This window comes from Sinosporangium siamense (assembly GCF_016863435.1).
In the GTDB taxonomy this organism is placed as follows: domain Bacteria; phylum Actinomycetota; class Actinomycetes; order Streptosporangiales; family Streptosporangiaceae; genus Sinosporangium; species Sinosporangium siamense.
The window spans coordinates 1-115343 of record NZ_BOOW01000013.1; the positions used below are offsets into that span (position 1 = coordinate 1).

General features: G+C 68.8%; 95 protein-coding genes and 1 pseudogene. 48 read left to right on the forward strand and 48 right to left on the reverse strand.

Annotated elements, in window-relative coordinates:
• Positions 1–159 precede the first annotated feature (159 nt).
• The 6 genes and pseudogenes from Ssi02_RS10690 to Ssi02_RS10715 form a co-directional block, all read right to left on the reverse strand.
• Positions 160–843 carry a hypothetical protein gene (locus Ssi02_RS10690; protein WP_204024403.1) on the reverse strand — a complete coding sequence of 228 codons (684 nt, stop codon included), beginning with the start codon at positions 841–843 and terminating at the stop codon, positions 160–162.
• A gap of 121 nt (positions 844–964) precedes the next feature.
• Positions 965–1672, reverse strand: coding sequence for a hypothetical protein (locus Ssi02_RS10695; protein WP_204024405.1), 708 nt, complete (start codon positions 1670–1672; stop codon positions 965–967).
• Positions 1673–1674: 2 nt separating this feature from the next.
• The gene (locus tag Ssi02_RS10700; protein ID WP_204024407.1) at positions 1675–1926 is read right to left on the reverse strand and encodes a hypothetical protein; all 252 of its coding nucleotides are present in this window, start codon (positions 1924–1926) and stop codon (positions 1675–1677) included.
• Entirely contained in the window at positions 1923–2261 is a 339-nt protein-coding gene (locus tag Ssi02_RS10705; protein ID WP_204024409.1) for a hypothetical protein, read from the reverse strand. The genes Ssi02_RS10700 and Ssi02_RS10705 overlap by 4 nt, the downstream gene beginning before the upstream one ends.
• A gap of 507 nt (positions 2262–2768) precedes the next feature.
• Positions 2769–3989: a helix-turn-helix domain-containing protein gene (locus Ssi02_RS10710; RefSeq protein ID WP_204024673.1), complete on the reverse strand. Its 1221-nt coding sequence runs from the start codon at positions 3987–3989 to the stop codon at positions 2769–2771.
• Between the two features lie 129 nt (positions 3990–4118).
• A pseudogene (locus Ssi02_RS10715) lies at positions 4119–4262 on the reverse strand (daunorubicin/doxorubicin resistance ABC transporter ATP-binding protein DrrA); the annotation flags it as partial.
• 239 nt (positions 4263–4501) lie between these two features.
• Between Ssi02_RS10715 and Ssi02_RS10720 the strand changes: the two are divergent.
• The gene (locus Ssi02_RS10720) at positions 4502–5005 is read left to right on the forward strand and encodes a PH domain-containing protein (RefSeq protein ID WP_239128784.1); all 504 of its coding nucleotides are present in this window, start codon (positions 4502–4504) and stop codon (positions 5003–5005) included.
• Positions 5002–6816 (forward strand): PH domain-containing protein, encoded by a 1815-nt coding sequence (locus Ssi02_RS10725; protein ID WP_239128785.1) that lies wholly within the window; start codon positions 5002–5004, stop codon positions 6814–6816. Before Ssi02_RS10720 ends, Ssi02_RS10725 begins: the two co-directional genes overlap by 4 nt.
• Before the next feature lie 26 nt (positions 6817–6842).
• On the opposite strand, the gene Ssi02_RS10730 is transcribed toward Ssi02_RS10725, so the two are convergent.
• From Ssi02_RS10730 to Ssi02_RS10775, 10 genes are all read right to left on the reverse strand, one after another.
• The gene (locus Ssi02_RS10730; RefSeq protein ID WP_204024411.1) at positions 6843–7388 is read right to left on the reverse strand and encodes a hypothetical protein; all 546 of its coding nucleotides are present in this window, start codon (positions 7386–7388) and stop codon (positions 6843–6845) included.
• Between the two features lie 17 nt (positions 7389–7405).
• Complete coding sequence (locus tag Ssi02_RS10735; RefSeq protein ID WP_204024413.1) at positions 7406–7894, reverse strand: hypothetical protein; 489 nt, start codon at positions 7892–7894, stop codon at positions 7406–7408.
• A 154-nt stretch (positions 7895–8048) separates the two neighbouring features.
• Entirely contained in the window at positions 8049–8459 is a 411-nt protein-coding gene (locus Ssi02_RS10740; protein WP_204024414.1) for a hypothetical protein, read from the reverse strand.
• A complete protein-coding gene (locus tag Ssi02_RS10745) occupies positions 8437–9018 on the reverse strand; it encodes a TlpA family protein disulfide reductase (protein WP_204024415.1) in 582 nt (193 codons plus the stop codon). The genes Ssi02_RS10740 and Ssi02_RS10745 overlap by 23 nt, the downstream gene beginning before the upstream one ends.
• A 30-nt stretch (positions 9019–9048) precedes the next feature.
• Positions 9049–9594, reverse strand: coding sequence for a MauE/DoxX family redox-associated membrane protein (locus Ssi02_RS10750; protein WP_204024416.1), 546 nt, complete (start codon positions 9592–9594; stop codon positions 9049–9051).
• A gap of 15 nt (positions 9595–9609) precedes the next feature.
• On the reverse strand, positions 9610–10137 hold the full coding sequence (locus Ssi02_RS10755) for a hypothetical protein (protein WP_204024417.1): 528 nt from the start codon (positions 10135–10137) through the stop codon (positions 9610–9612).
• A gap of 608 nt (positions 10138–10745) precedes the next feature.
• The gene (gene sepH, locus Ssi02_RS39595; RefSeq protein ID WP_307825633.1) at positions 10746–13382 is read right to left on the reverse strand and encodes a septation protein SepH; all 2637 of its coding nucleotides are present in this window, start codon (positions 13380–13382) and stop codon (positions 10746–10748) included.
• 275 nt (positions 13383–13657) lie between these two features.
• Positions 13658–14995: a D-arabinono-1,4-lactone oxidase gene (locus Ssi02_RS10765; protein WP_204024418.1), complete on the reverse strand. Its 1338-nt coding sequence runs from the start codon at positions 14993–14995 to the stop codon at positions 13658–13660.
• A gap of 114 nt (positions 14996–15109) precedes the next feature.
• Entirely contained in the window at positions 15110–15847 is a 738-nt protein-coding gene (locus tag Ssi02_RS10770; protein ID WP_204024420.1) for a polysaccharide deacetylase family protein, read from the reverse strand.
• Positions 15848–16065: 218 nt separating this feature from the next.
• The gene (locus tag Ssi02_RS10775; RefSeq protein ID WP_204024422.1) at positions 16066–17274 is read right to left on the reverse strand and encodes an MFS transporter; all 1209 of its coding nucleotides are present in this window, start codon (positions 17272–17274) and stop codon (positions 16066–16068) included.
• A gap of 659 nt (positions 17275–17933) precedes the next feature.
• Here Ssi02_RS10775 and Ssi02_RS10780 point away from each other — a divergent pair.
• Complete coding sequence (locus Ssi02_RS10780; RefSeq protein ID WP_239128786.1) at positions 17934–18902, forward strand: lytic transglycosylase domain-containing protein; 969 nt, start codon at positions 17934–17936, stop codon at positions 18900–18902.
• Between the two features lie 701 nt (positions 18903–19603).
• Here Ssi02_RS10780 and Ssi02_RS10785 read toward each other — a convergent pair.
• Positions 19604–20575 (reverse strand): ferrochelatase, encoded by a 972-nt coding sequence (locus Ssi02_RS10785; protein ID WP_204024424.1) that lies wholly within the window; start codon positions 20573–20575, stop codon positions 19604–19606.
• Positions 20576–21815: 1240 nt separating this feature from the next.
• On the opposite strand from Ssi02_RS10785, the gene Ssi02_RS38635 reads away from it, so the two are divergent.
• The 3 genes from Ssi02_RS38635 (at position 21816) to Ssi02_RS10800 (ending at position 25075) form a co-directional block, all read left to right on the forward strand.
• On the forward strand, positions 21816–22118 hold the full coding sequence (locus Ssi02_RS38635) for a hypothetical protein (RefSeq protein ID WP_239128814.1): 303 nt from the start codon (positions 21816–21818) through the stop codon (positions 22116–22118).
• Between the two features lie 186 nt (positions 22119–22304).
• Positions 22305–24290 carry a S9 family peptidase gene (locus tag Ssi02_RS10795; RefSeq protein ID WP_239128787.1) on the forward strand — a complete coding sequence of 662 codons (1986 nt, stop codon included), beginning with the start codon at positions 22305–22307 and terminating at the stop codon, positions 24288–24290.
• A complete protein-coding gene (locus Ssi02_RS10800) occupies positions 24287–25075 on the forward strand; it encodes an inositol monophosphatase family protein (RefSeq protein ID WP_204024428.1) in 789 nt (262 codons plus the stop codon). Before Ssi02_RS10795 ends, Ssi02_RS10800 begins: the two co-directional genes overlap by 4 nt.
• A gap of 385 nt (positions 25076–25460) precedes the next feature.
• On the opposite strand, the gene Ssi02_RS10805 is transcribed toward Ssi02_RS10800, so the two are convergent.
• Positions 25461–25631, reverse strand: a complete 171-nt coding sequence (locus Ssi02_RS10805) for a hypothetical protein (protein WP_204024430.1) — start codon at positions 25629–25631, stop codon at positions 25461–25463.
• A gap of 341 nt (positions 25632–25972) precedes the next feature.
• On the opposite strand from Ssi02_RS10805, the gene Ssi02_RS10810 reads away from it, so the two are divergent.
• The 5 genes from Ssi02_RS10810 (at position 25973) to Ssi02_RS10830 (ending at position 31169) form a co-directional block, all read left to right on the forward strand.
• Positions 25973–26626 carry a response regulator transcription factor gene (locus tag Ssi02_RS10810; RefSeq protein ID WP_204024691.1) on the forward strand — a complete coding sequence of 218 codons (654 nt, stop codon included), beginning with the start codon at positions 25973–25975 and terminating at the stop codon, positions 26624–26626.
• Positions 26627–26655: 29 nt separating this feature from the next.
• Entirely contained in the window at positions 26656–27975 is a 1320-nt protein-coding gene (locus Ssi02_RS10815; RefSeq protein ID WP_204024693.1) for a sensor histidine kinase, read from the forward strand.
• A gap of 272 nt (positions 27976–28247) precedes the next feature.
• Positions 28248–28547 carry a DUF4193 domain-containing protein gene (locus Ssi02_RS10820; protein WP_204024432.1) on the forward strand — a complete coding sequence of 100 codons (300 nt, stop codon included), beginning with the start codon at positions 28248–28250 and terminating at the stop codon, positions 28545–28547.
• A gap of 192 nt (positions 28548–28739) precedes the next feature.
• Entirely contained in the window at positions 28740–29498 is a 759-nt protein-coding gene (locus Ssi02_RS10825) for a hypothetical protein (protein WP_239128789.1), read from the forward strand.
• 282 nt (positions 29499–29780) lie between these two features.
• Positions 29781–31169, forward strand: coding sequence for an alpha,alpha-trehalose-phosphate synthase (UDP-forming) (locus Ssi02_RS10830; protein ID WP_239128790.1), 1389 nt, complete (start codon positions 29781–29783; stop codon positions 31167–31169).
• A gap of 157 nt (positions 31170–31326) precedes the next feature.
• Here the strand turns inward: Ssi02_RS10830 and Ssi02_RS10835 are convergent, their stop codons facing one another.
• Complete coding sequence (locus Ssi02_RS10835) at positions 31327–31662, reverse strand: DUF4235 domain-containing protein (RefSeq protein WP_204024434.1); 336 nt, start codon at positions 31660–31662, stop codon at positions 31327–31329.
• Between the two features lie 83 nt (positions 31663–31745).
• Here Ssi02_RS10835 and valS point away from each other — a divergent pair, with 83 nt between their 5' ends.
• The 6 genes from valS (at position 31746) to Ssi02_RS10865 (ending at position 38755) form a co-directional block, all read left to right on the forward strand.
• Entirely contained in the window at positions 31746–34298 is a 2553-nt protein-coding gene (gene valS, locus Ssi02_RS10840) for a valine--tRNA ligase (RefSeq protein ID WP_204024437.1), read from the forward strand.
• Between the two features lie 318 nt (positions 34299–34616).
• Positions 34617–35819: an AI-2E family transporter gene (locus Ssi02_RS10845; RefSeq protein ID WP_239128791.1), complete on the forward strand. Its 1203-nt coding sequence runs from the start codon at positions 34617–34619 to the stop codon at positions 35817–35819.
• A 313-nt stretch (positions 35820–36132) separates the two neighbouring features.
• Entirely contained in the window at positions 36133–36588 is a 456-nt protein-coding gene (gene dut, locus Ssi02_RS10850) for a dUTP diphosphatase (RefSeq protein ID WP_239128792.1), read from the forward strand.
• Between the two features lie 75 nt (positions 36589–36663).
• The gene (locus tag Ssi02_RS10855) at positions 36664–37356 is read left to right on the forward strand and encodes a DUF3710 domain-containing protein (RefSeq protein WP_204024443.1); all 693 of its coding nucleotides are present in this window, start codon (positions 36664–36666) and stop codon (positions 37354–37356) included.
• Between the two features lie 505 nt (positions 37357–37861).
• Entirely contained in the window at positions 37862–38011 is a 150-nt protein-coding gene (locus Ssi02_RS40095; RefSeq protein ID WP_445009404.1) for a single stranded DNA-binding domain-containing protein, read from the forward strand.
• Between the two features lie 24 nt (positions 38012–38035).
• Entirely contained in the window at positions 38036–38755 is a 720-nt protein-coding gene (locus Ssi02_RS10865; RefSeq protein ID WP_204024447.1) for a DUF3159 domain-containing protein, read from the forward strand.
• A 302-nt stretch (positions 38756–39057) separates the two neighbouring features.
• Here Ssi02_RS10865 and Ssi02_RS10870 read toward each other — a convergent pair whose 3' ends face one another.
• Both Ssi02_RS10870 and Ssi02_RS10875 read right to left on the reverse strand, forming a co-directional pair.
• A complete protein-coding gene (locus tag Ssi02_RS10870; RefSeq protein ID WP_204024449.1) occupies positions 39058–39717 on the reverse strand; it encodes a potassium channel family protein in 660 nt (219 codons plus the stop codon).
• Entirely contained in the window at positions 39717–40382 is a 666-nt protein-coding gene (locus Ssi02_RS10875) for a potassium channel family protein (RefSeq protein ID WP_204024451.1), read from the reverse strand. Before Ssi02_RS10875 ends, Ssi02_RS10870 begins: the two co-directional genes overlap by 1 nt.
• A 135-nt stretch (positions 40383–40517) precedes the next feature.
• Here Ssi02_RS10875 and Ssi02_RS10880 point away from each other — a divergent pair, with 135 nt between their 5' ends.
• The 6 genes from Ssi02_RS10880 to Ssi02_RS10905 all read left to right on the forward strand — a co-directional run bounded on the left by Ssi02_RS10880 (position 40518) and on the right by Ssi02_RS10905 (position 48069).
• Complete coding sequence (locus tag Ssi02_RS10880) at positions 40518–42533, forward strand: APC family permease (protein WP_204024452.1); 2016 nt, start codon at positions 40518–40520, stop codon at positions 42531–42533.
• Positions 42534–42964: 431 nt separating this feature from the next.
• Positions 42965–44206 (forward strand): class I SAM-dependent RNA methyltransferase, encoded by a 1242-nt coding sequence (locus Ssi02_RS10885; protein WP_239128793.1) that lies wholly within the window; start codon positions 42965–42967, stop codon positions 44204–44206.
• Positions 44207–44379: 173 nt separating this feature from the next.
• Positions 44380–44922 carry a helix-turn-helix domain-containing protein gene (locus Ssi02_RS10890; protein WP_204024454.1) on the forward strand — a complete coding sequence of 181 codons (543 nt, stop codon included), beginning with the start codon at positions 44380–44382 and terminating at the stop codon, positions 44920–44922.
• A gap of 377 nt (positions 44923–45299) precedes the next feature.
• The gene (locus tag Ssi02_RS10895; protein WP_204024455.1) at positions 45300–46145 is read left to right on the forward strand and encodes a peptidoglycan-binding protein; all 846 of its coding nucleotides are present in this window, start codon (positions 45300–45302) and stop codon (positions 46143–46145) included.
• Between the two features lie 41 nt (positions 46146–46186).
• Positions 46187–47083 carry a peptidoglycan DD-metalloendopeptidase family protein gene (locus tag Ssi02_RS10900; protein ID WP_204024456.1) on the forward strand — a complete coding sequence of 299 codons (897 nt, stop codon included), beginning with the start codon at positions 46187–46189 and terminating at the stop codon, positions 47081–47083.
• Positions 47084–47118: 35 nt separating this feature from the next.
• Positions 47119–48069, forward strand: coding sequence for a SpoIID/LytB domain-containing protein (locus tag Ssi02_RS10905; RefSeq protein WP_204024457.1), 951 nt, complete (start codon positions 47119–47121; stop codon positions 48067–48069).
• 66 nt (positions 48070–48135) lie between these two features.
• Here the strand turns inward: Ssi02_RS10905 and Ssi02_RS10910 are convergent, their stop codons facing one another.
• The gene (locus Ssi02_RS10910; protein ID WP_204024459.1) at positions 48136–49038 is read right to left on the reverse strand and encodes an NBR1-Ig-like domain-containing protein; all 903 of its coding nucleotides are present in this window, start codon (positions 49036–49038) and stop codon (positions 48136–48138) included.
• A 309-nt stretch (positions 49039–49347) separates the two neighbouring features.
• On the opposite strand from Ssi02_RS10910, the gene Ssi02_RS10915 reads away from it, so the two are divergent.
• A complete protein-coding gene (locus Ssi02_RS10915) occupies positions 49348–49611 on the forward strand; it encodes a hypothetical protein (RefSeq protein WP_204024462.1) in 264 nt (87 codons plus the stop codon).
• A gap of 256 nt (positions 49612–49867) precedes the next feature.
• On the opposite strand, the gene Ssi02_RS10920 is transcribed toward Ssi02_RS10915, so the two are convergent.
• Positions 49868–50713, reverse strand: a complete 846-nt coding sequence (locus Ssi02_RS10920; protein ID WP_204024464.1) for a glycoside hydrolase family 18 protein — start codon at positions 50711–50713, stop codon at positions 49868–49870.
• 940 nt (positions 50714–51653) lie between these two features.
• Positions 51654–52730, reverse strand: a complete 1077-nt coding sequence (locus Ssi02_RS10925; RefSeq protein ID WP_204024467.1) for an NADH:flavin oxidoreductase/NADH oxidase — start codon at positions 52728–52730, stop codon at positions 51654–51656.
• A gap of 90 nt (positions 52731–52820) precedes the next feature.
• Between Ssi02_RS10925 and Ssi02_RS10930 the strand changes: the two genes are divergently transcribed.
• From Ssi02_RS10930 to Ssi02_RS10945, 4 genes are all read left to right on the forward strand, one after another.
• Positions 52821–53135 carry an ArsR/SmtB family transcription factor gene (locus tag Ssi02_RS10930; protein ID WP_204024468.1) on the forward strand — a complete coding sequence of 105 codons (315 nt, stop codon included), beginning with the start codon at positions 52821–52823 and terminating at the stop codon, positions 53133–53135.
• Positions 53136–53272: 137 nt separating this feature from the next.
• Positions 53273–54721 (forward strand): 3' terminal RNA ribose 2'-O-methyltransferase Hen1, encoded by a 1449-nt coding sequence (locus Ssi02_RS10935; RefSeq protein ID WP_204024469.1) that lies wholly within the window; start codon positions 53273–53275, stop codon positions 54719–54721.
• Positions 54708–57332, forward strand: a complete 2625-nt coding sequence (locus Ssi02_RS10940; RefSeq protein WP_204024470.1) for a polynucleotide kinase-phosphatase — start codon at positions 54708–54710, stop codon at positions 57330–57332. The genes Ssi02_RS10935 and Ssi02_RS10940 overlap by 14 nt, the downstream gene beginning before the upstream one ends.
• A 168-nt stretch (positions 57333–57500) precedes the next feature.
• A complete protein-coding gene (locus Ssi02_RS10945) occupies positions 57501–58910 on the forward strand; it encodes a sugar porter family MFS transporter (protein ID WP_204024471.1) in 1410 nt (469 codons plus the stop codon).
• 58 nt (positions 58911–58968) lie between these two features.
• Here Ssi02_RS10945 and Ssi02_RS10950 read toward each other — a convergent pair whose 3' ends face one another.
• Both Ssi02_RS10950 and Ssi02_RS10955 read right to left on the reverse strand, forming a co-directional pair.
• Positions 58969–60369, reverse strand: coding sequence for an HEXXH motif domain-containing protein (locus Ssi02_RS10950; RefSeq protein ID WP_204024473.1), 1401 nt, complete (start codon positions 60367–60369; stop codon positions 58969–58971).
• Positions 60366–61454: an FxsB family cyclophane-forming radical SAM/SPASM peptide maturase gene (locus Ssi02_RS10955; protein ID WP_239128794.1), complete on the reverse strand. Its 1089-nt coding sequence runs from the start codon at positions 61452–61454 to the stop codon at positions 60366–60368. Before Ssi02_RS10955 ends, Ssi02_RS10950 begins: the two co-directional genes overlap by 4 nt.
• Positions 61455–61838: 384 nt before the next feature.
• Between Ssi02_RS10955 and fxsA the strand changes: the two genes are divergently transcribed.
• From fxsA to Ssi02_RS10970, 3 genes are all read left to right on the forward strand, one after another.
• Positions 61839–62030 (forward strand): FxSxx-COOH cyclophane-containing RiPP peptide, encoded by a 192-nt coding sequence (gene fxsA / locus Ssi02_RS10960; protein ID WP_204024477.1) that lies wholly within the window; start codon positions 61839–61841, stop codon positions 62028–62030.
• A 233-nt stretch (positions 62031–62263) separates the two neighbouring features.
• Positions 62264–66061: an FxSxx-COOH system tetratricopeptide repeat protein gene (fxsT, locus tag Ssi02_RS10965; protein WP_204024478.1), complete on the forward strand. Its 3798-nt coding sequence runs from the start codon at positions 62264–62266 to the stop codon at positions 66059–66061.
• 16 nt (positions 66062–66077) lie between these two features.
• Positions 66078–67106, forward strand: coding sequence for a hypothetical protein (locus Ssi02_RS10970; RefSeq protein WP_204024479.1), 1029 nt, complete (start codon positions 66078–66080; stop codon positions 67104–67106).
• A 61-nt stretch (positions 67107–67167) separates the two neighbouring features.
• Here the strand turns inward: Ssi02_RS10970 and Ssi02_RS10975 are convergent, their stop codons facing one another.
• From Ssi02_RS10975 to Ssi02_RS10985, 3 genes are read right to left on the reverse strand one after another with little or no spacing between them, the layout of a single operon-like run.
• Entirely contained in the window at positions 67168–69489 is a 2322-nt protein-coding gene (locus tag Ssi02_RS10975; RefSeq protein ID WP_204024480.1) for a hypothetical protein, read from the reverse strand.
• Positions 69486–70430 (reverse strand): hypothetical protein, encoded by a 945-nt coding sequence (locus tag Ssi02_RS10980; RefSeq protein WP_204024481.1) that lies wholly within the window; start codon positions 70428–70430, stop codon positions 69486–69488. Before Ssi02_RS10980 ends, Ssi02_RS10975 begins: the two co-directional genes overlap by 4 nt.
• Positions 70427–71401 (reverse strand): hypothetical protein, encoded by a 975-nt coding sequence (locus tag Ssi02_RS10985; protein WP_204024483.1) that lies wholly within the window; start codon positions 71399–71401, stop codon positions 70427–70429. Before Ssi02_RS10985 ends, Ssi02_RS10980 begins: the two co-directional genes overlap by 4 nt.
• Before the next feature lie 528 nt (positions 71402–71929).
• On the opposite strand from Ssi02_RS10985, the gene Ssi02_RS10990 reads away from it, so the two are divergent.
• Complete coding sequence (locus Ssi02_RS10990) at positions 71930–73078, forward strand: cation:proton antiporter (protein ID WP_204024484.1); 1149 nt, start codon at positions 71930–71932, stop codon at positions 73076–73078.
• 89 nt (positions 73079–73167) lie between these two features.
• Here the strand turns inward: Ssi02_RS10990 and Ssi02_RS10995 are convergent, their stop codons facing one another.
• The 4 genes from Ssi02_RS10995 to Ssi02_RS11010 form a co-directional block, all read right to left on the reverse strand.
• Positions 73168–73701, reverse strand: coding sequence for a DUF1707 SHOCT-like domain-containing protein (locus Ssi02_RS10995; protein WP_239128795.1), 534 nt, complete (start codon positions 73699–73701; stop codon positions 73168–73170).
• Positions 73643–74371: a PadR family transcriptional regulator gene (locus tag Ssi02_RS11000; RefSeq protein WP_204024486.1), complete on the reverse strand. Its 729-nt coding sequence runs from the start codon at positions 74369–74371 to the stop codon at positions 73643–73645. The genes Ssi02_RS10995 and Ssi02_RS11000 overlap by 59 nt, the downstream gene beginning before the upstream one ends.
• Positions 74372–74635: 264 nt before the next feature.
• Positions 74636–75559, reverse strand: coding sequence for an aminoglycoside phosphotransferase family protein (locus Ssi02_RS11005; RefSeq protein WP_204024487.1), 924 nt, complete (start codon positions 75557–75559; stop codon positions 74636–74638).
• A gap of 99 nt (positions 75560–75658) precedes the next feature.
• Positions 75659–76192, reverse strand: a complete 534-nt coding sequence (locus Ssi02_RS11010) for a CGNR zinc finger domain-containing protein (protein WP_204024488.1) — start codon at positions 76190–76192, stop codon at positions 75659–75661.
• A 66-nt stretch (positions 76193–76258) separates the two neighbouring features.
• Here Ssi02_RS11010 and Ssi02_RS11015 point away from each other — a divergent pair, with 66 nt between their 5' ends.
• The 3 genes from Ssi02_RS11015 to acnA all read left to right on the forward strand — a co-directional run bounded on the left by Ssi02_RS11015 (position 76259) and on the right by acnA (position 81438).
• Positions 76259–77542: an MFS transporter gene (locus Ssi02_RS11015; protein WP_204024490.1), complete on the forward strand. Its 1284-nt coding sequence runs from the start codon at positions 76259–76261 to the stop codon at positions 77540–77542.
• Positions 77543–77808: 266 nt separating this feature from the next.
• Positions 77809–78537: a metal-dependent hydrolase gene (locus Ssi02_RS11020; protein WP_204024492.1), complete on the forward strand. Its 729-nt coding sequence runs from the start codon at positions 77809–77811 to the stop codon at positions 78535–78537.
• 174 nt (positions 78538–78711) lie between these two features.
• Positions 78712–81438: an aconitate hydratase AcnA gene (gene acnA, locus Ssi02_RS11025; RefSeq protein WP_275410651.1), complete on the forward strand. Its 2727-nt coding sequence runs from the start codon at positions 78712–78714 to the stop codon at positions 81436–81438.
• Between the two features lie 134 nt (positions 81439–81572).
• Here the strand turns inward: acnA and Ssi02_RS11030 are convergent, their stop codons facing one another.
• Positions 81573–82358: a neutral zinc metallopeptidase gene (locus Ssi02_RS11030; RefSeq protein ID WP_204024494.1), complete on the reverse strand. Its 786-nt coding sequence runs from the start codon at positions 82356–82358 to the stop codon at positions 81573–81575.
• A gap of 109 nt (positions 82359–82467) precedes the next feature.
• Complete coding sequence (locus Ssi02_RS11035; protein WP_204024496.1) at positions 82468–83343, reverse strand: neutral zinc metallopeptidase; 876 nt, start codon at positions 83341–83343, stop codon at positions 82468–82470.
• A 215-nt stretch (positions 83344–83558) separates the two neighbouring features.
• On the opposite strand from Ssi02_RS11035, the gene dxs reads away from it, so the two are divergent.
• A complete protein-coding gene (gene dxs / locus Ssi02_RS11040; RefSeq protein ID WP_445009405.1) occupies positions 83559–85454 on the forward strand; it encodes a 1-deoxy-D-xylulose-5-phosphate synthase in 1896 nt (631 codons plus the stop codon).
• A 123-nt stretch (positions 85455–85577) separates the two neighbouring features.
• Positions 85578–87062, forward strand: a complete 1485-nt coding sequence (locus tag Ssi02_RS11045) for an amino acid permease (RefSeq protein WP_204024500.1) — start codon at positions 85578–85580, stop codon at positions 87060–87062.
• Positions 87063–87134: 72 nt separating this feature from the next.
• Here Ssi02_RS11045 and Ssi02_RS11050 read toward each other — a convergent pair whose 3' ends face one another.
• The 5 genes from Ssi02_RS11050 to Ssi02_RS11070 all read right to left on the reverse strand — a co-directional run bounded on the left by Ssi02_RS11050 (position 87135) and on the right by Ssi02_RS11070 (position 93894).
• On the reverse strand, positions 87135–89204 hold the full coding sequence (locus Ssi02_RS11050; RefSeq protein WP_204024502.1) for a 3-hydroxyacyl-CoA dehydrogenase NAD-binding domain-containing protein: 2070 nt from the start codon (positions 89202–89204) through the stop codon (positions 87135–87137).
• Positions 89201–90400 carry a thiolase family protein gene (locus tag Ssi02_RS11055; protein ID WP_204024504.1) on the reverse strand — a complete coding sequence of 400 codons (1200 nt, stop codon included), beginning with the start codon at positions 90398–90400 and terminating at the stop codon, positions 89201–89203. The genes Ssi02_RS11050 and Ssi02_RS11055 overlap by 4 nt, the downstream gene beginning before the upstream one ends.
• A 137-nt stretch (positions 90401–90537) precedes the next feature.
• A complete protein-coding gene (locus tag Ssi02_RS11060) occupies positions 90538–91308 on the reverse strand; it encodes a hypothetical protein (RefSeq protein WP_204024506.1) in 771 nt (256 codons plus the stop codon).
• A 751-nt stretch (positions 91309–92059) separates the two neighbouring features.
• A complete protein-coding gene (locus tag Ssi02_RS11065; protein WP_204024508.1) occupies positions 92060–93301 on the reverse strand; it encodes an HRDC domain-containing protein in 1242 nt (413 codons plus the stop codon).
• On the reverse strand, positions 93298–93894 hold the full coding sequence (locus Ssi02_RS11070) for a DUF3000 domain-containing protein (protein ID WP_204024510.1): 597 nt from the start codon (positions 93892–93894) through the stop codon (positions 93298–93300). Before Ssi02_RS11070 ends, Ssi02_RS11065 begins: the two co-directional genes overlap by 4 nt.
• 691 nt (positions 93895–94585) lie before the next feature.
• On the opposite strand from Ssi02_RS11070, the gene hemE reads away from it, so the two are divergent.
• A complete protein-coding gene (gene hemE / locus Ssi02_RS11075; RefSeq protein ID WP_204024701.1) occupies positions 94586–95584 on the forward strand; it encodes a uroporphyrinogen decarboxylase in 999 nt (332 codons plus the stop codon).
• Positions 95585–96180: 596 nt separating this feature from the next.
• Here hemE and Ssi02_RS11080 read toward each other — a convergent pair.
• Positions 96181–97233, reverse strand: coding sequence for a DUF4349 domain-containing protein (locus Ssi02_RS11080; protein WP_204024513.1), 1053 nt, complete (start codon positions 97231–97233; stop codon positions 96181–96183).
• Positions 97234–97357: 124 nt separating this feature from the next.
• Here Ssi02_RS11080 and hemG point away from each other — a divergent pair, with 124 nt between their 5' ends.
• Positions 97358–98818, forward strand: a complete 1461-nt coding sequence (hemG, locus tag Ssi02_RS11085) for a protoporphyrinogen oxidase (protein WP_204024515.1) — start codon at positions 97358–97360, stop codon at positions 98816–98818.
• Between the two features lie 77 nt (positions 98819–98895).
• A complete protein-coding gene (gene hemQ / locus Ssi02_RS11090; RefSeq protein WP_204024517.1) occupies positions 98896–99594 on the forward strand; it encodes a hydrogen peroxide-dependent heme synthase in 699 nt (232 codons plus the stop codon).
• 301 nt (positions 99595–99895) lie between these two features.
• Here hemQ and msrB read toward each other — a convergent pair whose 3' ends face one another.
• Positions 99896–100297, reverse strand: coding sequence for a peptide-methionine (R)-S-oxide reductase MsrB (gene msrB / locus Ssi02_RS11095; RefSeq protein ID WP_204024519.1), 402 nt, complete (start codon positions 100295–100297; stop codon positions 99896–99898).
• Positions 100298–100396: 99 nt separating this feature from the next.
• Here msrB and ligD point away from each other — a divergent pair, with 99 nt between their 5' ends.
• The 3 genes from ligD to Ssi02_RS11110 all read left to right on the forward strand — a co-directional run bounded on the left by ligD (position 100397) and on the right by Ssi02_RS11110 (position 103236).
• A complete protein-coding gene (gene ligD / locus Ssi02_RS11100) occupies positions 100397–101404 on the forward strand; it encodes a non-homologous end-joining DNA ligase (RefSeq protein WP_204024521.1) in 1008 nt (335 codons plus the stop codon).
• A gap of 567 nt (positions 101405–101971) precedes the next feature.
• A complete protein-coding gene (locus Ssi02_RS11105; protein WP_204024523.1) occupies positions 101972–102436 on the forward strand; it encodes a hypothetical protein in 465 nt (154 codons plus the stop codon).
• 182 nt (positions 102437–102618) lie between these two features.
• Positions 102619–103236, forward strand: coding sequence for a beta/gamma crystallin family protein (locus Ssi02_RS11110; RefSeq protein WP_204024525.1), 618 nt, complete (start codon positions 102619–102621; stop codon positions 103234–103236).
• A 290-nt stretch (positions 103237–103526) separates the two neighbouring features.
• On the opposite strand, the gene Ssi02_RS11115 is transcribed toward Ssi02_RS11110, so the two are convergent.
• Both Ssi02_RS11115 and Ssi02_RS11120 read right to left on the reverse strand, forming a co-directional pair.
• Positions 103527–104606: an ATP-dependent DNA ligase gene (locus Ssi02_RS11115; protein ID WP_204024527.1), complete on the reverse strand. Its 1080-nt coding sequence runs from the start codon at positions 104604–104606 to the stop codon at positions 103527–103529.
• A 3-nt stretch (positions 104607–104609) separates the two neighbouring features.
• A complete protein-coding gene (locus tag Ssi02_RS11120; RefSeq protein ID WP_204024529.1) occupies positions 104610–105329 on the reverse strand; it encodes a pyrimidine reductase family protein in 720 nt (239 codons plus the stop codon).
• A 173-nt stretch (positions 105330–105502) separates the two neighbouring features.
• Between Ssi02_RS11120 and Ssi02_RS11125 the strand changes: the two genes are divergently transcribed.
• From Ssi02_RS11125 to Ssi02_RS11135, 3 genes are all read left to right on the forward strand, one after another.
• Positions 105503–105892 carry a hypothetical protein gene (locus tag Ssi02_RS11125; protein WP_239128796.1) on the forward strand — a complete coding sequence of 130 codons (390 nt, stop codon included), beginning with the start codon at positions 105503–105505 and terminating at the stop codon, positions 105890–105892.
• Positions 105893–106120: 228 nt separating this feature from the next.
• Positions 106121–106927, forward strand: a complete 807-nt coding sequence (locus tag Ssi02_RS11130) for a hypothetical protein (protein WP_204024530.1) — start codon at positions 106121–106123, stop codon at positions 106925–106927.
• Positions 106928–107197: 270 nt separating this feature from the next.
• Positions 107198–107407: a hypothetical protein gene (locus Ssi02_RS11135; RefSeq protein WP_204024531.1), complete on the forward strand. Its 210-nt coding sequence runs from the start codon at positions 107198–107200 to the stop codon at positions 107405–107407.
• An 8-nt stretch (positions 107408–107415) separates the two neighbouring features.
• Here Ssi02_RS11135 and glgX read toward each other — a convergent pair whose 3' ends face one another.
• The 3 genes from glgX to Ssi02_RS11150 form a co-directional block, all read right to left on the reverse strand.
• Entirely contained in the window at positions 107416–109539 is a 2124-nt protein-coding gene (gene glgX / locus Ssi02_RS11140) for a glycogen debranching protein GlgX (protein WP_204024705.1), read from the reverse strand.
• Positions 109540–109742: 203 nt separating this feature from the next.
• On the reverse strand, positions 109743–110171 hold the full coding sequence (locus Ssi02_RS11145; protein WP_204024532.1) for an OsmC family protein: 429 nt from the start codon (positions 110169–110171) through the stop codon (positions 109743–109745).
• Positions 110172–110230: 59 nt separating this feature from the next.
• Complete coding sequence (locus tag Ssi02_RS11150) at positions 110231–111856, reverse strand: isovaleryl-CoA dehydrogenase (RefSeq protein ID WP_204024533.1); 1626 nt, start codon at positions 111854–111856, stop codon at positions 110231–110233.
• 106 nt (positions 111857–111962) lie between these two features.
• Between Ssi02_RS11150 and Ssi02_RS11155 the strand changes: the two genes are divergently transcribed.
• Together Ssi02_RS11155 and Ssi02_RS11160 are read left to right on the forward strand one after the other, a co-directional pair.
• Entirely contained in the window at positions 111963–112658 is a 696-nt protein-coding gene (locus Ssi02_RS11155; RefSeq protein WP_204024535.1) for a DUF1707 SHOCT-like domain-containing protein, read from the forward strand.
• Between the two features lie 246 nt (positions 112659–112904).
• Positions 112905–113903 carry a coiled-coil domain-containing protein gene (locus tag Ssi02_RS11160; RefSeq protein ID WP_239128798.1) on the forward strand — a complete coding sequence of 333 codons (999 nt, stop codon included), beginning with the start codon at positions 112905–112907 and terminating at the stop codon, positions 113901–113903.
• A gap of 175 nt (positions 113904–114078) precedes the next feature.
• Here the strand turns inward: Ssi02_RS11160 and glyA are convergent, their stop codons facing one another.
• Complete coding sequence (gene glyA / locus Ssi02_RS11165) at positions 114079–115326, reverse strand: serine hydroxymethyltransferase (RefSeq protein ID WP_239128799.1); 1248 nt, start codon at positions 115324–115326, stop codon at positions 114079–114081.
• Between the last annotated feature and the right edge of the window lie 17 nt (positions 115327–115343).

Here is a 115343-nt window from a genome sequence, read left to right on the forward strand (position 1 = left end):
CCAGGCACCGGCAACCGCCGCAGAAGAACAGCAGCCTCGGCCGCGCACCAGACGACGGCACCGGAACAGAGGTTCCGGCCAGGCTAAGATGCGCGCCGTGCGCGGGATCAGAGGACTTTCAAGGTCCCGCAGTCCCGGCAGCGGGCGGAGACGACCTCATCAGAGTTCATCCGGGCTACACGGGCAGTCCTCCCGATGCCGTACATACAGCGACGATGTCCGGTCACCGGCCGCAAGCTGCTTGACCTCCCAGGCGTGATCGGCCCAAAGCCCCCGACCGTTCCGGACACGCGACCTGTAGTTCTTGAAGCGGGCAGGCATGCCCTCCACCAGCAGGTGCCACACCCCGGGGGCGGCCTTGGCCCGGTCGACCAGCCCTTGCATCTGCGTCTCCAGTTCGGTGTACCGGCTGACACGTTCGGGAGGCGTCTCCCAGACGAGGCAGACCAGCATCCCCGGACACCCAGCGACCTCGACCCCGCCGACGACCTCAGGCGCTATCGTCGCGCCCGAGCGCAGCCACGCCGACCCGGGGGACAGGCATCCCCGGCAGTCCGGCCTGTGACGTATCCACATGCGGTCCCGGCCCTGCTCGCCTACACCGCGACGGACAGCCACAGACCACCAATGGCCCTGCCACACGCCTTGGCCCTGACTCGCCCGCGAGCGCAAAGCGTTGATCCGCGCGGGGATGCCCTCAGCGACCCGAGCCCACTGGTCCGACCGGGCGACGAGGCTCGCCACCGCTCCCATCCGCACATACGGCACATCCATCGCCGCCCGTGCAGGTCCCAGGGCTGCTCCGTTCACCGGCGGAGACTCCGCACGTCCGATCAATCTCACGCGTTCACCTCCAAAGACGATCCGCACAGAAAGTCGTGCTTTCACTACAAGGAGTAATGCCGGCAAGCCTGACGGCCGGGTAGACCCTGCCCGGCCGTCAGGAGACACAGCGGAGCAGCGGCTACAGCGGGACCGGCACGCTGCCCGACATCCGCCACAGAAACACCGTTACGACTTCCGCCGCCCGCTCCTGGGCAGCCTCAGCGGAGCCGAGTTCCTGATCAGGCCACCGGCCTTCCGGACCCGGCAGGTGCACGGACAACGTCACCTCACCCGCCAAGCGCCGCCGGAACTCGTTGACCGTCATCGCCCAGACAGACCCGAGCATGCCGTTGCGGTGCCCCGGCAACCGGCCCTGCTCCCAGCGGAGGGTGAACCGCTCCCTCAGCATCGCGACCTCCCGGCTCTCCTCAGCCGCCCGCACACAGGCGGTGGCAGCAGAGCCCAAGCGCCGCAGCAGCTCGTCAAGTTCCCCGTCATCGGCGAGCGAGACGAAGCCACTTTCCTTGGTGGCCATCCAGAAGACATTGAGGAGGCCCACGCTTTGCGGGTCTTCCACGAAAGTCTTCAGGGTGGCGAGGCGGAGCCCTCCCCGGTCCCACACGGTGAGCTGTGGTATCCGGCAGACGTGCGAGGCCCGACCGAACATGGCAGGTAGTGGTTCACCCTGGTCAAGCTCGCACACCGCGCCCCGCTCAGCCAGGAGGCGTCCAAGACCGGCGAGCGCCGCCACCTCCGGCTCGTAATGTCCGGGCAGCGGCCTAGCATCGCAGTTGCACCGCTGCCCCGCCTGTCGGTGGCACGAGTAGGCGTCCGGCGTCTCAGCCACGGTCACCCGCCCCAGTTCGAGGGGCGCAGCGCATCGGCGATCTGCTCCACTGTGAGAGGGAGCAAGATCCCCCGCGCGGGGATCTCGGCGGTGTACCGGTCGAACTCATCAGCCGGACCCTCAACGATGATGCGTTCCCAGCCGTGCTCGTCGACACCGACCAGTCGCGGCGGCCCCTCCCTCAGTACCGGGTAAAGCCCCGCATTGGCCAGGACGGGCCGGACCTCGGTGAACAAGTCCGTGACAGCGTTCACAGCGACCCCCGACCGTAGGGGAGGACACCGGGCACGCTGATCGGATCGAACGCCGTGAGCACCGGCAGTAGCCACACAGGCACCATCCGGTCGAACCGGTCACCGAACGGGCTGAAGAGAAAGGCCGGACCCTTGGGGGTGGCCACCAGGGTCACCACGCCTTCCGGGGATCCCGAGAGCAGCGAATACACCCACAGGCAGTCCCCCGAACCGTCCAGACGGACGGGAACCTGCCACCGGCGCAGCGCCTCGGCATAGACCGCTAAAGCGGCCCACGTATCACTCAGGGGCGATTGCGGCACAGGGGTCTCTGAACCAGCCCTAAGCTTGGGCATGGGTCGCACCTCCATTAAGTCCTACGTGCGATCAAGGGTCCGTCGTTTCGAGTGCCATCGTTCGGCGGGCCCGCTAACGTCTTAGGCTTGCTGCTTGGTGTCTGTTTCCGGCAGCACCATTTCTGCGTAGGGTTTTTGTGTGTCCTCTAGGGTTTGACGCACAGCACGTCTATTGGCTTGGGAGATGTGATCTCTTAACGAGTCCGCATCGGAAGCGCTGAGGGTCTCTCCTAGGCCGTCGAGTCGGCGAGCGAACCAATCACCATGTCGCCCCGCCGGATCCACTTCGCGCCAGATCTCCCAGGTATCGCCAAACTCCGCCCCTAGCTCTTCGATTGGGGTTGGCCATGGACCGTGCAGGCTCTCCGCTCGCAATCGCTCTGGCCTCATCATCACCTCGTCAGACACGACTACGGCGACGATAGATGGGGCCAGCCGAGCACAACAGAAACGCAGCACGGCCCTTTGACCGTGCTGCGCATGATGAGGGGCTACGTTTCGTAGCCCTTAGTCTGTGATCTTCATGTGGTCGGCGAGTATCCGCTGTTGTTCGGTGAGCCGTCGATTTCGAGTGGCGAGGATTTCTCGCAAGGTGTCACGTGCAGGTTGTTGATATCGCAACCATTGGGGGCTACGTCGCCGAAGTTCCACGAGTAGCTCTGTCGCCGCCTCAGAGTCCCCGGTCTGCACACTAGCCCGCGCCCTATCCAAGAGATGACGGTCCCACTCCTCATTGGTGAGATCGTCAGTGCGACTCAACGTGGACGAGAGAGCAAGCGCCTTGTCAGGAGCGCCCGAAACCAGTGCATTCTCGATGGTCTTCAGCGCGACCGTCGTCGGTCCGAACGTCTTCTGATCCACGGTGGCATGCTCGTGTCGCAGCGGTGCGGCAGCGGCGGCGGCAATGCCCTGATACTCCATCGCTTCCTTTGGACGGTTGTTCCTTGCCGCCGCAGCACTTGCCCTTAGGAGCATCCATCCCCAGGCCGACAACTGACCAGGCGTGGCCTTGGACAACTGCGGTTCGAGTTGCGCCGCAGTCTCGGAACACAACCGTTCGACCTCATGGAATCGCCCTTGCCGTAGCATCGCATGGGCTTGCCCGCTCACTGCTGCTGCCGCTCGTGTGGCGTCCTCGATGTCCAGTGCATCGCGTAGTGACGCGTGAAGGGCAACCAGTGCTAGGTCGTGGGCTCTGATCTGAATCAGGTAGCGGCCTGCCAGTCCCACTACGTCCGCGCGTAACCTCAGGGCGTCCCGGTGAGACTGATTGCTTGCATAGCCGTCCACGTGATGATGTGCAGAGCGGATAAGCGCTGGAAGAAAGCTCGCTAGGTCGTCATAGCGGTTGGTTCGGTATGCGCCCTCGGCCAGCTTCACCGCCCTCAGCAAGCGCTCCAGGTCGAGATCGTCGCCGTCACTCGACCCGTAGATCGGCCGCCCGGTAAGTCCCACGGGAGGAGTTATCGCGGACCGTAGATCGGCTAGAACAGCGACGTCGTTGTCTTCCTTTGGCTCAGGTGAGGTCGACCCAACGAAGGTGAGGGTCACCACGTCAAGAGTGCGGGCAAGTTGGTGAAGCGTTTCCAGTCTTGCGCTTCCGCCGCGCTCGATCTTCTTCACCACTTGAAGGCTCAGGTTCGACGCATGCGCAAGTTCTTCCTGAGTCAGCCCACGCCGTTTGCGCAACTCACGTAGACGATCACCGATTCCGTGGTTGTCTGCGATGGTGCATCACCCTCTCGCGGTTGGCGATGATCCCAGGCTAACCGAGCAGTAGACAGACATCGGCTCACGATGGATCAACGCTCGGCCCATGCCGCAGCCACATTGGTGTCAAGAGTGTCACAATCCGATTGTCGGCTTGCCCGCGCCGTTGGGACCGAGCACCCCGAGCAGCCGGCCCTGCGGCACCGCGAGGTCGACTCCGTCGAGCGCCTTGGTCTCCCCATAGTGTTTCGCCAGGCCCTCCGCCTGGATCGCATATCGCGTGGTGGTCATGTCCGCCCTCCGTTCGCCTCCAGCGTCGCGGGGGGCGCTGACAGGGCGCTGAGGGAGCGCTGAGAGGCGGTGGAGGGCACTGACAGAACGCTGGCAGATCTGTTATAAACGATCAGCACATATGCTTTGACCTGCACATATATCCCGAAGGTAGGTGCCGTCATTGTGTATACAAGTTGTCTGAGGGAGCACACCTCCGCGCTAGATATATACGGTCGAAACCGGGCTAGGCTGGGCAGGTGACCGCACCGCTCCGCGATCCCATCAACCGGGTCTCCAAGAACGCCATCAAGCTGTGGCTGCTCGAATCGCTCATTGGATTCGTGCTCATGGTCGGAGGCTCGTTTCTCCTGGCCCAATGGCTGGGGAGCACGGATTGGCCCTGGGTGCCCGGGTGGATCGGCTGGCTGCCGGTCGTCACCGCCGTCGTCTTCGGGCCGCTCGGCGTGCTGGAGCCCGTCAGACGCTATGCCGTGCACCGGTGGGAGCTCGCCGACGACGTGGTCTACGCGCGGTCGGGATGGATCGACAGGAAGTGGGTCTTCGTGCCGGTCAGCCGTATCCAGACGGTCGACAAGGAGCAGGGCGTCATGGAGCGCATGTTCGGGCTCGCCACCGTGGAGATACGCACGGCGTCACACGCCGGGTCGTCCTCGATCAAGGGGCTCGACTACGACGTGGCCGCCGCTCTGGCGGGCACCCTCGCCCAGCGCGCCGAGGCCCTCAGGGACGATGCCACGTGACCGAGGAGCAGCCGGGATCGGGCACCCGCCCGCATCCCCACCATCCCGCGTCCCCTGAGTCCCCCGCGGCGTCCGGCCAGGGAGCGCGCCCGGCGGCACCCGAGGGGTTCGGCCATGGCGCCGGACCCGCGCCTTCGGGACCGGTGTCCGGGCCTGAGGTGCCCGGTCCCGAGGTGCCGCCACACCAGTGGGACGAACTTCCCGGACCCGACGGCACACCCCAGGGTTGGCCGGAGTATGCCGAGCCGCCGCCGGAGCCCTCGCGCGTCAGCCCGCTGATGATGCTGATCGACCCCGTGCGCAACCTGCGCGCGCTCATCCTGCCGCTGGCCGGTGTGCTGTTCGTGGGCGGTTTCTCCCCGACGTCCATCGTGTGGGCGGCGGTCGGCGTGGGCGGCGCGGTGGTGTTCGCGGTGGTGCAGTGGTTCACCTTCCGCTACCAGATCATCGGCGACCGGCTTGAGCTGACGAAATCGCTCATCGGGAGATCCGTACGGACCATCCCGCTTGACCGGATCCGCGGCGTGGACATCTCCACCCCGCCCCTGCACCGCCTCCTCGGGCTCGTCGTCCTGCGCATCGACACCGGAGCCACCGGCGGCGACGAGGAGGAGGGCGAACTCAGCGGCATCACCAAGGAGGAGGCCGCCCGCCTCAAGACCCTCCTCATGCGGCGTTCCCGCTCGGCCCCCGCTCCGGAGGCCGATGCGACGGCGGTCACCGTACCCCCGCGGGAACAGCCGGCGGACGGCGGCGAGACGAAAACCCCCGACAGGCCGCAGGAGCGGGTGTTCAGCCGGGTGCCGCGGCGGTGGCTCCGCTACGGTCCGTTGTCCGGCGCCTATGTGCTCACGCCGTTCGCCGTGATCGGCGCCGCTGTCGGCCTGTTCTTCAACTGGGGCCGTGAGATCGGCCTCGGCAAGGAGGAGGGCGACGCCGGGCTTGTGCGGATCGCCCGCGACGCCGGACTGTGGCTGCTCGACCGGCCCGTCCTGCTCGCTGCGGTCATCCTGCTTCTCGTGCTCGCGATGCCGGTGGTGGGCGGCGTGATGTACGCCCTGTTCAACTGGCAGTTCACCCTGCTCGCCCGGGGAGACCACCTCGTCGCCGAACGCGGCCTCACCACTCGCCGCAGTGTCTCGCTGGAGCGCCGCCGCGTGCGCGGCTACGAGATCGTCGACTCCCCGACCGAGCGGATCGGCAAGGTCGCCCGCGTGTGGGCCATCGTGACGGGGCTCGGCAACTCGCAGACACGCGGCCAGCTCTTGCCCGTCGTGCCGAAATCCCACGCCTGGGAGATCACCGCCGAGGCGGTCACCCCCTTCTCCTCGCCCCTGCGCCCCCATCCGCCCGCCGCCCGGCGGCGTGCCCTGGTGCGCGCGATCGTGCCGTGGCTGGTCGCCGCGCTTGTGCCCGGCTGGATCGCCCTCACCGTCGGCGGCTGGCCGTGGTGGACCGCGGCGGGCGTCGCCCTGGGCTTCGCCGTACTCGGCGTTCCTTTGGGGCTTGACCACTATCGTTCTCTGGGCCACACCTACGACGGTGTGCGCATCTCGGTGCGCTCCGGTTCGCTGCGGCGCTCCCAGGCCGTCATCGAGAAGCGTGCCATCGTCGGCTGGACCCTCAGCCAGTCGTGGACCCAGCGCCGCTCGGGCCTGCTCACCGTCACCGCGGGCGTCGGCGCGGGCACCGGCGGCTACGCCGCCCGCGACGTGGCCACCGACGACGGCGTCGCCTTCGCGGCGGACGTCACACCCGACTGGATCAGGCCGTTCCTCCTCACCCAGCCGGGGGAGGAGAAGGGGGCCTAGCCCCTGTTCGGTTCGGGCGCCGGGGCTCAGGCGATTACCGGGCCCTCGGCTTTGAAGACGATATAGGTGGTGCTTGAGGCCGTGTCGATCTGGAAGGCGTAGCAGCCCGGCGTTTTCAGCAGGACGAATCCGGGGTGGTCGCGCCAGTCCTTGGCCGTCGGGTCGGGGGCGATGACGAGCTTGTCGAGCGGCGCCTTCGCCCCCCCGCTCCTGAAAGCGACCCCGCCTTCACCGTCAAGGCGTATGCCTCTGATGGTGATGGGAGTGGTGATGTCCGGCTGGGTGAACCACGGCACCTTCGCACCGCCCCAGCCGTCGCCGCCGAATTCGCTGCCGAGCTCGTCGTAACGCAGCGTCGGCGGCATGAAGGGGCGTGCGGGGCCGTCGCCCAGCAGGTCTCCTGTCAGTGTGGTCGGCCGGGTCACGGTGCGGGTCACCGGGCATTGGCCGCCGGTGACGACAGGGGGGCCGCTCGGCGGGTGTTTCACCGGCGCCGCCTTGGCGGCCTCACCCTGCGGGGGCGGGGAGGACTGGCACGAGGTGATGGCCGTTGCCGCGAGCGCAACGGCCATTGTCCTTGTCATGCGTTTCACTGAAGCATCCAGACGAGTGTGGCTGCGAGTGACAGGAAGGACGTAAAGCGTGCAGCACGGAACAGTATACTTCGGCCTTTGACCGCATAGTCTGCGATCTCTGATGCATTGCTGCCGATCGGCTTGATCAGGTACGGCAGAGCACGCGCGGAGGCGAATGCACCGACCGCCGCAAGACTTCCTCCGACACTGCCGGCTATCACCGGAATCGCCAGAGCCACGTGAAACACCCCGTAGGGGGCGTCGGTCAGAAAACCAAATCCCAGTGAGCGTCCCCACCGTGTCGCCGCCACCGAATCGTTGCTGTTCACGAGTTCGGTCGGGACGAGCCAGCGCAACGACATTTTACGGTGCCATATGCCTCCCAGGAGTTCGCTGATCGCGAAGGCCGCCACCACCGCCGTGATAACCACCTGGCGCACCCCGGATTCCACCGGGAGCAACCACGAGGAAACACTGAGCGCGAGGACGACGACAGCCAGCATGCCCGCGCCGGCGGCCAGTCCGCGAACGAAATTTGAAATCCAGCCCCTGGGCGACGCATACAGCGTGCCGGCCGCGTTGAGGCCTCAAGAGGTGCCGAATGAGAGCACTCCTGCGACACCGGCGAGGATGACCGAGATATATATCATTTGGTTTTCAGTAGTGAATGGTGGATTTGCAGCCGCAGTGGTAGGCCCCCGTGCACGGGATAGGGCCGAAGATACTGGAAATGCAGTCGCGGCAGCGGTGCCGGTTGGGAGCGGTGCCCGTATACCACCACCCGCTGCTGTAGGGGCACTGCCCGCAGCCGCGGTCGTAGGTTGGCGTGCAGGTCGCGAAACCGCTGGGGCAACTGGAGTCGGCGGCGCATCCCGAGCAATAGGTGCTTTGAGGCGGGTAGCAGGTGCCGTGGGCCAGCGCCGGGCGGACGTCCACTCCGACGACGACGCCCGCCACCGCGGCGGCGAACGCTCCCGTCTTCCCGAGGAACCCGCGGCGCCCGAATCGCCGCGCGGCCTTCGCCGTCCCCAACTGGAACTTCTCGTCACGCGATAACGTGGATTTCATCCTTGTGCTCCTCTGCGAATTCGACGCTCCGGACAGGGGCGAGCATCTTGATCAGTTGGGTGCGGGTGTTCATCAGTCCCTTGGCGGCCACGAGGCCGCGGTGGTCGACGACGAAGGCGAAGGGGCTGACCTCGACGTCATACGCCTGGCCGATCTCCTCATTGGCGAACACGACGGGCCCCTTGACGCCGAAGCGCTGGGCGTAGGCGGTGACGTCGGCGATGTCCTTGCCGAACAGCAGATTGACCACCTGAATGTCGTAGTGGTCCTCGACATATTTGATGTCCGGGTAGATGAGCGAGCATTCGCTGCACGCGGTGGAACCGAAGAACAGCAGCTTGGGCTCGCGGGTGTGCACGTCGACGCTCGCGTTCGAGCGCGCGTCGACCAGGTCGAGCCGGGGAAGGCGCCGGCCCACCGAGATGCCGCTGTCGTTGGCGCCCCGTGAGGTTCCCAGCACGAACACGCCGAGCTGCCGGAACAGCACCGCCGTCAAGATCAAGTTGAGAAGCGTGACGGCCAGGCACACGGCGACAATCACCACTATGGCAACCGACATCCTCAAGCCTTTCTTTTGCGGGTCGGCGGCTTAGGAGGGGGCACGGAGATCCGGGAAGTCCTCCAGCCAGGGCCGGTAGCGGGCGGCCAGCTCCCGATAGCGCTTCAAAAGCGGCAGGTAGGCGGGGAGGATCACCATGGCGAAGAGTGCGAGGATCAGCGCCGTGGCGAAGCCGAACAACCGCACGGTGAGCGGTGGAAGGGCGGGCTCTGCGAACATCGCGGCGACGGCGGCGGCGAGGACGGCGAGGCCGAGATCCGCCGCGGCGAGCCCGTAGCCGAGCCGCCCCGACCGGGATCTGCCCCAGCACCCGCAGTCCGCCCGGCCCCGCTGCACGCGCAGCCACAGCACCCCGGCCCCCATGACCGCATACACCGCCGCGACCGCATAAAGAACGACGGGGGCGGGAGAGAGCACGAACGCCGTACAGAGGATCGCATGTATCACGGTGAGACCGTGGTCGAGAGAGGCCGGGATGACGGAGCGGCGTTTCTCCGCCCAGACCAGATCCCAGCCCTTGCCCACGGCCGAGGCGATCAGCGGTGCGCAGACCAGCATGCCAAGCAGGAAATACATCCCGGGCCGGTCCCCCTAGACGACGACGGTCGTCGTGAAGAGCCGCGTGAGCAGTTCATTGCTCACCGGCTGCTGCGCGACCGCGTCGGCGAGCCTGCGCAGTGCGGCCAGGTCCTCCACACGGCCGATGACGGGGTTGGCGGGCTGAATGCCGTCGACGTCGGCGAGGAACGCGGCGATCTGGGGCTTGGCCGGGACACTGCCGTCGGGGTGGGAGCACACGACGATGTCGCCGGCCTTGTAGGAGCCGCCCGGAGCGGCGGGCATCATGGCCCGGTCGGGCGGTCGCTGCGCGTCCGGCGGAAGACCGGCGCCCGCGGCGGCGGCGGGAGCGGCCTTGGCTTTCGCGGCGCCGTATCTGGCGACGAGGTCGGCGAGGGACGGCGAATCGATCTGAATTTGCAGGACAAATCCGGGAGCGTATCTTGTGACGGTGGACACGGAGGCCGCTGCGCTCTTCTCGCCTCCGGATCGGCCGGAGAACTCCGCGAAATCGCCCGCACGGCGTATTCGCAGCTCTCCGACCGGCTGAATCGTACTCATGACTCACCCCTTGGCTGGTACGTCGCGAATGTGCAGGGCGAGGTCTGTGAACTCGCCGGCCGCAGGCCAAGGCGTTTGATGAGGAAACGGCTGCCCGGCCCTGGCCGCATATGTGCCCCATCGATATCGGCGGTCGTACGGGTTTGTTTGTTCTCCGCGCGATCGGTGGAAGCACGTTGAGAAAGCTCGCCCCGTGTTACATTCCGACTATTTGGACGGATGCTCCTCATAGATAGCAACACAGCAAGAGGGCGAACACAATCGTTGACATTATTCGAGAGTTAAAGTAGGTAACCGCTCGGTCACCTAGGGTGAACGAACTTTTGTTCTTGTCCGTCCTGTGGCCGGGCGGCGTCAAGCCATAATGACCTGCCTGGCCGCTGTTCCGTCCTCTGTGCCGCCCAGTGATAAACAGCGGCCGAACTCGCGTTGAGACCGGAATTAGTTGTTAGACAAAAATGGTTTGCCCTGTCCGGCCGTAATTCTTTTCGGCCGGTCCCCGGACGATAAAAAGGCCGGTGCCTGCGAGGCGCGGCGCACACCGAGGGGCCGACCAGAGTGGGTCTGGCCGGCCGGAGAGCGGTGTGGGAGCCCGCGAGCGCGGGCCGTCAGTCCTGGCGGCGGGCGCCGAACATGATCTCGTCCCAGCTCGGCACGGACGCGCGGCGGCCACGCGACCTCCGGGCGGGGCGGGTCGGCTGAGCGGGCGCCGGGGGAGCCTGCGGGGGCTCCGAGGTCTTGTCGGCCGCCGCCTTGCCCTTGCCGCCCTTCTCGGCCGCCTGCTTGCCCGGCGCCGGCTTGGCGGGAGCGGCAGGTGCCGGGTCCGGCTTGGGTTCGGCCTTGGCCGCCGCCGCGGCCGGCTCCTGCGGGCTCTCCACAGCGTCACCCGCCTTCTGCGCGGGCTCGGCGGCAGGCGTTTCCTCGGCTGCGGGTACGGCGGAAGCCTTGTCGCCGGCCTGGTCACCGGCCGGAGTGGCGGGTGTGGTGGCAGCGGGCGCGGGGGTGGCGGGCATGGTGGCGGCGGGAGGCGCGGCGGCCTGGGCGGCTTCCGCCTGGGCGGCGTCTGCCGGGACGGCGGCCGCGTCAGAGGCGTCCTTGGCGGACTGCGAGTCCACCTCGCCGGCGCCTGAAGCGGTGGCGACCTCGCCGGAAGAGGCCGGAACCTCCTTGGTTGCAGCCGGGATGACGTCTGTGGGGGAGGCGGCGACATCCTGGGCCGCAGCGGGCGTGGCGTCGGCGGACGGCGCCATGCCGGGCGAGGCCGCCAGAGGCGGAACGTCTGCGGCGGACTCCGCGGCTGGCGAGGCCGTACTGGCAGAACTCGCGGCGGGCTCCGCGGTGGGCGAGACCCCGCTGGGCGGACCCGCGGCGGGCGAGGCCGTGTCGGCAGAACTCGCGGCGGGCGAGGCCGTACCGGGAGAACTCGCGGTGGGCTCCGCGGTGGGCGAGACCTCGCTGGGCGGACCCGCGGCGGGCGAGGCCATGACGGGAGAATCCGCAGGGGGCGCGACGGCTGCGGAAGGCCCTGCGGAAGGCGAGGTCGCGGCGGGTGGAACGATGGCGGGCGAGTCCGCGGTGGACGCGGCAGGCGCGGGCGAGGCGGTTCCTGGTGAGGCTGTGGTCGGCGCCGAGGCACTCTGCTGCACATGCGGCTCGGCGGAGGCTGCCACATCGTCCTTCGGCGAACTCACCGAAGGTGTGACGGGAGCCGAAGCCTCGCCGAGTGGCGCGCGGCCGGCCTCGGGCTGGCTCTGCCGTACATCCTCGGGGCCGCCGGCAGGGGGGTCGGTGTCGTGGGCGGGCGTCTCGGGGGCAGGACCGCCCGCTGGGACGTTGTCCGGCCGGGCAGGGTGGGCGGCGGGGCCGGTCGGGCTGTCGTACAGCGGTGTGGGCCGGTTCGCGTCCGCGGCGGGGCCGTGTGCCGGGGTGCCGTACAGGGGCGTGGGGGCGGAGCCGTGTCCACCCGCCGCCTCGTCGGATCGTGCGCCGAACCTGTCGGAGGCCGAGGGCGCAGCCGGGCGGGCGGCCGGACTGTCGTATGGCGACCTGCCCGCGGTGAAACCGTGCGCCGGATTGTCGTGCAGCGGCGCGGCGGGCCGGGCGCCACCGATGGCCGGGCTCGCCGTGTCGCTCACCGGTGCGGCGGAGCGCGTGTGGAAGTCGCTCGCCGGTGGGGGCGACGGGCGGGTGACGGGCGGTGTCGGGGCTGTGCCGTACGGAGGCTGGGCCGTCGGGGTGCCGATCGCAGGCGTGTCGCCGTGTGGGAATGCGGTGCGGGCTGTGCTGTCGCCCATGTCGTGGTCCCCCTCCGCCGTGGCGGGTGTGGTGTGCGCTGTCGCGGGGGGGAGGTTCTGCATGATGCCACGGGACGGACCGGCGGGCCCCTCGTCGCTGAGGCGTGCCGCGGGCACGGTGCCCGGCTCGTCGTCCGGCGGTATGATCTTGGGCGCGGCGGGATCGGCCCAAGTGGGCCCGGGGGTCTCGCGGCGTAGCGGGGGCTGCTCAAGCTGGCGCGGATGGCCGATGTGCTCGGCCTCCAGGCGCATGGCGGGCGGGTCGTGCCGGATCACCGAGGGGAAGGGGACCGGCGGCGCGAGCGGCGGCACGGGCTGGAGCTTGGCGACACGCGGCACGAAAGGCGTGACCGTGGTGTCGGGGGCGGGCTCGACGTATTCGGACGCCGACAGGCGCATCGCTTCGTCGTCGTTGGGGCTGATGTGGCGGCGGCGCGGGTCGAAAAGCCATTCGGCGTTTCGAGTGTGGCCGTTCCACACGAAGCCGAGCTTGACGCGCCACAGGCCGTCGTCGCGCTTGGCGGAGTCCCAGTCGATCTCGTCGGCGGGCACGCCGCGGCGGCTGAGCCGTTCGGCCACGAGGTCGCCGAGGATCGGGCCGGGAGAGGTGTCGCCCGGGAGCCTGACGGCGCAGCGCTGTGCCTGCTGGGCCATGTATTCCCGCTCCTGCAGCACCGGCCCCTCGAACCAGCGGACGCGCTCGACCGGGATTCCCGCCGTCATGGCGATCTCCTCCGCGGTCTCCCCCGCGCGGATCCGCGCCTGGATCTCCTTGGGACGCAACGGACTCTCCACTTCGATCTCGTACTGGCCGAGACGGGAGAAGTTGCCGCGGACAGCAGCTCGGAGCCGGTCGTCCACGGGGAGCGTGAACCGCGTGCCCCGGCCGGCTGTGGCCAGCACGAGGTATGTGCCGTCTTCGCTCACCGCGACGAGTCGGAGCTCCTGCATGCGAGTCCCTTCGTCGTCCTGCTTGTTCTTCCCCCGGACCCTTGAGTCTCTCGCGTGTGCCGGTTGCCTTCCAGCACCGTACCCGGCATGTCCGAACATCGCCTTCCCGGAGGGGGCCGAGGACGATGTGACGCCGGTCACAGTATGCGGCATTGAGGTTGACTATAGATCAGTGGCGGGACGCCGGGGGTGAGGCTCCTCGACGGATTCTCCCCCAGCGGCACCCGCACCGCCCAGCACTTCGCGTATGTCAGGGTCCGGTCCGGTCGGCGTGCTCAGCCGAGTACGCCTTCCAGATAGTCGTTCATAAACAGTCTGTCAGGGTCAAGTCTTTCGCGGAGCGCAATAAAATCCGCCAAACGTGGATATACCTGGCCGAGGTAGGTCGAGTGCTGGTTGTGAAGCTTGCCCCAGTGAGGCCGCCCGCCCAGCCCGGTCATGATCTCCTCCACCCCCGCGAAATAGCCCGGATCGGGTGAGCGCCAGTAGACGTGGCAGGCGATGTAGGCGGTGGCTCTGCCGTACGCCGTCGACAACCACGCGTCGCTCGGCGGCGCCACACGCACCTCGACAGGGAAGCTCACCCGAAGGCCGGCGCGGTCGATGAAGTCGCGCAGCTCGCGCAGGGCGCGGCCGAGGTGCTCGCGCGGCACGGCGTACTCGGTTTCGAGGAACCGCACCTCCCTGAGCGTCGCGAACACCTTGTGCGAGGCGTCCACGTGCGACGACTCCGAGAGCAGCCGCGCCGCGATCGCGTTGATCGACGGGATGGCCGGGGGATGGCGGGCGCCCACGGCGCAGGCGAAGCCGAACAGCGTGTTCTCCAGGAACCGCTCGTCCAGCCAGCGCCGGAAGGCGCTCGGCGGCGACGCGGGCCTCGCCGTACGGTTGCCCAGTTTGACCAGGCACACATCGGTGTGAGGCATCCAGTGGAAATCGAGGTGGTCGTTCTCGTCCGTCAGGTTGTCGAGCGAGTCCAGGATCTCGGTGAGCGCCATCGGCCGCCGGACGCAGTGGAGCAGGAAGGCGGGTTCCACCCGGAACGTCACGGCGGTGAGCACCCCGAGCGCGCCCAGGCCGACGCGGGCGGCGTCGAACAGGTCGCGCTTCTCGCCGGTGTCGTCCGCGCCCACGGTGACGATCTCGCCGGAAGCGAGCACCATCTCCAGGGAAAGCACCTGGTCGGCGAGGCCGCCGCTACTTCGCCCGGAGCCGTGGGTGCCGGTCTGGATGGCGCCCGAGACGGTCTGGGCGGTGATGTCGCCCATGTTGGCCAGGGCCAGCCCGCGCCGGTCGAGTTCGAGGTTGAGGTCGTGCACCGTCGTGCCCGCCCCGGCCGTCACCCATGTGTCGCCCGCGGCGCGCACACCGGTAAGGCCGTCGGGCCGCAGCAGCAGGCCGTCGGTGAGGGCCGCCCCCGTGAAGGAGTGGCCGCTGCCGGCCATGCGCACGCGCCTGCCGGCGGCGGCGCCGTCGAGTACGGCGCGAGCCACGTCGGCGGCCGATCGGGGCGTCCGGACCTCGGCGGCGGTTGTGCGCTGATTGCCGGCCCAGTTGCGGAAGGTCCTGCCGGGAATGCCGCTGTGAACCTTGCCGGAAGAAACCTTGCCCATGCAGGACCTCGCCCACGTCGCGTTCCGCGCGTCGCTCCGCCCGCGGGTTTCCCCGCGAGTGACGGAGCAGTGAACATGAACACTACTCATGCAAGGCCCGGAGCGGTATGGCTCCTAGCCCACGACCTTGTCGGCGGGGAAGGTCCCGCCCGCGGCGGGCATCGCGTCGCCGAGCACGTCCGAGACTGTCACCATGTGGTAACCCCGCTTGGAGAGCTCGGTGAGGATCGCGGGCATCGCCTTCACCGACTCCTGCACCCAGTCGTGCATGAGCACCACCGAGTTGCGCTCGGCCACCTTGAGCACCTGCTTGGTGATCTCCTTGGTGTCGCGCAGCGCCCAGTCGCGTGAGCCGGCATTCCACAACACGATCGGCAGGTTCACCTCGGCCGCGACCTGCTCGACCGAGGGCGTGCTCAAGCCGTAAGGCGGGCGCAGCAACACCGGCCACTCACCGGTGACCTCGTGCACGATCTCCTGCGTCGAGACCACCTCGGTGCGGATGTCCTCGATCGAGATGCCGGTGAAGTTGGAGTGGCGGTAGCTGTGGTTGCCGAGCTCGTGGCCCTCCTTCGCCATGCGGCGGGCGAAGGCGGGGCGCGACTTCACATATTGCCCCTGCAGGAAGAACGTGGCCTTGGCCTTGTGCTTCTTCAGAGTGTCGAGCAGCTCACCGGCGTATTTGCCCGGACCGTCGTCGAACGTGAGGGCGACGCATTTGACTACGGCGCAGTCGACACGGGCGGCTGTGGACGCTGGGCCGGTGGCGGACGCGGCGCCGGTGGCGGGTCCCGCGGCGAGCGCGGTGACGCCACAGGCGAGTGCGAGCAGTGACCGGAGGAGGCGAGACATGACCGAACCTTCTGAGGGGGAGGAGCCGGGGCGCCCCGCATCGTACCGCTCAGGGTGATCGATACGGGACACCCAGTGATCTCTCGCAATAAGGTTGAGATCTTAACTACTCCTGCGCGCAATGCTCTGCGCGGGGGCTGCCGTTTACTGGGGACTGCCGGGCCTCCGCCTACGCCTGTGCGGGCCGCCGGGCGTAGGCCCCCCTTCGTTCGCCGGGCCTACGCCTGTGCGGGCGAGGTCTCCTTCGGCGTGCGCAGCAGCGCCGAGCCGGCGAGGCCCACCGTCGCCGCGAGCAACGCGCAGATCAGCGCGAACCCGTAGGCGTTGGTCGCCCCGAACATGTCGGTCAGCCGCCCGCCCGCCCACGCGCCGATGGCGACGCCGAAGCCGACCGCGGTGGAGATCCACGCCATGCCCTCGGTGAGCAGCCCGTTCGGCACCAGCCGCTCCACCAGGGCGTAGCCGGTGATGATGGTCGGCGAGATGGCGAGGCCGGCGAGGAAGAGCGCGACCGCCATGAGCGCGACGTGGCCGACGAACACGATCGGGACGACCCCGACGGCGAAGAACCCCAGTGCGCGCACGAACCTGCTGCGCAGCGAGATCCGCCATTGGCGCGCGCCGAACCAGATGCCCGAGACCAGGCTGCCCCCGGCGAACGCGCCGAGCATGAGCCCGGCGGCGGCCTTCGAACCCTCCTCCTCGGCGAAGGCCACGGTGATCAGGTCGACGGAACCGAACACCGACCCCATCGCCAGGAACACGCACGACACGACCGCGACACCCGGGATCAGAATGGGGGACGTGCCGCCGCCGGACCTGCGCGGACGCACGGGCGGCTCGGTGCCGCGCTGCAGGGCGAACGTGGTGACGCCGATCGTCGTCGACAGGAGCACGACGACCAGCCCGGCGTACTCGCTCACCGTGGTGGCGAGCGCGGTCGCCAGCGCCGGTCCGCCGACGAAGATCATCTCGTCCATCACCGACTCGAACGAGAACGCCGTGTGCAGCTTCTTGCTGTCGCCCGCCGTCAGATACGACCAGCGCGCTCGCACCATCGAGCCGAGCGAGACCGCCGTCGCGCCGACCAGCACACCGGTGGCGAACAACGTCCAGATGGGTGCGCCGGAGCTCGCGAGCAGCATCAGCCCGATCAGTGCGGCACCGTGCGCGATGGTGATCGGGATGAGTACCCTGGCCTGGCCGAACCGGTCGACCAGCCGCCCGGAGAGGGGCGCCGAGACGGCGAAGGCCACCGAGACGGTCGCGGCGATCGCCCCGGCTGTGCCGTACGAGTTGGTGAGGGCGGAGATGAGCAGGACAATGCTGATACCGAGCATGGACATCGGCAGGCGTCCGACAAATCCGCTGATGACGAAGCCTTTGGCCCCCGGCGTGTTGAAGAGCCCTCGATACGGCCCGACCACGACAACTCCACTTCCGCACGCCTCTGGCGTGATCGTTCCCTTCCCGACCGTCGGCTGGTCCGGTGACGGTACGGCATTGCACAGGTGGCGCTGGGCCCCTTCCGACCTTGGAGCACCCATACACGGGCGAGCAAGCGGTTTTCTGGGTCAAGCAACCACCAACAGGGTCTAACGTGTGTCAAATGTCGCGTCTTCCCGGTTGGAAGGTCGTTTTTGCGATTCTCGGGGTGGTGACCGCACTCTCGGTCGCGGGTGTGAGCCTGTACGTCATCCTCCGCGCGGAGGTACGGCGAAGCGGGGAGTCACCGGTCGTGAACACCTTGGAGCTGAGCGAAGGCGGCCTAGCGGGCGGGGGACAGTCGGGACCGGTGGGTGATGGCGCTCCGTTCCCGAGCGGTGCGGGACAGTCCGGACCGGCCGGTGGTGGCGCGCCGGTCGGTGTGGGACAGGCCGGACCGGCGGGTGATGGCGCGCCGGTCGGTGTGGGACAGGCCGGACCGGTGGGTGATGGCGCGCCGGTCGGTATGGGAGGTGCCGGGGCCCCGGCCCCGACATCCGCCGCGCTTGACGCCCTCCGCCCGAACACGACAAAGCCTTCCCCCACCCCTTCGGCGGGGACGGCCTCCCCTGGGGCGCCCCCGCGCGGCGGAGGTCCCGGCGTGACACCCACACCACCCAAACTGCTGGCCATCGCGAAGAGCGCGGTCTCCCGGGAGACCGTCAACCGGATCTCCCGCCTCAAGCACGTGCAGAAGGTCACCCTCGCCGACGCGGGCGCCGTGCGCGTTTCCGGCCAGGGGATCAGCCTGCTGGCCGTCGACCCCGTCGAGTTCCGATCCTGGACCCCGAAGGCCATCGCCGACGAGCCCGCCGTGTGGAGCGCCCTCGCCGGGGGCGAGTTCATCGCCGAGATGGCAGCCGCCAAACGCCTCGGCCTGCGCCTGGGCGCCCGCTACCAGCTCGGCACCGGCCCCTCCACCCGCCTGGCCGCCTCCGCCACCTTCGGCCTCCCCGGCGTGGACGGCATCGTCAGCCTGGACGTGGGGCGCCGGCTCGGCCTGTTCCCCGAAGTGGCCGTCCTCGTCCACACCGCCGACACCCCGCCCGCCACCGTCGGCCGCGGCGTCGGCCGCCTCCTCGGCAAGGGCGCCCAGATCGTCACCCTCGGCGAACGCCGCGCCCCCACCTCCAAGTCCCCCGCCGCCGCGGCGGCGGCCCCCGCCCGCGGCGCGCAGAAGGTCATCGTGGGGCGCCCGGCCAGCTACCTGGACCTTTATCGGGCGTCTGCGGCGGTCTGCCCTGGCATGTCGTGGACTGTGCTTGCGGCCATCGGTCAGGTGGAGAGCTCACATGGCCGCAACAACGGTCCGTCCAGTGCCGGGGCACTTGGCCCCATGCAGTTCATGCCCGCCACCTGGAAGGCATACGGGGTGGACGGCGATGGTGACGGCAAGGCCGACATCTGGAGCCCGTACGACGCGGTTCCTTCGGCGGCCAACTACCTGTGTGCGAACGGCGCCAACCAGGGTGCCCAGAAGCTGCGCAAGGCGCTGTGGTTCTACAACCACTCATGGGCTTACGTAGACAAGGTCCTCGGCGTCGCCCGGGGCTACGAGGCGGCCTACTGAGCGGGGAGGCACACTTCGGCCTGGTTAAAGAGGGGTTCGGGGCAGGTGGTCGCGTTTGCTGTGCTCGTGGCACCGGTGGGGCCTTGGCGGACACAGCAGGCGTGGTGAGATCCCTTACATGAAGTGATGAGTGCCTGCTGGACTACTCCGGCCTCAGCGTGGAGCTGCTGCGGCCCCTCATAGGGGAATGAGGGCGGGTATGGGTGCCTCGGTGGCGTTGGAGCTCGAAACGTCGAGACCCCTCGTAAGGGGGAGGACACGGTGAAACGCTGACGTACGAGCAGTGCGACGAGTTTCGACCCCTCGTAGGGCAACTCGTAGGGCGCATGAGGACGCCTTCTTGCGCCGAGGTCCTCCAAGCTGCATATCCGTTTCGACCCCTCGTAGGGCGCATGAGGACTTGCCGGTATATACGCACTCACAACTCCAGGCGCGTCGTTTCGACCCCTCGTAGGGCGCATGAGGACCCCAAGGTAAAGGCGCTGGTCCGGAGGTGGTTGCCAAGGCTGCGGTGGCCAGGTTCCGCAGCAAAACCTCCGGTAGTGAACCAAGCCCTGGGGGGCTGCTGCAAAGCATGGCGGAAGCGTGCGGGCGGCACAACCGGTGCCGCGTTCCTGGATGCCGCGCGGGTGGTTGTGTTCGATGTCGGGGGCGGAGCTCTCGGAGGGGGGAGAGTCTGCCCTGCGCCCGGGAAGTGTGGGTCAGGTCGGGCGGCGGCGGGGGGTGGGGCAGCAGGTCAAGGGGCAGGGGGTGGGTTCGGGTTCGGTGAGGAGGTTGGCGATCATCTGGGTGAAGGCCGGGTGGGTGCCGGCGGTGGCGGCGCGTTCCATGGGGAGGCCGAGGCGGTCGGCCACGTCGCGGGCCTCGACGTCGAGGTCGTAGACGACCTCCATGTGGTCGGAGATGAAGCCGATGGGCACCACCACGGCGGCGGCGGTGCCTCTCTTGTGGAGGTCTTCCAGGTGGTCGCAGATGTCGGGTTCGAGCCAGGGGATCTCAGGCGGGCCGCTGCGGCTCTGCCAGACGAGGTCGTACGGCCTTGAGATGCCCAGGGACTTGCTGACCAGGTGCGCGACGTGGTGGAGCTGGGCCTGGTAGGCGCCGCCGGTGGGCCCCGCCGTACTGGCCATGGAAAGAGGGATGCTGTGGGCGACGAAGACGAGCCGGGCGTCGCCGCGGACGGCCTCGGGGAGGCGGGCGATGGCCTGGGCGGTGTGGTCGGCCATGGCGGCGATGAAGCCGGGGTGGTCGAAGTAGTTGCGGAACTTGACGATCTCCGGCGCGCCTTCGACGGCGGCGCGGGCCTGGTCGATGTCGTCGCGGTATTGCCGGCAGGCGGAGTATGACGCGTAGGCGGCTGTCACGAAGGCTGCGGCCTTCTGGACGCCGTCGGCCGCCATCTGGCGCACCGTGTCGGTGAGGAAGGGGTGCCAGTTGCGGTTGCCCCAGTAGATCGGGAGGTCCACCAGGGGGCGGACGGCTTCGATCAGGTCCCGGCACTGCTGATTGATCGGGCTGACACCGCCGAACTGCTGGTAGTGAGCCTCGACTTCCTTGAGGCGAGCCGCGGGCACGCCTCTTCCCCGGACGACGTTTTCCAGGAAGGGCAGCACGTCGGAGGGCTTCTCCGGCCCACCGAACGACACGATGAGCAGTGCGTCATAGGTCCCCATGGTCCTCATCCAACCGTATCGGGGTGTCGCTCTACGAACCGCTGCCGCCTTCGCGAGCGACGGGACTGTTGAGGGGAACGGGGTTTGTCGGGCATTGCGGTGATTCGTGGATTTGGTGGCTGCGGGTTTGGGTTCGTGGTCATGGGGCTGGGGACAAGGGTGCTTTGTCGTGTCTGGATGGGGTTTGTTGCGGGGGGCTCGGGGGCTGGGAGCTGCATATTTGCTTGTTGTACATCGTTGCTGAGTAGTGCCATGAGGGGGATGCGGGGATCTGCTCTCCATCGCACTGGGAAAGCGCTTCGCTTTCCGTGCTGGATGAGTAAGAGGGCGTAAATTGACTCTATTTCGGAAATCTGGGCTGGTGAGCCTGGGTGTCGATAGGGCGGGCGGCGGTGTTGCCGGCCTCGCCGCTGCCGCATTGGTGTTGTTCGTGGGGTTCACCGGCTTCGCAGGGTTCGCCGGGGGAGTGGCGGTGGCTCACTCCGCGGAAGTGCCCGGCGGGGCGCAGGGGAGCCCCTGTGCGGAGGCGCCCCTGCGGGTGGACCCCGCACGGGGCGGCCCCGTCCCCGACTGGGATCCCGAGCTTCTGAGCGAAGTGTGCTGTAGCAAAAAGTGGAATAGGCGCACGTGCGCCCGAGGCCCCGCCGGCCCCAGAGGCCCCGAGGGGCCGGCCGGCCCTGCCGGGCCGAGAGGCGAGCAGGGAGAGAGCGGTGCCGCCGGTCCTGCCGGTCCTGCCGGTCCCGCCGGGCCTGACGGTCCTCCTGGCCCCGCGGGTTCCGCGGGGCAGACCGGTCCCGCCGGTCCCGCCGGTCCCGCCGGTCCTGCGGGTGCGGTGGGCCCTGCCGGTCCTGCGGGTGCGGTGGGCCCTGCCGGTCCTGTGGGTGCGGCCGGGCCCGCCGGAAGCACCGGTCCTGTGGGTCCTGCGGGCGCGGTGGGTCCGGCCGGTCCCGCTGGTGAGACCGGCTCTGTGGGGCCTGCCGGGCCTACCGGTGACACCGGTCCCGTCGGCCCGACGGGTCCCGCCGGCCCTGCGGGGGCGGTGGGCCCTGTGGGTCCTGCCGGTCCTACCGGTGAGACTGGCCCTGCCGGTTCCGTGGGTCCCGCCGGTCCTACGGGTGAGACTGGTCCGGTAGGCCCCGTGGGTCCCGCCGGCCCTGCAGGCCCTGCCGGTGAGACCGGTCCTGCGGGTGCTACCGGCCCCGCAGGTCCTACCGGCGCCGCCGGTCCCGCGGGGCCGATTGTGACCGGGACGCTTTTCGGGGTCCACAACTTCGAAGCGATCGCGAGAAACGGTCTGGTGCAGATACGGGATGAAAGAACCACTCCCGCATGGCACTCCTTCGGCACCCTCTTGGGCATCCCGCCAAACGTCGTCAGCGTCGCCCTCGCGGGCACCCAGGGCAGCGGTCTCCGGATCACTGTGGCCGAGGTAGGCGGCGGGGTCTACTTCAGCGATTGCACGGTCGAGCCCACACCGGGTACGGGGGCCAACCCCGCCTGGCCGAACAACTGCACCACCTTCACCAACATCTCACCCCCCTGACCGCAGAGGGAGGGGAGACAGAGCACGCTGATGCCACATCGGCCCTCGCGAACCGCGAGCATGCATGGGCATGCCACCTCCGCGAGGGCCGACCGGCACACACCAAGCAGGAGTACGGCGAAAGCCCCCGGCACCCCACCCAGGAGAGCGGTTGATCAAGAGCGCGCGCGGGGTAGGTTCGGATAGGTGACCCCATTTAATGATATTCGGGCCTATGTGGGCACACAGCGTGTGCTCTCGCTACGACTGTCCCCGGACGGTCAGCGGCTCGTCGCCGCCGTGCAGGCCCTGAACTCCGACGGCAAATCCTACGGAACGTCGCTGTGGTCGGTCCCAACCAGTGCCACCGGTGGTCATCCGCGACGTCTGACCAGGTCAGCCAAGGGCGAGAGCGGCGCCGCGTTCACCCCCGACGGCGATCTGCTGTTCACCTCACGCAGGCCCGACCCGGGCGGTGAGGGCGATGAGGACGTGCCCGCGTTGTGGCTGCTGCCCGCCGACGGGGGAGAGGCACGTAAGATCGCCGACCGGCCGGGAGGCATCGCCGAGGTCCGTGCGGGGGGATCCGCCACGGTGTTCCTCGCCGACGTGCTGCCGGGTGATGCGAGCCTGGAAGCCGAACGCCGCAAGGCCAGGAAGGACGCCGGCATCAGCGCCGTGCTCCACGAGGGCTACCCCGTCCGCTATTGGGACGCCGACCTCGGACCGGGCCAGAGGCGCATGTTCGCCGCCACGGGCGGCGCCGGCGAGAGCCTCGACGGCGTCGAGGACGTCACCCCCGATCCCGGGCGCGCCCTCGACAACGCGTCGTTCGACGTCACGCCGGACGGCGCCGCCGCCGTCACCACCTGGTGGAACCCCCAGCCGAACGCCGAGATGCGCACCGACCTGGTCCGCGTCGATCTCGCCGGCCGGACTCGCCGCACGCTTGCCGCGCAGGACGGCTACGACTTCACCGGCCCGGTCCGGATCTCCCCCGACGGCCGCTACGTCACCTGCCTGCGCGAGAGCCACTCCTCCCCGGACCGCGTGCCGGAGATCACGCTCTGCGTGATCGACCTCGGCACCGGCGACCTCACCGTCCTCGGCGGCGACCTGTGGCCGGGCGACGTGGCGTGGGCGCCGGACTCGGCCTCGCTGTACGCCGTCGCCGACCACAGGGGCCGCCGCCCGGTGTTCCGCTACACCCTCGACGGCGCGGAGCCGGTACGGCTCACGCCGGACGACGCCGCCTACTACTCGTTGTGCCCGGCCCCCGACGGCACCGGCCTGTACGCCCTGCGCAGCGGCGTCGGGATCACCCCCGGCCCGGTGCGGATCGCCCTCGACGGCACGGTCGAGGAGTTGCCGTCGCCCGCGCTCAGGCTCGACCTCCCCGGCACGCTTACCGAGATCTCCGCTCCCGCTCCCGACGGGACCGAGATCCGGTCCTGGCTCGTCCTCCCCGAGGGGGCGAGCTCCGACGAGCCCGCCCCGCTGCTGCTGTGGGTGCACGGCGGCCCTGTCGCCAGCTGGAACGACTGGTCGTGGCGCTGGAATCCGTGGATCATGGCCGCGGCCGGCTACGCCGTACTCCTGCCGGACCCCTGCCTGTCCTCCGGGTACGGCTCGCGCATGCTTGAGCGTGGCTGGGCCGACTGGGGGCCCGCCACCGAGGCCGACCTCATGGCGGTCACCGCCGCCTGCCAGGCGCGGCCCGACATCGACGAGAGCCGCACGGGGCTGATGGGCGGCTCCTTCGGCGGCTATATGGCCAACTGGCTCGCAGGACACACGACCGGCTGGAAGGCGGTCGTCACGCACGCCTCGTTGTGGCACCTCGACCAGTTCGCCGGCACGACCGACGTCGCGAGCTACTGGGAGCGGGAGTTCGGCCCCGTCGGCTCCGACCTCTACCGGACGCTTTCACCGCACACCGCCCTGGAGAATATCTCGGCACCCATGCTGGTGATCCACGGCGACAAGGACTACCGCGTGCCGATCGGGGAGGCGCTGCGCCTTTGGCGCGATCTCCAGCGCACCGGGGTAGAAGGGAAGTTCCTCTACTTTCCCGATGAGAACCACTGGATTCTCAAGCCGGGGAACATCGTCGCCTGGTACGAAACATGCCTGGCCTTCCTGGCCCAGCACGTCCTCGGCCAAGAGTGGAAACGTCCGGAGAGCCTCGCATGACCGAACTTCTGGCCCTAGCGGAGAACATCGCCCGTGAAGCCGGTGCGATGTTGCTGGCCAAACGCCCGGACCGGCCCGAGGTGCTCACCACCAAGTCCACCGACACCGACATCGTCACCGCCCTCGACCGCGCCGCCGAGGAGCTGATCCGCGCGCGCATCGCCGAGGCCAGGCCCGACGACGGAGTCCTGGGCGAGGAGGAGGGCGACACCCCCGGCGCCAGCGGCGTGCGGTGGATCGTGGACCCCATCGACGGCACGGTCAACTTCCTGTACGGCGTGCCCGCCTGGGCCGTCAGCATCGCCGTCGAGGTCGACGGGCAGGTGGTCGCCGGAGTCGTCAACGTGGTGCCCCTGGGCGAGGTCTACACCGCGAGCCTCGGCGGCGGCGCCCACCTCAACGGCGATCGCATCACCTGCAACACCGGCGTGCCGCTGCCCGCGGCCCTGGTGGCCACCGGCTTCGGCTACGCCCCCGGCCGCCGCGTCGTCCAGGCCGAGGTGCTCACCCAGGTCCTGCCCCACGTGCGCGACATCCGCAGGATGGGCTCGGCCGCGGCCGACCTGTGCGCGGTCGCCGCCGGGCGGGTCGACGCCTACTACGAGCGCGGCGCCAACGCGTGGGACTTCGCCGCCGGCGGCCTGATCGCCACCGAGGCCGGCGCCGCCTTCGGCGGCCTGCGCGGCACACCCCCCAACCCCGAGATGATCCTCTGCGCCGCCCCGGACCTCTTCACCGCCCTGCACGACCTCCTCCTCCCCCTCAACCCCGAACGCGACGCCTGACCCACGACGGGCTCCGAATACGGCAGAAGCTCGCCAGGCCCCACCGCCCCCGCGAGCATCGCGAGGCGATCACACCGGGCCGGGCGGGCTTCGCCGTACGACCACGCGCGTGATCTGTGACGTATATCGCAGGTCGGCGGACCGCAACGCTGTTCGCCGACCGCTGTGGCGGCGGATCGCCACGGCTCACCACCCTTGTGGCACATGTGTGAGCCGAGGCGCGCCGGCGCCAGTTCGGTGAGAGGTGCTCGCAACCGGCCACTCCTTGAGAGCTCGCCCAAATCGTGGCTCTGCCGTACATGAAGCCGCCCCGCTCGCCACAACCCGGGAAGGCATGGTGAGCAGGGCGTTTGTGCTGTTTTCCGGCGATCGCAGTCGAGGGGAACTATTCCCGATGACCGAGGTCGATGCCGTGTTCTCCCGCAACGCGTTGAAGATCTTCGATCTCCACGGCGAGCGTGTCGGCGAGGTAGTCGTCGCCGGCCGACTGAGCCTCTTTGAGGCCCTTGTAGGCCTGGTCGAGCCGGGTTTCGATCGTGGTCGTGAACTCGCCCATCTCACCTGCTTTCTGAGGGGTTACGTGAGCGGGAAACGTGCTGAATCCGCGGAGCGGCCTGAGGCGGGCACTAGCACCTGCCTCGGTGCCCGTAGGAGTGTCTCTCGCTTTACCCAAACCGACTCCTGGTTGAAACCTGGCTCTTCAGAAATCGACGATGTGTCCTCCATCACGTTCCTTGGTGGGAGCGCTACCAACCTTGGCTTACCGTGTGCTTACGGCACTGGCGGGGACAATGGGTCACACGGCGAGGCGTCCTCGCTGTCGGTGGGACTCGCGAACAGCATGCCGCACTGGATCCGAGGGTGCCGCCACGCATCGACCTGGAGGTAGAAGAAGCCGTGCGCGTGCTTGTTGTCGAGGATGAGCGTGTGCTCGCCGACGCCATCGCCACCGGTCTGCGCCGGGAGGCCATGGCGGTCGACGTGGCCTACGACGGCGCGGGTGCGCTGGAGCGCACCGGTTACATCGACTACGACGTGATTGTCCTCGACCGCGACCTGCCCAAGGTCCACGGTGACGAGGTGTGCCGCAGGCTGGTCGCGCAGCGGACGAGCTCGCGCATTCTCATGCTCACGGCGGCCGGCGACGTCGACGACAAGGTCGAGGGCCTGGGGCTGGGGGCCGACGACTATCTGGCCAAGCCGTTCGTGTTCATCGAGCTCGTGGCGCGCGTGCGGGCGCTCGGCAGGCGGTCGGCTCCGGCGCTGCCGCCCGTGCTGGAGCGCGGCGGGGTGCGGCTCGACCCGGGTAAGCGCCTGGTGACCAGGGACGGCAAGGAGATCTCCCTCACGAAGAAGGAGTTCGCGGTGCTTGAGGAGCTGATGCGCGCCGAGGGGGCGGTCGTCAGCCAGGAGGACCTGCTGGACAAGGCGTGGGACGAGAACATCGATCCGTTCACCAATGTCGTCAGGGTGACGATGATGACGTTGCGCAAGAAGCTCGGTGACCCGCAGGTGATCGAGACCGTGCCCGGGGTGGGTTACAAACTGTGAGTGATCCACGGCTGGAGCCCACGCGCCCGATGATCAAGCCGCACCTCGGTGCCGAGGCCGGCGGCGTCGAGACCTCCGGGGGCGGGCGGCAGCCGTACGGCGCGCAGCCTCCACCGCCGGTCGGCCCGCCGGTGTGGGACGGCCCGCCGCCGCCGTCGCCGATGCCGCTCGGGGAACGCCGCAATGTGCTGGACAGACTTCAACGGCTCGCGGAGCGGATGAGCATCCGGTGGCGGCTCACCCTCACCTACGGCGTGATGGTGTTCGCGGCGGGCGCGCTGCTGGTCTTCGTGCTCTACTCGATGCTCGGTGTGATCATCTCGGGTGTGCTGCTGCATACGATGCCCGACCCGGACGAGCTCGGTCTGTCGCTCGCCGATCAGGCCCTGTGGCGGGAGCAGTTCGCGATCCTCAAGCGCAACATGGTGGGTCTCGCCCAGGACCGCTTCCTGGAGCGCGGCGTGCTCGCGCTCGCGGGGGTGGGGCTGTTGTCGCTGGTCATCGGCTATTTCATCGCGGACAGGGCGCTGCGCCCGATCCAGCAGATGACCGCCACCGCGCGGAGGTTGTCCGACAGCACCCTGGCCCACGAGCGCATCGCGCTCAAGGGGCCGAGCGACGAGCTGAAGGAGCTGGCCGACACCTTCGACGCCATGCTGACCAGGCTCAACACCGCCTTCGACACCCAGCGGAGGTTTGTGGCCAACGCCTCTCACGAGTTGCGCACGCCGCTCACGATCAACCGGACGGTGCTGGAGATCTCCCTGTCCGACCCCGAGGCGTCGGAGGACCTGAAGACGCTCGGGCGCACCCTCCTTGAGGTCAACGCGCGCAACGAGCGGCTGATCGAGGGGCTGCTGCTGCTCGCCCGCAGTGAGCGGGAGCTGGGCGTCCGCAAGCCGGTGGATCTCAAGGATGTGGCGGAGACCGCGGTCGGCCAGCTTTCGCCCTGGGCTGAAGAGGCGAACGTGACGATCACCACAGATCTGCACAGCGCCGAGACGGTTGGGGACCCTGTGCTCCTTGAGCGTTGTGTGGCGAACCTCGTGGAGAACGCGATCAAATACAACATTCCCGAATCTGGAAGAGTTTGGGTGCGTACGGGAATGGTTGAAGGGGCACTGGTCGTTCAGGTGGCCAACACCGGGCCGCATGTGCCCGCCTACGAGGTGAACAGCCTCTTCGAGCCGTTCAGGCGGCTCGCGGCCGACCGGGTCGATTCGGCCAAGGGGTCGGGGCTGGGGCTGTCCATCGTCCGGGCGGTAGTACAGGTGCACGGTGGGAATGTCGCGGCGCTTCCTCGCGAGGGCGGGGGGCTCGTGGTGACGGTCAGACTTGCCGGGGGCTGATCCGGCGGGGGGCGTCTCGCGGACCCCGTACATGTGGTTGGATGTGCCGTCGACACAGGTGGTGCATGCCGCCAATGCTGTGGTTTTCGCCATAATTGACTAACCACGCCCATTGGCGGTAGGTCCCTCACGTGTGGATGAGGTTCGTCGCATGCCTCGCCTGGGTACCGTTGCAAAATCTCCCTGGCAGATCGGGCACAAGATGGACCTCCCGGACGTTACACACGCGCGACGACGCGCAACAGATAGATGAGGGGGATGGAGTAAGCACGATGGCTACCGACTACGACAGCCCGCGCAAGACCGATGACGACATGGCTGAAGACAGCCTGCAGGAGCTTCAGGCGCGGCGCACCGACAAGTCCTCGGGCAGCATCGACATCGACGAGACCGATCTCGCCGAGTCGCTCGAGCTGCCCGGCGCGGACCTGTCGAACGAGGAGCTTTCGCTGCGGGTGATACCTCGTCAGGCCGACGAGTTCACCTGTTCGCGGTGTTTCTTGGTGCACCACCGGAGCCAGCTGGCCTCGGACAAGGGCGGTCAGCAAGTGTGCCGGGAATGCGCTGCCTGACCGCCAGGTCGTAATGCCCGTCTCCGCCCGGCGGGCGCGATGACGGCAGCGAGGAGGTTCCGCAACGTGTCGTCCACAGCGGATCAACCAGAGCACGATCAACCAGAGCACGAGGAGTCCGGCGTCCACGGAGCGACGGGCACGCCGAAGGAGCAGGACGGTCCGGCCGATCCCGGCTCCCAAGGAGCGCCCGTGGCCGTGTCTGGCAGGGACACGGCCGGTGACGAGGTCGCCGAACTCGTCGGGAGGCTTGTCGAGCAGCCCGGCAAACTCGGCGGTGACGAGCGGCGAAGGCTGCTCGCCCGCCTCACAGGCGCGCTCGCGAACGGCGCGCGCCGCGCCGGCGAGAGCGGCGTGGGCCGGGGGCGCTGGCTCACCGAGATGTTCATGCGCGTCGCTCCGCGCATCCCCATCCGCGATCTCGCCACTCTGTCCGAGCACCACCACGGCCTCACCGGCGAGGCCCTCGCCGACGAGCTGACCAGGACAGCGGCCAAGGGCACGATGACGGTCGGCGCCGTCGGGGGAGCCGTCGCCGCCGTCGAATTCGCCGCGCCGCCGCTTCTGCTCACGGCCCCGGCCCAGCTCATCGCCGAGACACTCGTCGTGGCGGCGATCGAGGTCAAGCTCATCGCCGAGCTCCACGCGGTCTACGGTGTCTCCGTCGAGGGGGGCGGCACCCAGCGTGCGATCGCGTTCAGCATGGCCTGGAGCAGGCAGCGCGGCATCGACCCGCTGTCCCCGGGCAGCGTGACGCTCGCGCTCGGCACGGCGGCCAAGACCGCGCTGCGCAACCGCCTGATGCGCACTCTTGGGCGGCATCTCACCACGCTTGGGCCGTATTTCACCGGGGCGGTCGCCGGAGGCATGCTCAACCGTGCCGCGACACGCCGTCTGGCTCTCGCCGTACGCGCTGATCTGCGGCGACAGCGGGGACTTCCGCCCGCCTGAGGTTCGTTTAAGAGTCCTTGGGGACGTGATGACGGCACATGGGGAGCGTTTTCCCCTGGTCTAGGGGTTCATATGCGCGTTTTGTGCCGGGGAGCCCGGTAAATGCTCACTGCGGCGCGTTTCCGTATGGTGGACATTGAGTGTTCCATTCCTTGTCGTGTGTCGCCGGTCGGCCGCTTCGGCGGGCACCCGATCTCGTCCGAGAAGCCGCATCCGGCATCTCCGGCCCGCGACAAGGGAAAAAGGAGATGCTCAGAGGTCAACCCAAATGGGAGGCAATGCGTGAAGGCTCGGAGCTCGTTTCTGATCGTCGCCAACCGTCTACCCGTCGACAGAGTGGTCGGAGCGGACGGCGCCGCCGCATGGCGGCGCAGCCCCGGCGGGCTGGTCACCGCCATCGCTCCGGTCATGCAGCGCCGCGAAGGCGCCTGGCTCGGGTGGCACGGCGCGCCGGGTGAGGAGGTCAAGCCGTTCGACCACGACGGCATGCACCTCGTCCCCGTGCCGCTCTCCGCCGCGGAGGTCGAGCTCTACTACGAAGGATTCTCCAACGCCACGATCTGGCCCCTTTACCACGACGTCGTGGCCACGCCGATCTACTCACGCGTGCTCTGGGACGCCTACCGCGCCGTCAACGACCGCTTCGCCCGCGCCGCCGCCGAGGTGGCCGACGAGAACGCCGTCGTGTGGATCCAGGACTACCAGCTGCAACTCGTCCCCGCCATGCTCCGCAAGCTCAGGCCCGATCTGCGGATCGGGTTCTTCCTGCACATCCCCTTCCCGCCCGTTGAACTCTTCTGGCAACTCCCGTGGCGCAGGGAGATCGTCGAGGGCCTTCTTGGGGCCGACCTCGTCGGATTTCAGCGGCCCGGCGGCGCGGCCAACTTCGTCCGGCTCTGCCGCAGGTTGCTCGGACTTCAGCACCATCGCAACGAGGTCGAACTCGACGGCAGGCGGATCAGGGCCGAAGCCTTCCCGATCTCGGTGGATTTCAGTGAACTCGACACCCTCGTCCGGGAGCCGTCCATCGTGGCCAGGGCCAAGGAGATCAGGTCCGAGCTCGGCGAACCCGAGCACATGCTGCTGGGAGTCGACCGGCTCGACTACACCAAGGGCATCGGCCAGCGACTCAAGGCGTTCTCCGAGCTCCTGGCCGACGGGGCAGTCAAACCCGGCGAGGCGGTCTTCGTGCAGATCGCCACACCCAGCCGGGAGCGGGTCGAAGAATATCGCCGCCTCCGCAACTCGATCGAGCTTCAGGTGGGCCGCATCAACGGTGAGCACTCCCAGCTGGGGCACCAGCCCGTGCAATATCTCCACCAGTCGTACAACCGCCGGGAGCTCGCCGCCCTCTACTTCGCCGCCGACGTCATGGTCGTCACTCCGCTGCGCGACGGCATGAACCTCGTCGCCAAGGAATACATCGCCTGCCGCCACGACCTGCGCGGCAGCCTCGTCCTCAGCGAGTTCGCCGGCGCCGCCGACGAGCTCAAACAGGCGTTCTCCGTCAACCCCTACGACGTCGAGGGCATGAAACGCGCCATGCTCACCGCCATGCGGGCCACACCGCACGAGTTGTCCCGCCGCATGCGCTCCATGCGCAGGCGGGTCGCGACCTACAACGTGGACCGCTGGGCCGGGGAGTTCCTCGCCGCACTCGAAGGCGGGTGAGGGTCTGTACGGCATGAGCCGCCCGGGGAACCTTGGGGGATGGGTGGGTTAAGGGGGCCCCGGGGGCGGAAGTGAGCAAAGCGGGCCGAGTCAATCGTCAAGGCTCGGCCCGTGTTCTTCTTCGTGAAAATGCGGTCGCCGCCGGAAACGTGATCCGTCAGTCGACGGCGTCCTTGACGGCCTGCTTGACCGCGGCCGGGGTGATCCAGGACTGGTAGCGCTTGGCCGCGATGCGGGCGGCGACGATGCGGGTGACCTCCATGCCGACGCCCATGACGACGGCGAAGCCCACGGCCTCGGCCAGGCTGACCTCGAGGGACTCGGGGTTGGCCGGCGGCTTTTTGCCGGTCGCCTTGCGCCAGCCGAATTCGATGAGTTTGCGGGTCGCGAAGCCCACTCCCAGAGCGACCGCGCCGCCGACCAACCGCCAACCCAGGTCGGGCTTGGCCGCCGATTTGGCGAGTTCCTCTGGCAAGTTCTTTTTGTCGGACATGGGATCCCCCTTCTCCGCCGCCTCTACAGCGGACTTTAGTCTCTGGCGGCGGTTGTGAACGTCAAGCCATACCATAGGGAGGCATGACCGAGCCGCGACAGCGCCATGCAGCAGTCCCCGATAAGCCCTCTCTCGATGGACTTGAGAGTGTATGGGCGGCTCGTTGGGAGACCGAAGGCGTCTACCGGTTCGACCGCTCGAGACCGCGCGCCGAGGTGTTTTCCATCGACACCCCGCCGCCCACGGTCTCCGGCTCGCTGCATGTCGGCCATGTCTTCTCCTATACCCATACCGACATTACGGCCAGATTCCAACGCATGCGGGGCAAGAGCGTCTTCTACCCATTGGGATGGGATGACAATGGGTTGCCCACTGAGCGCCGTGTGCAAAACGTCTACGGCGTCCGGTGCGACCCGTCCCTGCCCTACGACCCCGATTTCACCCCTCCCGCCCAGCCGGGCAAGCACGAGGTGCCGATTTCCCGGCGCAACTTCGTGGAGCTGTGCCACCACCTCACCGCCGTCGACGAGCAGGCGTTCGAGGAGGTGTGGCGGCGGGTCGGCCTGTCGGTCGACTGGTCGCTGCTCTACACGACGATCGGCGACCGGGCCAGGGCGGTCTCCCAGCGGGCCTTCCTCGGCAATCTCGCCCGCGGGGAGGCATATCTCGCCGAGGCCCCCACGCTGTGGGACGTCACGTTCCGCACGGCGGTGGCCCAGGCCGAGCTGGAGGACCGCGACCAGCGGGGCGAGTTCCACCGGGTCGGCTTCCTGCTGAGCGAGGAGCAGCGGGCGTTCGGCTTCACCGGCCGGGTCTGGATCGAGACGACCAGGCCCGAGCTGCTCCCCGCGTGTGTCGCGCTGGTCGCGCACCCCGACGACGAGCGCTACCAGCCGCTGTTCGGCACGACCGTGCGCACCCCCGTCTTCGGGGTGGAGGTGCCCGTCCTTGCACACCGCCTCGCCGATCGGGACAAAGGGTCGGGCATCGCGATGGTGTGCACGTTCGGCGACGTCACCGACGTCGTCTGGTGGCGCGAGCTCGACCTGCAGACGCGGGCCGTCATCGGATGGGACGGCAGGCTGCTGCCCGATCCCCCCGCCGGAGTGCCCGCCAAGGCATATGCCGAGGTGGCCGGCAAGACGGTGCACAGCGCGCGGGCACGCATGGTCGAGATGCTCCGCGAGTCGGGCGACCTGGAGGGCGAGCCGAGGCCGGTGACACGGCCCGTCAAGTTCTACGAGCGGGGCGAGCGCCCCCTGGAGATCGTGACCACCCGCCAGTGGTATATCAGGAACGGCGGGCGCGACCACAGCCTCCGCAGGGCCCTGCTTGAGCGCGGCGGCGAGTTGTCCTGGCATCCAGGTCACATGTGGGTGAGATACGACAACTGGGTGGAGGGGCTCGCGGGTGACTGGCTGGTCTCCCGGCAGCGCTTCTTCGGCGTGCCCGTCCCGGTGTGGTATCCCCTCGACGACTCCGGCCAGATCGTCTACGACAGGCCGATCCTGCCGGCGCACTCCGCGCTGCCGGTCGACCCCGCCGGGGACGTCCCGCCCGGCTACACCGAGGACCAGCGGGGCAGGCCCAAGGGCTTCGTCGCCGACCCCGACGTGCTCGACACCTGGGCCACCTCGTCGCTGACCCCGCAGATCGCCGGGCGGTGGGGTGACGACGACGACCTGTTCTCCCGGGTGTTCCCGATGGATCTCCGGCCGCAGTCACACGAGATCATCCGCACGTGGCTGTTCTCGACCGTGGTCCGTGCCCACCTGGAGCACGGCCGTCTCCCGTGGCGATCGGCCGCGATCTCCGGCTGGGTGGTCGACCCCGACCGCAAGAAGATGTCCAAGTCCAAGGGCAACGTCGTCACGCCGATCGACCTCCTGGAGAAGCACGGCTCCGACGCGGTGCGCTACTGGGCGGCGAGCGGCCGGCTGGGGGTGGACACGGCGTTCGACGCCGGCCAGTTCAAGATCGGCCGGCGGCTCGCGATCAAGATTCTCAACGCCTCCAAGTTCATCCTGGGGTTGTCTCCCGCGGGGGGCGGCGGGCGCGGAGCCGTGACCGAGCCGATCGACCTGTCGATGCTCGCCCGGCTGTCCGGGGTGGTGGAGGAGGGCACGGCGGCCCTCAACGCCTATGACCACACTCGGGCGCTTGAGGTGACCGAGCGGTTCTTCTGGGAGTTCTGCGACGACTACCTGGAGCTGGTCAAGGCGCGGGCCTACGGCACGGACGCCTCGCCCGCCGCCGCCGAGTCGGCGCGGGTGGCGCTCCGTGAGGCGCTCGACGTGATGCTGCGGCTCTTTGCGCCCTTCCTCCCGTTCGTGGTGGAGGAGGCGTGGTCGTGGTGGCACGACGGCTCGATCCACCGCGCCACCTGGCCCACCCCGTCCAGGGGCGGCGGCGACCCCGCCCTTCTGCCCGCGGTGTCCGACGTGCTCAGGCAGGTGCGCAAGGCCAAGACCGAGGCCAAGCTCTCCGTCCGCGCGGAGGTCTCCCGGCTGACGGTGACCGGGCCCTACATCCACCTCGTCCACCAGGCGCAGGACGACCTCTGCTCGGCGGGCAACGTGGAGGAGTTCGTCCTCACACCGGACGACCGCGCCTCGGTGGAGGTCGCCCTGGCATGAGACCGCGTGGCCCGGCGGGCCTCGCTCGCCGGGCCATAGCGTGGCTTTTGCCGTCCGCCACGGGCCTCCAAGCGGTTGGACCGGTCCGCCTGCCGGGCAGCCACGTCACGTGATGGGGACAATGGTGGGGTTCGTCCCACTCTGATGGCCGCCACGCCAAAGAGTTCCCACCGTCAGTCTTACCCCGGAGTGACCTGCGGCGATGCTCCGTATTACGGTGCGCGCGGGCGTGACCGGGCAAAAACGCATGCGCGTTTCGCCTGGTGGCGTGTCAGTCTGGAAGGCGTGATTCCGGACCGAGAACCTCGTTCAGATCTCGTGCCACCCGTCCTCGCCACGATGGCCGCATGGAGCTGGCGGCTGATATTCATAGGCATCGTCGTCTACTTCAGCGTGCTCGCCATAGCCAGGCTGAGCTTCGTGGCGCTGCCGGTCGCGATCGCGATGCTGCTGGCGGCCCTGCTGTTCCCCTTGACGCGCCGGTTGCGCGTGCTTGGCCTGCCGCCCATATGGGCGACGTGGATCACCATGTTCACGGCGCTCGCGGTGCTCGGCGGCACGGGCTGGATCGTGGGCGTACGCGCCACCGAGGAGTGGCCGACGCTGATCCGGCAGTTCGAGGCGAGCGTCGCGGAAGTCCAGAAATGGCTGACGACTGGTCCGCTCCAGCTTGAGCAGGCCCAGATCAGCGAGTGGATCAGAAACGTCACCGGGCCCTTCGTCCAGCAGGCGACCCAGATATCCGGTCCGCTGGTGAGCGGCGCGGCGGTGGCGGTCGAGGTGCTCGCGGCCCTCGTGTTGATCCTTTTCGTCACATTCTTCCTACTCAAGGACGGCGACCGCATCTGGGCATGGTCCCTGCGGGCCTTCGGCCGTATGAGCCCGAGGGTCGACCGGGCGGGGCGGGCGGCCTGGCGCACCCTGTCGCTCTATGTGCAGGGCACCGTAGGCGTCGCGGCGGTGCACGCCGTGATCATCGGTGTCGTGCTCGCCATCATGGGGGTGCCGTTGTGGGCGCCGCTCGCCGTGCTGATCTTCCTGGCGAGCTTCATCCCGATCGTCGGTATCTTCTTCGCCGGGGGAGTGGCGGCCCTAGTGACCCTCGGCTCCAAGGGCTGGGTCTACGCGCTCGTCTTCGTCGGCATCCTGCTCGTCGAACAGCAGTTGGAGAACCACGTCCTCCTGCCGCTCATCGTGGGCCGCGCCATCAACTTCCACCCGCTGGCGGTCATCCTCGTGCTCGCCGTCGGAGGCATCCTCGGCGGCATCGCCGGCGCCGCCATCGCGGTCCCGGTGGCCGCCGTGGTCTACCGCGCCCTGCCCGAACTGTTCAGCAGGGAACCTCCGCAGTCCTCGACCTCGCCAACGCAGCCCCCGCCCTCCACCCGCGACGAGCCCCCCGAGGGGCAGGCGGCCGAGGGCGAAGCGGACGACCCCGGGGACACCCGGCCCCGCCCGGCGATCGTCCAGGTCGGCGGCCTGGCCCAACCGGTGGTCTCCCCCCACCGCTCCGACGACTAGACCGTACGGCTGCCGCCTGGCTTTCGCGGCGGGCAGACCCCGTGTGGCCGAGGGGAGAGCCGGTTCGGCCGGAGCGGGAGAGGGAGGCCGTACGGCTGTCGCCTGGTTGGCGGCGGTCCGGCGGCCCGGCCTGGCTTCGCACGGCCGCCCGGGGTGACCGTACGGCAGGCTTGGCTTGGCTTGGGGCGACCGTACAGCTGTGGTGATGAATCATTCGAAATCCCGGCAGAACCGGCGCTGGGGCTGGATATCTCCAAGGTCATCGGTCGTGTGGGACGCTCAATTCCCGGCGCAGACGATAGGGTTCCCCCTCGTGACGACTAGCGCTGCCGGGCCTGTCGAGGTTCTGATCCATCGGCTCGACCCGGATCTCCCCCTGCCGGCCTACGCCCATCCCGGTGACGCCGGAGCCGATCTCTTCGCGGTCGCCGACGTCGAGTTGCTGCCCGGTGAGCGTGCCATGGTGGGCACGGGGGTCGCCATCGCGCTGCCCGACGGCTTCGCGGCGTTCGTTCACCCGCGGTCGGGTTTGGCGGCAAAGCATGGTGTCACCCTCGTCAACGCCCCAGGCACCGTCGATGCCGGATACCGTGGCGAGATACGGGTGACTCTGCTCAACACCGACACCAAGGAGGCGGTCCGGCTCCAGCGCGGTGACCGCATCGCCCAACTGGTGATCCAGCGGGTCGAGCGTGCCGCCTTCTACGAGGCGGACAGGCTGCCGGGGTCGGCGCGAGGCGACGGCGGGTTCGGGTCCACCGGCCGCTGAGGCCGGTCGGCTCACCGCCCGCACCCGGCCGTCACGGGTGCCCTGTCCGCATACACACATCGGGAGGCGAGGAAAGTGTTTGGACGTCGACGCCGTCGTCACGAGGAGGGCGAGGCGGCCACGGCGGTCGCCGAGGAAGCCCCTGCCCCCGCCCGGGAGTCGGGCCCCTGGGACTCCGAGGAGACCCACCCCGAGGTGGAGCGCGTCGACCTTGGCGGGCTGCTGCTTCCGGTGAGCCCCGGGTTCGAGGTCCAGCTCAACGTCGCGGGTGAGCAGATCGTCGGCGCGGTCGTGCTCTTCGAGGAGAGCGCCCTGCAGGTCCACGCGTTCGCCGCGCCCAAGAGCTCCGGCATCTGGGACGAGGTGCGGTCCGAGCTGGCCGAGGGCGTCAAGACCGCCGGAGGCACCTGCGAGGAGCGCGAGGGCCCCTTCGGCCTGGAGCTCGCCGCCATGGTCCCCGCCGAGGCGGCGGGTGTCGGCGAAGGGCCGCCGCAGCCGGTGCGCTACATCGGGGTGGACGGCCCTCGCTGGTTCCTGCGGGCCGTGATCAGCGGCCGTGCCGCGTCGGAGGACGAGGCGGCCAAGACCCTGGAGGGTGTCGTCCGCGACCTCGTGGTCGTGCGGGGCGACGAGCCCATGGCCCCCAAGGAGCCGATCCAGCTCGCCCTGCCGCAGGAGACCCGCGCCGCCGTCGAGCAGCACGCGGCCCGTGATCGCCGCGACCTCAACCCGTTCAAGCGGGGGCCGGAGATCACCGAGGTGCGCTGACCCTGGCGGTGGCGCGTTTCGTGGGTCAGTGTGGAAGGTACGGGGAGCTATGGCTTCGTACCTAGGTGTGGCCTGCCTCGGCGTCTATGCGTAGGGTGTGCGTCCACACAGGTGCCGGGAACCGTCGCGGCAGGTGCTCCCGTTTCAGGGGCATGTGCGTGGGGAGCCCGTTCACTCATGTGCGTAGGCTGTGCACCCTCACCCGTCGGCCCCCACAAGGGCCGCGGCGCCCACAAGGCGCGACACATGACCAGGGAGCGACGTGAGCAGGGCCGAACCCCACAAACGAGGGGGCTTCCGCGAGTTCATCAAAAGGCTGACGTCAAGCCAGTCCGAACTCGAGGCGGAAGAACTGCAGGAAGACCTAGACCGCCACGGCGCCACGCCGATCGCGGCGTGTGGCGACCGTAGAAGGTCCTGCGTCGCCGGTACACTGCGCACGGTAACCCTCCGACCGCGAGGAGGGGCACCCGCCCTGGAAGCAGAGCTTTACGATGGCTCAGACGTGATCGACCTGGTCTGGCTGGGCCGGAGGAAAATCGCGGGCATCGAGCCGGGCCGCATCCTGCGCGCGGAGGGCCTGGTGAGCATGCAGGATGGGCGCAAGGTGATGTTCAACCCGAGATATGAGCTGCGCCCGTCCGGCGGAGCCTGACGCAGAGGCACGGTGAGCACGACGATGAGCGACACAGCCGAGGCCGGCCCCAACGCCGCCCACCAGACGGTGGAGGCTGCCGTTCGCGGCCAGCTCGCCAAGGCGCTCGGCGGCAAACGCGGCATCGTCGAGGCGGCCGTGCCCACGGCCACGTTCACTCTCTCGTGGGTGATCACCGAGCACCTCCAGACGTCCCTGATCATCAGCGTGAGCCTGGCGGTGCTCCTGGTCGTGGCGCGGCTGGTCCAGCGCTCCACCGTCCAGTTCGTGATCAACGGACTGATCGGCATCGCCATCGGCGCCTTCTTCGCCTCGCGCACCGGCGAGGCACGCGACGTGCTGCTGCCCGGCATCCTCTACAACGCGGGCTATTCCGCCGTCATGCTCATCTCGATCGTCACCCGGTGGCCGCTCGTCGGCTTCCTCATCGGCTCCCTCACCGGCGACCCCACCGCCTGGCGCCGCGACCCCGGCATCGTCAAACTCTGCTCGCGCCTCACGTGGCTGCTGATGCTGCCGTGCCTGCTGCGAGTCGTGGTCCAGCTGCCGCTCTACCTCGCCAATGAGGTCGCCGCCCTCGGCATCGCCAAGGTGGTCATGGGCTGGCCCCTCCAGGTGGCCGCCCTGGGCGCCATGGTGTGGGTTCTGGCCCTCGGCCGCACGCCCATCCGGGACGACGGGGCCACCTCTTCCCAGGACGGCATGCCTTTGGAGACCGGCGGGGGAGACCGCGGCACCACCTAGCCGCCCCTAAGGGGCTCGGCCGCCGGGAGCCGTGATGGCCGGGCGTGTCGGGCACGTTTTCGAGGTCTGTGGTCATGCCGGCTGTGCCGTACGGCGTGGGCCTCGGTGGACGAGTGCGCCGCGGGCGTGTCGGGTTCTGAGGTCTGTGGTCATGCCGGCTCTGCCGTACGGCATGGGCCTTGGTGGACGAGGGCGCTGCGGGCGTGTCGGGTTCTGAGGTCTGTGGTCATGCCGGCTCTGCCGTACGGCATGGGCCTTAATGGCCGAAGGCGCCCCGGGCCGGGGCGCCTTCTTCAAGGAGGTCAGTGGCGGGATAGGAGCTGGGCCAGCTCGTCCTCGACTTCCTGGCGGGCTACGAAGAGGAGCTCGTCTCCCGCCTCCAGCGGGTCGTCCGCCGTCGGCACGAGCACCCGGCCCTCCCGCAGGATCGCCACCAGGGCCGAGTCCGGGGGCCACGGGACCGAGCCGGCGCGCTGGCCGACCACGGGGGCGTCGTCGGGGAGGGTGAGTTCGACCAGGTTGGCCTGGCCCTGCCGGAAGGTCAGCAGGCGGACCAGATCGCCGACGCTGACCGCCTCCTCCACCAGGGCGCTGAGCAGGCGCGGGGTGGAGACGGCGACGTCGACGCCCCACGACTCGTTGAACAGCCACTCGTTGTTGGGGTGGTTGATGCGGGCCACGACGCGGGGCACGCCGTATTCGGTCTTGGCGAGCAGGGACACCACCAGGTTGACCTTGTCGTCGCCGCTGGAGGCGACCACGACGTGGCAGTTGTTGAGGCCCGCCTCGTCGAGGGACGAGATCTCGCAGGCGTCGGCGAGCAGCCACTCGGCCCGGGGCACACTGTCGATCTTGATGGCTTTGGGGTCGATGTCGATGAGGAGGACCTCGTGGCCGTTCTCCAGGAGTTCGGCGGCGATCGAACGTCCCACGGCTCCGGCGCCCGCGATCGCGACGCGCATCAGTGCCCCTCCTCCGGCGCCGCGGAGAGCACCTTGTTGATACGGTCCATGTCGTTCTCGGCGACCATGAGGTGCAGGACGTCGTCCTCTTGCACCACGGTGTCCGAGGTAGGCAGAAGCGCCTCGCCCATGCGGTTGATGAAGGCCACCCTGGCGTTCGCGGCCTCCTCCAGATCGGCGACACGGGTGCCGATCCAGCCCGTGTTGAACACGACCTCGGCCAGCATGACCGTGCCCGTCGGGTCGCGCCAGAGGGGCTCGGCCCCCTCGGGCAGGACACGCCGCAAGATCGAGTCGGCGGTCCAGCGCACCGTGGCGACGGTGGGGATGCCGAGCCGCTGGTAGACCTCGGCACGGCGCGGGTCGTAGATGCGTGCCACGACGTTGTCGACGCCGAAGGTCTCGCGGGCGACGCGGGCAGAGATGATGTTGGAGTTGTCGCCGCTGCTCACCGCGACGTAGGCGGAGGCGGACTCAATCCCCGCCTCGGTGAGGACGTCCCGGTCGAAACCCACGCCGGTGACCCGGCGCCCCCGGAATCCGGCGCGCAGCCGGCGGAACGCCTGCGGGTCGCGGTCGATGATGGCGACCGAATGGCCGTTGTCCTCAAGGATGTGCGCGAGGGTCGAGCCGACCCGGCCACACCCCATGATTACGATATGCATACTCCCCCGCCGCTCGGGTTGAGGCGGACCGTTTACGTGATACCTAGTCAGTATGACCCGCTTCACCGAGTGCCGTGTCGGTGCGGCGCAAGGTGAGGGCTAGCATCGTCACTCGTGGTAAAGGTGACCGATCTCATGAAGCGCCTTTTGGTCGGGCGGGCGCTTCGGAGCACGCAACTCCATGAGCAACTCCTACCCAAACGCATCGCGCTCCCAGTCTTTGCCAGCGATGCTCTTTCCTCGGTTGCTTATGCACCTCAGGAAATCCTTGTCATCCTCTCGATCGCCGGACTTTCCTTCTACCACTACAGCCCATGGGTGGCCGTCGCCGTCGTTGTGGTCATGCTCACCGTCGTGGCGTCCTACCGGCAGAACGTGCACGCCTACCCCAGCGGGGGCGGCGACTACGAGGTGGCCACCGTCAACCTGGGGAGAAACGCCGGGCTGACCGTGGCCAGCGCGCTGCAGGTCGACTATGTGCTGACCGTGGCGGTGTCCGTGGCGAACGGCGTCGACTACGTGGGCGCCGCGATCCCCTGGGTCGCCGAGCACAAGCCGCTCGTCGCGATCCTCATCGTGGTCTTCCTGACCGTGATCAACCTTCGGGGCATCAGAGAGTCGGGGGCGGCTTTCGCCGTACCGACCTATCTGTTCATGATCTCGGTGCTGGGACTGGTCGTCTACGGCGCGTTCCGGGTGTTCGTCCTGGGGGACGAGCTGCGGGCGCCGACTGCGGACTACGACATCATCCCGGAGCAGACCAACCTCACCGCGTTCGCGGCGGCGCTGCTTATCCTGCGGGCTTTCTCGTCCGGCTGTGCCGCGCTGACGGGTGTCGAGGCCATCAGCAACGGGGTTCCGGCCTTCCGTAAACCCAAGAGCAAGAACGCGGCCACCACGCTGCTTCTGATGGGCATGATCTCCGTCACGATGTTCGTCGGGATCATCTCGCTCGGCCTCGCGTCCGGCGTCAAACTCGCCGAACCCGCTCATGTCGCCACCGGGGTGCTCATCAACGGCCAACCGGCCGGGCCTGACTACTACCAGCAGCCGATCATCGCCCAGGTCGCCGATGCCGTCTTCGGCGGCGGGTCCTTGCTGTTCTTCGTGATCGCCGCCGTCACCGCGCTCATCCTCTTCCTGGCCGCCAACACCGCCTTCAACGGTTTCCCCGTGCTCGGGTCGATCCTCGCCCAAGACCGCTACCTGCCGCGTCAGCTCCACACGCGCGGCGACCGGCTCGCCTTCAGCAACGGCATCGTCATCCTCGCCGCCGCGGCCTGCCTGCTGCTGTGGGGCTTCGACGCCGACGTCAGCCGGCTGCTCAACCTCTACATCGTCGGCGTGTTCGTGTCCTTCACCCTCAGCCAGATCGGCATGGTGCGCCACTGGACCCGGCACCTCGGCGAGGAGACCGACCCCAAGACCCGCGCCCGCATGAAGCGCTCACGCCTCATCAACGGCTTCGGCGCCATCCTCACCGGCACCGTGCTGATCGTGGTGCTGGTCACGAAGTTCATCCCCGGGGCCTGGATCGTCTGCGTGGCCATGCCGGTGCTTTTCCTGATGATGAAGGGCATCCGCCGCCACTACGACAACGTGGCCGCCGAACTCGCCGTGCCCGACGGCGCCGAGATCGAGGAATCCACCCTCCCCGCACGCAACCACGCGATCGTGCTCGTGTCCAAGGTGCACAAACCCACCCTGCGCGCACTCGCCTACGCCAGAGCCACCCGCCCCTCCACCCTGGAGGCCATCACCGTCGGCGTCGAGGGGGAGGCGTCCAGGGCCCTCCAGCGCGAGTGGGAGCGGCTCGGCATCCCCGTGCCCCTCAAGACGCTCGACTCGCCCTACCGGGAGATCACTCGGCCGATCCTGGAATACGTCAAGACGCTGCGGCGGCGGTCGCCTCGTGACGTGGTGACGGTCTTCATCCCCGAGTATGTGGTGGGGCGCTGGTGGGAACATGTGCTGCACAACCAGAGCGCGCTGCGGTTGAAGGGCCGGTTGTTGTTCCAGCCGGGGGTCATGGTCACCAGCGTGCCTTGGCAGCTTGAGTCCTCCGACCGCCTCAAGGGCCGCCCCGAACCCCACGCCCCTGGCGCGGTCCGCCGCCCACCCCGTAAGGAGGACCAGCAGGCGGAGAAGTGACGGTGGGCACGGTGACCGCGGACGGCCTATGCCGCCTGGGTACGGTGCCCCCGGGCGGCCTTTGATCCCTGTGTCTCCTGGGTACGGTGCCCCCGGGCGCGGCGTGACGTGCGGAGGCCGGTCCAGGCTGACCTGGGTGCTTCGCCGGTTCCCCAGGAGCCGGCAGAGTGCCGTGCTGCGCTGGGCGCCTTGGCGGTGTCTCCTGGTGTCGTCAGTTCAATGTGGGCGTCGCCGCGAAGCAGCGAGGATTGACCCTTGCCCCGTTGCGTCGTTGCCCCGGAAGGCAGCGAGGTGAAATGACCTTCGTGGCTGTGCCGTACCCCGATCGAGGGGGACATACGGTGAGACGGAAGGGTTGGCGGCGTGATCCCGGTACGCTGACACGGCGTCGCCGACCGGGCACGCCCTTGGTCATGAAGGATCGTAATAAAGTGCGAGTTGAGCTTTCTGTCGGTGCCGTCGCCCATGGTGGCTGGTGTGTGGCGCGGCACGAGGGGCGTGTGGTGTTCGTGCGCCACGCGCTTCCCGGGGAGCGGGTCGTCGCCGAGGTGACCGAGGAGACCAGCCGTTTCATGCGGGCGGACGCCGTGGAGATCCTGGAGCCCTCACCCGACCGGGTGCCGGCGCCCTGCCCGTTCGCCGGGCCGGGCCGTTGTGGGGGGTGCGACTGGCAACACGCCGACCTGGCCGCACAGCGCAGACTCAAGGCCGACGTGGTGGCGGAGCAGTTCCGGCGCCTCGCCAAGATCGAGCGGGACGTCGTGGTGGAGGAGTTGCCCGGTTCGCCCGACGGGCTCGGCTGGCGCACCCGCGTGCAGTTCGCTGCGAGCCCCGATGGGACGCTTGGGTTGCGCCGCCACCGATCCCACGACATCGAGCCTGTGGACGCCTGCCTGATCGCCCACCCGGAGCTGGAGAAGGTCGGCGCCGAACACAAGAACTGGCGCGGAGCCACAGGCGTCGAGGTGATCGTTTCAACCCGCGGCGAACGAGCCGTAGTGATCACCCCCCGCCACCGCAAGACGGTCGCCGTGCCCGACCTCGACACTCCGGTTTCCGTGCTGGTCGACGAGGGCCGCGGACGCACCCGCGCGGTCAAGGGCGCCGGCATCCTCCACGAGCGCGTCGGCGGGCGCGACTTCCAGGTCACAGGCAGCGGATTCTGGCAGATCCACCCCGAGGCCGCCGCCACCCTGCTCGACGCCGTGCTTTCCTTTGCCGACCCTCGACCCGGCGAGTGGGCCCTTGACCTCTACTGTGGCGTAGGCCTGTTCGCCGCCGCCCTAGCCGAGGCCGTCGGCCCCGATGGCGCGGTCTTCGGCGTCGAGTCCGAGACCACCGCCGTCCGCGACGCCCGCCGCAACCTCCGCGACCTCCCCCAGGCCCAGGTGGAACGGGGACGCGTGGAGGACGCCCTGGACCGCTTCGAGATCGAACGCGCCGACCTCGTGGTAGTCGACCCACCCCGCTCCGGCCTCGGCCGCGACGTGGTCACTCGCGTGGCGGACCTCCGGGCTTCCCGCGTCGTGTACGTCTCGTGCGACCCTGCCACGTTGGCCCGCGACGTAGCCTGGTTCGCCGACCACGGCTACACCCTTGAGGGTCTACGGGCTTTTGACGCCTTCCCGATGACCCACCACGTGGAGATGGTTTGCCTGCTGGTCAGGGCTTGATCGAAAACCCTGGATGGGCCCTGACCAGGCAAATCGTTTCGTAGTGTTTCCTGGTGTCGCACGGTGTTTCAAGATCATGACGCACGAGTGACGCACGATCATGGTCCGAAAGTCGAGCGGATGCCCTGAAGGGGCTGCTCGTCCGGCTGCGGCCCGGAGCGATGATCGGTACGGTGATCGGCCATGACCTCGCGTTCGTCACTCGCGAGGCAGGGGGACGGGAGCCGCTGATAGTCGAGTTGGTGCACGCTTCGGCCACTCGACGGCTGATGAGTTTGAAGGCGGTGGGCCGGACCCGGGGCGCTGCCTCCGACCCGGGACGGGAACTCTTTGAGCGCGCCGGCTTCGCCGCTCGTCCCGTGTTCCGCACGGATCCGCCCGCCATGCGCTCGTGGGAGGAACTGGGCGCGTGGACGCTGCTCCGCGGGCGGGAATGGAGCCTGGAGACCGTGCGCGAACTCAGCCCGGGCGCTGCGGAGCTCGCACGTGAGCCGGAAGGAATGCTCGCGCGAACCTGGCTCGCCTATCTGGACTGCAATCGCGATGCGCCGCGCACCCGCGCCCGGCTCCACATCCACCGGGCCACCCTCTACCACCGGCTGGGGCGCATCCGGGAACGCGCCGGCGACGAGGTGATCGGCGATGGGTGGGCGACGAGCTCCGCACATCTCGCCTTACGGCTTTGGGCCGCACACGCTAACGGCGCCACACGGTGAGGTTGAAGGTGATGTACTCCGGCTCCTCCACCTTGTCGGTCACCATGAGCAACGCGATGGCGTAGGGGGAGGTAACACACAATCGCGGTGTCGGCCACCCGGGTCGTCGGCTTCTTGGGTAGCCCGGCGGGCAGACCTCGGCGGTGAAGGTGCGGGTCGAGGTTGTGTGCGGCCGACGCTGCCGCAGAGGTTGTCAGGGGCACTCTCACCAGTGGAAACTCCCGTGGACGCGATCTGTCAGATGACGCGTACGCCTGTACGGAAAGCCTGTTGGACAGGCTGACAACACCGAACTTCTTGCGGACATGTACGCAATCCGGAACGTTGACTTCCGCCGCGCAGGAATCGCCCCCCAACGCCTGAAGCCAGGAGTAACGATGAAGCTGCCCTCGTGCGCCGCTGCCCTAACGGCAGCCGCCCTGTTCGCTCCGCTGATCGGAGCGTCCGGGATGTCGGCGGCACATGCGGCCGACGTCCGAGCACTTCCGAGTGTGAACATGGAAGCTCTGATCAAGGCAGCCCAGATCGATCCGCGACGGCCTGACACCACGGTCACCCCGGGCGCCAAGGCCAGTGTGCTGCTCGTTGAGCAGGCGCTGCGCGACCGGCGCTTGCTCGACGCGAAGTGGGTGGACGGTTACTTCGGCAGCACAACGGTTACCGCCTACGCGAAGTACCAGAAGTCCCTCGGCCACACCGGTCTCAACGCCAACGGCCTGCCGGGCAAGATGTCGCTCACCGGGCTCGGAAGCGGCCGCTTCAAGGTCACCAACGTCGTCGAGCCAGGCACCCGGGTGTCCACCGGCGGGTTCGTCATCAACACCCGCACGCGGAGCATGCTTGCCGAGGCGAAGCGGCTGCTCCGCCGCGACCTCAAGCTGGATCAGGGTTCGTACAACCCTGGCGGCGACCACACCTCCGCCGGCACCCACGACGGCGGCGGCGTGGTTGACATCTCGGTAGAAGGGATGAATTCCGCCACCCGCACCGCAGTCGTTCGCGCGTTGCGCCTTGTCGGCTTCGCCGCATGGGTGCGTAGCCCCCGGCAAGGCAACTGGCCGTGGCACATCCACGCCACCGCGATCAGCGACACCAGCCTCTCCAGCCAGGCCCAGCACCAGATCGGTGACTACTACCTCGGTCTGAACGGGCTCGCCAACCGCGGCCCGGACGACGGCCCGAAGGTGACCATCCGCACCTGGGAGGAGTATCAGCGCCGCTGACTCCGCCCCACCCCAGGCTCCCCATATAACAGGAGAACAGCATGACAACGCTCACCAAGATCCTCACCGCGGCGTCCGCCGCGATAGTGCTCGGCGGGACGGCACTCGCCGCCGCCGGCCCCGTTTCGGCCGCGGGCCGCGACGGCATCTGCCAGGCCGGCGAGTTCTGCTACTACTTCAACAGCGGCAACCAAGGGTCGGTCTCGGACTTCACCGGATCGGTCGGCGACTACGCCACCGCGCAGCCCACCTGTTACGACTTCAAGGGCCCCGGCCAAGGCAAGGGCAAGTGCATCAAGAACTCCGCCGCCTCCGTCTGGAACCGCAGCGGCAAGACCGTCCGTGTTTACTTCAACAGCGGCCACACCGGCGCCTACCAGGATTTCGCCGCGGGTGCCAAGGGCAACCTGAACCCCACCCTTAAGAACCAGAACGCCTCGCACCAGTTCAGCCCGTCGTCGTCATCGCCCTCGCGCGGTGCCATGTCGTTCTCGCTGTACACGGCCGCAGGCACGATCACCTGCGGCTTCGACGGTTACAGGTCCACCCCCGGCCGGCACGAAGGCATCGACATCACCCGAGGCGTGGGTGCGAATGTTCACGCCTTGGTGGCAGGTAAGGTCATCAACCTTGTGCGCGGGAGGACCGGCAGGGCGGGACTTTCCACGATCGCCGTTTACAACGCCGGATTGAACAAGACGGTGATCTATCTGCACGCCGCTCCGCTGTCCTCCTTGCGTGTGGGCCAGCAGGTCAGCCGAGGCCAGGTCATCGGCAAAGAGTCGTGGCATGGGGTGTCGAGCAGGTCATCCGCGCACACCCACGTCGAGATGCGTCCCGGACGGTACACGCGTGCGGCCAAGAGCGTCGGCGACCCACACTTGGAGAACCCGAACCCGACCTCGTTCTGGAACTCCCAGGGCTACAGCGTCCGATAACGCACGACGGCCTCTAGCAAATGAGAAAGACAACTGTGCTTCCACGAAAAACCGCATGGCTGGTCTCGCGCCTCACCGCGGCGACCGCCGCGATAGCGATCGGCGGGACGGCACTCGCCGCCACCACGCCCGCTTTAGCCGCGGGCCGCGACGGCATCTGCCAGGCCGGTGAATTCTGCTACTACTTCAACAGCGGCAACCGGGGATCGGTCTCGGACTTCACCGCATCGGTCGGCGACTATGCCACCGCGCAGCCCACCTGCTATGACTTCAAGGGACCCGGCGAGGGTAAGGGCAAGTGCATTAAGAACGCCGCCGCCTCCGTCTGGAACCGCAGCGGCAAGACCGTCCGCGTTTACTTCAACAGCGGCCACACCGGCGCCCACCAGGATTTCGCCGCGGGCGCCAAGGGCAATCTCAAGCCCACCCTCAAGAACCAGAACGCCTCGCACCAATTCCTGACCTCCGGATCGCCGACCGGGTGCAAGACCGACGGCACGGACACCAAGCTGCCCACGACGATCCTCGTGTACCGGAAGTCCCTCAATCGCGTGGAGCGGGTGGAGTTCAAGACCTACGTCAAGAACGTCCTGCCCAACGAGTGGGTGTCGAGCTGGCCTGCGGAGTCCCTCAAGGCCGGCGCGGTGGCCGTCAAGAACTTCGGCTGGTACTGGGCGCTGCACTCGAACCGCAAGACGGCGAGCGGCCAGTGCTTCGACGTCTACGACCACACGTCGAGCCAGGTGTATAAGCCCGGCTCCGCGAAGGCTGTGACGAGCGCCGCGGTGGACGCGACATGGGGAACCCGGCTGACTCGCAACGGGAAGATCTTCCGGGCGCAGTACTGCGCTACGACGACGGCGTGCGGCAATTGGCGGGACGGGGACTGGATGTCGCAGTACGGCTCTCGCGACAAAGCCCGAGCGGGCTGGAGCTACTCCAGGATCCTGCAGAACTATTACACGGGGATCGCTCTTAGCCGCTGAGCTCCCTGAGATCGTCTGACCCTGGTTCCCCGTCGTGCCGTGCACGGCGGGGAGCCGGCGTTTGAGCTATCGTCCGTCGACGATGATCTGGAAGTTGACCGGCCGGCTTCCGGGGAACACAACGGTTCCCGAGGCGTCCACCATCTTGAATCGCACGTAGCACAAGCCCGGCACATTCGGTGTGGTGATATCGGTCCGGATGTCGACCATCTCGCCGGGCTGCGTCTCCTTGATCGGCACGTTGGACTTGGTCTGGCATTGATCAGCGTGCTGCGTGGGGTCGAGGCGCCGAAGCGAGTATCCCTTCCACGGCACGGTCCCGGCGTTCTCAAGCCGCCATACCTTGGTCATGGTCGTGCCGGTGCCGACGCGCGTGCAGTCGGGGAGCGTGACGTCCGTGATGAACACGGCCCTATCGCCCTTGTATAACGGCGGGGCCGGAGACGGGTTGGACAAGCGCACCGGGCAACCAACCGGGGACAGCACGTGCGATGGGCTGCCGGCCGAGGGGTTCAGGCTGGATCCGTCGGCCGTGGAACCGCGATTGACGACGGCCACGACGAGAACCACTGCCCCGATGGTGACAGCCGCTGTCGCGATCGCAGCCGTGCGGCTCAGCCGGAATCGCCCTCCGCTCCCCTGAGGAGGGAGCAGAGGCTGGATGTCGCCCACGATCTCGTCGCGCGGACGGTCCAGCAAAGTGTCCGTGCCCACCGAGCTGTCCGCGCGGATTGAAGGACCCACGGCGCTCGCCGACCTGACCGTCCGGTTCGCTCTCTCCCAGCGTTCTTGATAGGCGGACGGGTCCGCGCCGCACGCTTTGACGAACTCGACGGTTGTTTCCCAGCTCGGGAGCCGATTGCCCTTCGTGGCTTCATGCAGAGTTGTGTGGGAAATTGCCCCCGATCGGCCGGACATCTCCCGAAAAGGTGGGTTTCCGACCGAATTACGCAGTTCCCGCAGGGCCACCGCGAAGTCCTCGATCGCCTCCGCACATGCACGCCTGTCGTCCACCGTGCGAAGCTAACAGCACCCAAGGTCCGCACTCAACCCAAACCTGGATCGGATTCACGGGCAAGGATCGGCGGGTGGTCAGGTTCGTCGGAGCGACGCGAGATGCGGGCGTGGCGGGCGCCCTGTGTGTCAACCGGCCAAGCGCGGGATTGCGTTCCCGACACGCCGGGCAGGTGATGGGATCGGTCGCTGCCCCTCCCCGCCGGTGTCCTGTTTCTGCCGGCACGGCTGCTGGTTCCGTGGCTTGTTCAGCAGGTAGATCTCGTGGCATTGCGCACCCTGCCAGCTGTGAACCATGCCTATGCTGGCCGCATGCCGTACATCGAGGACCGAGTGTCCAGCGTCGAGGCCGACATCGCCGAGATCAAGGATGACATTGGCGTTTTGAAACGTTCAGTCGCCGGGCTGGAGAAGAACTCCGCCTTGATGCGCGACGATATCGCCCACCTCAAGGCCGGCCAGATCGAGATCCGTGATCTGTTGGCGCGGTTGGTGGTGGGCGCGGAAAGGGTCGAGCCCGTGAAATAGCGCCTGTGACGACGAAGCCCCGGCCGCCCTGGCCGGGGTTTTTGTGTGCTGGCTTTGCTCGTTGGTGAGGTCGCGCTGCGGCATCGGTGTGAGTCGGGTAACCCCGTGCGAACTTGAGCGTGGGCATCAAGTCCCGATCCCAGGATGCATGGGCATCGCTCTTCACATGCGGATGGCTGCTCATGAGAGTGCGCAAGCTCGGGTACGGCGTGAGCTTCGCTGGCGACGTGAAGTGGGGGAAATGAGGTCGGGCAATCTAGTCCGGCTGGTCGCTGAGGGTTTGGAGGACCGTGGGAGGTGGGGTGGGGCCGCGGAGGGAGAGCCAGGGCTGGTGGTGGCGGTGGGTGTAGGACGCCAGGGTTTGGGCTTGGCTCTTGGTGAGGTCGCGGGAGTGGGTGAGGACCGGGGTTAGGGCCAAGTGGTGGCGGGTGGTGGTTTCGTCTAGGGCCAGGGCGGTGCTGATGTGGGTGACGGCGCGTTGGATGGTGTGGCCGGTGCCTTGGAGGCCGGTTGATTTGAGGGGGATCAGCAGGTTGACGGCGTCTATGCGGGCGCCGGCTTCTCGGGTGGCCTTCAGGGTGGCTCGGTGGGAGGGGGTGAGGCCGGAGGAGGTCAGGGGGAGGGTGAAGCTCACCCATAGGGGGCGTTGTTGGGCTCTGAACTCTTTTTGGAGGGTTGCTACGGCGCGAGCCCGTTTTCTGGTTGTGGTGGGGGAGGGGATGGCGGTGGGTTCGAAGTCCAGGTGGGTGAGGTTCCAGCGGGACAGGGTGTTTCGGTAGGCGGCGGTCAGGCGGGATTGGGTTTCGCAGGTTGTGGCGGGGTCGGTGCCGTGGGGGCCGCCTATGGAGGCGCCGGCGCGGGCGCCTGTGGTGCGGAGGCGGTTGAGCCTAATGGTTGGGGTTTCTCCGCCGGTGGTGTTTTTGCCCCCTGGCGGGCGGGAGGTGCTGCGCCAGGTGAGCCCGCATCCGTCGGTGGTTGAGGTGAGGTGGCCGAAGAGGAACCAGGTGGCTCTGGTGAGGCGCATCGTGTCGACCGGGCGGAAGCGGGCGGTGTCGGTCATGTTGACGAAGGCCATGAAGCCTGAGGGGTGTTCGTCGTCCATCGAGGCGGCTCCGACCGGACCGCTTTGCCTCGGGAGGGTGGGGGTGGGGGCGGGGGAGGCGGCTATTGGGCGGCGAGTCGTGGTTGGGCGGGGCGACCAGCTTTGGTCGGCCTTGCCGGGGAGAAGCCATAGTGCGCCGCTGGTGGCCAGGACCAGGAGGAGGGCGGCGGCGTAGACCAGTGGCCGGGGCGGGATGCCGTCGCTCAGGGCTTCGGGGGGAGGGCCCGATGTGGGAGCCGGTGGAGGGGGAGGTGCGGGCGACCTCGGTGGCGCCGCCGCCGGTGGTCGTCGTCTTTTGCGGGCTCTTCTTGCCGGGCGTGGTGGTGTCGACGTCGGCACGTCGTTCACCGGAACGGTGGGGATTTCCGGTGGAACCGGGTTGTGGACCGGAGGTGAGGCGACCGGGTTCGCCGTTGTGTGCTCCGAAGGGGGCGCGGCCTGTCCCGGTGGTGTCGTCAGCTGGCCCATGAAGGCCGCGACCTGCCCCGGCGAGCTGGAGTCGCCTGCCACGTCGGCATATGGCGACTTGAGGTGCCCGCCGGGGAGGGCCGCGGGCGGCTCCGGGTGTCCGCCCGAGCCTGGGGCCGGTGGGCTGGGGTTGTGCTGTGGCGGGGCGGCGGACTGTCCGCCCGGGCCTCGCTCCGGGGGTTGCCCGGACGTGTGGCCGGTGGCCAACGGAGTGTCGTCTGTCACCGGCATCCTGTCCGCCTCTCGCCACGAGAGCCGATCGCTTAGGGTGCAGGGTCGGCTACGGTGCGCACCGGGAGCTTGAACGTTAGCAAGCAAGTCCCCCGCACTGGAAGTGATCGGCAGATGTCGTCCGAAGCGCCCCGATACTGCGTGTTTTGTGCCTGGGGCCTCGGCACGGGTGCCGCATCCTGTCAAGGGGGATGTGTCCGTAACCCGCGGTCAAAAGGCCCTCACGCCGGGAAAACGACCCTCAGTAAGCCCGGTGATACGGGTCCGGGCGCCGCACCTCCGCGCCGAGGGCGCGGGCGGCCTCGTGGGGCCAGTAGGGGTTGCGGAGGAGTTCGCGGCCGAGCAGCACGGCGTCGGCGTGGCCGGAGGCGATGACGTCCTCGGCCTGGTGCGGGTCGGTGATCTCGCCGACGGCGCTGGTGGGGAGGTCGGTCTCGGCGCGCACGCGGGCGGCGAAGGGCACCTGGTAGCCGGGGCCGTTGGGGATCTTCACATCGGCCACGTTGCCGCCGGTGGAGACGTCGAGGAGGTCGACGCCGTGGGCGAGGAGCTCCTTGGCGAGGCGCACGGTTTCCTCAAGTGTCCAGCCTTCGCCTTCGGGCAGCCAGTCGGTGGCGGAGACGCGGAAGAAGACCGGCAGGTGGTCGGGCCAGACGGCGCGCACCGCCTCGACGACCTCCAGTGCGAAACGGATGCGGTTCGCGAACGTCCCGCCATAGGCGTCGGTGCGCCGGTTGCTGTGCGGGGAGAGGAACTGGTGGATGAGATAACCGTGGGCGCCGTGCACCTCCGCGACCTGGAAGCCGGCCCGGACGGCCCGTACGGCGGCCTGGGCGAAGTCGGCGACGACGCCGTCGATGTCGTCACGGGAGAGTTCGGCCGGCGTCGGGTGAGCGGAGTCGAAGGCGATGGGGCTGGGGGCGACCGTCGTCCAGCCGCCTTCGGCGGCTGGGAGGGGGGCGCCTCCGCGCCACGTCTTGTCGGTGGCGGCCTTGCGGCCGGCGTGGGCGAGTTGTACTCCGGGCACAGTGCCTTGCTGGGACAGGAACTCGTTGATCCTGGCAAATGCCGCCTCTTGTCGGTCGTTCCACAATCCAAGGTCGAAGGGGGAAATGCGGCCTTCGGGGGAGACTGCGGTCGCCTCGGTCAGGATCAAACCGGCACCGCCGACGGCCCGGGTGGCGAGGTGGTTGTAGTGCCATTCGAGAGGTACCCCGGCCTCCGGGCCATCGGAGATGGCCGCATATTGGCACATGGGTGCCATCCAGACCCGGTTGGCGATCGTCAGTGATCGCAGGGTGAGGGGGGAAAAGAGCATGACGTCCTCCTAGGCTTGTTCGATGGATATCGTAGTACGACAATCATCGAAATACGAAACTCGTCGTATTATGGGTGGACAGGAGGTGCGGTGAGAGTTCTGGATCATCCAGAGGTCGGCGAGATCCGGCTCGAGTCCGTGCTGCATGCCCTGGCCGATCCCATACGCCTGCAGATCGTGCGCTTCCTCGCGCAGGCCGCCCGTGGTGTGTCCTGCTCGGAGATCGAGCTTGAGGTCAGCAAGTCCACCGGGACCCACCACTATCGCGTCCTCCGCGAGGCCGGTGTCATCAGCCAGGTCTATCGCGGCACCGCGAAGTTCAACGCCCTCCGGCGCGACGACCTGGACACGCTCTTCCCCGGCCTGCTCGACAGCGTCGTGTCCGCGATCGCCGCCAGGCGGTAGAGGAGCCGGCAGACAACGAACCGGCTCCCTTCGGTGTCCGGTGGTTACCCGGCATGTCGGCCAAGCATCACAGACATGGCGACGTGTCCGAAAAATCTTGATGCGACCGTAGAACGGCTTGCTGCACACTTGGCTGGGTGTTGCTGACGATCTCCACAACCCACACACCGGCCACGGACCTGGGTTTCCTTCTGCATAAGCACCCCGACAGGGTGCAGGAGTTCGCCCAGTCGTACGGCACCGCCAGGCTCTTCTACCCCGAGGCGTCGCCCGACCGGTGCACAGTCGCGCTGATGCTCGACGTCGACCCGGTAAGACTGGTCCGCTCCCGAGGGAAGTCCTCCCCCGACTTCGCCCTCTCCCAATTCGTCAACGACCGCCCTTATGCCGCGTCCTCCCTCCTTGCGGTGGCGATGGCGGATGTGTTCCGCACCGCGCGGGCGGGTCGTTGTACGGCGAGGCCAGAGCTGGCCGCGAACGGCATCCCGCTGGAGATCGTGCTGCCTGCCCTGCCATGCCGCGGTGGGCCTGAGCTCGCGCACCGGTTCTTCGAGCCGTTGGGCTGGGACACCGAGGCGACAGCCGTACCCCTCGACGAGGGTTTTCCCGAGTGGGGCGAGTCCCGTTATGTGCGGCTGCGGCTGCGTGGGGAAATGCGGCTGGCCGATGCGATCAACCACCTTTATGTGCTGCTGCCCGTCCTGGATGACGCCAAGCATTATTGGGTCGCGCCCGACGAGGTGGACAAACTCATCAAGGCGGGCGGCTCATGGCTGGCCGCGCATCCCGAGCGGGCCTTGATCACGCGGCGCTACCTGGACAGGCGCTGGACGCTGACCCGCGCCGCGCTGTCCAGGCTGGCCGAGCTCGGGGACGACGTCGAGGAGGAGCTGGAAGCCGTTCCCGAGGCGGAGGTCGAGGAACTGGCCGCCGCGGCGGAGAACACGGAGCCGCAAAACTCCGAGGAGGAGCCGGTCCGGGTTCCGCTGGCGAAGTTGAGGCGGAACGCCGTACTCGCCACCCTGGAAAATTTGGGGGCCCGCACCGTGATCGACCTCGGCTGCGGATCGGGCCGGCTGCTGGGCGAACTGCTCGCCAAGCCGGTGTTCACGAAGGTCGCCGGCTCCGACGTGTCCGCGCACGCGCTGACGCTCGCCGCGCGCCGGCTGAGGCTTGATCGGATGCCGGACGCGAAACGTGCGAGGCTGGAGATATTCCAAAGCTCTCTGACCTACACCGATCCGCGTTTCGCGGGATATGACGCGGCGGTGCTGGTGGAGGTGATCGAGCACGTCGATCCGCCCCGCCTGGCCGCCGTGGAGCGCGTGGTGTTCGGTACGGCGAAGCCCCGCCACGTGATCGTGACCACGCCGAACGTGGAGCACAACGTCCGCTACGAGAACCTGACCGGGCTCCGCCACCCCGACCACAGGTTCGAGTGGACCAGGGCGGAGTTCGCCGCCTGGTGTGCGGGTGTGTGTGAGCGGTACGGCTACCGCGTGGCTTTCGAACCGGTGGGCGAGGACGACCCCGAGGTCGGCCCGCCGACGCAGATGGGGGTGTTCACCGTTGATGGAGACGACTGAAGGACCGGACGAGACGGAGAGTAAGGCCAAGACCGAGGCAGAGGTCGAGGTCGAGGCCACGACCGAGGCCGAGGTGGAAACCAAGACCAAGACCGAAGCCAAGGTCAAGACCGTCAGTGTGCCCGCCATGTCGCTGGTCCTGCTGGTCGGGGTGTCGGGCAGCGGCAAGTCCACCCTGGCGCGCAAGCTGTTCGCCCCCACCCAGGTGATCTCGTCGGACTTCTGCCGCGGCCTGGTGTCCGACGACGAGAACGACCAGAGCGCTACCCCCGACGCCTTCGACGTGCTCCGCTACATCGTGAGCACACGCCTGCGCCGCGGCCTGCTGACCGTGGTCGACGCGACGAACGTGCAATATGAGGCCCGCAAGGAGCTCGTGAGCCTGGCCAAGAGCCACGACGTGCTGGTGGACGCGATCGTGCTCGACGTGCCGGAGCAGGTCGCGATCGAGCGCAACGAGCTCCGCCCGGACCGCGACTTCGGCAAGCAGGTGATCTTCCGCCAGGCCAAGGACCTGCGCCGGTCGATGCGGAGGATCGACCGGGAGGGTTTCCGCCGCGTGCACGTGCTGCGCGGCGCGGACGAGGTCGAGGCCGCCGAGCTGGTGCTCGAGCGGGCGTGGAACGACCGGCGCGAGCTGACCGGGCCGTTCGACATCGTGGGTGACGTGCACGGGTGCCGCGCCGAGCTGGAGGAGCTGCTGTGTTCCCTCGGCTGGGAGCTTGAGCGGGACTCGCGCGGCCGGGCGGTCGGGGCCAGGCATCCGCTGGGCCGTACGGCGCTGTTCGTGGGCGATCTCGTCGACCGGGGGCCGGACACGCCGGGTGTGTTGCGGCTGGTCATGGGCATGGTCGCGGCCGGGACGGCGCTCTGTGTGGCGGGCAACCACGAGCAGAAGCTGGTGCGTGCCCTCAAGGGGCGCAAGGTGCGTGTCGCGCACGGGTTGGCGGAGTCGCTGGAGCAGCTCGCCGCCGAGGAGCCGGAGTTCGGCGCGGCGGCCGAGGCGTTCATGGACGGCCTGGTCAGCCACTACAGGCTCGACGGCGGGAAGCTCGTCATCGCGCACGCCGGGTTGAAGGAGGCCTACCATGGCCGGGCCTCGGGCCGGGTGCGCGCGTTCGCGTTGTACGGCGACACCACGGGCGAGACCGACGAATACGGTTTGCCGGTGCGTTACCCGTGGGCCGACGAATACCGGGGCCGGGCGATGGTCGTCTACGGACACACGCCGACCCCGGAGCCCGAGTGGGTCAACAACACGATCTGCCTCGACACCGGCTGTGTCTTCGGCGGCAAGCTGACGGCGCTGCGTTACCCGGAGCGTGAGCTCGTCTCGGTGCCGGCCGCGCAGGTCTGGTACGAACCGGCCAAGCCGCTGGCCGCCGCCAAGCCGCGCCGGCGCGACCCCGCGGTGCTCGACATCGGCGACGTCGCGGGCACCCGCTGGCTGGAGACCAGGCACGGCGGCCGGGTGAAGATCATGGAGGAGAACGCCGCCGCCGCGCTGGAGGTGATGAGCAGGTTCGCGGTCGATCCGCGCTGGCTCGTCTACCTGCCGCCGACGATGGCCCCGCCGCAGACCTCGAACCGGGAGGGCTACCTGGAGCACCCCGACGAGGCGTTCGGGGAGTTCCTCGCGGCGGGCGTCACCGAGGTCGTGTGCGAGGAGAAGCACATGGGTTCGCGGGCGGTAGCCGTACTCGCCCGCACTCCCGAGGTGGCGGCGGCGCGCTTCGGGGTGGACGACGGGTCGGCCGGGGTCGTCTACACGCGGACGGGCCGCCCGTTCTTCGCCGACAACGGCGAACTCGTCGATCGGCTGCGGATCGACCTGGCGCCGCTGTTCGAAGAGCTCGGCTCGGACTGGATGGTCCTCGACTGCGAGTTGCTGCCGTGGTCGGCGAAGGCCGAGGGGCTGATCCGCTCGCAATACGCCTCGGTGGGGGCGGCGGCGCGGGCGGCCCTGCCGGAGGTGCTGAACGTGCTGGAGGCGGCGGCGGGCCGCGGGCTGCCCGTGCAGGAGTTCGCCGGCGCCGCACGCCGGCGGCTGGACAACGCGGTGCGGTTCCGCGACGCCTACGCGCGCTACTGCTGGCCGGTCGAGGGGCTGTCCGGGGTGAGGCTCGCGCCGTTCCAGATCCTCGCGTGTGAGGGGCGGGCCCCGGCGATCACCGAGCCGCACTCGTGGCACCTGGACCTGCTGTCCCGGGTGCGGTCGGAGCTGATCGCGCCGACGCGGCACCTGGTGGTGTCGCCGGCGTCGGAGGAGTCGCGGGCGGCGGCGGTCGAGTGGTGGACGGAGCTCACCGAGTCGGGCGGGGAGGGCATGGTCGTCAAACCGATGTCCTACACGCCGGGCCGGGTGCAGCCCGGGGTGAAGGTGCGCGGGCGCGAATACCTGCGCATCATCTACGGCCCGGATTACACCGAGTCCCTCGACACGCTGCGTGTGCGGTTCCTCGGCCGGAAGCGGTCGCTGGCGCTGCGCGAATACGCGCTCGGGCTGGAGGCGCTGTCCAGGCTCGCCGAGGGCGAGCCGCTGTGGCGGGTGCACGAGCCGGTCTTCGGCGTGCTCGCCCTGGAGTCGGAGCCGGTGGACCCGCGCCTCTAGCACCCGCATCTCAAAAACAGCGAGTGTACGGCGGGAGCTGCGCCCTTGGACCCGGTCCGGGGGCGCCGGTTCGCTTGGTGGGTGACCTGCGGGAAGGTCGAGGGAAGGATTGTCGGAGCTCACCCGGGTAGATAGAGCCCACCTGTCTCGCGAGGGAGAGAACCACCCATGGAGGGATCCCCAGCCGCAAAAGGGCATCAAGAGCACCTCAGCCATGTCGTCTTCATCACCGCCGCGGCCGCGATCGGCGGCTTCCTCTTCGGCTACGACTCCGCGGTGATCAACGGTGCCGTCACGGGCATCGAAAGGCACTTCCAGGTCGGCCCCGTGCAGATCGGCGCGGTCGTCGCCGCGGCCCTGCTGGGCTCGGCGGCTGGCGCGTGGTTTGCGGGCTCACTGGCCGACCGGTGGGGCCGGATCCGCACCATGCAGACGGCTGCCGTGCTGTTCGCGGTCAGCTCCATCGGGCAGGCTCTGCCGTTCGCCCTGTGGGATCTGACCGTCTGGCGTGTGCTCGCGGGCGTCGCGATCGGCATGGCCTCGGTCATCGGCCCTGCCTACATCGCCGAGGTCGCCCCGCCGGCCTACCGGGGGCGGCTCGGGTCGTTTCAGCAGCTCGCGATCGTGCTCGGCATCGCGGTGTCGCAATTGGTGAACTACGTGTTCGCGCGGCTCGCCGGGGGCGACGTCAACCACGAGATCCTGGGGTTGCAGGCGTGGCAGTGGATGCTCGGCGCCTGCCTGGTCCCTGCGGTGCTATACCTGATCTTCGCGTCGGTCATCCCCGAGTCGCCGCGCTTCCTGGTCGCCGTGGGCCGGCGGGAGAAGGCCAAGAAGGTGCTCGCCGAGGTCGAGGGCGACTCGGCTGACCTAGACGCCCGGATCGGCGAGATCGAGGTCGTGCTCAAGAGCGAACACCGCCCGCGCCTGCGCGACCTGCGCGGCCCCTCCTTCGGGTTGCTGAGCATCGTCTGGATCGGCATTGCGTTGTCGGTGTTCCAGCAGTTCGTCGGCATCAACGTGATTTTCTACTACTCGGCCTCGTTGTGGCAGTCGGTCGGCATCAACCAGAGCGACTCCCTGCTGATCAGCTTCTCCACCTCCATCATCAACATCGTCGGCACCTTCATCGCCATCGCGCTGGTCGACCGGGTGGGACGCAAACCGCTGCTGCTCGTCGGCTCGGCGGGCATGGCCGTGTCTCTCGCGACCGCCGCCTGGGCCTTCAGCGCGGGTGTCTCCGACGGCGACGCGGTCACCCTGCCCGCCCTCGAAGGCGTGGTCGCGCTGGTCGCGGCCCACGTCTTCGTGTTCTTCTTCGCCCTGTCGTGGGGTGTCGTGGTGTGGGTGCTGCTGGGGGAGATGTTCCCGAACCGCATCCGCGCCGCCGCCCTGTCGGTCGCGGCGGCGGCCCAGTGGATCGCCAACTGGCTGATCACCGTGTCGTTCCCGAGCCTGTCGGCCTGGAACCTGTCCGGGGCCTACGTGGGGTATTCGGGGATGGCGGTGTTGTCCTTCCTGTTCGTGTGGTTCTTCCTCCGTGAGACGAAGGGCAAGAAGCTGGAGGAGATGGGCTGAACGGGCAGGTCCGCTCAGCCCGCAGACAGCGTCGCGTTCGAGGAAGCCGCAGGAAGCCTCAGGGCAGGGGAGGATCGGCGGCTCGCGCGCGGCGGGGTTTCCAGCGTTCGCGGTGATCACGCGCGAGGCCGGCCGCCGTGCGGGCGGCCTCGGGCGGCACCGGGTCGTCCAGCCACGACTCCAGCACTTCCCGCATGCCCGCCGCGAGGCGTTCGCCCGGGGGCAGCAGCCGCCCCGCGAGCAGCCGGGAGACCGCCAGCGCGCCGTCACGCCACCTCACGTACTCGACGTGGGCGTGCACCCGGGCCGCCGCATTCCGTTCCACATGCCGCTGCACCCGCCAGAACCGTGCGATCCCCAAATGCGCGTATGCCCCGTGCAGCAGCCCGTCGACCGGCCGCGGATCCGACCGCCACGGCGCGTAGAACCGCTCGCCGGTGTCGGGCGGCGCCAGCTCGAACAGGTCCATCAGCGCGTTCAGCTTCGAATGCTGCACCTCGTGGACCAGCGTCACCGCCGTGCCGGGCGCGTCGACCGGCACCGACAGGGCTATCGAGCCGAAGGCGTGCCGTGACGAGGCGCTGACCTGGATGCCCGCAGGCCCGGCGACCGGGGTGAGCACCCCCGTGACCGCCAGGCACTCCTCGGCCGAGCCGGGGTGGTGCCGCCGCAGCAGCTCCACGGCCTCGGCGATCGTCTTCCACCAGTGGCCGGTCTCCCGCGCCGCCAGCCGGGGCCGCAGCCGCACTCCGGGCGGGAAGCGGTCGGGGTCGACGTCGTCGAGCACCAGGGTGGCCGCGCCGGCTCGGCGCCGGCTCAGCCCGAGCCAGCCCTCGCCGTTCACGCGCACGGTGCGGTGCCCGCCCACCAGGCGTGTGCCGTACGGACCGACCCGCACGGCCGCGTGCCGCCCGCCGACATGGGCCGCGCCGAGGCTGGGCAGGGCCGCGAGACCGCTCCGCACGGGCACCTCCCCGGTGAAGCGCTCCCCGAGGCGTGCGGCGCAGGCCGCCACAAGGCCGGCGAGCCGGGCGAGTGCGGCCGATTCCCCGCGTGTGGTGAGTGCGCTCAGCGTCCGCCACGCCCACACGCCGACGGCGGGGTAGGCGAGCACGTCGTCCACCACGCCGGGTGACCGCCGGTGGGCTCGCGCCAGCTCCGCGTAGAGGTCGCGTGTGGTGCCGTCGCCGGCTTCCTCCACGATCGCCCGCAGCAGCAGCATCCGCTTGCTCCGCTGCGCCCGCGCCAGCACCCCGAGCGCCTCCACGCCGCCTCCACCCCGCGCCAACGCGTCGAACGCGGCCACGGTGAGGCGGTGCGCGGGCAGCACCCCTGCCCCGCCCTGCGCCCTCCCCGGCGGGGGCGCCGGCCGGAGGGCCTCGCTCAGGGCCGGCACTGTGGACCCGCCCGTGCCCGCTCCGAGGAGCGGCACGGGTGAGCCCGGCCGCGCTGCGTTCACGGGGCGGCTCGCAGGCCGGCCAGGTCGGCGGTCAGACGGCAGCGAATGTGGCTGATCAGCCGGAAAAGGTCGGGGCAGTAGACCGACGGGTTGTCGAAACCCTCGCCCGCGCGATAGCGGTGGGGGTGGAGGCCTCCGCCGCAGACCCGCACGATGCGGCACGCGCGGCAGGCGGGGGAGAGTAGCCGGGCCGCCGGAAGAGCGGCGTCGAAGGGGTGGGCCCCGACGTTGAGGCCGGTGTCCGCGGCCCCCTGATAAGCGGATTTGAGAATGTCGCTCCGCCCGATCGCCCCGTCGGTGTCCACGGTGACATAGCGGGTGGGGCCGAGCCCCACGTCTTCACGCCGCGAGACGCCGCCGAGCAGTACGTTGACGATCTCCTCGAACAGCCGCACCCCGGTCTCCCGGCGCGGCGCGCAATACCAGCGGTCGAAGACCGCCGTCAGCCAGTCGCCGTACGGCGTCGCCGCCGACCCTGCCTCCCTCCCCGGCGGCGGACGCGTCCAGTTGCCGTGCGGAAGGAGAAAGTCCACCCGCGGCGGCGAGTACGGCAGAAGCGCCTCATAGGTGGACACCGGATCGTTGGCCAGGTCCACCGTGCAGAGCAGCCCGCCGAACAGCGCGGGCCGGGCCGACAGTAGCCGCAGCCCCTTGGCCACCGCCGCATGGCTGCCCCTGCCCCGGGCGTCGACCCGGTGCCGGTCGTGGGCCTCGGCGTCGCCGTCCAGGCTGACCCCGACACGCACGCCGAGCTCGTCGAACAGGTCGAGGTGGGCGCCGGTGAGCCGGACCGCGTTGGTCTGCAGGCGGACGTCGACCCGGGTGGCGACCGCGTCCGCCGCCTCGCGGACGCGCCGGACAAAGTGGCGGATGCGCCCGGGGCCGGCGAGCAGGGGTTCGCCGCCGTGGAGGACGACGCCGACCTGGGGCAGCGCGTGGGCGGCGGCGTGTTCGGCGATGCGCTCGGCGGTGTGGTCCATGGTCGCCGCGGACATGACGGCGGGCTGGGACCGCCACCCCTGGTCGGCGGATCGGTAGATGTAGCAGTGGTCGCAGGCGAGGTCACATCTGCTCGCGATCTTCACGACGAACTGCTGAAAGGGGAAGGGCTCTACCGAGATACCACCTTCAGGGATTGGCACCGCTACGCGCTCACTCCGAGTGTTTGTGCGGGGTAGTGCTCTAACGATACCTATATCCCCAAAACATAGTTTGTCGCGTCAAGTTGCGTCAATATAGAACTTGTCGGGCGTTCGTGATAGGACGTTCAGTGGGCATTTCCGCGTGCGGACCGAAGCGCGGCAGGTTGCCGCCGGCCGGGCGCTCTGTCGTCTTGGGTGGGGGCCACGGGAAAAATGCTCGTTGTCCGAGTTGCGTCTCAACGGATTCAACGGCCTTACCGCCTTTGTTCGAGCTCCTCAGACGGACGGCAGGGCTCGTGGACGGGAGGGTGAGCGGTGGAGTCCGGAGTGACCTCTCCCGAGGTCGAGGGGGAAGGCAGGGATCTCCGCTCGGATCTGGTCGATCTGAGCGGCATCGACCTGAGTGCTCTCTCCGAGTTGCCTGACACGGCATTGTGCGAGGCGCTGCGGAGAATCCGGCGGGAAGCGAGTGCCGGTTCGCTCCTGTGCTCGCTTGAGGGATTCGTCAGTTCGATCTAAGGGAACTTGTGAAACACCCTCACCCACGATGAGGGTACTTATACTGGTTTCGTATGCTTCGCTCCGCCGTACTTCGTGGTACTTCTCAGCACTCGTGAGTGCTCGTGAGTATGGATGTCTAGTTGGATGTCTAGGCGTTTCTTCGGTTTCACCGAGCCGGTTACCGAGGCGCCGGAGGTCGATATGGATCGTTTGGTATCGCTGATGATTCTCGGCGTGGAACGGATACCCCGGTGGTGACCAGGACAGGCGGTGCAGGTAGCGGCATTATCATCTCTTTCCTCTCCTACGGCGGGGGAGCCGGCCAGACGGCGGCGGTCGCGAACATCGCCTGGATCCTCGCCGCCGCCGGGCAGAAGGTGCTCGTGGTCGACAGCAGGGCCGAGGCCCCCGCGCTCCACCGCTACTTCGCCCCCTTCGGCCGCCCGCTCGTGATCAGGGACCGCCCCGCCGACCGGGGCGACCCGCTGTCGGCGACCGTCCGCCTGGACTGCGACCCGCCCTCGCCGGAGGGCCGCGTCGACTACCTCGGCCCCGCCCTGCCCGAGCCCGCGCCGGGGATCAGGGGGGAGAGCCCGCGCTTCGACTGGGCGGTGTGGTCGCGCCGCCTCCCCGAGCTCCGGCGCAGACTGATGGCGGCCGGCTACGACTATGTGCTCGTGGACGGGCCCGCCGGCGGGGGTGACGCCGCCGTGGCGACCGCCGCCCAGCTCTCCGACTCCGTCGTGCTCTGCCTGTCGATGACGCCCGGCGTGATCCTCGGCAGCGGCGCCCTGGCGCGGCGCATGCTGAGCAGGCGGTTCGAGGTGCGCATCCTGCCGGTGCCGATGGGGGTGGACGACCGCGACCCGCAGGGACTGCGCCGCGCCAGGCTGCTGGCCCGCGAGCGGTTCGCCGCGATCACCACCGGCGGACCGGCGGTGCTGGGCCAGATCGAGGTGCCCTACCTGCCGGAGTTCTCCCACGACGAGAAGCTCGCCGTGCTGGTCGGCGGATCGCAGGCCGCACCGCTCGTGCGCGCCTACGAGCTGATGACCAGGGCGATCACCGACGACCGGGTGCGAACGGCGAACTCGCCGAGCGACGTGCTCCGGGAACGTTACATCCGCGCCCTCGACCACGCCTTCCCCACGCTCCCGCGCGCGGTCTCCATCGTCTACGCGCCGCGCGACCGCGTGTGGGCCGACTGGTGCCGGGGGCTGCTCGGCGAGCACGGCGTGCCGACCGAGATGGTCTCGGTGATGCCGGCCAGGACGCTGCCCGCCGTCGAGGGCGGCCGCCACCTCCTGCTGATCTCACCCGGCCGGCTGATCGGCCTCAACCGGACGCACGTGGACGAGCCGCCGGGGGCCCAGCCGGGCGGCGGAGCCCAGGTCAGCCGCACCTTCGCCGTGTTGATCGACGACACCGAGCCGCCGGAGTGGGCCGCCTCGATCGACCGCATCGATCTGCGGGAGGTCAAGGAGGAGCAGGCCGAGGAGTTGCTGCGCAAACGGCTCGGGCTCACGCCGTTCCAGGAGTTCGGGCCGTCGCAGGGCACCCGTTTCCCCGGCGGGGTGAGGCGTGGCGGCACGGCGGAGGTCGGGGCGGCCCGGCTGCCCTTCCCTCCCCGATATGCCGGATTTGTCGGGCGAGATGGCTTTTTGGAGGAGATGCGGGACAACCTGGCGCCCACCACACTCGCCCAGGGGCCCTACTACCTGCGCGGCGCGGAGGGCGTCGGCAAGAGCCAGCTCGTGCTCGAATATGTCTACCGCTTCGCCTCCGACTACGACATCATCTGGTGGATCCCCGGCGGCTCACGCAACGACATCCGCAAGGGGCTCGCCGACCTCGCCGTCACCCTGCAGATCCCCTCCAGAGGCGACGGGGCCAAGGCGATGCTCAAGGCCCTCGACGTCGAGCCCGCCCGCTGGCTGCTCGTCTACGACAACGTCGGCGACATCGCCCACCTCGACGGCCTCCTGCCGAGCTCGCGCGCCGGCCACGTCATCGTCACCCTGACCTCCACCGACCCCGAGAGCCCCGGCGAGCAGGTGCCTCCCTTCGAGCGGGAGGAGAGCGTCGCCCTGCTGCGCCGCGTGGTCCCCGCGCTGGACCCGGCGGGCGCCGCGACGGTGGCGCGAGCCGTACACGACGTCCCGCTCGCCGTCGAGCTGGCCGGGGCGTGGATCGGCGAGGACGCGCGGTGGCGGCGCTATCGCAACATCGGCGAGGGCGAGGCGGCGGCACTGGCGGTGACGAGGTTCCGCGAGGAACTGGCCCGGGAGGACGGCGCATCCTCGCGGGACGACTCCTCCGACATCAGGGCGATCGTGCGGATGGCCCTCAACGTGCTGAAGTTCCGCCGGCTCAGCGCCGGGGTGATCTGGATGCTCCAGCTCATCACCTTTCTCAACCCCGCGCATATCTCGCTGCGGCTGCTGCGCTCCTGGCCGGTGCTCGACGAGCTCGCCCGCTTCGGCGAGGGCCTCGACGACCCGCTGATGATCGACGCCGTGCTGGCCAAGGCCGAGTGCTACGGGCTGATCGAGGTGCGCTGGGGCAAGGACCCCGCCGTGCACACCAACGCGCTCATCCAGCGGCTGATCCGCGAGGAGATGACCGAGGAGGAGACGAGAGTACGGCAGGCGCAGGCGTTGCGTGTGCTCGCGGCGCACGCCTATCCCCGGTTCGACCCGACCGACGACGCGCACAAGGCGGTGTTCGAGGAGCTGTGGAACCACCTGCGCCCCTCCGGCGCGCTCACCAGCACCGACACCCGCGTGTGCGACTGGATCCTGAACCAGCTCCGCTACCTCTACAACACCAGCAGAGGCAGCCGGCTGGAGGCGGGCCGCGAGATCGGCGCCGAGGCGATGGCGGTCTGGACCCGGCACGCCGAGACCAGGGAACTCGTGCCCGACCTGCAGGTGCTGATGGCCAACCTCCAGCGGGCGCTCAACCGGTGGGACGAGGCCCACGCGCTCGACCTCGGCGCGCTTGAGACCCTGCGGTCCCGCCACGGCCTGCGCAGCGCGCGCACCCTGGCCGCCAACCGCGGCTACGCCGCCGACCTGCGCGCCCTCGGCCGCTTCGACATGGCGGCGGCCGAGGAGCTCTCGATACTGCTGGTCTCCCGCTATCTGTTCGGCGACGACCACGAGCAGACCCTCGCCGCCGCCAACAACTGCGCCCTGTCCGCCTATCTCGCGGGAAACGTGCACGAGGCGCTCGACCTCGAACAGCAGACCTACGCCAGGCGGGTCCGGCTGTGGGGCGCCGACTCCTACTGGGCCCGCTGGAGCGGCTGCAACGTCGGCGTCTACCTGCGCGAACTCGGGCGCTACGAGGACGCGGAGGAGTGGCTGCGCAGCGTGCGCGAGAACGTCGGCGGGATCGGCGGCGCCACCCTCGACGTGGCCCGGCTGCGGCTGGACCGCAGCCTCGCCGCGACCTACCGCCGCCTCGGCCGCAAACTGGGCGACCCCGCCAAACTCGACCAGGCCCGCACCCTGCACAGCGCCACCCTGGAGGGGCACCGGGCGCTGTTCGGCGCGGACTACTCCTCGACGCTCGCCTGCACCGCGGGCTACGCGTGGACGCTGCACGCCGTCGGGGCGCACACGGCGGCCGTCGAGTACGGAACACTCGCCTACGAGGGCCTCAGCCGTACCGCCAACCCGTTCGCCATGGTCGCGGCGGCCAACCTCGCGGTCTTCCGGCGGGCCGTGGGCGACAAGGCCGCCGCCCGCGACCTCGGCGGGGAGGCGCTTGAACACCTGGCGGAACGCCTCGGCGACCTGCACCCCTACACCCTGGCGGCCACCGTCAACCACGCCGGCACGCTGGCGGTCCTGGGCGATCACACCGGGGCGCTGCGCCTCGACCGCGGTGCCTGGGAAGGCTATGTCGCCCGGTTCGGCAGGGACAGTCCGTACGCCGCGATCGCCATGGCCAACTACGCCGACTCGCGCAGGCTTAGCCTGGGGGAGCCGGGCGCCGGCCGGCATGTGCGATCGGACATCGACATCGAGGTGCTGTGGTTCTGAGCACGCGGAGGGGAACATGACCACTCGGCATCTGGACGTGCGCGAGGATCTGGCTCCGCACGCGGTGGGCGAGCAGGCCCGGCTCAAGAGCTCCTATGAGTGGCTCGTCGAGCCCTGCAGGGAGTTCCTCGCCGCCGACAGGGGTGTGCACTACCTCGCGCACTACACAGGGGGCATCTTCGACTTCGCCCTGCACGTGCTCGGCGACCCCGCCGTCGCCGCCCGTCCCGGCTGCGCGGGGGCGGTGTCGCGGATCGGCGGGTTCCAGCAGGCCGGGCGGATGATGATCTTCCAGGTGGACCGGGCGGACGACTACCTCGCCGACCTGAAGACCGGCGGGCTGATCAGGACGGTCGTGGAGAGCGGCTCTGGGGCCGCCGTCTGCGGTCACGTGCGCCCCTACGAGTCCCTGGTGGCGGTGACCCTCGACCCGTCCCGGGTGTGGGACGCGGACAAGGGCATGGCGGAGCTGATCGGCGACATCCGGGGCCTCGTGAGCCTGCCCGACGAGGACCTCGGCGGGTTCCGGCGCGACGCGGTGCCTGCGAGCCACCCGCTGAGCGGCGACCTGCGCACCGAATACGGCGCCCCGGACTCCGACCCGCTCATCGAACGCGCCGCCCGGCTCACCGCCGCCGAGGTGGGGCCCGCCGATCTCCACTACCTCGCGTACTACGACCACTGGAGCCTGCGGTTCGCCGTGGACTGCTTCGCCCACCCCGACCTCGTGCGCTTCTTCACCGACACCACCCCCGAGGCGCGGCGGGCGAAATATGCCGAGCTGGGCAGCCGGGCCGCGGTGATCGCCGGGGACTTCGGCCACGCCATACGTCTTGTCAGCCGCGACAAACCCGTGCGCATCGTGCTTGACGTACGGCAGGGCGCGATCTACGTGCGCTGGCTCGACACCGGCCGCTACCTCGTGGGCGTCACCCTCGACCAGTCCATGGTGGCCGCCGCCGAACGCCGCCTCGACACGCTCCGGCCCCACATCGCCGCCCTGTTCCCGGTGCCCGCGGACGGCGCGGCCCCGCTCACGGGCTGACCCGCCGCCGTCCTGGTACGGCACAGCACGGTTCGCCGGGCATGCTTGAGGACCGGGTTGCTCAGGTGCGGGCCTCCACGGTGGCGAGGACCGAGCGGTAGACCCGGGGGCCGAGGCCGTCGAACGCCTGGCGCAGGTCCCGTTTGCGGGCCAGGCCGGTGTCGCTGACCTCGGAGAACGGCGAGGTCCACTCCACCAGGTGGTCGAGGCTGCGCATTGGCAGCAGGTCGGCCGTGGCCTCGTAGACGTCGCAGATCTCCCGCAGCCGGTCGAGTTCCTGCGGCGCGATGTCACGCAACCCCGACTCCGAACCGATGCTCTCCAGCCACTCCTGCACACTGATCTGGAACTGATCCACCAGCTTGTAGAGCAGCAGAGTCGCCCCCACCGCCGGCAGCGCCCCCGGCGTGGCCAGCTCGTGCCGCAGTGCGCCGCCGCGCGCCGCGGCACGCGGGCCCCGGGGCCGACGCCGTCGTTCGACGGCGAAGAGCTGCCTGAGCACCCGGTCGAGATCGTCGAGCGCGCCGAGCGCCGCCAGGGCACGTTCGAAGTGCTGCCCGATGCTGATCGGCAGCCGGCTCGACCGGGTCGAGGGCATGGATCGGGAAGGGGCGGTGAAGCTGATCCACTCCATCAGGCCCTCGGTGATGCGCCGCATGTCGCGGATCTCGCCGCTGAGCCGCTCGGTGCGTTTGTCGAGCAGGTCGAGCACGCCGGAGCCGTCGCTCGCGACGATGCGGTCGGTGCTGGCGCGCAGCCACGAGCGGAACTCGTTGTCGAAGTTGATCGAGTCGTACTGGATGGGTGCCCGGTCGAACAGCGTGTTCACCTTGGCGGTCAGCGCGGCGGGCACCCGCCCGTTGATCACCAGCACGCGGCGCACCGGGTCGGCCTCGGCGAGCACCGAGGACGCGGCGACCTCCAGCCGGTCGACCTCGGCTTTGTTGAGCACGGTGTCGGTGATCCACACCGCGCAGGCGCCCGTGCGGCCGACTGGGATCCAGAAGTCGACCACGATCCTGCCCTGGATGCGCCACTGCTCCTGGTTGACCCACCCCTCCGAGCTGACGATGCGGCGCACGGCCGCCTTGATGTCGACCGGTTCCGCCTGGCGGAAGACACGCCGGGCGACCTCCCCGACCAGCAGGCCGGTGACCCGCTCCTCGGGATCGCCGTCTACGGTGACGTCCTCGGCGCCTTCGGGATCGAGGTCGCCGGGTTCGCCGGCCGGGGCACGTGTTATCTCGTTCCGGTGCCGTCCGGCGACGACTTCTCCGTAGGAGTAGTGCAGGAGCCGGATCGCCTGCCGGGGGATGCCGTCGCTGATCCGGACGATCTCCTCGGGGGCGTCCTCGTCGAAACGCGGGTGCGGCCACGCGCCCAACTGGATCCGGATATATGCCTTTATGTGGTCGGGGTTGAACGGGGAGGGGGAGAGGATCCGCACGCGCTCCTTGGCGCTCGCCGTCAACATCTGCCGCGTGTCCGGCAGCCCGAAGATGATCAGCAGGCAGCCGGCGTTCACAAAGGCGTTGAGCAGCCGCTCGAACGCCGGAGTGACCTCCGGCGTGCCCTCGAAGAGCGGCAGCAGCCGCTCGAACTCGTCGATCAGCACGATGAGCTTACGGCCGGTGCGCCCGTGCAGATAGGCGAGTACGCCGATGGCCTCGATGGCGGCGACCTCGCTGTCGATGGCGCACGTGATGCCGTGCTCCCGCAGCAGCGGATCGGGCTCGGCGCCGCTCAGCCAGGCGTGGACCGACGGCTGGTATTCGTCCTCCAGGACGAGCTGGAGCGCGACGGCGAAATCCTGCCAGATGGCGAACTCCGCGAGGGCCGCCCTGAGCCGGTCGAGGGAGACGTTGCGCGCCATGCCGAACCGGCTGATGATTTCCTCGGCCGACCTTTTGCGGAACTCCGGCTGCTGGGTGAGCTGCCGGAAGACCGCGCTCTTCTGCAGGTTGTCCATCAGGGTGAAATGATGGTAGTCCTCGGCGAGCTGCTTGATCTGCTCGGCGGATATTTTCTTGATAAACCGGTCTAAGTAGAGCCTTAATAAGCTCCGGCCGGGTTCGTCGAACTCGATGAGGACGGTGTCCTCGCTGCGGCGCCGGGTGACGGCGTGCAGGACCTCAAGGGCGATGTGCGTCTTCCCCGTGCCGAACTCGCCGATGACCGCCAGCGCGCCGCCGAGCCCGGTCGTGCCGGTGCGGCCGGGCTCCATCGCGGCCAGATAGTCGTTGACGAAGGCCTTGACCTCGATCAGCGTCGGTGTCTGCACCGTCTGCGGCGGGCTCGCGGGACCGATCGTCAGGTGGGCGATGGCCGAGGGCGGGAAGGGATTTCGATCCGGCGGATCGGTCTGGACCTCGCGTGGCCTCACTCGCCCTCCTGTGGTTCGCCGAAGAAGTCAATCCAATTGTTTCCGAGGAAGCTGTTGAGATTCTCGTAGCTTATGGGCGCGCCCCCGTGCTGGGGGACGTAAGTCGAATAGAACTTGCAGAAATATTTCTGCAGAAAGCGGAGGGTGAAGAACTCCTCCGACTCCCTGATGTCGGTGAGAAATTCGATGAGCGCGTCGTCCGGGATCGACGGCAGCTCCTCCTGCTCCTCCGGCGGGAATCGCCGCTCGCGGTCCCTGAACCACGCCAGCCCGTCGGACGCCTGCAGCTTGCCGATCCGCACCGGGACGAGCGCCGAGCTGAACTCCTTCCGGATCGTGTTCGCCGGGGTGATCCCGAAACTCGGGATCTCGGCGAAGAAGACGATGTGGTTGAGTGCCAGCCTGGCCAGTTCGAGTATCTCCTCCTCAGACTTCGCCCTCGGCATCAGGGCCAGCACAATGAGCTTGTTCTTCTTCAGCAGCCCGCTCAATAGCCTGTAGGAGAGGATGAGGTCCTCCTCGGGGTCCACCGTGGCGAGGGAGTTCCATTCCTCGGTGGTGAAGAATCCGCCGCGATCGGCGCGCAACTGGTGCACCAGGGCCTTGAAGAGGGTGCGGGCCCGCCTCCTGTGGTCGCCCTCCGGGAAAATGCTGAAGAGGTCGACGATCACCGGCTGGTTCCTTTTCGGGAGGAGCCTGCGGTGGAGCCAGCTCACGCATTTGTTGACCAGCGCGGTCTTCCCGCAGCCGTCGCTGCCGGTGACCAGCACCACGTGCCCGTGCACCTCGATGTTGCCGAGTTCGCCGAACGCGCGGGTGAAGGCGTCGAACGAGTTGAACACATCGTCCACGTCCACATAGAGCGCCTCGTGGGTCTCGTCGACCCACGGGCAGAGCGCTTTGCTGGAATGCACGATGGGCGGCGCGCAAAAGGGGGTCACGTCGAACGCTCCGAATCATGAGGGTTGCCCGGATTTGCGTCTTGTTGCGTCGTGCTGCGTGTCGTGCTCGTGCTGCGTCCGGCAGTGCGCGCCGCCCTCCTCGCCGCCCGTCGCGCTCGCCGGGTCCGCCGTGTCTCCCTCGACCTGCCCAAGGCCGCCCCGGCGAAGAGCATCAGACCGTTGCCCGCGACGAGGTCCGCGAGCAGCCGGTTGTCCCGCTCGAACGTCGCCAGCGCCGCCCGGATGCGCTCGGGTTCGGGATTGTGGCCCGACGACTGGATGGCCAGCCAGTCGTCGTAGCCGATGACGCGGAGCTCCCCCTCCAATGTGACGCGCAGACGCGCGGCCGGCTCCCCGCACCGCTTGTGCATGCCGCCCACGAGGAGGATCTGGCTGAGAAGATCGGCGTGCCTGGCCCGGGTCATCACCGGGTCCGGCTGCCTGCTGTCGTTGTCCGTCCAGTCATGCAACTGCTGGGCATATGCCTCCCGGAACGCGGTGAATCTGGCCATCAGCAGGTCGGCTTCCCGGCGCCTGCGGTCCGAGGCCACCCGCCACTCCGTGCTGGCCAGGGTCAGCACCGCCCCGAAGGCGACCGGCACAAGCACCCCCAGCCAGCCCGACGGCGCACCCCCGCCGCCCTCCGGCGGGGCGGCCCCCGGCGACGACGCGCGTAGCGCCGCGCAGGCCCGGTCGAAGGGCTCCTTGTGCTCCTTGCGCCACTGGTCGACCGTGAGCCACTTGCCGTGCACTTTGAGGTTGCCGCCGGACTTCTCGCTCGCGATGCCGAGATTGACCGCCGCGATCAGCAGGGGGTCCCGTTGAGCGGGGGACAGGCAGAAGACGAGTTGCGCGTCCTGCGCGGGATCCGGCGCGGCGGCGAAGGCGGCGGGCCCCGCGAGGAAGGCCAGACCGAGCACCCAACCCGAGCAGACGAGTGACAGGCGACCGGGCGTCCGCCAACCTCCCATGACCATATCCTCCGTCTTTGCACAGCGAAAATATAGACCGGAGGTGTACCGGGTGATATGTACTCTATGCAATTGGGATCCGTCAACGGGCTCCGTGGCCCAATCGAAACTTCGCGCTAATTAGCACTTTTCCCGGTTGCTGGGAGTTGGCTGCCAAGTCTGGGCCGCACCAGGTCAGAGGCCCTCCGTTTTGTCCGGATCAGGGGGTAGAGGGCCGGTGCCATGGCCCCAAAGGCTTCTTTCCCTCACTGCCTTGGGCGGGATTCTCCGTACATCGCATGCGGAGTGCGGCGGGAGTGGCCTTTTCCCTTGAGCGCATGACTCACCCATGCGGTCGGTTACCCCACGTGACAGGTGCGACCACGATTCAACGGGCAGTCATCGGGTTTTACCCGAAGAGCGCCATTTTCTACAGCGGCGAAGGATGAAAGACTCGGGGCACCGAGCTCAATTCCGCCGATCCGGCGCGAGCCGTACCGGTCGGTTCCCTCCAGTCTCGGCCGTCGACCCCTGTCGGGAGGCACGCTCATGTCCGATGAGCGGAGCACAGGCACACGCGCCGCGGCACGTCAGTTGTTCGCCGCGCTTCTCGTCGCCGCCGCCGGGCTCATCAGCGCCCGGCTCATCCATGTGGACGTGGAGGACCTCGCCGCCTCCGGCGCCTACACCGTCCTCGCCACCGCGCTCCTCGCCGTCGGGCTGTTCGGCAGCACCTTCGGCATCTCGCGCGAGGTCGCCCGTTTCGACGTGCGCACCATCGTGCTCGCCGTCACCGCCGGCGTGCTGCTGAAGGCGGTCCTGATCGCGGGGGTCATGTACCTCGTTTTCCGGGACCCCGCGCACCTCGTGCTGGCGATCGCCGTCACCCAGATCGACCCGCTCTCGGTCGCCGCCCGCATCGGCGGCTCCCGCATGTCCCCGAGGGCCAGGACGATCCTGCTCGCCTGGGCGTCGTTCGACGATCCGATCACCGTCGTGCTGACCGTCTATCTGTCGGCCTTCGCCCTGTGGTTGTCCACCGGAGGTACGGCCGACCTCGGCCTCGGCCCCTACCTCGCCACCTTGGGCTGGAACCTGGCCCTGGCCGCTGCGGCTCTGGTGACATGGGCCGTTCTGACGGCGCTTCGCCGGGGTCCGGCCTTCCAGGTGGCGGTGCTTCTCGCCGTCCTCTCGGTGGGCGTGGCCTTCAACCTCATGCTGGCCGTCGCCCTCACGGGCCTGTTCTTCCGCCCCGCGATCGCCCCCCACGTCGAACGCGCCACCAAGGTCGCCCTCCACGCGGCCACCTTCATGCTGGGCATGCTGCTGGTGAGCCTGACCGGCGCCGGAGCCCTGGCCGGGGTGGTGCTGGGCGCCGCGGCGTTCGGCGCCCAGGCCGTGGCAGGACTCCTGGTGGCCGGCCGGGGCCTGCGCGGCGACCGCGTGTCCTTCGCCTTGGCCCAGCAGAACGGGATAACGGCAGTCATCCTCGCGTTATCCCTGCAGCCGGCATTTCCTCAGGCGGTGGCGGTGATCGCACCCGCGATCCTCACCGTCAACGTCCTGCACATCGCGACGAACTCTCTTTACGAGCGCCGCCTGTCCCGGTCCGCCGCGCTTTCCGCACGGGAGCGGGAGGACGTGTCGCCCGCGCCACCACGACGAGTGGAAAGCGGTCCGCAGCCGTCACGGCAGTAGGGACGCGGCGGACGGTGGGCTCAGGGTTGCCCGCACTCGGCCCCGGGCGTTCGGGCAACCCGAATGCGCGTGTGACGTCCAGCGGCGTTTCAGCGCCGTTGGTGCCTCATCTGCAGGCGTCGATGGTGAAACATCCCTGCCACGAATAGCACCACCCAGAAGAGGATGAAGTACTTAATAACCCCAAATCCACCAAAGGCCACAGCGAGCACTAGAAGTGGTATCCAAGGCCACGGGCCCGGGCCGCCACGCCGCCTGTGCACCGGGAGCCCCCCTCTGTGAGGGTGCCAGTGGTTGTTGTGGTGCCGGGGGCCGTGCGTCCGCTTCTGCTGGGCTCGTGGGGCGGGGGAGGGGGCGGCCGGCAGGTCGGCGGTCACCCGGGCGAGGTCGCCGGCCGTGCGGGCGGAGAGCGCCAGGTCCAGGCGCTCGTCCAGCTCCTCCAAGGTGATGTGCCCGACCGCGAAGGCCTCCCGGAGTGCCGTCGCCGTGGCGTCCCGCTCCGTATGACCGATGCGAAGATCCTCTGGCTTGTTCGTCACGGTGCCTTCTCTCCCGGCCACGAGGTCACTCGTCTCCAGGATCGCCGTCGGCCAGGATGTGGTAAAGCTTTCTGCGGCTTTCAATCAGCACTTCTCGGGCCTGCCGCACCTGCGCCGGGGTGCCCGTCTGCATGATCTGGAACATCGCGAACCCCGACTGCCGCGCCAGGTCGATCAGCTCCCACGTCGGATCGTCGAGGTCGGGCGCCATCTCCTCCCACGGGGCCCGCATCTCCTGCTGATTGGCGTCCACATAAGCCCGCCCCTCCTCGGTGAGGTGGAACGTCTTACGTCCCTCGGACTCCTCCGACCGCACCAGCCCCTCGTCGGCGAGTTGCTGAAGCGCCGGATAGACGGCCCCCGGACTGGGCTTCCAGCCCCCGTGGCTGCGTGCCGCGATCTCCTGAATGATCTGGTAGCCGTTGCGCGGCTCCTCCGACAGCAGCGCCAGGATCGCCGCCCGCACGTCCCCCCGCTTGGCCTTGCGTCCCCTGCTGCCATGCCGGTGCCCGCCCCCGAAGGGGAACCGCGGCGGCATCCCCGGCCATCCCTGCCCTTCTCCAAACCCGAACGGGAACCGCGGCCCCCGCCGCCGCGACTCCCGCGGCCCATGGCCCTCCCGGTGGGCCTCCTCCCCGTGCCAGCCGCCCGCCATGACAGTCCATGCCTCACGCATGGCCCGCTTCACGTGATCACGCACCTCACCGGCACCGGGACAGGCGTCACCCGCGCCCATCGAATGAGCCGAAGCCATGACATCCCCCTTCTTAAGACGATCGTCTCCAGATCGTTCTCGATGGCTCAACGATATATCGTCAACGTATCGCCATCAACCCCTAAGGTCGGTAATGGAAAACCCCGCACCGGATGCCGGTACGGGGCGCAATCTGGTGGTTGCGACGCTGTACGGGCTCTCGCCGTTCCTCGTGGTGGGTGTCGGGCCAGGGCCGACAGGTCGCCGTCGGGCAGCAGGCGCTCGACCAGGGCGCGGCCGAGGCCGAAGGTCGTGGGGTCGCCGTTACGGCAGGCGGGGGAGGAGGGAGCGGGCGACGTCGAAGGCGCGGCTGATGGGGGACCAGGGGACGCCGGGGGACCAGTCTTCTGCCGTCCATACGTCGGACATCATCGCCTTGACAAAGCCCCAGGCCACGACGCGGTCCACCGGCATCGCGAGTTCGTCGGCCAGTTGTTCCACGCGGGAGGGGACCAGGGCGGTCAGGGCCGGGTCGCGGTCGGCGGGGTCGGGGTTGAACAGCCAGGAGCCGACCTCGTAGCCGGGGTCGCCCACGAGGCCGTGCGGGTCGATGGCCAGCCATGGTTCGCGAGTGGCGCGGAGGATGTTGTCGTGGTGGAGGTCGCCGTGGAGGAGGACGCGGGCGGGGGCGGAGGCGCAGAGTTCGCGCATCAGGCCACCGGCGCGCACGACCAGGTCCAGCGGCAAGGGGCCGGTGTCACCGTAAACGGTCACATAGCTGTCGAACGCCTCCGCCTGGGTCACGGCCTCGGGGAGGGGGCAGCCGGGTGAAGGCGGCACGTGGAGGCGGCGCATCACACTGACCGCGGCCGACGTGGCTTCGCCGTCCCGGCCCGGCACCAGGTCGCGGCTGCGCCCGCCGGGGGCGACGTGTTCCAGGAGGAGCGCGCCGCGGCCGAGATCGGCCCGGAGGAGGCGGACGGCTCCGCGGCCGTCGAAGGCCGCGAGGGCGGGGGCCTCCTCGGCCAGAGACGTGCCGGTCGGCACTCCCAGTTTCAAGACGGCGGGCGTGCCGTCCTCGCAGGTGACCGAGGTGACGTAGTGGTAGGACAGCTCATAGGGCTCCCCGACGGTGAGCTCCCAGTCGCGGGCGAGCTCCTGCAGGGTCGCTGGGAGATCCGCCAGCCAGTGCGCACCCTCGACACCCCATGTGCTCACCACATTGTGGGTCAACTCATCAGTGATCACTTCTTGGAGCGTAGCCGACCGGCACGAATGCCCCTCGCCGCCGCCGACCTGTACGGCGGAAGCGCCGGTGAGCCGGTCACCTGTCTTTCGCGGGCCACCTCACTCGGGCCGGTCGCGCCGGGCCTGGGCGAAGTTGCGGGCCTTGGCCCGGTTGCCGCAGACGCGCATGCTGCACCAGCGGCGGGTGCGGCTGCGTGTGGCGTCCCAGAAGACCCAGCCGCAGTCGTGGTCCGGGCACTGCTTGAGCCGCCGCCAGTCGCCGGTGGCGACGGTGAGGGCCCACGCGGCGGCGATCCGGCCGAGTGGGTCGGCGGAGGGAAGGGGGGAGCCCGGCTCCGGCCTCTCCCCGAGGCGGACGTGGAGGGGGAGGCGGTCGAGCACGGCCTGCCCGGTCGTGAGGTCGCCCGCCGGCGGTTCGCCGCCGTTGGTGATGAGCACGCGGGCGCGGATGCCGGTGCGCAGGTCGACGCCCTCCCCGTGGCGTGAGGCGGGCACGGGCAGGCCGTGGTCCGCCATCCACGTCGTGAAGCCCTCCGCGGTGGCGAACTCGTCCGTGCCCTCCTCGATGTCGACCGTGTTGGCGAAGTCGAGGATCAGGGCCACATGGGCGGGCGTCTCGCTCACGTATTCCATCTAAGCACTTTGCCGGTTATGCTCCAACCATCTAACGGGATAGACGGTAACAAGTGTGGTGGAGCGATGACGGTGAGTGAGGTGGACGTGGAGGTCGCGACACGCTCCACGGAGCGGGAAGCCGGCGGGAGGACGGCGGTCAGGAACGAAGCCGCCCTGGTGGGCTTCATGGGCGTCAGCAACCTGGCCGACGGCATCTTCAAGATCGCTCTGCCGTACATGGCCCTCGCCCTGACCGACTCCCCGGCGCTCGTGGCCGGTGTGGCGCTCACGCTGACGCTGCCCTGGCTTCTCATCTCGCTGCACGTGGGCGTGCTCGTCGACCGCCTCGACCGCAGGCGCCTGGTGGTCGTGGGCAACCTCACCCGGCTGACCGCCGCGCTCGGCCTCCTCCTGGCATATGCGCTCGAGGCCCTGTCCCTCCCAATGCTCTACGGCGTGGGCCTGGTGGTCGGCGTGACCGACGTGCTGGTCAGCACCGCGGTGGGGGCGATCATCCCGGCCGCCGTGCCCCGGAGGCGGCTGGGGCGGGCCAACGCGTGGATCGCGGGGGCCGAGACGGTGGCCAACGAGTTCGCTGGGCCGGCGCTCGGGGGGCTGCTCCTCGGCATCGGCGTCTCGGTCGCGCTGGGGTGGACGGCGGCGGCGTTCGTGCTGAGCGCCGCGCTGATCATGCTCGTCGCGGGGCGGTTCCGCCCCGTCCCCGGGGAGGGCGAGTCCGCCGGCGGGAAGCGTTCGGTGCTGGGGGACATCAAGGAAGGCCTCCTCTTTCTCTGGCGAAACCCGCTGCTCCGGGTGCTCAACCTGACGACCGCCGTGCTTGTGGGGGCGTGGTCGGCCTGGTTGGCGCTCCTGCCGACGTACGCCACGGGCGTGTTGTCCGTCGGCGCGGAGGGTTACGGTTTGCTCGTCGGCGCCATCGGCGTCGGCGGGCTGCTGGGCGCGGTGCTCGTGGCGCCGGCCAACCGGCTGCTCGGGATGCGCTGGGTGCTCTTCGCCGACCTGGTGGGGACGTTCCTGATGGTGTTCGTGCCGGTTGTCGTGCCGGAGGCGTGGGCGGTGGGGGCCGCGGCCTTCCTCGGCGGCATGGGCGGCACGTTGTGGAGCGTGAACGCCCGTGTCATCTCACAGACGGTCGTGCCCGATCACCTGCTCGGGAGGTACGGCGCGGCCGCGCGGACGGTGACCTACGGCGCGTTGCCGGTGGGCACGGTCGTGGCGGGAGCGGTGGCGGAGTTCGCCAGTCCTTCCGCCGCGTTTGCCCTGTTCGCAGTGGGTTCGGCGGCGGTGATCGTGCCTTTTTTGAAGGGGGTGACGGCGGCCAGGCTGAGGGCCGCGACGGCAGAGTGAGCTAGATCACGCGATTATCTCGAAATCCGGGAACAATACCTCGAAACCTAGGCGTTATCTGGGCATAGACGGGATCGTTCCGTATCGGGAGGGCTGGGGGGTGCTCTCGGTGCCGGGATGGTCCCGTCTGTCGTTTCCAAGGCGCGCCGGAGTCCTCTGACCGGATCTGATCGGGTATCGCGCTGGTGAGGTCCTTGACTCTCACCCTGGCATCGTCAAGACGCCGGCGGCCCCCATTGAGTAGAGTCCCGTGCCGTGATCTTCGCATGATGGGGCATACGCACGCGCTGACCGGGGCTGTGGCGTGGCTCGGGCTGGCGCCGGTGTTCGCGGCGATGCCGTGGCTGAACGAATCGACCCGGTGGATCGACACCGGCATCATGGCGGGCGCTCTGTCGCCCGCCGAACTTATCGCGGGGGCGCTGATCTGTGCGGGGGCGGCGATGCTGCCCGACCTCGATCATCCGAGCGCCACGATCGCCCAGACCTTCGGGCCGGTCACATGGGGGCTCAGCAAGGCGGTCAGCTGGGTTTCGGGTGGCCACCGGGGGGCGACGCACTCGCTGGCGTTCGCGGTGTTGACCGGAGTAGGTGCGCATTTCCTGGCGAATCGATATCCGATCGGCAGGGACATCATGGTCGTGCTCATGATCGGGCTGGCGCTGCGCGCGATCGGCATCGGCGTGCCCGGGAAGAAGCTCGCGTCGGCGCTGGTCAACGTGGCTCTCACCGCGGGATTGTTCGTGGTCTTCCGCTCGTATGGGGTGGGTTACGCCTGGTTGGGCATGGCCGTGGGGGTGGGGTCCTTCATCCATGTGGTGGGGGACTGTCTCACCGAGCGCGGATGCCCGGTGTTGTGGCCGCTCCGCCACAAGTGGCTCTTGCCGTACAAGATCGGCATCAAGACCGGGAAGACCTTTGAGCAGAAGATTCTCGCTCCGATACTTTCCGTGGCTGTTGTCGGACTGCTGTATTGGCGACTTGCGCCTCTCTGAGGATACTGATGAGTAACTTGATGTCGAGACATCTAGGAAGATATCTTGACATCGAGACATCCGCTGTAACTCGCTGTCGAGCTGCAACTTAGGCGAACCTAACTGTCAGGTGCGCTCACCGGGTACGGCAGGATTTTCCTGCGAACGACCATTGGCCCGAGGAGGCGAATCACCGTGTCCGCGAACAGCTTTGACAGCCGTGACACGCTCCGCGTCGGTGACGCGGCATTCGAGATCTACCGGCTGGACGCTGTCGAGGGATCCAAGCGCCTCCCGTACAGCCTCAAGGTTCTCCTGGAGAACCTCTTGCGCACCGAGGACGGCGCCAACATCACCGCCGACCACATCCGCGCGCTGGGCCAGTGGGACCCGAACGCCGCGCCGAGCGTCGAGATCCAGTTCACCCCCGCCCGAGTGATCATGCAGGACTTCACCGGTGTGCCCTGTGTCGTCGACCTCGCCACCATGCGTGAGGCCGTGCGCGACCTGGGCGGCGACCCGGCGAAGATCAACCCGCTCGCGCCGGCCGAGATGGTCATCGACCACTCCGTCATCGTCGACTTCTTCGGCGCCTCCGACTCCTTCCGCCGCAACGTCGAGCGCGAATACGAGCGGAACCGGGAGCGTTACCAGTTCCTGCGCTGGGGCCAGACCGCGTTCGACGAGTTCAAGGTCGTGCCGCCGGGCACCGGCATCGTGCACCAGGTCAACATCGAGCACCTCGCCCGCGTGGTCATGGTGCGCGACGGCAAGGCCTATCCCGACACCTGCGTCGGCACCGACTCGCACACCACGATGGAAAACGGCATCGGCGTGCTCGGCTGGGGCGTGGGCGGCATCGAGGCCGAGGCCGCGATGCTGGGCCAGCCGATCTCGATGCTGATCCCGCGGGTCGTCGGCTTCAAGCTGACCGGCAAGCTGCCCGCCGGCGCCACCGCCACCGACCTCGTGCTCACCATCACCGAGATGCTGCGCAAGCACGGCGTGGTCGGCAAGTTCGTCGAGTTCTTCGGCGAGGGCGTCTCCTCGGTGCCGCTGGCCAACCGCGCCACGATCGGCAACATGAGCCCCGAGTTCGGCTCGACCTGCGCGATCTTCCCGATCGACGACGAGACCACCGCCTACCTGCGCCTAACCGGCCGCTCGGAGGAGCAGGTCGCCCTCGTCGAGGCCTACGCCAAGGCCCAGGGCCTCTGGCACGACCCGGCCGAGGAGCCCGTCTACTCCGAGTACATCGAGCTCGACCTCGCCACGGTCGTGCCCTCGATCGCCGGCCCCAAGCGCCCGCAGGACCGCATCGCCCTGTCGGCGGCCAAGGACACCTGGCGCCGCGACGTGCGCAACTACGTCGTCGACGGTGTCGACGAGGCCAGCGAGGAGTCCTTCCCGGCCTCCGACGCGCCCGCCTCCAACTCCACCGCCAATAGCCGCCCGCACCGCCCGACGCCGGTCACCCTGGCCGACGGGCCGAGCTTCGAGATCGACCACGGCGCCGTCGTGATCGCCGCGATCACCTCCTGCACCAACACCTCCAACCCCTACGTCATGATCGGCGCGGCCCTGCTGGCCAAGAACGCCGTGGACAAGGGGCTCACCCGCAAGCCGTGGGTCAAGACCTCGCTCGCTCCCGGGTCGCAGGTCGTCACGGGCTACTTCGAGCGCTCCGGGCTCCAGCCCTACCTCGACAAGCTCGGCTTCAACCTCGTCGGCTACGGCTGCACCACCTGCATCGGCAACTCCGGGCCGCTGCCGGCGGAGATCTCCGAGGCCGTGCAGTCGGGCGACCTCGCGGTGACCGCCGTGCTCTCGGGCAACCGCAACTTCGAGGGCCGCATCAACCCCGACGTGAAGATGAACTACCTGGCCTCGCCGCCGCTGGTGGTCGCCTACGCGCTCGCCGGCACGATGGACTTCGACCTCGACCACGAGGCGCTCGGCACGGACGCGGACGGGAAGCCGGTGTTCCTGCGCGACATCTGGCCCTCGCCCGAGGAGGTCTCGCACGTCGTCAACTCCTCCATCGGCCAGGAGATGTTCAAGCGCGACTACGCCGATGTGTTCAAGGGCGACGACACTTGGCGCTCGCTGCCGATCCCGACCGGCAACACCTTCGAGTGGGATCCCGACTCGACCTATGTGCGCAAGGCGCCCTACTTCGAGGGCATGCCGCACAAGCCGGCCCCGGTGACCGACATCTCCGGCGCCCGCGTGCTCGCCAAGCTGGGCGACTCGGTCACCACCGACCACATCTCCCCGGCCGGTGCGATCAAGGCCGACTCTCCCGCGGGCCGCTACCTGCGTGAGCACGGCGTCGAGGTCAAGGACTTCAACTCCTACGGCTCGCGCCGCGGCAACCACGAGGTGATGATCCGCGGCACGTTCGCCAACATCCGCCTGCGCAACCAGATCGCCCCCGGCACCGAGGGCGGCTTCACCCGCGACTTCACCGCCGACGGCGCGCCGGTCACCACGATCTACGACGCCTCGGCCAACTACCAGGAGCGGGGCATCCCGCTGGTGGTGCTCGCCGGCAAGGAATACGGCTCGGGCTCCTCGCGCGACTGGGCGGCCAAGGGCACGGCGCTCCTCGGCGTGCGCGCCGTCATCGCCGAGTCCTACGAGCGCATCCACCGCTCCAACCTGATCGGCATGGGCGTGCTGCCGCTCCAGTTCCCCGAGGGCGAGACGGCCCTGTCGCTCGGCCTGACCGGTGAGGAGACCTTCGACATCACCGGTGTCGAGGAGCTCAACATCGGCTCCATCCCGGGCACGGTGACGGTGCGGGCGGGCGACAAGACCTTCGAGGCGGTCGTGCGCATCGACACCCCGGGTGAGGCCGACTACTACCGCCACGGCGGCATCATGCAATACGTCCTGCGCTCCCTGCTCGCCAAGAGCTGAGCGGGGTCATCGGGGGTAGGTGCTTGCTCGGCACAAAGGCGGGCCGTAAGGCCCGCCCGATCGGGTGAATTCTCCCCAAACCGAAACCGCCCGGTGGGATAACCCTCCCACCGGGCGGTTTCGCGTCGATTGGTCTAGGAGACCAGGCCCTTCGGGGCCTTGAAGGTGTTGCAGACCTGGGGGCCTTCGGCGTCCCAGCCCTTCTTCAGCCAGTGGGCGATGTTCTTGCCCTTGCCGTGCGACAACGAGTCGCCGTACTGCGCCATCTTCACGATGTACTTGAAGTCGAACTCCTTGCGGCCCAGGGAGTGCCACACGCTGCCGATGAACGCGCCCGACATGCACTCCGCCTGGAGCTCCACACGCCGCACATGGCCGAGCCGGACCTTCTCCGAGGCCTTCCTGCCCATCCGGCTGAGGGCGGGCAGGATGCCGGTGAGGTTCTGCACGTGGTGGCCGTACTCGTGGGCGATCACATGCATCAGGTCGAGTTCGTACGGCTCAGCCAGCAGGGCCTTGTCGAGCAGCACGACCATGGTGCGCTTGTCCCAGCAGTAGACCGCCTGGGCGCCCTTGGGGAACCGCCCGCAGGCCGACGGCCCGATCCTGGGGATGACCTGGAACTTCGGCTTTACAAAGGGGATGCCCGCCTTGGCGAGCTGCTTGCTCCACGACTCGTTGAGGCAGTCGAGCAGGAACTCCAGGTAGACACGCACACCCTCCAGGTCGTCGGCCTGGACGGGGACCTCCTCACAGGTCTTCAGCTCGAGCGGACCGGTCTTGTAGATCGCATTGCTGGTCATCACCCGCGGGTAGGAGGCGGCCTGCTTGGCCTCGGCCTCCACTCCGGCGTGTGCCGTACCGGCGAACATGAGGCTCGCCAGGGCGCCGGATGCGAGCGATTTGAGGGGGATTCGCATGTGCACAGAACCTTATTTGCGACAATGTTAGAGGTAAAGCCCAATTATCGTCATAAGTTGCGCGCGAAGGTGGCGCAATGGCGAGAACGGCTCTGCACTCGGCGAATTTCTAGGACACGCGGCTACTCGGAGCGGTCCACGTATTGCACGCCGAAGGTGACCCTGCGTTAAAGCCGCGCTGCATCCAATATGCCTGGCTTGTGCCTTTACCGTGGTCGTTCGTCGGCCAGCCCTTGTGGCCGTTCTTCTGCGTCCAGCGGATCATGCCGTCCCACTCGTCCTGGTCCACGGGAAGACGGTTCTGCGCACTGCGCAGGAAGGCCCCGGCCAGGCAGTCCGCCTGCAGTTCCGAGCGGCGGGAGAGCAGGAGCTTAACGGACGCGCGACTGCGCGCGGCCTGCTCCCAGTAATAGGGAAGGATGCCTGCGACATATTGCACATGATGGGCGTATTCATGGGCTACGAGCTGGGCAAGGCCCAGATCGAATGGATCGCGAAGATTACTCTTAGTGATGGCGATATATACGGTGCGATTGGTTCCGCAATAGACGCCGGTCGCGCCTTTGGTCCACTTGCCGCATGGGGTGGTGATGCGCGAGGTGACAAAACGCAGGTTAGGCCTGCTGAAGGGGATGCGGGCTTTCTTGAACTGCGCCGTCCACGAGGTGTTCAGGCATGCGTGCACCTTTTGCGCGTACAACCGGAAGGAGGCGGCGCTGCCCTTGCGGGTGGCCGTCGGGGCGCAGGACGAGACGGGCAGCGTGCCCGAGCGGTAGAGCGGGTTCGCCACGGCGGCGGCGCGGCCACGCGGCGGGGCCAGCACCGTGTTCCCGGCCGCCGAGCCGGCCGTTCCGGCGGCGGCCGAGGAGCGGACGGTGGTGTCGGCTGCCGGGGTGGCCGCCAGTGCCGTACCGGCCCCCATCAGGGTGAAGACCGTGGTCACCGCCAGGAGTGACGGGAGTTTCCTCATGGGGAGATAGTTCATAGTGTGCCAACCATAGGCCAAAGAGAGATTTATCGGGGTTTGACTAAACGTATGTGGGTAACCCGGTACGGCGTGGTTCGCCAGGCTGTACCCGATCTGGAGAAGCTGAGGTGGGATCCGGGCGGGATTCGGAGTGTTCGCGAACTAGACTCGGTTCGATGGCGAGCTGGAGCAGAGGGGATGATTCCGTGAGCGAGCCGAGCGCAGGCGATGGCCTGCTGGCTTCGATCAAGGGACCGCGGGACGTCAAACGACTCAAACCGGAGGAGCTGCCGGCACTGGCCGCAGAGATCCGCGATCTATGCGTCGCCGCCGTGGCCAAGTCGGCGGGGCACCTCGGGCCGAACCTTGGCGTGGTCGAGCTGACCATCGCACTGCACCGGGTCTTCGACTCGCCACGTGACCGCATCCTGTGGGACACCGGGCACCAGGCCTACGTCCACAAGATGCTGACCGGCCGTGCCGGGCAGTTCGGCACCCTGCGCCAGGAGGGCGGCCTGTCCGGCTACCCGAGCCAGGCCGAGTCCGAGCACGACATCATCGAGAACTCCCACGCCTCGACCGCGCTGTCCTACGCCGACGGCCTGGCGAAGGCCTACACGCTGCGCGGGGAGCGCGACCGCGCGGTCGTCGCCGTGATCGGCGACGGCGCGCTGACCGGCGGCATGGCCTGGGAGGCGCTCAACAACATCGCCGGCAGCAGGGATCAGGACCTCCCGCTGGTGATCGTGGTCAACGACAACGGCAGGTCCTACTCGCCGACGATCGGCGGCCTGGCCTCCCACCTGTCCGCGCTGCGCACGACCCAGCGCTACGAGGACATGCTGGAGTTCGTCCGGGACAACCTGACCAAGGTCCCGCTCGTCGGCAACCCGGTCTACGACACCCTGCACGGCATCAAGAAGGGCGTGAAGGACATCTTCGCGCCGCAGGCGATGTTCGAGGACCTCGGCCTGAAGTACATCGGGCCCATCGACGGACACAACACCGAGTTCGTCGAGGCGGCCCTGACCAAGGCCAAGGGGTTCCGCCGCCCGGTGATCGTCCACGTGATCACCCGCAAGGGCCACGGCTACTCGCCGGCCGAGAACCACGACGAGGACTGCTTCCACTCGCCCAACGTCTTCGACCCGGCGACCGGCCGCGAGGTGCCCAAGCCGTACGGATGGACCAACGTCTTCAGCGACGAGATCGTCCGGCTCGCCAAGGACCGTGAGGACATCGTCGCGATCACCGCGGCCATGCTGCACCCGGTCGGCCTGGCCGACTTCGCCGAGGCGTATCCGGACCGCATCTACGACGTCGGCATCGCCGAGCAGCACGCGCTCACCAGCGCGGCCGGCCTCGCTCTCGGCGGGCTGCACCCGGTCGTGGCGCTCTACGCCACGTTCCTCAACCGGGCCTTCGACCAGCTCCTCATGGACGTCGCGCTGCACCGCCTGCCCGTCACGGTCACCTTGGACCGCTCCGGCGTCACCGGCGACGACGGTCCGAGCCACAACGGCATGTGGGACCTGTCCATCCTCCAGGTGATCCCCCACCTGCGCGTCGCCGTACCCCGCGACGCCGACCGCCTGCGCGAGCTGCTCGCCGAGGCCGTCGAGGTCAAGGACGGGCCGACCGTCGTGCGCTACCCGAAGGGCCCGGCGGGCGAGGCCATTGAGGCGGTCGGGAAGCTCGGCGAGATGGACGTGCTGCTGGCCGGCGACCCCGACGTGCTGATCGTCGCCGTCGGCCCCATGGCGGCCATCTGCCTGGAGGCCGCGACGCTGCTCGACGCCCACGGAATCTCCGCCACGGTCGTCGACCCCCGCTGGGTCAAGCCGCTGGACGAGGCCCTCGTGCTCGCCGCGACCGCGCACAAGCTCGTCGTGGTCGTGGAGGACAACGGCCGCGTCGGCGCGGTCGGCGACGCAGTGGCCCGCCTGCTGCGCGACGCCGACGTCGACGTGCCGGTGCGGACCTACGGCATCCCGCAGCGGTTCCTCGACCACGCCAAGCGGCCCAAGATCCTGAACGAGATCGGGCTCACCCCGCAGGCCCTGGCCCGTCAGATCACCGAGGCCGTCGCCAAGCGCAGCACTCCGCTGGAGAACCACCCGACCAGGTGATCCATTCGAGAGATCTCCGAGCTGAGGGGCCAAGTCAGATCATGATTTGGCCCCTTGCTTAGCGACAAAATGCGATTCTTACCTAATTGATCGGGTACGCACTTCCCACTGGGAGGTGTGGTGATGGGCAATGGTTCGAAGAGTATTTTCCGCACGAAGTCGATTGAGCAGTCGATCCGTGACACGGAGGAGCCCGGGCATCGGCTGCGCCGCAACCTGAGCGCGCTTGACCTCACCGTCTTCGGCATCGGCGTCATCGTCGGCACCGGCATCTTCGTCCTCACCGGCCGTGTCGCCCGCGAGCTCGCCGGACCCGCCGTCGCCCTGTCGTTCGTCGTCGCCGCGATCGTCTGCGCCCTGGCCGCGCTCTGCTACGCCGAGTTCGCCTCGACCATCCCGGTCGCGGGCTCGGCCTACACGTTCTCCTTCGCCACCATCGGCGAGTTTCCGGCCTGGATCATCGGCTGGGACCTCATGCTGGAGATGGCGCTGGGCGCGGCGGTGGTGGCGGTCGGCTGGTCGGGATATTTCACGTCTCTGCTCTCCACCGCGGGCATCCACCTGCCCGCCTCCATCGCGGGCGACACAGCGGTCGTCAACGTGCCGGCCGCCGTGATCGTCCTCATCCTCACCGTCGTTCTCGTTCTCGGCATCAAACTCTCGTCCCGCGTCAACCTGGTCGTCGTCGCCGTCAAGGTGGCGGTGGTGCTCCTGGTCATCTTCGCCGGCCTGTTCTTCGTGAAGGCGGCGAACTACACCCCGTTCATCCCCCCGGCGGTGACCACCCCCGAGGTGGAGGGGCTGGCGGCGCCGCTCATCCAGGTGATGTTCGGCGTCACCCCCGTGGCCTTCGGCGTCATCGGCATCTTCTCCGCCGCCGCCATCGTCTTCTTCGCCTACATCGGCTTCGACGTCGTCGCCACCGCCGCCGAGGAGACCCGCAACCCCCAGCGCGACCTTCCGCGCGGCATCATCGGCTCCCTGGTCGTCTGCACCGTGCTCTACGTCGGCGTCTCCCTCGTCGTCGTCGGGATGGAGTCCTACACCCGCCTCAGCGAGTCCGCCCCGCTCGCCGACGCCTTCCGTGCCGTCGGGCAGCCGTGGATCGCCGGCCTGATCAGCGTCGGCGCCATCGCCGGGCTCACCACCGTGGTCATGATCCTCATGCTGGGGCAGAGCCGCATCCTGTTCGCCATGAGCCGTGACGGCCTCCTGCCGCCCAGCCTTGCTCAAGTGCACCCGAAGTACGGCACGCCCGCCCGCACCACCGTCGTCATCGGCCTGCTGACCGCGGTCCTCGCCGGCCTCATCCCGCTGTCGGCCCTCGCCGAGCTGGTCAACATCGGCACACTGTTCGCCTTCGTCGTGGTGTCGATCGGCATCGTGGTGCTCCGCCGTACGCGCCCCGATCTGCCGCGGGCCTTCCGCACGCCGTTCGTGCCGGTGCTGCCCGCACTGTCGGTGCTCGCCTGCGTCTACCTGATGCTCAACCTGCCCGTTGAGACGTGGCTGCGATTCCTGGTGTGGATGCTGCTCGGCGTGGTGATCTTCTTCGTCTACGGCCGCCGCCACAGCCGCGCCACCGTTCAGGTGCCCGTCGGAAAGTGAGAACTCCCGGCCCCCGCAGGGCCGCTCGTGCCGGAACGAGGGCGGCGCGGGGCCGGGAGGACTTTATGGACTCTATGCGGGGAGGGAGGCGACGCCGGGCGCGAGGAAGCGGGGGCTGGAGACGCCCTCCCGGTCGAGGTAGGGCGTGATGCCGCCGAGGTGGAAGGGCCAGCCGGCGCCGAGGATCATGCACAGGTCGATGTCCTGGGCCGCCGCGACCACACCCTCGTCGAGCATGAGGCGCACCTCCTCGGCGAGGGCCTCAAGGGCACGCCGGCGCACCTCCTCCGCCGTGGAGGGGGAGTCCCCACCGCCGAAGATCGCCACGGCCTCGGGATCGAGGCTGAAGCCGGCCCCGTAGACGCCGGGTTTGCCCGACGCGACCAGGGCGGCCATGTTGGCCGAGACCGGGAAGCGGTCCGGGAACGCCTCGTGCAGGGTCTCGGCGACGTGGAGCGCCACGGCCGGGCCGACGAGCTGCAGCAGGGTGAACGGCGTGAGGGGCAGCCCGAGGTCGTCGAGCGCGTGCTCGGCTACCTCGAGGGGCGTGCCCTCGTCGACGGCGCCGATGACCTCGCCCATGAAACGGGTGAGCAGGCGGTTGACCACGAAGGCGGGGGCGTCCTTGACGAGGACGCACGACTTGCGGAGGGTCTTGCCCACCGCGAAGGCGGTGGCGACGGTGGCGTCGTCGGTCTTGTCGCCCCGCACGATCTCCAGCAGCGGCATGACGGCGACCGGGTTGAAGAAGTGGAAGCCGACGACCCGCTCGGGGTGTTTGAGGTCGGACGCCATCTTCGTGACCGACAACGAGGAGGTGTTGGTGGCCAGCACGCATTCGGGCGTGACGACCTCCTCGACCTCGGCGAAGACCTTCTGCTTGACGGCGAGGTCCTCGAACACGGCCTCGATGACGAAGTCGGCGTCGGCGAAGGCGTCCTTGGTGAGCGAGCCGGAGACGAGGCCGCGCAGGCGGCTCGCCTCGTCGGCGGAGACCCGCCCCTTGGACTGGAGTTTGCCCACCTCGGCGTGAATGTAGGCGAGGCCCTTGTCGATGCGCTCCTGGTCGAGGTCGGTGAGGACCACGGGCACCTGGAGGCGGCGCGCGAACAGCAGCGCGAACTGCGACGCCATCAACCCCGCCCCCACCACGCCCACCTTGGTGATCTTGCGGGCGAGGGACTTGTCGGGTGCGCCCGCGGGCCGCTTGGCGCGCCGCTGGACCAGGTCGAAGGAGTAGAGCCCGGCGCGCAGCTCGTCGCTCATGATGAGGTCGGCCAGGGCCTCGTCCTCCGCGGCGAAGCCCTCGTCGCGGGTGGCGGTGCGCGCCTGGGCGATGAGGTCGAGCGCGCGGTAGGGCGCGGGGGAGGAGCCGCGGAGTTTGAGGTCGACCAGGCCGCGGGCGGCCTCGACGGTCTGGGTCCAGTCGCCCTCGGGCTCACGCCGCACGACCGTGGTCTCGCCGCGCAGGACGCCTGCGGCCCACCGCAGCGACTCCTCCAGGAAGTCGGCCGGCTCGAAGATCGCGTCGGCGACGCCGAGCGAGAAGACGTCCCGCCCCTTGATCATGCGGTTCTGCGACAGCGGGTTCTCGATGATCAGCTTGATCGCGGCCTCGGGACCGATGAGCCGCGGCAGCAGATAGGTGCCACCCCAGCCCGGGACAAGCCCGAGGAAACACTCGGGCAGCGCGAAGGCCGGCACCCCCGACGACACCGTGCGATAGGTGCAGTGCAGGGCGATCTCCACACCGCCCCCCATGGCGGCGCCGTTCACGAACGCGAACGACGGCACCGGCAACTCGCCGAGCCGGCGGAACACCGAGTGCCCGAGCCGTCCGATCTGCAGCGCCGTCTCGCGGTCCGCGATGTGCCCGACGCCCTTGAGATCGGCGCCGACGCCGAAGATGAACGGCTTGCCGGTCACGCCGACGGCGGCGAGTTCGGTGCGCCCGGCGACCGTGTCGAGCGCGTCCGACAGCGACATGAGCCCGCCGGGGCCGAACGTGTTGGGCTTGGTGTGGTCGAACCCGTTGTCCAGCGTGATCAGCGCGAGCGTGCCCGCGCCGCCGGGGAGTTCGACGTCGCGCACGAGGGCCTTGGTGACGACCTCGTCGGTGAAGAGATCCCTGATGTCGCTCACTTCGCACCTTCCCACGCGGGGTTCTCCCAGATGACCGTTCCGCCCATGCCCATGCCCACGCACATCGTGGTCAGCCCGTAACGCACGTCGGGCCGCTCCCCGAACTGCCGCGCGAGCTGCGTCATCAGCCGCACTCCCGACGAGGCCAGCGGGTGGCCGAAGGCGATGGCCCCGCCGTACGGATTGACCCGCGGGTCGTCCTCGGCGATCCCGAAGTGGTCGAGGAACGCCAGCACCTGTACGGCGAAAGCCTCGTTGATCTCCACCAGCCCCATGTCGCCGATGCCCAGCCCGGCCAGGCGCAGCGCCTTCTCGGTGGACGGGATCGGGCCGACGCCCATCACCTCGGGCTCCACCCCGGCGAAGGCGTAGGACATCAGGCGCATCTTGGCGGTGAGACCGAGCTCCTCGGCCACCTCGGCGGCGGCCAGCACACACCCGGTGGCGCCGTCGTTGAGGCCGGCGGCGTTGCCCGCGCTGACCCGGCCGTGGGGCCGGAACGGGGTCTTGAGCGCCGCGAGTGCCTCCATGGTGGTGCCGGGCCGCGGCGGCTCGTCGGCGGTGGCGAGGCCCCAGCCCTTCTCGGCGGAGCGGGTGGCCATCGGCACGAGGTCGGGCTGGATGCTGCCGTCGGCATATGCCTTGGCGACCTTCTCCTGGGAGGCCACCGCATATGCGTCGGCGCGCTGCCGGGTGATCGCCGGATAGCGGTCGTGGAGGTTCTCCGCGGTCATGCCCATGATGAGCGCCGAGCCGTCGACCAGCTTCTCGGCGAGGAACCGGGGGTTGGGGTCGGCGGCCTCGCCCATCGGGTGGCGGCCCATGTGCTCGACGCCGCCCGCGATGGCGACGTCGTAGGCGCCGAAGGCGATGCCCCCGGCGACGGAGGTGACCGCCGTCATCGCGCCCGCGCACATGCGGTCGATCGCGAAGCCCGGCACGGACTTGGGCAGGCCGGCGAGCACGGCGGCGGCGCGGCCGATGGTCAGGCCCTGGTCCCCGATCTGGGTGGTGGCGGCGATGGCGACCTCGTCCACCCGCTCGGGGGGAAGGGTGGGATTTCGCCGGATCAGCTCGCGGATCACGCGGATGACCAGATCGTCGGCACGTGTCTCGGCGTAGAGGCCCTTGGGGCCTGAACGGCCGAACGGCGTGCGTACTCCGTCGACGAAGACGACGTCACGAGACGAAGGCACTCGGTTCACTCCTCAGTGCGCGGGTTGCGATGCTCCATGACCCACTTCGTCCCGCCGGGTGGGCGGCGAAGAAGGCCGTCGCAGGGCGACCGTGACCGACGGAACCGCAGGGCGGGCTGAAAGGCTCACCCACCATGCTACTCGCCGGTAACTATATTCCAAGCTATCAGGGCCGCCAATGCCCCGAAGAGAAGAGCGTAGATCAACACGGTGCTCGGAACCCACAGATGCGCGCGCCCCGCCACCAGCGCCGTCACGGCCGACACCGCGCCGAAGGAGAGCACCGCGCCGCTCGAATCGGCCTCCTCGTACCCCGGATCCCACGGATCACCCGGGGGCGGCGCACCCCGCATCGCCCGCAGCGCCACGACCCAGGCGTCCCTCATCCACCAGAGCACGAACCCCGCCCCCGCCGTCACCCCCGCCGCGCCCACCGTCGCCGCGGCGTGCCGCGCTGGCTCGGCCACACCCGGCAGGCCCGCCTCCGCGAGCAACCTCGGCAAGGCCAGAGCGAGCAGCAACGCCACCCCCCACCCGGCCGCCGTCAGCAGCCGGCTCGCCACCCGCCGCGCCCCTAGCCGGGCCGGCTCACGGGCGAACAACTCCCGCTCCAGCCGCGCCGCACCGCGCGCGGCCCTGCCCCAGCGGATCTGCGTCACCGCCAGCGCCGGCACCGCGGCCACCGCCAGCGCGAGCGCCACCACCGCGAACGGCGCCGCCCCACCGCCCGGCACCCGCGCCGCGATCATCTGCACCGCGGCCATCACCCCGACGGACCCGGCTAAAACCGAAACCGCCACCCTCCCCGAAGCCCGCGCCCCGGCCCGCACCCGCGCAAGCCGCACCGCCCCCGGCAACCCCGAAGGCGGCGAGTGATAGAGACGTGAGAGGGGGGCGTCACGCGGCATTCTGCAATCATGCCGTCACCCCCCGCCACCGGGGGCCCACTTTCACCGACTCACCCCCTCCAGCCCCTTGAACACGCCAGGAGCCGAACCCGCACATGACCTGTACACGAGGGTGACTAGGCCCACGTCCGGCACCTTCCAGGCAGGCGGCGTGCAGCTGGGACGCCGGCCTGCACCCGTGTACGGCGTGAGCCAAGTCCATGTCCGGCGCCCCGCCCGGCGGCTCGCGCGCGGGGTGTGCACCACGTGAGCCCACATCAGGGCCCCGCCCACCTGGCAGTGGAACGCCTAGGGTCGCGGCCCAGGCACGGAAGAGGGGCCGACCAGCTCACCGCCCGGCCGGCGGCATGTGCCCGAGCCCGGTAGCCCGTCGTACCAGGTCGTCTCCCTCCAGCCGGGTGTCGCCGCGGTGTCCGCCGGACGGCACGGAACGGCCGCTGCGTGCGCGCGTGCCGTTAGGGGAGGGACGCCCGCCTGGCCGCGGAATGCCCGAGGTCGTGTCCCGCGCGGAGAGGCCCCGCTCGGGGCCGGCCTGGGGTCGTGGCCTGTGTGCCGGGGTGCGTGCGGCGTGAGCCGGATCCCCTTGCGGTGCCCGCCCCGGCCGGCGGCGGTGCCTGAAGCCGGATCCCGGTTGCGGTGCGCGCCCGGTTTGGTAGCGGGTGTCCGAGGCTCCGAGGCTGCAGCCGTACGTGGGTGCGGGAGCGCGTATACGGTGCCCGCCCGTCGGTCGACGGCGGGTGCCGGGGGCGGGTTAGATTTCTCCCTTGTTTTCCAGTCTGGTTAGGGCCTTGGCCAGGGGGTGGGCGGTTAGGTCTACCTGCCAGTCTCGGGCGCCGAGGTCGCGTAGGCGGGCGGCGATGGACTCGTCGGAGATTTCCTCGGGGGGTTCCCAGGTGAGGCGGCGGACGGCGTCGGGCTGCAAGAGGTTCTCGGTCGGCATGCGGTGTTCGTCGGCCAGGGCGGCGACGACCGCGCGGGCGGCGGCGAGGCGTTTGGCGGCGACGGGGTCGCGGTCGGCCCACCGATTGGCGGGGGGAGGGCCGTCGCCGGGGGTGGTGGGCTGGGGGAGTTGCACCTCGCGCAGCATGCGGGCCTTGTTGATCGCGGCGAGCCAGTCGCGCAGATGCCGCCGGGCGCTGCGCCCGGTGAAGCCGCTTATCTCGGTCAATGTCCTGGTCGTACGGGGCGACTCAAGCGCCGCGGTCACGATGGCGGAGTCGGCGAGCACACGGCCGGGGGCCAGGTCGTTGTCCCTGGCGATGCGATCGCGTAGCTGCCATAGCTCGCGGACCACCGCCAGGCCGCGTAGCGACCGCACCTTGTGTATGCCCGACGTGCGCCGCCACGGGTCGGCGCGCGGCGGTGGGGCGGGGGCGTTGAGCACCGAGTGGAACTCCTGCTCGGCCCATTCCCGTTTGCCGCTTTCCTCCAGCTGCGTGGACAACACGTCCCGAAGCTCGATCAGCACCTCGACGTCGAGCGCCGCGTAACGCAGCCAGTCCTCAGGCAGCGGCCGCGTCGACCAGTCGGCCGCCGAGTGGCCCTTCTCCAGCCGGAGTCCGAGGATGGTCTCCACCATCGTGCCGAGCCCGACCCGCTCGTAGCCGAGCAGCCGCCCGGCGAGTTCGGTGTCGAAGAGCTTGCGCGGTTTGAACCCCAGCTCCACGAGGCACGGCAGGTCCTGGGACGCGGCGTGCAGCACGATCTCCGCCTCCGCCAGCGCCGCGTCCAGCGCCGTGAGGTCGGGGCACGCCACGGGGTCGATCAGCGCGGTTCCGGCGCCGGTACGGCGGAGCTGGACCAGATAGGCCCGCCCGCTATAGCGGTAGCCCGAGGCGCGTTCGGCGTCGACGGCCACGGGCCCGTCCGCCGAGGCGAACGCCCGTATCGTCGCGGCCAGGTCCTCGGGGGCCTGGATGACATGCGGAATCCCCTCGCGGGGCTCGAGCAGCGGAACGACGTCGTGCTCAGGGATGGTTCTATCGTCGGTCACGACCTGAAGGACTCCGGATCTTCACGCCTGCGCGGTGACAGGGACGCCACGTCTGGTGGTAGGGGAGGAATACCTGCGGCCAGGCACATCAGATCGCACCAGGCGGCCGCGTGGCCGGAGAGGTCCTCGTCGGCCGGCGACCACGACGCGCGCAGCTCCAGCTCCGTGGAGACAGGGTCTTCGGCCTTGTTTCCGAACCCCTCCGAGACAGCTCTGGTCACCGTGCCGCCCGCGGCCCGGTAGCCGGCGCCGTGGGCGTCCAAGGACTCCGTCAGCCAGCTCCAGGCGACGGGCCCGAGCAGCGGATCGGTGGTGATCTCCGGCTCCATGTCCGCTCTGACGTAGGCGACCAGGCGGAACGGGCCGTCCCAGCCGCGCTGCCCGTCGGGGTCGAAGAGCAGGATGAGCCGCCCGACCGCGAGTTCGTCGTCGTCGCGGTAGACCGAGGCGCCCATCGCAGCTGAGTACGGCGCGAGCCGTTGAGGGGCCGGAATGTCCTCAAGCTCGATCTCAGGGCGGATCTCGCTGAGGCGCATGCTCTCGACCGCGCGTGTGAACACGGCGGGAGGCGGCGGCACGTCACCGAGGGTCATGTCGGAAGCGTAGGTCGTAGTTGGACGCATGGGGACCACGGAGGCGTGAGCAGGTGTCAGCGGCACTGGGCATTTTTCATCCGATTGAGCGAGCTTGGGTAGGTTGTCAGCACCAGGCGGGTCATGCTCATCTCGGGCATGTCCCAGCGGTGGCTCGCAGCAGGGGATGAAAAGGGCTCACTCCACATCGCGGTCATCACACGGGCCTTTCGTCGTGTTGTGCTCCGACGTTGGCACGCCGCCGCGACATTTCCCCGCATCGCGCTCGGCGTGTCCCGAAAGTGGTGACAGAATCGATGCCGCGCGGTCCCTTGACGAACATTTGCGCCAATCGAGTAGAGATCACTACACCCCCGTGAGGCGCACTGTACTCTCCTTCGCCGGTGTCGGAAGCCAAGCGGGCACCTGAATGTGGTTGATTCTCCCGAAAACTGGTGGGCGAACTGGGTGAACGCCCCTAAACCTCCGGTGCCCCATGTGATCCACCCTTGGTTCCTCCCATGCCCACCTTTCGGACATCCGACGCCCCACGGACACCCCTCCCCCCTACCTCCCGCGCACCTGCACATCACCTCATATGGCGACCCAAGCCTCTGCCGTACCCCGCGTCCCACGGGGGCACGGCATCAGTGCGCGGACCGCCTCCTGGTCATGGGAACCTGAAGGGGTGAATCCCGCTGACTCCGTCTTCATGCGGGCCTGCCGCCGCGAGCCCGTGCCGCACACTCCGGTCTGGTTCATGCGCCAGGCCGGCCGCTCGTTGCCCGAGTATCGGCAGGTTCGTGCGGACGTGCCCATGCTGGCCGCCTGCGCTACCCCCGACCTCATCGTTGAGATCACGATGCAGCCGATCCGGCGCTACGGCGTCGACGCGGCCATCTTCTTCAGCGACATCGTCGTGCCCCTCAAGGCCATCGGCATTGACCTCGACATCAAGCCCGGCGTCGGCCCCGTCGTCGCCGACCCCATCCGCGACCGGCGCGGCGTCGCCGCCCTGCGGCGCCTTGAGCCGGACGACGTGCCCTACGTCACCGAGGCGATCCAGTCGCTCGTCAAGGAGCTCGGCGGCACGCCGCTCATCGGCTTCGCGGGCGCGCCGTTCACCCTCGCGTCCTACCTGATCGAGGGCGGCCCCTCCAAGAACCACGATCACACCAAGGCCATGATGTACGGCGACGCCCCGCTGTGGCACGCCCTCATGGACCGGCTCACCACCATCGTGACCGACCACCTGCGCCTCCAGGTCGAGGCGGGGGCCAGCGCCATCCAGCTCTTCGACTCGTGGGTGGGCGCCGTCGCCCCGGCCGACTACCGCGAGTTCGTCATGCCCTACACGAGCCGCATCTTCGCCGCCCTCGCCGACCTGTCCGTGCCGCGCATCCACTTCGGCGTCGGCACCGGCGAGCTGCTCGCCCTCCTCGGCGAGGCCGGCGCCGACGTCGTCGGCGTCGACTGGCGGGTGCCCCTCGACGAGGCCGCCCGCAGGGTCGGCCCCGGCAAGGCCCTCCAGGGCAACCTCGACCCGGCCACGCTCCTCGCCCCCTTCGACGTGGTCGCCGAGCGCGCCCGCGACATCCTCGCCCGCGGCGGCAAGGCCGAGGGCCACATCTTCAACCTCGGCCACGGCGTCCTCCCCGGCACCGACCCCGACCAGCTCGCCCGCCTCACGGCCCTCGTCCACGAGAGCTGAGCCCGGGCCGCCCCGGCCGCGGGGTGCCCGGGTGCGGGCCGGCGTACTCCCCGGGTCCGGGCGGGCACGGGCCGGTGGCCTGCGCGAGGCCGCCGGGGATGTGGGGGAGCGTGTGATCATCCATCGGCCACGGCGTGCTCCCGGGCACCGACCCTGACCAGCTCGCCCGTCTCACGGCCCTTGTCCTAGAGGGCTGAGCCCCGGCCGCCGGGGTGCCCGGGGCCGGAATGGGCGGGGCCGCGTGATCATCGATCGGCTATGGCGTGCCCCTGGCACCAACTCCGACTAGCTCGCCCGCCTGACGGCCCTCGTCCGCGAGGGCTGAGCCCCGGCCGCCGGGGTGCCCGGGGCCGGGCGGGTGCGGGCCGGTGGCCTGCGCGAGGCTGCCGGGGATTGCCGCCGGGGATGTGCGGGAGCATGTGATCATCGATCGGCCACGGCGTGCTCCCGGGCACCGACCCTGACCAGCTTGTCCGCCTCACGGACTTCGTCCGCGAGGAGCCCCGGTCGCCGGGGTGCCCGGGGGCGGGCGGGCACGGGCCGGTGGCCTGCGCGTTCCGGCGGGCAGCGCCGCCGGGAGGTGTGGGACCGTGTGATCAGCGGGGGGTCGGGTCTTCGGATCGCTCGGTCTTGTCGGTGTCCTCGTCGGTGCCCTTGTCGGGGTCCTTGGCGGTTTCCTTGGTCGTGGTCTCGGCGGGGAACGGCGGTGCGACGGGGATGGCCGGGAGGCGTGAGGCGCGGCGGCGCCGTACTCGGCGGCGCAGGGCGACGAGCAGCGCGCCCGCCGGGACGATCACGATGAGCCAGGGGATGAGCCAGCCGAGCACGGCGAGTGCTTCGCGGCCGCTCGCCATGAGGGAGTCCCAGCCGGAGGCGATGCTGGCGACGAAGCCGCGGGGTTCGTCGAGGGGGACGGGGGCGGTGGTCTCGGTGCCGGAGAGCTTGAGGGTGATCGAGGCCATCGTAGTCTGGGAGACCAGGGCTTTCTGGCGGGCCTGGAGGGACTCCAGTTCACGTTCGCGGTCGGAGAGTTCGCGCTCGACCTTGAGGACGTCGCCGACCGTCTCGGCCTTGCCGAGCAGGGTGCGCAGGGAGTCGATGGCGGAGCGGGCCGACTTGAGGCGGCTGTCCACGTCGGCCATCACCTCGGTGACGTCCTCGGAGTTCTGGGTGAGGGAGCGGCGCTCGCCTACGGCGGTGCCGAGGGTGTTCAGGGTCGCCTGATAGGCGGCGGGCGGCACCTTGAAGGCCAGTTCGGCGGTCTGCCTGCTGTAGGAGTTGGACTCCTCGCGCACGAGGTGCCCTCCGGCGGCCGAGACGATCTGCTTGGCCTTGTCGGCGGCGGCCGGGACGTCGCGGACCCGCACGGAGAGTGAGGCGGTGTAGATGATGCTTCTGGGTTCCGCAGACAGTTTCGCGGGGGCGCCGCCCTGGGCTGTGGGGGTTGTCACGTTCCGGGCGTTCCCCGAATAGGCTTCGCCGGGCGCTGCCTCCTGCTTAGGCGCCGTGCCGCTGTCCTGGGCGCTCACCGCCGCGTGCTCCGCCTCTCCGGAGCCGCCGGAGTTGAGGGTGTTCTCGTAGCCGCCTCCACACGAGGACAGCGCCACAACGGCCAATAGCGCGGTCAGCCCGAACCGCAGTCTCTTCATGCCCCCTTTGACGGACAAGAACGGCAAAGCGGTTCGATGGTGGAGTCACGATGCGATCACGGCCCGCCAGGTACCGGTGGGGTGTGTGCGGAGTGCAGCGATACGGCGGGTAGCGTCGGATGCCATGGAAGCCAATCGACGTCATGTCGTGGTGGTCGGCGGGGGCATCGCCGGACTCGCGGCGGCCTGGTTCCTCCGGCAGGGCGGGGACCGGGTCCGGGTGACCGTGCTTGAGGGCTCGGACAGGGTGGGCGGCAAACTGCGCGCCTCCGAGATCGCCGGAGTCACGGTGGACGAGGGCGCCGAGGCGATGATCGCCCGGCGGCCCGAGGGCAAGGACCTGGCCGCTCAGGTCGGCCTCGGCGACGACCTCGTGCTGCCGGGCACCACCTCGGCCTCGGTCCTTAGCAGGGGTGCGCTGCGGCCCATGCCGCAGGGCCAGGTGATGGGCGTGCCCTCGGACCTGATGGCGCTGGTGAAGTCGGGCATCCTGTCGCCCGCCGGGCTGGCCAGGGTGCCGCTCGATCGCATTCTGCCGGCGACCCTGGTCAACACCGACGTGTCCGTGGCCGCCTACATCAGGGCCCGCCTCGGCGGCGAGGTGCTCGACCGGCTGATCGAGCCTCTCCTCGGCGGTGTCTACGCGGGGCGCGCCGACCGTCTGTCGCTCGATGCGACGATGCCGAGGGTCGCCGCCGCCGCACGCTCCGAGCGTTCGCTGCTGGCCATCGCGGGTGAGATCGCCGCTGAGGCGCCCGCGGACGCCGGTCCGGTGTTCACCTCGCTCCGCCGCGGCATGGGCAGTCTCCCGGACGCGGTCGCCGCCGCCTCGGGGGCGGAGATCCGCACCGGGACGATGGTGAGGGAGCTTCGCCGCACGCAGGAGGGGTGGCGCCTGGTCGTGGGGCCGGCCCGGGAGCCGGAGGTGATCGAGGCCGACGCGGTGATCGTGGCGGTGCCCGCGACCCCGGCACGCCGGCTGCTGGCCCCGGATGTGCCGAAGGCGGCGGCCGAGCTGGGCCGCTTCGACTACGCGAGCATGGCGGTCGTGACCTTGGCCTATCCGCGCTCGGCCTTCTCCGAGGCGCCGCAGGCCAGTGGCTACCTGGTGCCGCCGGTCGAGGGGCGGCCGGTCAAGGGGGCCACGTTCAGCTCGATCAAGTGGCCGCACATCACGGCCGACCACCCCGATCTGGTGGTGCTGCGCTGCTCCATCGGCCGCCTGGGGGAGGAGGGCCTGCTGCAGCGGGACGACTCCGAGCTGATCAATCTCGCCATGGACGAGATGGGCGAGATCATGGGCGTGCGCGGGCTGCCCAGGGACAGGCGGGTGACACGGTGGGGTGGCGGCCTCCCGCAATATGACGTCGGCCACCTGGACCGCGTGGCCAGGATCCGCGCCGCCGTCGCCCAGGAGCCGGGGCTCGCCGTGTGCGGCGCGGCCTACGATGGAGTCGGCGTTCCGGCGTGTATCAGCACGGGTCGCACGGCCGCGACCCGGATTCTCGACCATGTCCTGCGGGGGAGAGAATGGCGGGGCAACAACGTGAGCAATGTTCACTCTGTGGGCGGGGTCGGTCTGTGACCAGTGTGTCCGCGTTCCTTTTCCGGGCAGATGAGGGCAGTGACTCACGGTCTGCTCGACTCGGAAGGGTGAGGTAGATGGAAGAGAAGCCGCGGCTCAAGGCGCGCGACCTGAACAACGTGATCCGCTACACGATGTGGTCGGTCTTCAAGGTGCGTGAGCATTGCCCGGACGCCCGCGAGGACCTCGCCCGTGAGCTGGACGAACTCCTGGCGCAGGCCGCCGGGAAGGACGTCGTGACGCGCGGGATCTACGACGTGGCCGGGTTCCGCGGGGACGCCGACATCATGTTCTGGTGGCACGCGCCGGCGCCCGAGGATCTTCAGGACGTCTACACGCGCTTCCGCCGTACGCAGGTGGGCCGCAAGTGTGAGCCGGTCTGGTCGGCGATGGCCCTGCACCGGCCCGCGGAGTTTAACAAGTCGCACATTCCCGCGTTCCTGGCCGATGAAGAGCCTCGGGGATATGTCTGCGTCTATCCGTTTGTGCGGTCCTTGGAGTGGTATCTCCTGGAGGATGCGGACCGGCGGCGAATGCTGGCCGAGCACGGGAAGAAAGCCCGCGACTATCCCGATGTGCGCGCAAACACGGTCGCCAGTTTCGCGCTGAACGACTACGAGTGGATGCTGGCCTTCGAGGCCGATGAGCTCCACCGCATCGTGGACCTCATGCGCACCTTGCGCGACACCGAGGCACGGCGGCACACACGCGAGGAGACGCCGTTCTTCACCGGCGTGCGCAAGCCCGCCGCGGAGATCGTCGCCTCGCTGCCCTGAGCCCTGAACGCCGGGTTCCCGGCCGCACGCCATCGGCCCGGTGGGAGTCTCCACCGGGCCGGCTTGGGTCAAAGCACTCGGACTCTCGTCTTTCCGCAGACACAGCATCGCTGCACCACGACCTTGCCGATGCTCTCGACGGCCTCCCACTTGTGCCGCAGATGTAGACGGAATTTCATCAACGATTTCACCGAGTCCCCGTCCGGTCTCGTTGGCCCCCGACCGCGTACTCAACGGTGCATGCGGCGCCCGACCCACCGGGTTGCCGGATGTTTACCGCCCGGCTACGCGAAGTGGAATTCTAGGTCGTCGACGCGAGGCGGAGCGAGATCGAGTTAATGCAGTAACGGTCGTCGGTCGGTGTCGGGTAGCCCTCTCCGTGGAAGACGTGCCCCAGGTGGGAGTCGCAGCGGGCGCAGCGCACCTCGGTGCGCGTCATACCGTGTGATCTGTCCTCGATCAGCGTCACGGCCTCGGAGCGGCTCGGCTCGAAGAACGACGGCCACCCGCAGTGGGAGTCGAATTTGGCCTCCGAGGCGAACAACTCGGCGCCGCACGCTCGGCAGGAATAGACACCGATCGTCTTGCTGTCGGTGTATTCCCCGGTGAACGGGCGCTCAGTGCCGGCCTCCCTGAGCACGTGATATTCCTCGGGAGACAGCTCGGCTCGCCACTCGGCGTCACTCTTGAACACCTTGTCCATGAGCTTTAGCCTACGGCTCCGGCGGATGTCGTACGGCCTCGGGGTATCCGGCCTCCGGGTTTCGGTTGGCCGGAGCCTGGTTAGGGTAGCGTCCGAAATGTGGCATCGCCGTACATCGAACTTGACGCCGGGGGACGGACCATCAAGGTCAGCAACCCGGACAAGATCTATTTCCCAGACATCGGAGCGACCAAGCGGGAACTGGTCGAGTACTACATCAGCGTGGGTGAGGGGGCTGTGCGTGCCCTGCGCGACCGGCCGACCTATCTCAAGCGCCACCCCGACGGGGTGCAGACCGATGCCATCTATCAGAAACGCCTGCCGGCCCGGCACCCCGAATGGATGCAAACGGTCACCGTACGGTTCCCCAGCGGGCGCAGCGCCGACGCCCTCCGGGTGACCGATCCCGCCGACCTCGCCTACTGCGCGAACCTCGGCACCATCGACTTCCACCCCTGGCCCTGCCGAGCCGACGACCTCGACCATCCCGACGAGCTGCGCATCGACGTCGACCCTCAGCCGGGAACGGGGTTCGAGGAGGCCAGGACGGTGGCCTTCGCCGTACACGACCTGCTGGGCGAGCTCGGCGTCACCGGGTTTCCCAAGACGTCGGGCAGCCGGGGCATCCACATCAACGTGCGCATCGAGCGCCGGTGGACCTTCACGGAGGTACGGCATGCGGCCATCGCCCTCGCCCGGGAGGTCGAGCGGCGTCTGCCGGATCTCGTCACCTCGGCCTGGTGGAAGGAGGAACGTGGGGAAAAGGTGTTCATCGATTACAACCAGAACGCCCGGGACCGTACGGTCGCCAGTGCCTACTCGGTCAGGGCCAGGCCGCACGCGCCCGTCTCCACGCCTGTGACGTGGGAGGAGCTGCGGACTGTGGATCCCGCGTCCTTTGATCTGCGCACTGTGCCGGTGCGGTTCGCGGAGCTTGGGGATGTGCACGCGGCCATCGACGATCGGGCGTTCTCCTTGGATGCGCTGCTGGAGTGGTATGAGGTGGATGAGCGGGGGGATATGCCTTATCCGCCTAACTATCCGAAGATGCCTGGCGAACCGCGGCGCGTACAGCCGAGCAAGAGGAAGCGCGAAGGCGGCGCTTAGGCGGGTGAGCTTGCTGCTCTGCTGGAGTTGATCCGACGGCGGGAGTATTCACCGCGCGGACTCGCCAGGTGGGTTCGCCATGTGGGCTCACTTGGCGGACTTGTCGTGTGGGCTCGCCGTGCGGGCTCACTGCGCGGAGTCATCGTGCGGGGCTCAGTTGGCGGACTCATCGTGTGGACTCACCATGGGGTCCTCTGCCTGGGGCGAGGGCCCCGTTTTGGGGCCCGGGCCGATCTTTCTCATCTGTTGATATCGGTTTTCGGGACAAATGGCATTATTTGATGAGTGGCTATAATTCACGCTCCCGAGAAAGGGTGAACTTAATCCCTTTACCGTGCCCGGCTTTTGATATACGTTTGTCGGCGACGGGGAGTTGTTCGGGGCGGGGGTTCCGAGGACGGCCGAACGGGATCGGCCGCGGGGCAAATCCATTGGTAAGGCTTCTTTGTGATTTTCGCGGTCTCGTGACCGATCTTATAGGCGCGTCTGAGCCGGCGTGGTTCCGCCTGTTCTGTCGTGCATTTCAATGGGAACAGGTGGTTCGCGAGTCTTAGAAAGGATTCGACGGTGAAGAAGACATTGCCGTGGCTATCCGGGTTGTCGGCCCTGTTGGCCGCCTTCCTGGTCACCCCTCACGCCGCCACGGGCACCGACGGGTCGCACGCGCCGTGGACGGCGGACCGCCGCCACTGTGTGGTCGACATGACCAACAACCAGCAGATTTCCTGCTACAAAACCGCCGCCCAGGTCGGCGCCGCCATTGACGCGGGCATCATCGGCATCGGCTACAGCGGGTTCGACTACCAGGGCCCGTCCCTCACCTTCGTGGGAAACCGCAGGTGCACTCCGACCCTCGCCGATGTGGACCACGAGGCCAGGTTCCCCTTCCTGCTCGCCATCAACTCCTTCCGCACATTCGCTAGTTGCCGCTCTAATCTCTCCGACCGTGCGGGGAGGGAAACCGGCTATCGCATCGACCACCCAAACCTGGGTCAACTCGGCGGAATGATAGTGCGCATCCGCTGGAGTTGATTTCCGGTAAACCGTGAAATAACCGCGTGGAGTGGTTGATCTGTCATGCCCTCACGCGACCTGCCTTTCCCGTGAACCGATTCTTCACGAGAACACTGACTTTCCTTCCCCCGCGGCACGAGTGTGTGCCGCATGCAGTGAAGTCCCGAGCGAGGAGACTCGCACCCCAGGAAAGGAACACCATGAGTTCAAGGAAGCGATCGCTGGCGTGGCTGGCGAGTGCGGCAGCCCTCACGACCGCCGCTCTGACGGCCCCCGTTCCGGCGAGTGCCGCCGAGCCCGGCACGCCGGCCGAGGGCGACCACTGTGTGGTCAACCTGTCCAAGAACAACAAGACGACCTGTTTCGGCAGCTTCACCGCGGCCATCGCCGCCGCGACCGGCGGCGCCATCACCAACGCCCCGGCCGACCCGGCGGAGGCCGTCAACGACGCGGCGTTCAACGCGCAGCTCAAGCCGTCGGGCAAGGGGGAGAGCGCCGCCGATGCCGGGGCGTCCTCGGCCCGCCGCCAGCAGGTCATCGGCATCGAATATCAGCACTCGAACCACCAGGGCGCGTCCTACACGTTCACCGGCAACCGCAACTGCACCGGTCCGACCACCGACGTGGACTTCTGGTTCGCCTTCCCCGGCGGATCCCCGTGGCACGACATCATCTCGTCGTTCCGCAACTACTCCAACTGCTTCACCGCCCACTACGAACACTCCAACTTCACCGGCCGTTCGACCCCCTACCAGGACGACCGTGACTACATCGGCGACTACTTGAACGACCGGACCTCCTCCCTCCGCTGGAGCTGACCCGGACAGCGCTCCTGAAAACAGCGCCCCTCAAACAGCGCTCCCTAAATAGCGCCCATTAAACAACGCCCCTCAAACAGCGCCCCGCTGGACAGGTGCCGACCGGTAGGCGCCCAACCGGAAGAGCGCTAGAGGAAAAGCACGCCTGACGCAAAACGCCCGGGGTGTGAAGGCCGACGGCCTTCGCACCCCGGTGCGCGTCGATATGCATCCGACGCCATGTCGGCGCAATGTCGTCAAGTCTCCCGCGCTCCTTGAGACCCTGCGGTTCCGCTTCTACCCGCAGGCCCCTAACGGGCCAGGATGGCGTCCAGGTCGTAGCCCAGAGGGCGTTCGAGCTGCTCATACGTGCACGACTCCGGGGTACGGTCGGTGCGCCAGCGGCGGAAGCGGGCCGTGTGGCGGAACCGGTCACCCTCCATGTGGTCATAGGCCACCTCGACCACCAGTTCCGGCCGGAGCGGGACGAAGGACAGGTCCTTCTTCCCCGTCCACCGCGACACCGCCCCCGGTAGGCGCTGCCCCACCGGCTGCTCCGCCCACGCCCCCCACGGGTGCTCGGCCAGATCGGTCGTGACGTACGGCGCGAGCTCGGTGACGAGTTCCGCGCGGCGGGCCATGGAGAAGGCGGCGGCCACCCCGATGTGGTGCAGCAAGCCGGCCTCGTCGTACAACCCGAGGAGCAGGGAGCCGACGACCGGGCCGCTCTTGTGCTGACGGTAGCCGGCGACGACGACGTCCGCCGTACGCTCGTGTTTGACCTTGAACATGACCCGTTTGTCCGGCATATAGCCTATGTGGCCGGGTTTGACGACAAGGCCGTCGATGCCGGCGCCTTCGAAGATCTCAAACCACTCGGCCGCCTGCTCGTCGTTGGTGGTGGCGGGCGTCAGCCGTACGCTCCGGTCGGCGACATCGCCCACGCCGGGCTCGAAGAGGGACCGCAGCCGGGCGCGGCGCTCGGAGAAAGGAGCGTCCATGAGGTCTTCGTCCCCGACAGCGAGCAGGTCGAAGGCGATAAACCACGCCGGGGTCTCCTGGGCGAGCAGCCGTACGCGGGACTCGGCGGGGTGGATGCGGTTCTGCAGGGAGTCGAAGTCGAGCTCCCGGCCGCGCTTGATCACGATCTCGCCGTCGATGACCACCCGCTCCGGCAGCTCACGCCGGATGGCGTTGAGCAACTCGGGAAAATAGCGGGTGAAGGGCCGCTCGTTGCGGCTGCCGAGGTGCACTTCGTCCCCGTCGCGGAACAGCACACAGCGAAAGCCATCCCATTTCGGCTCGTAATAGAGTGTGCCGTCCTGTGGCGGCACGGTCTTGATGGACTTGGCCAGCATCGGTGAGATTGGTGGGAGGACCGGCAGGTCCATGGTTCACCCCCGGACATACTTACAGAAGAGGAAACCCTCCTCTTCCAACACATGTGCCAGATCCATGGTGACCTGGCAGTTCTCTCCGTTCAGGATGCGTGACGCGCCGCCGCCGAGGACCATCGGGCTGAGGGTCAGGCAGAGTTCGTCAAGCACTCCCGCGGTCGTGAGCTGGGCGTTCACCCGGGGGCCACCCTCGCAGAGCACTCGGGTGAGCTCGCGTGCGTGCAGTTCGGCGACCGCGCGGGCGAGATCGACTCGCTCCTCGCCCACGATGATCACATCGGCCGTCTTGGCCGCCTCACGCCTGCGGTCGGCCGGGGCCGCCTCGCAGGTGAGCACGATGGTGCGCGCGTACGGCTCGGCATCGGCGAACAAGGGGCTGCCGAGGTCGAGGTCCAGACGGCGGGTGATCACCGCGATGGGGGGAGCGGGCGGGCGCCCGGCGCGGAGCTCCTCCCAGGAGCCGCGTGGCCGGGTCGGGCGGTAGCCCTCGGTGCGCACGGTCGAGGCGCCGACCAAGATCACATCGGCGAGGCCCCGCAGTACCCCGAAGATTCTCCTGTCGCCCTTGCTCGACAACCCCCCGGACAGCCCCTTCACCCACGCCGCCCCGTCGGCGCTCGCCACCATGTTGACCCGTAGCCATGGCCGCTCCTCCGGATAGGCGTAGGCCAGCGGGATGTCCACATCGTCGTCGGGTTCTGGAAGGAGTCTGCGCACCTGTCCACCTTGGCATATGTGTGGTGTGGTCCATGTATCCAGGTCCGGGTGCGTGGTGCTGGATACCGGTTTGGTGTAGGCGCTGACGAGGGGTGAGGCTAGCGCGTAGCGTTACGGCTCCGATGCGGGGTGTACACGGTTTACGGCCGGACGGGGGCGACGCGGTGTTGAGAATGGTCACGTTGGTGATGTGGCTGGTGACCGCGACGGTCGGGGTGCATCTGCTCTATCTGTGGCTTACGGGTGGCGGGTTGCGGCAGCAGGCCGCGAAGGTCACCCGGTTTCCGACCACCTTGGTCTTCTCGCATCCGACGCTGGCGGTGACGGCCCTTGGGGCGTGGATCGCCTATCTCATCACCTTCGATCGGCTTCTGGCCTGGGTGGCGTTCGGGGTGCTGACCGTTTCGGCTCTGCTGGGGTTCACGATGTTCACCCGGTGGCTGGGCGGGGGGCGGCACGCGAAGGGGGCGGAGAAGCGGTTCCCTGTGGTGTCGGTGGTGTTGCATGGGTGTGCTGGAGTGACCACATTTATTTTGGTGTTGTTAAGTGCTGTTGGGCCCTGACTGGGGGGACCTAAAGGCCACTGGGTGAATTGTCGAGAGATGCGCTTGGCGTGCTGCTTGCGTGGTGTGGCGGGTTATGAAAAGTGAATAACTCTCCGATCCGGCCTTACGCTGCGAACTTGAGTGGCGAACTTTCACTAATACCTTGTTGTGGCGATATTTCCTGATAGAGGATGAGGCTTGCGCTATCGGGGTGTCAGTCAACCCCCACGGAAGGAAGAGTTCACCATGTCATCCCCCGCTCCTCCGGTCATCCTCACCGTGAAGAACTTCATCGACCTCGTCACCGAGTGGGCCGAGAACAACCAGAGCGACATCGCCGACTCGTGGTCGGCGGTGGAGGGCTGGGAGCTCTGGGCACAGATCGAACTACAGAAGTTCATCACCCGGAAACGCCGAGGTGCCGATATCGGAAAGCCGACCAAGGTCTACATCGACTCCGGAGAGAAGTGTGACTTCGTTCTCAATCAGAACACCACGGATGACAGAGCGCAGATGGCCATCATCGAGATCAAGGCCCAGTCCATGGGTAGCTATCGGAGTTTCGGCGCAAATTTCCTCAGCGACCTAGAAAAGTTAGACAACGTCACGTGGAGCTGGCGCAAGGCACGTCGCGTCGCGTTGGGGTTCTTCTTCACGAAGGACGTGGGCACCGCCTACGCGGCCGCCACTCCTCTGGCCGCCGTCAACTTCGCCACTCTCCTGAGCAACTATCACCGGGTCTTCTTCTCGCGCAGGCTTCAGCCCGTGGTGCTCGCACCTGGTGACCTGAACACCCGCCGCCGGGAGATCACCCGTGACCCCGGCGAGGCTCACGACAGCGACGACAACCCCTTCATGGTCTACGAGCTCGGCATGGTGTGGCGCGACCTCGGGCCGACACCGGACTCGGACTATGAGTCCGACTCCGACAGCGGAAGCTCCAGCTCTTCCAGCTCCAGCTCCTCCAGTTCCAGCTCTTCGAGCTCAAGCTCCAGCTCAAGCTCGAAATCGTGGAGCAGCTCGTCGAGCTCCAGCATGGACATCGACGACTAGCTCAAGACGATTCACGGCCGGCATGACCGGTTGCGGGGCACCACGACCCTCCTCGACATGACCCGCCATCGGCTCCCGCGTCCCGCAGGCCGCCGGAGCAGGTTCCTCCTGCCCGGGTGCGGCGGTGCCACCTGGTGGCGCCGCTGCGGCTGCCGGGGTGTGCGGCTGTTGTGTTCGCCGGCTCCGCCCGCAGTGGCTGTACGGAGAACCTTCAGATCGGAGACACAGTGGGAAGTGTGAGCTGAATCCCAGATTCCGAGGAGGTATGCGATGAGATTCGCTCGGCGGGCCATCGCAACCGGACTTTCCGCGGCTGCGCTGCCGGCCGCGGCGCCCACCGGGGCGTCCGCGGACGCGGCCGGTTCGACGTCGTGCGTCGGCCAGGAGGGCGGGTTGTGCGCCAGGGCCCTGTCACGAGGGGGCTACCAGGCGGCCTACCGGAGGGAAACCCGTCCCGCCCCTTCCCGTGTGAAGGGCTGAGCCCGCCGTCAGGAAGGGCGGGGCTGGCGGAAAAGCTGGATCGAGCGGCCGACGACCGGCACCGCGCTCTCCGGGGGAAGGGGCGGGCCGGGGGACTCCCGCAGGGGCTCCGTCTCGTCCGCCGTGTCCATCACCGGGTGCCACGTGCCGCCGAACGCCCCGCCCGGCAGCGTGAAGGTCATGTCCTCGTGGTGCGCGTTGATCAGCATGAGGAAGGAGTCGTCGACGATGCGCTCACCTCGGGGGCCGAGCTCGGTGATGGCTTCGCCGTTCAGATAGACCGTGAGCGACTTGGCGTAGCCGGTCTGCCAGTCGGCGGCCGACATCTCCTCCCCGTGCGGGGTGAGCCACACGAGGTCGCCCTTGCCGTCGCCGGGCATGCGGCCCCGGAAGAAGCGCCGCCGCTGGAAGACGGGGTGCCGGCTGCGCAGCCTCACCAGGGAGCGCACGAAGGTCAGCAGCTCGGACTCGGACTCGGCGAGCGTCCAGTCGAGCCACGAGACCTCGTTGTCCTGGCAGTAGGCGTTGTTGTTGCCGCCCTGGGTGCGGCCGAACTCGTCGCCCGAGAGCATCATCGGCACCCCCTGGGACAGGAACAGCGTGGTCAGCAGGTTGCGCCGCTGCCTCCCGCGCAGGCGGACGATCTCGGGGTCGTCGGTGGGGCCCTCCACCCCGCAGTTCCACGAGCGGTTGTCGTCGGTGCCGTCGCGGTTGTCCTCGCCGTTGGCCTCGTTGTGCTTGCTGTCGTAGGACACGAGGTCGGTGAGCGTGAAGCCGTCGTGGCAGGTGACGAAGTTGATGGAGGCCACCGGGCGGCGGCCGGACAACGCGTAGAGGTCCTGGGAGCCGGTGAGCCGTGAGGCGAACTCGGGCAGCGCGGAGTGACTGCCTCGCCAGAAGTCGCGCACGGTGTCGCGATATTTGCCGTTCCACTCGGTCCACAGCGGCGGGAAGTTGCCCACCTGGTAGCCGCCCGGGCCGACGTCCCACGGCTCGGCGATCAGCTTGACCTGGGAGATCACCGGGTCCTGCTGGATCAGGTCGAAGAACGCCGACAGCCGGTCCACGTCGTGCAACTCCCTGGCCAGCGCGGCGGCGAGGTCGAAGCGGAAGCCGTCGACGTGCATCTCCAGCACCCAGTAACGCAGGGAGTCCATGATGAGCTGGAGCGCATGCGGCGAACGCGCGTTGAGCGAGTTGCCGCACCCGGTGTAGTCGAGGTGGTAGCGGCGGTCGCCGTCGTGCAGGCGGTAGTAGGACGCGTTGTCGATGCCGCGGAAGGCCAGTGTCGGCCCCATGTGGTCACCCTCGGCGGTGTGGTTGTAGACCACGTCGAGGATCACCTCGATGCCCGCCTCGTGCAGGGCGCGCACCATCGCCTTGAACTCCTGCACCTGCTCGCCGCGCTGCCCAGTCGCGGCATAGGCGTTGTGCGGCGCGAGGTAGGCGATCGTGTTGTAACCCCAGTAGTTGGTCAACCCGCGCGCCACGAGCGCGTGCTCGGGCACGAACTGGTGCACCGGCATCAGCTCGATCGCGGTCACCCCGAGGCTCGACAGGTGCTCGATCACGGCGGGGTGGGCGAGCCCGGCGTAGGTGCCGCGCTGGGCCTCCGGCACCGCCGGGTGGCGCATGGTGAGGCCGCGCACGTGGGCCTCATAGATCACCGTCTGGTGGTAGGGCGTGCGGGGCGGACGGTCGGTGCCCCAGTCGAAGAACGGATTGACCACGACGTTCTTCGGCATGAACGGCGCGCTGTCGTCGGAGTTGAGCTTGTCGGGATCGGTGAAGCGGTAGGAGAACAGCGCCTCGTTCCACTCGGCCTCGCCCTCGACCGCCTTGGCGTAAGGGTCGAGCAGGAGTTTGGCGGGGTTGCACCGCAGCCCCCGCCTCGGCTCGAAGGGGCCGTGCACGCGATAGCCGTATCTCTGCCCCGGCAGGACACCCGGCAGATAACCATGCCAGACGAAACCATCCACCTCGGGCAGGACGATGCGCTCTTCCGCCCCGGAGCCGGAGAACAGGCACAACTCAACCCGATCCGCGACCTCGGAGAACACCGAGAAACCGGTGCCGACGCCATCCCACGTCGCCCCGAGCGGATAAGACTCTCCCGGCCAGACTTCTCGCATGTGCATCCATTGTCCTCGCCCGGACCCGCCCGCGCGGCCAATCCTCGCGAGACACGCCCGTGCTTCTCAGGCAGACATGCCCGCGAGGGCGCGAGGATCAACCGCGTCGGCGCGTGTCCTCGGCGGGCAGTCCGCGCGTGGCGCGCCCGTGCCCGGGCCGGTCCGCCTGTGGCGGTCGCGACGCCCGGGCACGGCGCGGCGGATCAGCTGAGCAGCTCGGCCTGCAGCGTGATGGTGGTGCCGGCCAGCGCCTTGGAGACGGGGCAGTTGGCCTTGGCGCCCTCGGCGGCGGCCTGGAAGTCCTCGGCGGAGATGCCGGGGACGTGCGCCTTGACCGAGATCACGATGCCGGTGATGCCCTCACCCGGCTGGAAGGTCACGTCGGCGCGGGTCTCGACGGCCTGCGGCGGCGTGCCCGCCTGGGCCAGGCCGTGGGACAGGGCCATCGAGAAGCAGGACGAGTGGGCGGCGGCGATGAGCTCCTCGGGGCTCGTCTTGCCGCCCGCCTGCTCGGCGCGGGAGGGCCACGAGACGTCGAAGGTGCCGACGCCCGAGGAGTCCAAGGACACCGTCCCGGAGCCGTCCAGCAGCGCGCCCTTCCACTGGGTCGTCGCGGTGCGGGTGGTCGCCATATGAGTTCTCCCTAGTCGATCGCATGCATGCACGGGCTTCCCCGCGCGTCTGTCCGAGCCTATTGCCCCGGCACCGCCCGCCCGATCACCACGTCGAGATTCAGTCCGCGCGGCAGCATGCCGTAGGCTCCGCCGCGCTGTTCGCCCAGGCGGGAGGCACAGAACGCGTCGGCGACGGCTGCCGGGGCGAAGCGGACAAGCAGGGCGCCTTGCAGGGTCAGGGTGGCGAGTTCGGCTATGCCGCGTGCCCGGAATTCAGCCTCTTCGGGGTCGCTGAGCGTTTTGCGGAGGCGTTCTGCGGCTTCGTCGAGCCGGCGGTCGGCGCCGGCGGCGAGGGCGATCTCATCGTGAAGCGCCTCGACACTGTCGGCCTCGCGGGTCACGGCCCGCAGGAGGTCGAGAGCGGAGACGTTGCCCGACCCCTCCCAGATGCCGTTAAGCGGAGATTCCCGGAAAAGCCGCGGCATCTGCGACTCCTCCACGTAGCCATTGCCGCCGAGGCACTCGAGTGCCTCGGCGGCGTGCCCCGGCGCACGCTTGCACACGTAGTACTTTCCGGCGGCCAATGCCGTACGGCGGAGGGCCGCCTCGGCCGTGTCCCCGCGGCCGGCCCGGTCCGTCGCCCCGGCCAGCCGCATCGCCAGGGCCGTGGCGGCCTCCGACTCCAGGGCCAGGTCGGCCAGGACGTTGCGCATGAGCGGCTGGTCGATGAGCTTGGCGCCGAAGGCGGCGCGGTGGCGCGCGTGATGGACGGCCCGGGTGACCCCGGCGCGCATGCCGGCGGCCGAGCCGATCAGGCAGTCGAGGCGGGTGAGGTTGACCATCTCCAGGATGGTGCGCACTCCTCGGCCCTCCTCGCCGACGAGGAAGGCGACGGCACGGTCGTACTCGACCTCGGCCGAGGCGTTGGAACGGTTGCCCAGCTTGTCCTTCAAGCGCATCAGCCGCATCGTGTTGCGCGAGCCGTCGGGCAACACCCGGGGCAGCAGGAAGCAGGACAGACCCCCTGGAGCCTGGGCGAGCACCAGGAAGACATCGCACATGGGGGCGGAGTTAAACCACTTGTGGCCGGTGAGGAGGTAGGAGCCGTCGCCGAGAGGTTCGGCGGCGGTCGTGTTGGCGCGGACGTCCGATCCGCCCTGCTTCTCGGTCATGGCCATGCCGGCCAGCACACCCCGCTTGGCGTCGCGGGGCCGCAGCCCGGGGTCGTAGGCGGCGGCGGTGAGCGCGGGTTCCCACACGGCGGCGAGCTCGGGGGAGTGGCGGAGCGCGGCGATCGAGGCGTAGGTCATGGAAACGGGGCAGCCGTGGCCCGCCTCCACCTGCGACCACACGAAGAACTTCGCGGCCCGCGCCACATGCGCCCCTGGCTCCTCGCTCACCCAGGGGAGGGCGGCGAGGCCGCGCTCCACCGCCGTTCTCATCAGGTGGTGCCACGCCGGATGGAACTCGACCTCGTCGAGGCGGTTGCCGTACCGGTCGTGGGTGCGCAGAACGGGCGGATGCTCGTTGGCCAGCCGCCCCCATTCGGCGGCCTCCTCGGTGCCTGCCAGCACCCCAAGGGCGTGCAGGTCGCCGAGGGCGGAGGCGGCTCCCTCCCGCCCGACGGCCTCCAGCAGCGCCGGGTCCGCGGCCAGATCGTGTCCGGTCGCCGGAGGGACCTGGTTGAGGACTTCATGGGTCACGGAGGCCTCCAAAATCGCGTTCGGTTTCGCTCTACCACCTTCTCATTAGCCGCGATTCCTCCCTACGGAGGAGCATGTCCGGCCAATAGCGGGATAAGTTCTAGGAGTGAATGATTCTGGGCGAATCCGTGCCTCGGACGCTGAGCGCGAGGCCGTCGTTGAACGTCTCCGCGAGGCATCGGTGGAAGGCCGCCTGACCCTCGCGGAGCTGACCGAACGCACCGAGGCCGCCTACACCGCCCACACTTACGCCGAACTCGCAGTGATCACCTCGGACCTGCCCGCCGCGGGCACCGGCCCGGCCCCGCTCGCCACGCGGCCGGAGAACGGTGAGCGTAAGCGCAGGTGGTTCGTCGCGATCATGGGGGACACCAAGCGGCGCGGCAAGTGGCGTGTCGACCAGGAGATCGGCGCGGTCGCCGTCATGGGCGACGTCACCCTCGACCTGCGCCAGGCCGAGGTGCGCGGCAGCCAGATCGACATCCGCGCCACCGCGGTCATGGGCGACGTGAAGATCATCGTCCCGGACGGCGTCGAGATCGACCTTGAGGGCGTCGCCATCATGGGCGACAAGAAGGTCAAGGTCGAGGAGGCCGCCCCCGGCGTCAACGCACCGGTGATCAGGGTCCAGGCTTACGCGGTGATGGGCGACGTCAAGATCATTGGCGACTCGCACGCGGATCCGGTGAAGATCGAGTGGTCGGCGTGGCGGGAGAAGTGGCGGGAAGTCCGCCGCGAACTCCTCGGCGAAGACCTCCCGCCGAGGCAGGTCCACGGACACAAGCCTCGCCACTGGAGCTAGTACAGCAAACGCGACATTGGCCACATCAGTCGCAATCTCCGAGGGAGAATTCCCTTTCCACCTGAGCGAGCCGGGAATTTAGGCCAAACTGACCAGGTCAGGCACTTGCCTGCAAGGGCGACGAAGGTCGCCGGACCGGATGAACGCGGATAGCCCCTCCTATCTACGGCTACTATCGTTCGTCGGAGTCAGGAGTCAGGTGTGTTCGGCCTGGAGCCCCGCTGTGCCCAGGGGGAGGAGAACTGCGTGGTGGCTGCGTCCCAGGTCGCCCGTTGGCATGGAATGACACGGGTCCTGGCGGTGTCCCTCGTCGCCACCACCGTGATGGTAGGCGCACCAGGAGCGGTGCACGCCAAGCCCAAGCCCAGCGTCAAACAGCTCCGGCAAGAGCTCAAGCAGCTCCAGAAGGAGTCCGACGGCTACATCGGGAAGTATTACGAAGGCCGCAGGAAACTGCAGAAGGCCGAGAAGGACGAGCGGGCCGCCCGCGAAGATCTCAAGACCTCCCAGGCGCGATTCGACAACGCGGCCAAGCAGCTGCGCCTCATCGCCGCCGAACGCTACCGCTCAGGCGGCTTCGAACCGACCGCCGCCATCATCGGAGGCACCGACCCGGCTGCCATGCTGGGCCAGCTCGCGCTCACCGAACAGCTCATGCTGGAGCAGAACGCCCGGCTCAGCGGCTTCACCGAAGTGCGCGACAACCACAAACGCGCCCAGCTCGCCGCCACCGACCGCGCCAGGGAACTGCGAACCTCCCTTGACGAGCTCGAAACGCAGCGCAAGGACGCCGTGAAGGTCATCGAGCAGATCAAGGACAAGATCGACCTCCTGCACACCGCCCCCGGCGCCCGCGGCGACGGCACCTTCGTGCCCCAGCTCCCCGGCGGATCCGACAACATCACCCCGCGCATGCGCCTGGTCAGAAACCTCATCGTGGAACGCTTCGGCGTGCCGTACGGCGTGGGCTGCTATCGCTCGATCAGAGACGGCGGCGAACACCCTCTCGGCCGCGCCTGCGACTTCATGCTCAGCCGAGGCGGCGCCATGCCGGGCGCCACCGAAACCCAGCGCGGTCACGACATCTCCAACTGGGTGGTCAAGAACGCCAAGCGGCTCGGCATCATGTACGTCATCTTCCGGCAGCGCATCTGGCACGTACGCACCGGCAGCTGGCGCACCATGTCCGACCGCGGCGGCGCCACAGCCAACCACTACGACCACCCGCACATCTCGGTGTATTAGCTCGATGCCTGGCGTAGCGCTCGCAGGACAGCGTTGTGGGCGTGATGTGTGCCGGCGGGGGCCGGGGTAGTGCGGGGGCGGATCTCGTTGATCAGAATGTTCCAGGTGGGCCTAGGAGGGCGTCAAAAAGCCGGCGGCGCGGGTCAAGCCCGCGCCGCCGTACAACGAACGAAGATCAGAGCCCAGGCGTCGGGAAGCCCGCCGTCAGCTCGCTGACCTCGCTGTGCACGCGGGTGATCACGTCCTCGGCGTCGCCCTTGGCGAGGGCCGTGACGACCTCGTCCATCCAGGCGCCGATCTGGCGCATCTCCGCCTCGCCCATGCCCCGGCTGGTGACCGACGGGGTGCCGATGCGGATGCCCGACGGGTCGAAGGGCTTGCGCGGGTCGTAAGGCACCGAGTTGTAGTTGGTCTCCAGCCCGGCCCGGTCGAGGGCCTGGGCGGCCGGCTTGCCGGCGACGCCCTTGGAGGTGAGGTCGATGAGGATCAGGTGGTTGTCGGTGCCGCCGGAGACCAGGTCGAAGCCGCGGGCGAGCAGCTCGTCGGCGAGGGCCTTGGCGTTGGCGACCACCTGGTGGGCGTAGGCCTTGAACTCGTCGGTCGAGGCTTCCTTGAGGGCCACGGCGATGGCGGCGGTGGTGTGGTTGTGCGGGCCGCCCTGGAGGCCGGGGAAGACGGCCTTGTTGAGGGCCGTGGCGTGCTCGTCGGCGGTGGCCATGAGCATGGCGCCGCGCGGGCCGCGCAGGGTCTTGTGGGTGGTGGTGGAGATCACGTCGGCGTGGCCGACGGGTGAGGGGTGGGCGCCGCCGGCGACGAGGCCCGCGATGTGGGCGATGTCGGCCGCGAGCACGGCGCCGACCTCACGGGCGATCTCGGCGAACGCCGGGAAGTCGATCGTGCGCGGGATGGCGGTGCCGCCGCAGAAGATCAGCTTGGGGCGGTGCTCCAGCGCGAGGGCCCGCACCTCGTCGAAGTCGATGCGGCCGGTGTCCTGGCGCACGCTGTAGCGCACCGGGTTGAACCACTTGCCGGTGGCGGACACGGACCAGCCGTGCGTGAGGTGGCCGCCGAAGGGCAGCCCCATGCCGAGCACGGTGTCACCGGGGTTGAGGAACGCGAGGTAGATCGCCAGGTTGGCGGGCGAGCCGGAGTAGGGCTGCACGTTGGCGTGGTTGACGCCGAACAGCGCCTTGGCCCGCTCGACCGCGATGGTCTCGACCTGGTCGATGACCTGCTGCCCCTCGTAGTAACGCTTGCCGGCGTAACCCTCGGAGTATTTGTTGGTGAGCACCGTGCCGGTGGCCTCGAGGACCGCCTTGGAGACATAGTTCTCCGAAGGGATCAACTTGACAGTGTCGGCCTGCCGGCGCTCTTCGGCGGCGATGAGACCGGCGATCTCGGGATCTACATGAGCGAGGCTCATAACCCCTCCTTGAGTGG

Excerpts from the sequence above, each read along its gene's own strand:
- valS (WP_204024437.1), top strand. The coding sequence starts at position 31,746 with ATGACCGAGCCGCGACAGCGCCATGCAGCAGTCCCCGATAAGCCCTCT.
- hemG (WP_204024515.1), top strand. The coding sequence starts at position 97,358 with ATGGAAGCCAATCGACGTCATGTCGTGGTGGTCGGCGGGGGCATCGCC.
- Ssi02_RS11020 (WP_204024492.1), top strand. The coding sequence starts at position 77,809 with ATGATGGGGCATACGCACGCGCTGACCGGGGCTGTGGCGTGGCTCGGG.
- Ssi02_RS11135 (WP_204024531.1), top strand. The coding sequence starts at position 107,198 with ATGAGATTCGCTCGGCGGGCCATCGCAACCGGACTTTCCGCGGCTGCG.
- msrB (WP_204024519.1), bottom strand. The coding sequence starts at position 100,297 with ATGGACAAGGTGTTCAAGAGTGACGCCGAGTGGCGAGCCGAGCTGTCT.
- Ssi02_RS10865 (WP_204024447.1), top strand. The coding sequence starts at position 38,036 with ATGAGCGACACAGCCGAGGCCGGCCCCAACGCCGCCCACCAGACGGTG.
- Ssi02_RS10750 (WP_204024416.1), bottom strand. The coding sequence starts at position 9,594 with ATGTATTTCCTGCTTGGCATGCTGGTCTGCGCACCGCTGATCGCCTCG.
- Ssi02_RS10735 (WP_204024413.1), bottom strand. The coding sequence starts at position 7,894 with ATGCTGGCTGTCGTCGTCCTCGCGCTCAGTGTTTCCTCGTGGTTGCTC.
- glgX (WP_204024705.1), bottom strand. The coding sequence starts at position 109,539 with ATGCGAGAAGTCTGGCCGGGAGAGTCTTATCCGCTCGGGGCGACGTGG.
- Ssi02_RS11015 (WP_204024490.1), top strand. The coding sequence starts at position 76,259 with ATGACGGTGAGTGAGGTGGACGTGGAGGTCGCGACACGCTCCACGGAG.
- Ssi02_RS10705 (WP_204024409.1), bottom strand. The coding sequence starts at position 2,261 with ATGCCCAAGCTTAGGGCTGGTTCAGAGACCCCTGTGCCGCAATCGCCC.
- Ssi02_RS10805 (WP_204024430.1), bottom strand. The coding sequence starts at position 25,631 with ATGGGCGAGTTCACGACCACGATCGAAACCCGGCTCGACCAGGCCTAC.
- Ssi02_RS11115 (WP_204024527.1), bottom strand. The coding sequence starts at position 104,606 with ATGGACCTGCCGGTCCTCCCACCAATCTCACCGATGCTGGCCAAGTCC.
- Ssi02_RS10945 (WP_204024471.1), top strand. The coding sequence starts at position 57,501 with ATGGAGGGATCCCCAGCCGCAAAAGGGCATCAAGAGCACCTCAGCCAT.
- Ssi02_RS11080 (WP_204024513.1), bottom strand. The coding sequence starts at position 97,233 with ATGAAGAGACTGCGGTTCGGGCTGACCGCGCTATTGGCCGTTGTGGCG.
- Ssi02_RS10770 (WP_204024420.1), bottom strand. The coding sequence starts at position 15,847 with ATGTCTCGCCTCCTCCGGTCACTGCTCGCACTCGCCTGTGGCGTCACC.
- Ssi02_RS11000 (WP_204024486.1), bottom strand. The coding sequence starts at position 74,371 with ATGGCTTCGGCTCATTCGATGGGCGCGGGTGACGCCTGTCCCGGTGCC.
- Ssi02_RS10815 (WP_204024693.1), top strand. The coding sequence starts at position 26,656 with ATGATCAAGCCGCACCTCGGTGCCGAGGCCGGCGGCGTCGAGACCTCC.
- hemQ (WP_204024517.1), top strand. The coding sequence starts at position 98,896 with ATGGAAGAGAAGCCGCGGCTCAAGGCGCGCGACCTGAACAACGTGATC.
- Ssi02_RS11130 (WP_204024530.1), top strand. The coding sequence starts at position 106,121 with ATGTCATCCCCCGCTCCTCCGGTCATCCTCACCGTGAAGAACTTCATC.
- Ssi02_RS11070 (WP_204024510.1), bottom strand. The coding sequence starts at position 93,894 with ATGACCCTCGGTGACGTGCCGCCGCCTCCCGCCGTGTTCACACGCGCG.
- Ssi02_RS10745 (WP_204024415.1), bottom strand. The coding sequence starts at position 9,018 with ATGTCGGTTGCCATAGTGGTGATTGTCGCCGTGTGCCTGGCCGTCACG.
- Ssi02_RS10990 (WP_204024484.1), top strand. The coding sequence starts at position 71,930 with ATGTCCGATGAGCGGAGCACAGGCACACGCGCCGCGGCACGTCAGTTG.
- Ssi02_RS10765 (WP_204024418.1), bottom strand. The coding sequence starts at position 14,995 with ATGGGCAAGGTTTCTTCCGGCAAGGTTCACAGCGGCATTCCCGGCAGG.
- Ssi02_RS10820 (WP_204024432.1), top strand. The coding sequence starts at position 28,248 with ATGGCTACCGACTACGACAGCCCGCGCAAGACCGATGACGACATGGCT.
- sepH (WP_307825633.1), bottom strand. The coding sequence starts at position 13,382 with ATGCAGGAGCTCCGACTCGTCGCGGTGAGCGAAGACGGCACATACCTC.
- Ssi02_RS11125 (WP_239128796.1), top strand. The coding sequence starts at position 105,503 with ATGGTCACGTTGGTGATGTGGCTGGTGACCGCGACGGTCGGGGTGCAT.
- Ssi02_RS10785 (WP_204024424.1), bottom strand. The coding sequence starts at position 20,575 with ATGGGGACCTATGACGCACTGCTCATCGTGTCGTTCGGTGGGCCGGAG.
- Ssi02_RS11145 (WP_204024532.1), bottom strand. The coding sequence starts at position 110,171 with ATGGCGACCACCCGCACCGCGACGACCCAGTGGAAGGGCGCGCTGCTG.
- Ssi02_RS10900 (WP_204024456.1), top strand. The coding sequence starts at position 46,187 with ATGACAACGCTCACCAAGATCCTCACCGCGGCGTCCGCCGCGATAGTG.
- Ssi02_RS10800 (WP_204024428.1), top strand. The coding sequence starts at position 24,287 with ATGACCGAACTTCTGGCCCTAGCGGAGAACATCGCCCGTGAAGCCGGT.
- Ssi02_RS11045 (WP_204024500.1), top strand. The coding sequence starts at position 85,578 with ATGGGCAATGGTTCGAAGAGTATTTTCCGCACGAAGTCGATTGAGCAG.
- Ssi02_RS10920 (WP_204024464.1), bottom strand. The coding sequence starts at position 50,713 with ATGGACGACGAACACCCCTCAGGCTTCATGGCCTTCGTCAACATGACC.
- glyA (WP_239128799.1), bottom strand. The coding sequence starts at position 115,326 with ATGAGCCTCGCTCATGTAGATCCCGAGATCGCCGGTCTCATCGCCGCC.
- Ssi02_RS10940 (WP_204024470.1), top strand. The coding sequence starts at position 54,708 with ATGGAGACGACTGAAGGACCGGACGAGACGGAGAGTAAGGCCAAGACC.
- Ssi02_RS11035 (WP_204024496.1), bottom strand. The coding sequence starts at position 83,343 with ATGAACTATCTCCCCATGAGGAAACTCCCGTCACTCCTGGCGGTGACC.
- Ssi02_RS10755 (WP_204024417.1), bottom strand. The coding sequence starts at position 10,137 with ATGAGTACGATTCAGCCGGTCGGAGAGCTGCGAATACGCCGTGCGGGC.
- hemE (WP_204024701.1), top strand. The coding sequence starts at position 94,586 with ATGCGGGCCTGCCGCCGCGAGCCCGTGCCGCACACTCCGGTCTGGTTC.
- Ssi02_RS10730 (WP_204024411.1), bottom strand. The coding sequence starts at position 7,388 with ATGGCCGTTGCGCTCGCGGCAACGGCCATCACCTCGTGCCAGTCCTCC.
- Ssi02_RS10835 (WP_204024434.1), bottom strand. The coding sequence starts at position 31,662 with ATGTCCGACAAAAAGAACTTGCCAGAGGAACTCGCCAAATCGGCGGCC.
- Ssi02_RS10870 (WP_204024449.1), bottom strand. The coding sequence starts at position 39,717 with ATGCGCGTCGCGATCGCGGGCGCCGGAGCCGTGGGACGTTCGATCGCC.
- Ssi02_RS10895 (WP_204024455.1), top strand. The coding sequence starts at position 45,300 with ATGAAGCTGCCCTCGTGCGCCGCTGCCCTAACGGCAGCCGCCCTGTTC.
- Ssi02_RS11010 (WP_204024488.1), bottom strand. The coding sequence starts at position 76,192 with ATGGAATACGTGAGCGAGACGCCCGCCCATGTGGCCCTGATCCTCGAC.
- Ssi02_RS11110 (WP_204024525.1), top strand. The coding sequence starts at position 102,619 with ATGAGTTCAAGGAAGCGATCGCTGGCGTGGCTGGCGAGTGCGGCAGCC.
- Ssi02_RS10880 (WP_204024452.1), top strand. The coding sequence starts at position 40,518 with ATGAAGCGCCTTTTGGTCGGGCGGGCGCTTCGGAGCACGCAACTCCAT.
- Ssi02_RS11060 (WP_204024506.1), bottom strand. The coding sequence starts at position 91,308 with ATGCCGCGTGACGCCCCCCTCTCACGTCTCTATCACTCGCCGCCTTCG.
- Ssi02_RS10925 (WP_204024467.1), bottom strand. The coding sequence starts at position 52,730 with ATGCTCTTTTCCCCCCTCACCCTGCGATCACTGACGATCGCCAACCGG.
- Ssi02_RS10985 (WP_204024483.1), bottom strand. The coding sequence starts at position 71,401 with ATGGGAGGTTGGCGGACGCCCGGTCGCCTGTCACTCGTCTGCTCGGGT.
- Ssi02_RS11030 (WP_204024494.1), bottom strand. The coding sequence starts at position 82,358 with ATGCGAATCCCCCTCAAATCGCTCGCATCCGGCGCCCTGGCGAGCCTC.
- Ssi02_RS10740 (WP_204024414.1), bottom strand. The coding sequence starts at position 8,459 with ATGAAATCCACGTTATCGCGTGACGAGAAGTTCCAGTTGGGGACGGCG.
- Ssi02_RS10970 (WP_204024479.1), top strand. The coding sequence starts at position 66,078 with ATGACCACTCGGCATCTGGACGTGCGCGAGGATCTGGCTCCGCACGCG.
- Ssi02_RS10875 (WP_204024451.1), bottom strand. The coding sequence starts at position 40,382 with ATGCATATCGTAATCATGGGGTGTGGCCGGGTCGGCTCGACCCTCGCG.